Annotated in this window: 104 protein-coding genes, 1 tRNA gene and 2 pseudogenes (2 of these 107 running past the window's edge); 54 read left to right on the top strand and 53 right to left on the bottom strand. The window is 61.0% G+C overall.

Annotated elements, in window-relative coordinates:
* Positions 1-424 carry the 5' end (the start) of an allantoinase PuuE gene (gene puuE, locus HBJ59_RS00835; protein ID WP_167662530.1) on the bottom strand. Its footprint begins 503 nt before the window's first position, so the window shows 424 of its 927 coding nt (coding positions 1-424); the start codon lies at positions 422-424; its stop codon lies off the left edge, out of view.
* Between the two features lie 461 nt (positions 425-885).
* Between puuE and uraH the strand changes: the two genes are divergently transcribed.
* Both uraH and HBJ59_RS00825 read left to right on the top strand, forming a co-directional pair.
* On the top strand, positions 886-1,239 hold the full coding sequence (uraH, locus tag HBJ59_RS00830; RefSeq protein ID WP_010176091.1) for a hydroxyisourate hydrolase: 354 nt from the start codon (positions 886-888) through the stop codon (positions 1,237-1,239).
* A gap of 159 nt (positions 1,240-1,398) precedes the next feature.
* Positions 1,399-6,360 (top strand): dermonecrotic toxin domain-containing protein, encoded by a 4,962-nt coding sequence (locus HBJ59_RS00825; RefSeq protein ID WP_167662529.1) that lies wholly within the window; start codon positions 1,399-1,401, stop codon positions 6,358-6,360.
* Positions 6,361-6,369: 9 nt separating this feature from the next.
* Here HBJ59_RS00825 and HBJ59_RS00820 read toward each other — a convergent pair whose 3' ends face one another.
* The 3 genes from HBJ59_RS00820 to HBJ59_RS00810 form a co-directional block, all read right to left on the bottom strand.
* Positions 6,370-6,996, bottom strand: a complete 627-nt coding sequence (locus HBJ59_RS00820; protein WP_167662528.1) for a LysE family translocator — start codon at positions 6,994-6,996, stop codon at positions 6,370-6,372.
* A 63-nt stretch (positions 6,997-7,059) separates the two neighbouring features.
* The gene (locus HBJ59_RS00815; RefSeq protein WP_167662527.1) at positions 7,060-8,406 is read right to left on the bottom strand and encodes an NCS2 family permease; all 1,347 of its coding nucleotides are present in this window, start codon (positions 8,404-8,406) and stop codon (positions 7,060-7,062) included.
* A 190-nt stretch (positions 8,407-8,596) separates the two neighbouring features.
* Complete coding sequence (locus HBJ59_RS00810; protein WP_010176086.1) at positions 8,597-9,031, bottom strand: MarR family winged helix-turn-helix transcriptional regulator; 435 nt, start codon at positions 9,029-9,031, stop codon at positions 8,597-8,599.
* Positions 9,032-9,113: 82 nt separating this feature from the next.
* Between HBJ59_RS00810 and HBJ59_RS00805 the strand changes: the two genes are divergently transcribed.
* Together HBJ59_RS00805 and HBJ59_RS00800 are read left to right on the top strand one after the other, a co-directional pair.
* Entirely contained in the window at positions 9,114-10,280 is a 1,167-nt protein-coding gene (locus tag HBJ59_RS00805) for a PLP-dependent aminotransferase family protein (protein ID WP_167662526.1), read from the top strand.
* A gap of 10 nt (positions 10,281-10,290) precedes the next feature.
* The gene (locus HBJ59_RS00800) at positions 10,291-10,893 is read left to right on the top strand and encodes a glutathione S-transferase family protein (protein ID WP_167662525.1); all 603 of its coding nucleotides are present in this window, start codon (positions 10,291-10,293) and stop codon (positions 10,891-10,893) included.
* 12 nt (positions 10,894-10,905) lie between these two features.
* On the opposite strand, the pseudogene HBJ59_RS31330 reads toward HBJ59_RS00800, so the two are convergent.
* Both HBJ59_RS31330 and HBJ59_RS00795 read right to left on the bottom strand, forming a co-directional pair.
* Positions 10,906-10,995, bottom strand: a pseudogene (locus HBJ59_RS31330) (outer membrane lipoprotein carrier protein LolA); the annotation flags it as partial.
* Entirely contained in the window at positions 10,976-11,869 is an 894-nt protein-coding gene (locus HBJ59_RS00795; protein ID WP_076017390.1) for a LysR family transcriptional regulator, read from the bottom strand. The gene HBJ59_RS00795 and the pseudogene HBJ59_RS31330, both read right to left, overlap by 20 nt.
* 130 nt (positions 11,870-11,999) lie before the next feature.
* On the opposite strand from HBJ59_RS00795, the gene HBJ59_RS00790 reads away from it, so the two are divergent.
* Genes HBJ59_RS00790 through HBJ59_RS00780 form a run of 3 tightly spaced genes read left to right on the top strand, consistent with a single transcriptional unit; the run spans position 12,000 to position 14,939 of the window.
* A complete protein-coding gene (locus HBJ59_RS00790) occupies positions 12,000-13,292 on the top strand; it encodes a CitMHS family transporter (protein WP_167662524.1) in 1,293 nt (430 codons plus the stop codon).
* Position 13,293: 1 nt separating this feature from the next.
* Positions 13,294-14,625, top strand: coding sequence for an acyclic terpene utilization AtuA family protein (locus HBJ59_RS00785; RefSeq protein WP_167662523.1), 1,332 nt, complete (start codon positions 13,294-13,296; stop codon positions 14,623-14,625).
* Complete coding sequence (locus HBJ59_RS00780; protein WP_076017393.1) at positions 14,622-14,939, top strand: hypothetical protein; 318 nt, start codon at positions 14,622-14,624, stop codon at positions 14,937-14,939. Before HBJ59_RS00785 ends, HBJ59_RS00780 begins: the two co-directional genes overlap by 4 nt.
* Before the next feature lie 114 nt (positions 14,940-15,053).
* On the opposite strand, the gene HBJ59_RS00775 is transcribed toward HBJ59_RS00780, so the two are convergent.
* The 5 genes from HBJ59_RS00775 to HBJ59_RS00755 all read right to left on the bottom strand — a co-directional run bounded on the left by HBJ59_RS00775 (position 15,054) and on the right by HBJ59_RS00755 (position 17,829).
* Positions 15,054-15,425, bottom strand: a complete 372-nt coding sequence (locus HBJ59_RS00775; RefSeq protein WP_167662522.1) for a glutathione S-transferase N-terminal domain-containing protein — start codon at positions 15,423-15,425, stop codon at positions 15,054-15,056.
* Positions 15,426-15,529: 104 nt separating this feature from the next.
* Complete coding sequence (gene folE, locus HBJ59_RS00770) at positions 15,530-16,075, bottom strand: GTP cyclohydrolase I FolE (RefSeq protein ID WP_024076633.1); 546 nt, start codon at positions 16,073-16,075, stop codon at positions 15,530-15,532.
* A 79-nt stretch (positions 16,076-16,154) separates the two neighbouring features.
* On the bottom strand, positions 16,155-16,712 hold the full coding sequence (locus HBJ59_RS00765) for a Smr/MutS family protein (RefSeq protein ID WP_010176067.1): 558 nt from the start codon (positions 16,710-16,712) through the stop codon (positions 16,155-16,157).
* A 75-nt stretch (positions 16,713-16,787) separates the two neighbouring features.
* Positions 16,788-17,108 carry a hypothetical protein gene (locus HBJ59_RS00760; protein ID WP_076017396.1) on the bottom strand — a complete coding sequence of 107 codons (321 nt, stop codon included), beginning with the start codon at positions 17,106-17,108 and terminating at the stop codon, positions 16,788-16,790.
* Between the two features lie 130 nt (positions 17,109-17,238).
* Positions 17,239-17,829: a cysteine hydrolase family protein gene (locus HBJ59_RS00755; RefSeq protein ID WP_076017397.1), complete on the bottom strand. Its 591-nt coding sequence runs from the start codon at positions 17,827-17,829 to the stop codon at positions 17,239-17,241.
* Positions 17,830-18,069: 240 nt separating this feature from the next.
* Between HBJ59_RS00755 and prmB the strand changes: the two genes are divergently transcribed.
* Positions 18,070-18,978, top strand: coding sequence for a 50S ribosomal protein L3 N(5)-glutamine methyltransferase (gene prmB, locus HBJ59_RS00750; protein WP_167662521.1), 909 nt, complete (start codon positions 18,070-18,072; stop codon positions 18,976-18,978).
* An 85-nt stretch (positions 18,979-19,063) separates the two neighbouring features.
* On the opposite strand, the gene HBJ59_RS00745 is transcribed toward prmB, so the two are convergent.
* Together HBJ59_RS00745 and HBJ59_RS00740 are read right to left on the bottom strand one after the other, a co-directional pair.
* On the bottom strand, positions 19,064-19,867 hold the full coding sequence (locus tag HBJ59_RS00745) for a hypothetical protein (protein WP_167662520.1): 804 nt from the start codon (positions 19,865-19,867) through the stop codon (positions 19,064-19,066).
* Positions 19,868-19,967: 100 nt separating this feature from the next.
* Positions 19,968-20,930, bottom strand: coding sequence for an alpha/beta hydrolase (locus tag HBJ59_RS00740; RefSeq protein ID WP_167662519.1), 963 nt, complete (start codon positions 20,928-20,930; stop codon positions 19,968-19,970).
* A gap of 143 nt (positions 20,931-21,073) precedes the next feature.
* Between HBJ59_RS00740 and aroC the strand changes: the two genes are divergently transcribed.
* From aroC to HBJ59_RS00720, 4 genes are all read left to right on the top strand, one after another.
* A complete protein-coding gene (aroC, locus tag HBJ59_RS00735) occupies positions 21,074-22,165 on the top strand; it encodes a chorismate synthase (protein WP_076017399.1) in 1,092 nt (363 codons plus the stop codon).
* Between the two features lie 148 nt (positions 22,166-22,313).
* Entirely contained in the window at positions 22,314-23,465 is a 1,152-nt protein-coding gene (locus HBJ59_RS00730; RefSeq protein WP_167663414.1) for an MFS transporter, read from the top strand.
* A gap of 28 nt (positions 23,466-23,493) precedes the next feature.
* Positions 23,494-24,039, top strand: coding sequence for an acireductone dioxygenase (locus HBJ59_RS00725; protein WP_167662518.1), 546 nt, complete (start codon positions 23,494-23,496; stop codon positions 24,037-24,039).
* Positions 24,040-24,276: 237 nt separating this feature from the next.
* Entirely contained in the window at positions 24,277-24,561 is a 285-nt protein-coding gene (locus HBJ59_RS00720) for a response regulator transcription factor (RefSeq protein WP_167662517.1), read from the top strand.
* A 54-nt stretch (positions 24,562-24,615) separates the two neighbouring features.
* On the opposite strand, the gene HBJ59_RS00715 is transcribed toward HBJ59_RS00720, so the two are convergent.
* Positions 24,616-24,894, bottom strand: a complete 279-nt coding sequence (locus HBJ59_RS00715) for a DUF3509 domain-containing protein (protein ID WP_076017403.1) — start codon at positions 24,892-24,894, stop codon at positions 24,616-24,618.
* Between the two features lie 397 nt (positions 24,895-25,291).
* Between HBJ59_RS00715 and HBJ59_RS00710 the strand changes: the two genes are divergently transcribed.
* From HBJ59_RS00710 to HBJ59_RS00695, 4 genes are all read left to right on the top strand, one after another.
* Entirely contained in the window at positions 25,292-27,118 is a 1,827-nt protein-coding gene (locus HBJ59_RS00710; RefSeq protein ID WP_167662516.1) for a long-chain-acyl-CoA synthetase, read from the top strand.
* 96 nt (positions 27,119-27,214) lie between these two features.
* Positions 27,215-27,730, top strand: coding sequence for an ankyrin repeat domain-containing protein (locus HBJ59_RS00705; RefSeq protein ID WP_010176046.1), 516 nt, complete (start codon positions 27,215-27,217; stop codon positions 27,728-27,730).
* A gap of 41 nt (positions 27,731-27,771) precedes the next feature.
* Positions 27,772-28,302 carry a hypothetical protein gene (locus HBJ59_RS00700; RefSeq protein WP_167662515.1) on the top strand — a complete coding sequence of 177 codons (531 nt, stop codon included), beginning with the start codon at positions 27,772-27,774 and terminating at the stop codon, positions 28,300-28,302.
* Positions 28,303-28,370: 68 nt separating this feature from the next.
* Positions 28,371-28,562, top strand: a complete 192-nt coding sequence (locus HBJ59_RS00695) for a PLDc N-terminal domain-containing protein (RefSeq protein ID WP_003172956.1) — start codon at positions 28,371-28,373, stop codon at positions 28,560-28,562.
* A 37-nt stretch (positions 28,563-28,599) separates the two neighbouring features.
* On the opposite strand, the gene HBJ59_RS00690 is transcribed toward HBJ59_RS00695, so the two are convergent.
* Positions 28,600-29,070, bottom strand: a complete 471-nt coding sequence (locus HBJ59_RS00690; protein ID WP_076017417.1) for a methylated-DNA--[protein]-cysteine S-methyltransferase — start codon at positions 29,068-29,070, stop codon at positions 28,600-28,602.
* 322 nt (positions 29,071-29,392) lie between these two features.
* Between HBJ59_RS00690 and HBJ59_RS00685 the strand changes: the two genes are divergently transcribed.
* Positions 29,393-31,480: an LTA synthase family protein gene (locus HBJ59_RS00685; RefSeq protein WP_076017407.1), complete on the top strand. Its 2,088-nt coding sequence runs from the start codon at positions 29,393-29,395 to the stop codon at positions 31,478-31,480.
* Positions 31,481-31,540: 60 nt separating this feature from the next.
* Here HBJ59_RS00685 and HBJ59_RS00680 read toward each other — a convergent pair whose 3' ends face one another.
* Entirely contained in the window at positions 31,541-31,693 is a 153-nt protein-coding gene (locus HBJ59_RS00680; protein ID WP_003216767.1) for a DUF3309 family protein, read from the bottom strand.
* A gap of 329 nt (positions 31,694-32,022) precedes the next feature.
* On the opposite strand from HBJ59_RS00680, the gene HBJ59_RS00675 reads away from it, so the two are divergent.
* Both HBJ59_RS00675 and csrA read left to right on the top strand, forming a co-directional pair.
* Positions 32,023-32,838: an SDR family oxidoreductase gene (locus HBJ59_RS00675; RefSeq protein WP_167662514.1), complete on the top strand. Its 816-nt coding sequence runs from the start codon at positions 32,023-32,025 to the stop codon at positions 32,836-32,838.
* Between the two features lie 163 nt (positions 32,839-33,001).
* Complete coding sequence (csrA, locus tag HBJ59_RS00670) at positions 33,002-33,211, top strand: carbon storage regulator CsrA (protein ID WP_017480012.1); 210 nt, start codon at positions 33,002-33,004, stop codon at positions 33,209-33,211.
* Between the two features lie 3 nt (positions 33,212-33,214).
* Here csrA and HBJ59_RS00665 read toward each other — a convergent pair whose 3' ends face one another.
* From HBJ59_RS00665 to mnmC, 5 genes are all read right to left on the bottom strand, one after another.
* Positions 33,215-33,442 carry a YheU family protein gene (locus tag HBJ59_RS00665; protein WP_003192759.1) on the bottom strand — a complete coding sequence of 76 codons (228 nt, stop codon included), beginning with the start codon at positions 33,440-33,442 and terminating at the stop codon, positions 33,215-33,217.
* Between the two features lie 59 nt (positions 33,443-33,501).
* Positions 33,502-34,686, bottom strand: a complete 1,185-nt coding sequence (locus HBJ59_RS00660) for an osmoprotectant NAGGN system M42 family peptidase (RefSeq protein WP_003216760.1) — start codon at positions 34,684-34,686, stop codon at positions 33,502-33,504.
* Between the two features lie 172 nt (positions 34,687-34,858).
* Entirely contained in the window at positions 34,859-36,604 is a 1,746-nt protein-coding gene (ngg, locus tag HBJ59_RS00655) for an N-acetylglutaminylglutamine synthetase (protein ID WP_167662513.1), read from the bottom strand.
* Positions 36,605-36,607: 3 nt separating this feature from the next.
* Positions 36,608-38,380, bottom strand: a complete 1,773-nt coding sequence (locus HBJ59_RS00650) for an N-acetylglutaminylglutamine amidotransferase (protein ID WP_076017410.1) — start codon at positions 38,378-38,380, stop codon at positions 36,608-36,610.
* 153 nt (positions 38,381-38,533) lie between these two features.
* Complete coding sequence (mnmC, locus tag HBJ59_RS00645) at positions 38,534-40,522, bottom strand: bifunctional tRNA (5-methylaminomethyl-2-thiouridine)(34)-methyltransferase MnmD/FAD-dependent 5-carboxymethylaminomethyl-2-thiouridine(34) oxidoreductase MnmC (protein WP_167662512.1); 1,989 nt, start codon at positions 40,520-40,522, stop codon at positions 38,534-38,536.
* A gap of 154 nt (positions 40,523-40,676) precedes the next feature.
* On the opposite strand from mnmC, the gene pap reads away from it, so the two are divergent.
* The 3 genes from pap to HBJ59_RS00630 all read left to right on the top strand — a co-directional run bounded on the left by pap (position 40,677) and on the right by HBJ59_RS00630 (position 45,366).
* Positions 40,677-42,194, top strand: a complete 1,518-nt coding sequence (gene pap / locus HBJ59_RS00640; RefSeq protein WP_076017412.1) for a polyphosphate:AMP phosphotransferase — start codon at positions 40,677-40,679, stop codon at positions 42,192-42,194.
* A 102-nt stretch (positions 42,195-42,296) separates the two neighbouring features.
* Positions 42,297-43,481, top strand: coding sequence for a thiolase family protein (locus HBJ59_RS00635; RefSeq protein WP_167662511.1), 1,185 nt, complete (start codon positions 42,297-42,299; stop codon positions 43,479-43,481).
* Positions 43,482-44,409: 928 nt separating this feature from the next.
* On the top strand, positions 44,410-45,366 hold the full coding sequence (locus HBJ59_RS00630; RefSeq protein ID WP_167662510.1) for a DMT family transporter: 957 nt from the start codon (positions 44,410-44,412) through the stop codon (positions 45,364-45,366).
* On the opposite strand, the gene HBJ59_RS00625 is transcribed toward HBJ59_RS00630, so the two are convergent.
* Positions 45,363-46,751, bottom strand: a complete 1,389-nt coding sequence (locus HBJ59_RS00625; RefSeq protein WP_003216744.1) for a class II fumarate hydratase — start codon at positions 46,749-46,751, stop codon at positions 45,363-45,365. The genes HBJ59_RS00630 and HBJ59_RS00625 overlap by 4 nt on opposite strands.
* A 192-nt stretch (positions 46,752-46,943) precedes the next feature.
* On the opposite strand from HBJ59_RS00625, the gene HBJ59_RS00620 reads away from it, so the two are divergent.
* The 7 genes from HBJ59_RS00620 (at position 46,944) to HBJ59_RS00590 (ending at position 54,765) form a co-directional block, all read left to right on the top strand.
* Positions 46,944-47,462: a DUF2059 domain-containing protein gene (locus HBJ59_RS00620; RefSeq protein ID WP_017476194.1), complete on the top strand. Its 519-nt coding sequence runs from the start codon at positions 46,944-46,946 to the stop codon at positions 47,460-47,462.
* Between the two features lie 6 nt (positions 47,463-47,468).
* The gene (locus HBJ59_RS00615; protein WP_003216739.1) at positions 47,469-47,762 is read left to right on the top strand and encodes a BolA family transcriptional regulator; all 294 of its coding nucleotides are present in this window, start codon (positions 47,469-47,471) and stop codon (positions 47,760-47,762) included.
* Positions 47,763-47,989: 227 nt separating this feature from the next.
* Positions 47,990-48,934 (top strand): rhodanese-related sulfurtransferase, encoded by a 945-nt coding sequence (locus tag HBJ59_RS00610; RefSeq protein WP_167662509.1) that lies wholly within the window; start codon positions 47,990-47,992, stop codon positions 48,932-48,934.
* A 3-nt stretch (positions 48,935-48,937) separates the two neighbouring features.
* Positions 48,938-49,573: a DsbA family protein gene (locus HBJ59_RS00605; protein ID WP_076014457.1), complete on the top strand. Its 636-nt coding sequence runs from the start codon at positions 48,938-48,940 to the stop codon at positions 49,571-49,573.
* The gene (locus tag HBJ59_RS00600; protein WP_076014458.1) at positions 49,566-51,386 is read left to right on the top strand and encodes an ABC transporter ATP-binding protein; all 1,821 of its coding nucleotides are present in this window, start codon (positions 49,566-49,568) and stop codon (positions 51,384-51,386) included. Before HBJ59_RS00605 ends, HBJ59_RS00600 begins: the two co-directional genes overlap by 8 nt.
* A gap of 75 nt (positions 51,387-51,461) precedes the next feature.
* Positions 51,462-53,924: an EAL domain-containing protein gene (locus HBJ59_RS00595; protein ID WP_076014459.1), complete on the top strand. Its 2,463-nt coding sequence runs from the start codon at positions 51,462-51,464 to the stop codon at positions 53,922-53,924.
* A 79-nt stretch (positions 53,925-54,003) separates the two neighbouring features.
* On the top strand, positions 54,004-54,765 hold the full coding sequence (locus HBJ59_RS00590; RefSeq protein WP_218585707.1) for a TenA family transcriptional regulator: 762 nt from the start codon (positions 54,004-54,006) through the stop codon (positions 54,763-54,765).
* Between the two features lie 36 nt (positions 54,766-54,801).
* Here the strand turns inward: HBJ59_RS00590 and HBJ59_RS00585 are convergent, their stop codons facing one another.
* The 4 genes from HBJ59_RS00585 to HBJ59_RS00570 form a co-directional block, all read right to left on the bottom strand.
* On the bottom strand, positions 54,802-55,728 hold the full coding sequence (locus tag HBJ59_RS00585; RefSeq protein WP_167662507.1) for a GGDEF domain-containing protein: 927 nt from the start codon (positions 55,726-55,728) through the stop codon (positions 54,802-54,804).
* A gap of 169 nt (positions 55,729-55,897) precedes the next feature.
* Positions 55,898-57,172 (bottom strand): MFS transporter, encoded by a 1,275-nt coding sequence (locus HBJ59_RS00580; protein ID WP_076014462.1) that lies wholly within the window; start codon positions 57,170-57,172, stop codon positions 55,898-55,900.
* Positions 57,173-57,359: 187 nt separating this feature from the next.
* Complete coding sequence (locus HBJ59_RS00575) at positions 57,360-58,514, bottom strand: acyl-CoA dehydrogenase family protein (protein WP_167662506.1); 1,155 nt, start codon at positions 58,512-58,514, stop codon at positions 57,360-57,362.
* Positions 58,515-58,584: 70 nt separating this feature from the next.
* Entirely contained in the window at positions 58,585-59,442 is an 858-nt protein-coding gene (locus HBJ59_RS00570; protein WP_167662505.1) for an IclR family transcriptional regulator, read from the bottom strand.
* Between the two features lie 263 nt (positions 59,443-59,705).
* On the opposite strand from HBJ59_RS00570, the gene HBJ59_RS00565 reads away from it, so the two are divergent.
* Genes HBJ59_RS00565 through HBJ59_RS00555 form a run of 3 tightly spaced genes read left to right on the top strand, consistent with a single transcriptional unit; the run spans position 59,706 to position 63,282 of the window.
* Positions 59,706-60,491 (top strand): enoyl-CoA hydratase, encoded by a 786-nt coding sequence (locus HBJ59_RS00565; protein ID WP_167662504.1) that lies wholly within the window; start codon positions 59,706-59,708, stop codon positions 60,489-60,491.
* A 2-nt stretch (positions 60,492-60,493) separates the two neighbouring features.
* Positions 60,494-62,023: a 3-hydroxyacyl-CoA dehydrogenase gene (locus HBJ59_RS00560; protein ID WP_167662503.1), complete on the top strand. Its 1,530-nt coding sequence runs from the start codon at positions 60,494-60,496 to the stop codon at positions 62,021-62,023.
* 26 nt (positions 62,024-62,049) lie between these two features.
* Complete coding sequence (locus tag HBJ59_RS00555; RefSeq protein ID WP_076014467.1) at positions 62,050-63,282, top strand: CaiB/BaiF CoA-transferase family protein; 1,233 nt, start codon at positions 62,050-62,052, stop codon at positions 63,280-63,282.
* Between the two features lie 42 nt (positions 63,283-63,324).
* Here HBJ59_RS00555 and HBJ59_RS00550 read toward each other — a convergent pair whose 3' ends face one another.
* On the bottom strand, positions 63,325-64,707 hold the full coding sequence (locus HBJ59_RS00550; protein ID WP_178124237.1) for a glycerophosphodiester phosphodiesterase family protein: 1,383 nt from the start codon (positions 64,705-64,707) through the stop codon (positions 63,325-63,327).
* Positions 64,708-64,882: 175 nt separating this feature from the next.
* Here HBJ59_RS00550 and HBJ59_RS00545 point away from each other — a divergent pair.
* Positions 64,883-64,958, top strand: a tRNA-Asn gene (locus HBJ59_RS00545).
* 158 nt (positions 64,959-65,116) lie between these two features.
* A pseudogene (locus HBJ59_RS00540) lies at positions 65,117-65,299 on the top strand (LysR substrate-binding domain-containing protein); the annotation flags it as partial.
* 109 nt (positions 65,300-65,408) lie between these two features.
* On the opposite strand, the gene HBJ59_RS00535 reads toward HBJ59_RS00540, so the two are convergent.
* From HBJ59_RS00535 to HBJ59_RS00520, 4 genes are read right to left on the bottom strand one after another with little or no spacing between them, the layout of a single operon-like run.
* Positions 65,409-66,761 (bottom strand): MFS transporter, encoded by a 1,353-nt coding sequence (locus HBJ59_RS00535; protein WP_167662502.1) that lies wholly within the window; start codon positions 66,759-66,761, stop codon positions 65,409-65,411.
* A gap of 59 nt (positions 66,762-66,820) precedes the next feature.
* Positions 66,821-67,435, bottom strand: a complete 615-nt coding sequence (locus tag HBJ59_RS00530; protein WP_167662501.1) for a nitroreductase family protein — start codon at positions 67,433-67,435, stop codon at positions 66,821-66,823.
* A gap of 41 nt (positions 67,436-67,476) precedes the next feature.
* Positions 67,477-67,830, bottom strand: coding sequence for a putative quinol monooxygenase (locus HBJ59_RS00525; protein ID WP_167662500.1), 354 nt, complete (start codon positions 67,828-67,830; stop codon positions 67,477-67,479).
* 50 nt (positions 67,831-67,880) lie between these two features.
* Positions 67,881-68,078 (bottom strand): 4-oxalocrotonate tautomerase family protein, encoded by a 198-nt coding sequence (locus HBJ59_RS00520; protein WP_058822715.1) that lies wholly within the window; start codon positions 68,076-68,078, stop codon positions 67,881-67,883.
* A 151-nt stretch (positions 68,079-68,229) separates the two neighbouring features.
* Between HBJ59_RS00520 and HBJ59_RS00515 the strand changes: the two genes are divergently transcribed.
* On the top strand, positions 68,230-69,132 hold the full coding sequence (locus tag HBJ59_RS00515; RefSeq protein ID WP_167662499.1) for a LysR family transcriptional regulator: 903 nt from the start codon (positions 68,230-68,232) through the stop codon (positions 69,130-69,132).
* A gap of 4 nt (positions 69,133-69,136) precedes the next feature.
* Here the strand turns inward: HBJ59_RS00515 and HBJ59_RS00510 are convergent, their stop codons facing one another.
* Positions 69,137-70,036, bottom strand: coding sequence for a LysR family transcriptional regulator (locus HBJ59_RS00510; RefSeq protein ID WP_076014546.1), 900 nt, complete (start codon positions 70,034-70,036; stop codon positions 69,137-69,139).
* 140 nt (positions 70,037-70,176) lie between these two features.
* On the opposite strand from HBJ59_RS00510, the gene salA reads away from it, so the two are divergent.
* Positions 70,177-71,451, top strand: a complete 1,275-nt coding sequence (gene salA, locus HBJ59_RS00505; protein WP_167662498.1) for a salicylate 1-monooxygenase — start codon at positions 70,177-70,179, stop codon at positions 71,449-71,451.
* Between the two features lie 19 nt (positions 71,452-71,470).
* On the opposite strand, the gene HBJ59_RS00500 is transcribed toward salA, so the two are convergent.
* On the bottom strand, positions 71,471-72,721 hold the full coding sequence (locus tag HBJ59_RS00500) for a benzoate/H(+) symporter BenE family transporter (protein WP_167662497.1): 1,251 nt from the start codon (positions 72,719-72,721) through the stop codon (positions 71,471-71,473).
* Positions 72,722-72,874: 153 nt separating this feature from the next.
* Between HBJ59_RS00500 and HBJ59_RS00495 the strand changes: the two genes are divergently transcribed.
* Together HBJ59_RS00495 and HBJ59_RS00490 are read left to right on the top strand one after the other, a co-directional pair.
* Positions 72,875-74,371 carry a PLP-dependent aminotransferase family protein gene (locus HBJ59_RS00495; protein ID WP_167662496.1) on the top strand — a complete coding sequence of 499 codons (1,497 nt, stop codon included), beginning with the start codon at positions 72,875-72,877 and terminating at the stop codon, positions 74,369-74,371.
* Between the two features lie 348 nt (positions 74,372-74,719).
* Positions 74,720-76,765 carry a prolyl oligopeptidase family protein gene (locus HBJ59_RS00490; protein WP_167662495.1) on the top strand — a complete coding sequence of 682 codons (2,046 nt, stop codon included), beginning with the start codon at positions 74,720-74,722 and terminating at the stop codon, positions 76,763-76,765.
* Here HBJ59_RS00490 and HBJ59_RS00485 read toward each other — a convergent pair.
* On the bottom strand, positions 76,762-77,631 hold the full coding sequence (locus tag HBJ59_RS00485) for a LysR substrate-binding domain-containing protein (RefSeq protein ID WP_076014551.1): 870 nt from the start codon (positions 77,629-77,631) through the stop codon (positions 76,762-76,764). The two genes, HBJ59_RS00490 and HBJ59_RS00485, sit on opposite strands and share 4 nt — an antisense overlap.
* A gap of 134 nt (positions 77,632-77,765) precedes the next feature.
* Between HBJ59_RS00485 and HBJ59_RS00480 the strand changes: the two genes are divergently transcribed.
* The 4 genes from HBJ59_RS00480 to HBJ59_RS00465 are packed head-to-tail and all read left to right on the top strand — an operon-like array spanning position 77,766 to position 81,945.
* Positions 77,766-78,818, top strand: a complete 1,053-nt coding sequence (locus HBJ59_RS00480) for an agmatine/peptidylarginine deiminase (protein ID WP_167662494.1) — start codon at positions 77,766-77,768, stop codon at positions 78,816-78,818.
* A 4-nt stretch (positions 78,819-78,822) separates the two neighbouring features.
* Positions 78,823-79,716, top strand: a complete 894-nt coding sequence (gene aguB, locus HBJ59_RS00475) for an N-carbamoylputrescine amidase (RefSeq protein ID WP_076014553.1) — start codon at positions 78,823-78,825, stop codon at positions 79,714-79,716.
* A 1-nt stretch (position 79,717) separates the two neighbouring features.
* Positions 79,718-80,806 carry an extracellular solute-binding protein gene (locus HBJ59_RS00470; RefSeq protein ID WP_167663412.1) on the top strand — a complete coding sequence of 363 codons (1,089 nt, stop codon included), beginning with the start codon at positions 79,718-79,720 and terminating at the stop codon, positions 80,804-80,806.
* 20 nt (positions 80,807-80,826) lie between these two features.
* Positions 80,827-81,945 (top strand): agmatine/peptidylarginine deiminase, encoded by a 1,119-nt coding sequence (locus tag HBJ59_RS00465; RefSeq protein ID WP_076014555.1) that lies wholly within the window; start codon positions 80,827-80,829, stop codon positions 81,943-81,945.
* Here the strand turns inward: HBJ59_RS00465 and mug are convergent.
* Complete coding sequence (gene mug, locus HBJ59_RS00460; protein ID WP_167662493.1) at positions 81,942-82,457, bottom strand: G/U mismatch-specific DNA glycosylase; 516 nt, start codon at positions 82,455-82,457, stop codon at positions 81,942-81,944. The two genes, HBJ59_RS00465 and mug, sit on opposite strands and share 4 nt — an antisense overlap.
* A gap of 707 nt (positions 82,458-83,164) precedes the next feature.
* Positions 83,165-83,551, bottom strand: a complete 387-nt coding sequence (locus tag HBJ59_RS00455; RefSeq protein WP_083676658.1) for a MarR family winged helix-turn-helix transcriptional regulator — start codon at positions 83,549-83,551, stop codon at positions 83,165-83,167.
* A 309-nt stretch (positions 83,552-83,860) separates the two neighbouring features.
* Between HBJ59_RS00455 and HBJ59_RS00450 the strand changes: the two genes are divergently transcribed.
* The 4 genes from HBJ59_RS00450 to yghU all read left to right on the top strand — a co-directional run bounded on the left by HBJ59_RS00450 (position 83,861) and on the right by yghU (position 90,648).
* Positions 83,861-87,049, top strand: coding sequence for an efflux RND transporter permease subunit (locus tag HBJ59_RS00450; RefSeq protein WP_167662491.1), 3,189 nt, complete (start codon positions 83,861-83,863; stop codon positions 87,047-87,049).
* Position 87,050: 1 nt separating this feature from the next.
* Complete coding sequence (locus HBJ59_RS00445) at positions 87,051-88,232, top strand: efflux RND transporter periplasmic adaptor subunit (RefSeq protein WP_167662490.1); 1,182 nt, start codon at positions 87,051-87,053, stop codon at positions 88,230-88,232.
* Positions 88,225-89,652, top strand: coding sequence for an efflux transporter outer membrane subunit (locus HBJ59_RS00440; protein ID WP_167662489.1), 1,428 nt, complete (start codon positions 88,225-88,227; stop codon positions 89,650-89,652). Before HBJ59_RS00445 ends, HBJ59_RS00440 begins: the two co-directional genes overlap by 8 nt.
* Positions 89,653-89,805: 153 nt before the next feature.
* A complete protein-coding gene (gene yghU, locus HBJ59_RS00435; RefSeq protein ID WP_167662488.1) occupies positions 89,806-90,648 on the top strand; it encodes a glutathione-dependent disulfide-bond oxidoreductase in 843 nt (280 codons plus the stop codon).
* A gap of 71 nt (positions 90,649-90,719) precedes the next feature.
* Here yghU and HBJ59_RS00430 read toward each other — a convergent pair whose 3' ends face one another.
* From HBJ59_RS00430 to HBJ59_RS00420, 3 genes are all read right to left on the bottom strand, one after another.
* Positions 90,720-92,048 carry a cation:dicarboxylate symporter family transporter gene (locus tag HBJ59_RS00430; RefSeq protein WP_167662487.1) on the bottom strand — a complete coding sequence of 443 codons (1,329 nt, stop codon included), beginning with the start codon at positions 92,046-92,048 and terminating at the stop codon, positions 90,720-90,722.
* Between the two features lie 91 nt (positions 92,049-92,139).
* A complete protein-coding gene (locus tag HBJ59_RS00425; protein ID WP_167662486.1) occupies positions 92,140-93,348 on the bottom strand; it encodes a pyridoxal phosphate-dependent aminotransferase in 1,209 nt (402 codons plus the stop codon).
* Between the two features lie 11 nt (positions 93,349-93,359).
* The gene (locus HBJ59_RS00420; RefSeq protein ID WP_076014563.1) at positions 93,360-94,025 is read right to left on the bottom strand and encodes an RraA family protein; all 666 of its coding nucleotides are present in this window, start codon (positions 94,023-94,025) and stop codon (positions 93,360-93,362) included.
* A 117-nt stretch (positions 94,026-94,142) separates the two neighbouring features.
* Here HBJ59_RS00420 and HBJ59_RS00415 point away from each other — a divergent pair, with 117 nt between their 5' ends.
* On the top strand, positions 94,143-95,039 hold the full coding sequence (locus tag HBJ59_RS00415) for a LysR family transcriptional regulator (RefSeq protein ID WP_063031899.1): 897 nt from the start codon (positions 94,143-94,145) through the stop codon (positions 95,037-95,039).
* Positions 95,040-95,978: 939 nt separating this feature from the next.
* Here HBJ59_RS00415 and HBJ59_RS00410 read toward each other — a convergent pair.
* A complete protein-coding gene (locus tag HBJ59_RS00410) occupies positions 95,979-96,443 on the bottom strand; it encodes a hypothetical protein (protein WP_256670824.1) in 465 nt (154 codons plus the stop codon).
* Between the two features lie 104 nt (positions 96,444-96,547).
* Here HBJ59_RS00410 and HBJ59_RS00405 point away from each other — a divergent pair, with 104 nt between their 5' ends.
* Positions 96,548-97,471 carry a LysR family transcriptional regulator gene (locus HBJ59_RS00405; protein ID WP_167662485.1) on the top strand — a complete coding sequence of 308 codons (924 nt, stop codon included), beginning with the start codon at positions 96,548-96,550 and terminating at the stop codon, positions 97,469-97,471.
* On the opposite strand, the gene HBJ59_RS00400 is transcribed toward HBJ59_RS00405, so the two are convergent.
* Positions 97,374-98,078 carry a TetR/AcrR family transcriptional regulator gene (locus tag HBJ59_RS00400; RefSeq protein WP_167662484.1) on the bottom strand — a complete coding sequence of 235 codons (705 nt, stop codon included), beginning with the start codon at positions 98,076-98,078 and terminating at the stop codon, positions 97,374-97,376. The two genes, HBJ59_RS00405 and HBJ59_RS00400, sit on opposite strands and share 98 nt — an antisense overlap.
* A gap of 125 nt (positions 98,079-98,203) precedes the next feature.
* Here HBJ59_RS00400 and HBJ59_RS00395 point away from each other — a divergent pair, with 125 nt between their 5' ends.
* Both HBJ59_RS00395 and HBJ59_RS00390 read left to right on the top strand, forming a co-directional pair.
* The gene (locus HBJ59_RS00395) at positions 98,204-99,427 is read left to right on the top strand and encodes an MFS transporter (protein WP_167662483.1); all 1,224 of its coding nucleotides are present in this window, start codon (positions 98,204-98,206) and stop codon (positions 99,425-99,427) included.
* A 110-nt stretch (positions 99,428-99,537) separates the two neighbouring features.
* Positions 99,538-99,918, top strand: coding sequence for a type 1 fimbrial protein (locus HBJ59_RS00390; RefSeq protein ID WP_167662482.1), 381 nt, complete (start codon positions 99,538-99,540; stop codon positions 99,916-99,918).
* A gap of 16 nt (positions 99,919-99,934) precedes the next feature.
* Here the strand turns inward: HBJ59_RS00390 and HBJ59_RS00385 are convergent, their stop codons facing one another.
* From HBJ59_RS00385 to HBJ59_RS00360, 6 genes are all read right to left on the bottom strand, one after another.
* Complete coding sequence (locus HBJ59_RS00385; protein WP_167662481.1) at positions 99,935-100,234, bottom strand: DUF3144 domain-containing protein; 300 nt, start codon at positions 100,232-100,234, stop codon at positions 99,935-99,937.
* 82 nt (positions 100,235-100,316) lie between these two features.
* Positions 100,317-101,609, bottom strand: coding sequence for a sorbosone dehydrogenase family protein (locus HBJ59_RS00380; protein ID WP_167662480.1), 1,293 nt, complete (start codon positions 101,607-101,609; stop codon positions 100,317-100,319).
* Complete coding sequence (locus HBJ59_RS00375) at positions 101,606-102,034, bottom strand: DUF2231 domain-containing protein (RefSeq protein ID WP_167662479.1); 429 nt, start codon at positions 102,032-102,034, stop codon at positions 101,606-101,608. The genes HBJ59_RS00380 and HBJ59_RS00375 overlap by 4 nt, the downstream gene beginning before the upstream one ends.
* Positions 102,035-102,157: 123 nt before the next feature.
* Positions 102,158-103,660, bottom strand: a complete 1,503-nt coding sequence (gene proP / locus HBJ59_RS00370; RefSeq protein ID WP_076016140.1) for a glycine betaine/L-proline transporter ProP — start codon at positions 103,658-103,660, stop codon at positions 102,158-102,160.
* Between the two features lie 127 nt (positions 103,661-103,787).
* Complete coding sequence (locus tag HBJ59_RS00365; protein WP_076016139.1) at positions 103,788-104,678, bottom strand: bestrophin family protein; 891 nt, start codon at positions 104,676-104,678, stop codon at positions 103,788-103,790.
* Positions 104,679-104,764: 86 nt separating this feature from the next.
* A complete protein-coding gene (locus tag HBJ59_RS00360) occupies positions 104,765-105,271 on the bottom strand; it encodes a GNAT family N-acetyltransferase (protein WP_167662478.1) in 507 nt (168 codons plus the stop codon).
* Between the two features lie 101 nt (positions 105,272-105,372).
* Between HBJ59_RS00360 and HBJ59_RS00355 the strand changes: the two genes are divergently transcribed.
* Together HBJ59_RS00355 and HBJ59_RS00350 are read left to right on the top strand one after the other, a co-directional pair.
* Positions 105,373-106,281 (top strand): bifunctional oligoribonuclease/PAP phosphatase NrnA, encoded by a 909-nt coding sequence (locus HBJ59_RS00355; RefSeq protein ID WP_167662477.1) that lies wholly within the window; start codon positions 105,373-105,375, stop codon positions 106,279-106,281.
* Positions 106,282-106,359: 78 nt separating this feature from the next.
* On the top strand, positions 106,360-107,055 hold the full coding sequence (locus tag HBJ59_RS00350; RefSeq protein ID WP_167663411.1) for a tRNA (adenine(22)-N(1))-methyltransferase TrmK: 696 nt from the start codon (positions 106,360-106,362) through the stop codon (positions 107,053-107,055).
* A gap of 3 nt (positions 107,056-107,058) precedes the next feature.
* On the opposite strand, the gene HBJ59_RS00345 is transcribed toward HBJ59_RS00350, so the two are convergent.
* Entirely contained in the window at positions 107,059-107,913 is an 855-nt protein-coding gene (locus HBJ59_RS00345) for an aldo/keto reductase family oxidoreductase (protein ID WP_076016136.1), read from the bottom strand.
* Positions 107,914-107,984: 71 nt separating this feature from the next.
* On the opposite strand from HBJ59_RS00345, the gene HBJ59_RS00340 reads away from it, so the two are divergent.
* Both HBJ59_RS00340 and HBJ59_RS00335 read left to right on the top strand, forming a co-directional pair.
* The gene (locus tag HBJ59_RS00340; RefSeq protein WP_256670777.1) at positions 107,985-108,617 is read left to right on the top strand and encodes a TetR/AcrR family transcriptional regulator; all 633 of its coding nucleotides are present in this window, start codon (positions 107,985-107,987) and stop codon (positions 108,615-108,617) included.
* A 92-nt stretch (positions 108,618-108,709) separates the two neighbouring features.
* Complete coding sequence (locus HBJ59_RS00335) at positions 108,710-109,582, top strand: DNA/RNA non-specific endonuclease (protein ID WP_076016134.1); 873 nt, start codon at positions 108,710-108,712, stop codon at positions 109,580-109,582.
* A gap of 19 nt (positions 109,583-109,601) precedes the next feature.
* Here HBJ59_RS00335 and HBJ59_RS00330 read toward each other — a convergent pair whose 3' ends face one another.
* From HBJ59_RS00330 to HBJ59_RS00310, 5 genes are all read right to left on the bottom strand, one after another.
* Entirely contained in the window at positions 109,602-109,781 is a 180-nt protein-coding gene (locus HBJ59_RS00330; RefSeq protein ID WP_003207939.1) for a DUF1289 domain-containing protein, read from the bottom strand.
* A complete protein-coding gene (locus tag HBJ59_RS00325) occupies positions 109,774-110,157 on the bottom strand; it encodes a hypothetical protein (RefSeq protein ID WP_167662476.1) in 384 nt (127 codons plus the stop codon). Before HBJ59_RS00325 ends, HBJ59_RS00330 begins: the two co-directional genes overlap by 8 nt.
* A 257-nt stretch (positions 110,158-110,414) precedes the next feature.
* Complete coding sequence (locus tag HBJ59_RS00320) at positions 110,415-111,629, bottom strand: MFS transporter (RefSeq protein ID WP_167662475.1); 1,215 nt, start codon at positions 111,627-111,629, stop codon at positions 110,415-110,417.
* Positions 111,630-111,634: 5 nt separating this feature from the next.
* Positions 111,635-112,207: an isochorismatase family protein gene (locus HBJ59_RS00315; RefSeq protein ID WP_167662474.1), complete on the bottom strand. Its 573-nt coding sequence runs from the start codon at positions 112,205-112,207 to the stop codon at positions 111,635-111,637.
* 29 nt (positions 112,208-112,236) lie between these two features.
* On the bottom strand, positions 112,237-112,324 hold the 3' end of the coding sequence (locus HBJ59_RS00310) for a MarR family winged helix-turn-helix transcriptional regulator (protein WP_167662473.1). Its footprint extends 362 nt past the window's final position; 88 of the gene's 450 nt are visible here — the last part of the coding sequence; its start codon lies beyond the right edge, outside the window; the stop codon is at positions 112,237-112,239.

Raw genomic sequence — 112,324 nt, 5'->3', positions numbered from 1 at the left:
GCTCCTGGGCCTCGTCCATGTATTGGTAGTCGATCCAGCGGTAGCCGTGGCTGCAGATTTCGTGGCCGGCGGCGACCATCGCGCGGATCACGTCCGGGTGGCGCTGGGCGGCCATGGCCACGGCAAAGATGGTCAGCGGGATATCGAATTCCTTGAACAACTTGAGGATGCGCCACACGCCGGCCCGGCTGCCGTATTCGTACAGCGATTCCATGCTCATGTTGCGCTCGCCTTGCAGCGGTTGCGCTGAGACCATTTCGGACAGGAAGGCTTCCGACTCTTTGTCGCCGTGCAAGATGTTGCGCTCGCCGCCTTCTTCGTAGTTGAGTACGAACGACAGGGCGATACGGGCCTTGCCTGGCCAGTGTGGGTGAGGAGGGTTACTGCCGTAACCGATCAGGTCGCGTGGGTAGTCAGCGCTCACTGCAGTCTTCCTTCTTGTTCGTGGTAGCGGTGTGTGTGGCGGCCGGGCAGCGAAAAGACTGGGGTGGCGTCACAGCGATGACTGATTGTATACAACTTAGTGCGCACTTTGTAAGCCTGTATTTCTGCATTTTTTCCGCAGGGTCTTTGCAGAATAGCACTGCAAGAAACCTGCCTGACTGGTCAGCTATATTGAAAAAAACCTCCTTTACTGTAGGAGCGAGCTTGCTCGCGAAAAACCTGAGAGCGCCTCGTTACCTCTGAAGCGCTGCGTTATCGTTAACGATCTTCGCGAGCAAGCTCGCTCCTACAGTATCGGCGTCAGCAACGTATAGCGGGTTTGTTGAATTTATTGTGTACAATTTTTTTGAAAAGTGTCTTAATCAGTCATTGCCGGCTTTTTCAGTGACCTGAAAAGGTGCGGTCTTTCACTTTACTGACTTCGGGAGGCGCGCAGACGCTATGGGACGTTTGACCACACACGTATTGGACGCCGCGCACGGCTGCCCTGGCAGCGCGATCAAGGTTGAGTTGTACCGTGTCGAGGGCACACAGCTTGAACTGGTGGCCAGCACCCTGACCAACAACGACGGCCGTTGCGATGCACCTCTGCTGCAAGGCGATGACTACCGCAGCGGTGTCTATCAGTTGCAGTTCAGCGCCGGTGACTACTACCGCGCCCGCGGTGTGCAACTCCCCGAACCTGCGTTTCTCGACGTGGTGGTACTGCGCTTCGGCATCAGTGCCGAACAGGATCACTATCACGTGCCTTTGCTGATTTCGCCTTACAGCTACTCCACCTATCGCGGTAGCTGAGTCGTCACCGCGCTTCACACCCCCAAAGCTCTTCGTTGGTTTTTCGCCCGCTCACACTGCGGGCTTTTTTTCGTCGGGTGATCGGGCCCTATCTATGTAAAGCCCGCCGCATGATCAAGCTGCTTACGCTCGGATTTTTAATCAGGAGCCGATAGTGACATGGCTACAGATCCCGACACTTTCGTCTGGCAGCAAAAGATTCGCGACGGCCTGACTCGCCGCCTCGGCCGACACAACGCACCCAGCCAATTCATCAACCAGTTGCAGCTCGCTCAGGTACGTTGCGCCGAATCGACCAAGGCACTGCGTCGCCTGATGCTCCGTGCACCCAGCCTGCGGCGATGGGTGCGCGCGGCGTCGACGCAAACTCTCGCACTGGGCGTGCCACCAGATATCCGGGCAACCACCACGGGTTATTGGCAGGGCCTGGCCCCCGGTAGTGCGCTGGACCGTGAAGCGCGGTGGGTTGAGTTGTGCACCGAGGTATTTGCCCAGCGTGCGTTGCTGGCTCATGGGCTGTGCATGTTGTCAGACCATGGGTTGGCCATGGTCCTGGAGCTGGTGGACGCCCCTGACGTGTCAACGCGCCTGGCTGCGGGCGGCGCCTGGGAACGGTTGCAGGTCAGCGGCTTGCTCTGGCCTCGCGATGTTGCCGGGGGTGTTTCGGTCGCCGGGGCCCTGCACCTCTACCGCAGTGGCGACGGGCTGAATAATCGACAGGTGGTTTACCTGCCTGCGTCAGTGCAGCCCTTTCATGAGTTCGACAGCCTGAGACAGCTGCAACATCGATTACCGGAGGTGATAAACGGGGCGCAACGCGCCTTACTTTGGCAATGCCTGCCTCTGGTGAATCGACATGAACTGGCGTTGGATGTGAATAGCACGGTGCAGGCTTTCAGCGTTCGCCGCGCGCCGATTTTGACCGCTGATGCCCTGCGTCAGAGTGCGTTGGCGCAACTGCACACCCAGCGCGATAACGAATGGGCGAGCATCGATTCCCGTTACGCACCCTGGCTGACAGACAAGGTGGGCCAGGGATGTGACATGAGCCCTGCGCAGCGTTTACGGCTGATTGAGCGCAGTCGGCACGGGGCTCCGGACATGCCTGGGCTGAGCATCGCCGTTGAGCAGTTACTGGGCTGGGATGGTTACCGTCGAACAGGGCACATCACCTGCGCAGGGCTCGGTGCAGGCATGGCCTTTCGCACTCGGGAGGCATTGGTGCGGCGTCATGAGCAGGGGCTTCTGGCGTTGCTGGATCCCGCCGATTGGAGCCGCGATCACCAACCTTTTGGCGCTTTTATCACGTTGCAGACACAGTGGCAGCAGCAGGCTGAGACGGTGCGGCTGCTGCTGGAGGGGCACACGTCACAACTGGGGAAAAAAGCCTTCTGGATGTATGTGCCTGCGGGAGCTTCGCGGCATCGAGCCGCACAGTGGCTGCTCGCTCGCAGCCAGGCCCTGCTCCAGGATGCGCAACTGCAATACCGTTTGGGCCTGATCAGTGAAGATAACCTGGCCGCACTGAGTGAAGCCCTTGCATGGCGGGCCCCGGCTGAGGACAGCACCCGCAGCACCCGCGTCGTGCAACTGTCTGTGGGGCGCAGTGAGCAACCGCTGTATCGGTTGGTGGGAGTGTTTGTCGTCACTACTGTGCAAGCCCTCGTCCAACCGCAGGCCAGGCATCCCGTCCTGTTGCAGGTGCCGGGCATTGATGGAGGGTTGCAGGCGTTCGAGTCTCTGGATGAGCTACAGGTTTGTATTGATGCCAGCCTCAAGAGCCCGGATGGTTCGATGTTGTGGCGTTGTATAGGGCGCGATGAACGAGCGCAGGCGAAGGCCTTGGTTGCAGCACTTGGCACACAGGCAATGTTCGTGTCATTCCAGTTGATGGGGGCTGATGTGCTAGCGGACAGTTTCAAGGAGCAGATCAAGTGCCAGGCGCGAGTCGAACGCTGGGTGGCGCAGGGTGCCAAGCCGTTCAGTGAGGTCACAGACCCGACCCTGACGCACACCTTGCTGGCCCGTGAGTTGGCAGACAACCTGCACCTGCCCACCAGCGCCGCCCGCGCCATGGCTTTGGCCAATGTTAGCCTGCTACGGCTGGCGGCTGCCCGGACAAACGCTTTCCCCGCATGGCTAACCACCGCGCCCCGTGCCCTGCGCAAACGTTATCAGGGCCATTACATCCATTATCTGACCAGCGTCCAGGCGCTTGAAGAACAGCTGCTTAAGATGTTGCCGAGCCTGCAAACCTTTGCTCGCAAAAACCTGTTGGCGCAGTTGAGCCGTGAAGGCCTGATTCATCTGGACATCGATCAACCGCTGCTGGATATGCCCGATGATGTCTGCACTCATTGGGAATCGCATCCGCAGCGCCCGGCTGGGGATTCTGGCATACGGGTGGTGGTCAGCAAGGAGCGCCACACCTACAGCCTGCTGCAACTGGCGTTGCACAATCTGGATGAAGAGGCCCCCTGGACACAATGGCGCTTGAAGCGCGGCAGCTACCTGGACCCGCAGGTACAGCGGCTTTTGCCCCCTGACAAACTGGTCAAGCTGATCGCCAGCCTGGATCTTGCGGGTGCGTACGAGCAAATGATTGATCAGGTGTTCTACGCATCCAGCTCGCCTGTACTGTTCCAGGCGCTGGTCCAGCGACCGCTGGCGCAGCTTGCACGCCTGGAGTTATTCAGCGCCCGGCAACAAGGGTTAAGCGACGCAGCGCAGAGCATTTTCTCCACTGCACTGGCGGCAAAGACGCCACAGGACCTGCAGAAAAACGGCCACCAGTTGCAGCTGTTTTGCCCACACCTTGCGGCGTTTACCTTGCAACAGCCCCGGCACATCGCCGGTGTGTTGGTCATTCATGATCGGCTATCGGCCAAAACCCTGCTTTATTGGCCGCACATAGCCGGTCATCCGCCCCTCAGCGAACATGCGAGCCTGGAAGCGGCACAGCAGGCGCTGATGAACATGGCCGGCACGCCGCAAAACCGTCAGCACCTGGCCCGGCACATCGCTCCTGGTTGGGAGCACCAGGCGCTGCGCAGTTATCCGGTACCCATGGAGCCTGCGTTCGGGACTATCGATTGGCGCGGTGCCGCTACTTCACTGTTCGATCTGTTTCAGGAGTCTTACTGGGTAAAGGCCGCGCAGCTTGTCGGGGGGCTGGTGCGCTGGTTCAAACGCCGCCGGGAGTTTCCCGCCAGCCACTTGGCAGAGATCGAGCAGGAGATCAACGAGCAGCACGAGCAGGCGCCGCAGCACTGGTTGGGGCTCACGGCTACCGGCGCCAGTGACATCTTGAGCATCCTGGCCCATGCCCACGTGCTGGGCTTACGGCGGGAAGTGCGGGCCATGGCCAATTCCCAGCAAGCGCTGGCGAGCTATCGCAAATGGCGCCTGGGCGAGCAATCGGAAGCGCGAGTGCGGGGAATATTGTCGTTTATCCCGGGCGTGAGCATCGGCGTCAATATTTATGAAGTGCTTCTGGCGGCCCGGCGGTTTCACCACAGCGGTGATCCTGCGGATGGCGTAGGTGTCGGGTTTGCTGTGTTGATTCTGTTGGCCGATGTGGCGCTGATGTTGCTGCCTTCTGCCAAGGGCACGCCGAAGCCTGGGTTGCAGGCCAGGACGTCGGTGATGAACCTTATCCAGCTTCGCCAGGCTGGGTTTTCCAACCTGGGGTTGACGGTCCCTGCGTGGGGGGTAAAGGGCCTTGAAGGATTCAAGAAAGCGTTACCGGTGGATGGGGCCGTCGCGCTGCACGGGCCGGTAAACAAGGGCACGTTTGTTAAGGCTGGCGAACAGTTTGTGTTGGATGACGGCCAGGCGTATCCGGTCTACCGACGCCGCAACGAGCGGGCGCTGCGGCTCAAGAGCCCGCGGAACGACGCTCAGGATGAGCTGGTTTTGTACATCGAACAGTCCGGTGAACGGCTGTTGGGCGCCGATGCCCCCGAGCCGCGGCCTGGGCCCAGTTCAGGTATTCACAGGCCTTGGGAGGCGCAAACGCCGGCAACCGAATGGGTTGCCCCGCCGGCTTCTCATACTGACCTGATAGCCCGGCAACCGGTATTGGCCTCAAGCCATTGGCAGGGCTGGGGGAGGTCGCTGCAGAGGCGGGTGACACAAGAGACTTCCGCAACTCGGCGGTTGTATCGGGTTCAGGGGGACGAACCCTTCGATGCGATAAAGCTGGGGGCGAATTTCTATGAACTGTTGCCCAGCGGCTCGAAGGCGTCGGACAGTATCGTGTTTATCAAAAAACCCGAGGTGGTCGCTGCAGAGCCGCGTCACGGGTTTATGCGCTGGCTGCTACCGGATGTGCGCGAGCAACCCGTTCCCGCAATGTTTGGCGCTGATGGGTTGTGGGTGCCACGTGAGCCATTGTTCGCCAGGCCCCTCGACGAATCTGTGAGGTACGCGTTCCCCGGTTTAACCCCTTCCAGTAATCGCTTCGTGGCTGAGCGTCTGGTGGAGCTGGCTGATTCCGGTCGCTCAATGACCGCGACCCGCCTCCTCAATATTCGTCTGACACTGGACGACTGGCTGCCTCCAATACCCAGAGCGGTGGGCCAGACGGATGACTTGTTGCGCATGCTCAGGCCGATTGTTCGCCGAGGTCATAAGAGCGTCAATATAGGAAGGGAGGGGGTTGTTCCCGGCCTGGAGCGCCTGGACTTTCAACTGCCCGTACCGCTTGACCCGGCTGTCCTCAACAATACGTCCATCAGCCACGCCAGGCCTATCGCCGCGCAACTGATGGTCAAGCAGGTGCTGGAGCAACAGGGGTTTTCGGTTCGACGACTGTACAAAAGCGGCTCCCCGCTGTTTTATAACTTCGTCTGCATCCATCCGAAGTCAAGCAACCTCTATTTCGTGCTGACGCGATGGGCGGAGTCGCCCAGCATTACCCTGAAATCCCGCAATATGTTGCAGCTGTCCGATGCGTGGTTTCGCAGTGCTGGCCAGTCGACAATCATGTTTCAGGCCGAGCGCTATCACCCTGTCCTCAAAGCGCTGGAGGAGCGGCGCCTGGTGCGGATTATCGCCGGCATACAACGTACCGAGGGTTCCGGCGTCACGGTGTTCTTCGTCAAACTGATACCGTTTTGATGGGCAATGCTAACGGCTCAGCAACGACGCTGCGCCGGCTCCGGAAAACAACCCGGCACTGACCCGGTTGAACCAGCTTTGGCCCTTGCCGCTGCGCAGATACCGCGCAGCGCCATGGGCGCCCAAGCCATAGGCCAGTTTGCACAGCAGGTCGAGCGCGGTCCAGGTGGCGATCATGATCAGCAGCTGCGGCAAAAAGGCCTGCTGGGCACTGAGAAACTGCGGCAGGAAGGCGGCGAAAAACAGGATGTCTTTCGGGTTGCTGGCGCCCAGCACAAAGGCCCGGCCAAACAGCGCGCGAAAACGCGGGGTGGCGGCCACTTGCGGCACGTCGGCACCGAGTGACGGCTGCCGCGATTGCTGCCAGCTCTGCCAGGCAAGATAAAACAGGTACAGCGCGCCGACGATCTTCAGGGCGCTGAACAGCTGCTCCGAGGCCAACAACAACGCGCCCAAGCCCAGCGCCGAGGCGCTCAACAGGCAGATGGAAGCAATCACCCCACCGAGAAAGGCCGGGTACGAACGGCGCAAGCCGTAGTTCAAACTGTTGCTGATCATCAGCAAGGACAGGGGGCCGGGGATCAGGATCACCACCAGCGCAGCGCCGCTGAACAGCAGCCAGGTTTCCAGACTCATTGCATTCCTCCATTCGTACAAAAGCCCCACCCGACGGGGTGAGGCAGGGTCAAGCCAGTTGGCCTACAGGAACGCGAACTTGGCGATGAAGATCGCGCACAGCACCCACAGGCTGATGGAAATTTCCTTGTGTTTACCCGTGCCGGCCTTCAGCGCCACGTAGGTGATAAAACCCAACGCGATGCCATCGGCGACGGAGAAGGTCAGAGGCATCATGATCGCCGTGACGATCGCCGGAATGCTGTCGGTGGCGTCGTCCCAGTTGATATGGGCCATACCGCTCATCATCAGCATCGCCACATAGATCAACGCGCCTGCCGTGGCATAAGCGGGAATCATGCCAGCCAGCGGCGCAAAAAACATCGCTGCGATAAACAACACGCCAACCGTAACGGCCGTCAGCCCGGTACGGCCACCGGCGGCAACCCCGGCGGCGCTTTCGACGTAACTGGTGACGGGTGGCACGCCGACCATCGCGCCGAACACGCTGGAAGCACTGTCGGCTTTCAGGGCGCGGGAGAGGTTTTCGATCTTGCCATCGGCATTCACCAGCCCTGCACGCTGGGCCACGCCCATCAAGGTGCCGGCGGTGTCGAACATGTGCACAAACAGGAAGGCGAACACCACGCTGATCATGCTGACGTTGAACACGCCCATCACGTCCATGGCCATCCAGGTCGGCGCCAGGCTTGGCGGGGAGGCGATGATGCCGTGGTACTCCACCAGGCCCAGGCCCCAGCCGGCGAGGGTCACGGCGATGATGCTGATCAGGATCGCGCCGAATACCCGGTGGTAGCTGAGGATCGCAATCAACAGGAAGCAGATGGCCGCCAGCAGCGGGGCGGGCTCATGCAGGGAGCCGAGCTTGATCAGGGTGGCCGGGCTTTGCACGATGATGCCGGCGGTTTTCAGGCCGATCACCCCGAGAAACAGTCCGACACCTGCGCCCATCGCGTGGCGCAGGCTCACCGGAATGCTGTTGAGCAGCCACTCGCGAATACGCGAGAGCGTCAGGATCATGAACAACACACCGGAGATAAACACCGCACCCAGTGCCGTCTCCCAGTTGTAGCCCATGGTGCCGACCACGGTGTAGGTGAAAAACGCGTTCAGGCCCATGCCTGGTGCCAGGCCTACCGGCCAGTTGGCGTAGAGCCCCATCAACAGGCAACCCAGTGCGGCGGCGATGCAGGTGGCGACAAACGCCGCGCCGTGATCGATGCCGGCGTCGGCCATGATGTTGGGGTTGACGAAGATGATGTAGGCCATGGTGATAAAGGTCGTGAGGCCAGCGATCAGCTCGGTCTTCACTGTGGTGCCATGCAAGCGGAGTTTGAACAGGCGTTCCAGCCAACCGTTGTGGGTTGGCGAGAGGTCGAGCGTAGGGGCTTCGGATTTGCGGCTTTCCACAGCAAGTACTCCTCAAGAGTTTTATTGTTATTTCCAGCGCCGGACACATGAGTGGGCAGCAGCGCTTTGAGGTACCAGCGGGTTTTGTTGACCAATAGGTCAGGAACTCGCACGAAGCGAATTATGCTTTTGTATACAAATAAAGCAAATAATGTTTTCTATTTTGTGTGCGAAAAGGATGAAAGGCAATTCAGGATTGGCCGCCGAGTGCCTTGTTTACCGCCAGCCAGCCCTCTACTGCCGTCTCGCCAGCCTCGGCAAACGCCCGTTGCAGAAGCTTCACTTGCTCGCGACGCAGGGATTGTTCGAAACGCTGACCTTCTTCGGTCAACTCCAGCAGGCGCTTACGTTTGTCGGTCTCGGACGCCACGCTGTTCACCAAGTGCATCTCCTGCAACTGGCGCAGCGGCATGTTCAACGCCTGTTTGCTCACGCCGAGCAATTCCAGTAACTCCTTGACGCTCAAGGCCGGGTAGCGCGCGATAAAAAACACGATGCGTTGATGCACCCGGCTCAGGCCCCGGCGCTCAAGCATTTCGTCGGCCTTGGCGGTGAACGCCTGGTAGCCGAAGAAGAAGGCTTCCATGGCGGTTTGTTGGCTGGTCTGGTTTTTAAGGTCAAGCATATTGACGTATCTGCCCAAGTCGTCGTAATTTCGGTCAACCAGTTTGACGTATTTTCCTCAGGCTTCGCTACCGGTGACCCATATGGCCTTCTCAGAACGTGTTTCGCGCCTCAAAAGCTCCTTGATCCGTGAAATCCTGGCGGCGGCGCAAAAGCCGCAGGTGATGTCCTTCGCCGGTGGCCTGCCGGCCGAAGTGATGCTGCCCAGGCTGGATTGGGAAGGCATGCCGCTGAATATTGGCCAGTACGGCATGAGCGAAGGCGAGCCGCAGTTGCGTGAGTTGCTGGCGGCCGAGGCGCGGGGGCTGGGTATTGCGTGCCAGGCCAGCCAGGTCATGGTGGTCAGCGGCTCCCAGCAAACCCTGGATTTGGCGGCCAAGTTGTATATCGACAAAGGCACCAAAATCCTGCTGGAAGGCCCGACTTATCTCGCGGCGTTGCAGATATTCCAGCTATTCGGCGCCGAGTGCCTGACCGTGCAGCTTGAAGCGGACGGTCCGGACCTGAAGGCGCTGCGCAGCAGCCTTGAGCAGCATCGTCCGTCCTTCGTCTACTTGATCCCGACGTTCCAGAACCCCTCGGCGGTCCGCTACAGCGAGGCCAAGCGCGAGGCCGTCGCCGCACTGTTGGACGAGTTCGGCGTGACCCTGATCGAAGACGAGCCCTACCGCGAACTGACCTTTGACGGCGGCAGCGCGCAACCCATCGTCAGCCGGCTGAAAAAGGCCAGCTGGATCTACACCGGCACCGTATCCAAGACGTTGTTGCCCGGCCTGCGGGTCGGTTACCTGATCGCCAGCCCGGACCTGTTCCCGCACCTGCTCAAGCTCAAGCAGTCGGCGGACCTGCACACCAACCGCGTTGGGCAGTGGCAGGCAATGCAATGGATCGGCACCGAGAAATACCAGCACCACCTGGTGGAACTGCGCAGTTTCTACCGAGGCCGCCGCGATGCATTCCAGGCTGCACTGGCGCGGCATTTCAGCGACCTGGCCGACTGGCAAATACCCCAGGGCGGATTATTCTTCTGGCTGACCTTGAAACAGCCGCTCGATACCCGCACCTTGTTGGCACCTGCGCTCGACCAGGACATCGCGTTCATGCCCGGTGAGCCGTTCTTTTCCGAGCCGGATAACCATCACGGTCACCTGCGGCTCAATTTCAGCCATATCGACCCGGCGCGTTTGGACGAAGGTCTCAAGCGTCTTGCCGCGGTGGTCCGTCAAGCACAGCACGCGCAAGCGGCATAGGGGAGCCTCCATGTACAAGGTTTACGGCGATTACAAATCGGGCAACTGCTACAAGGTCAAACTCATGCTCAGCTTGTTGGGCATCGACTATGAGTGGATCAATGTCGACATCCTGAACGGCGACACCCAGACCGCAGAGTTCCTGGCCAAGAACCCCAACGGCAAGATCCCGGTGCTGGAACTCGAAGACGGCACCTGCCTGTGGGAATCCAATGCGATCCTCAACTTCCTCGCCGACGGCAGCGAGTTCCTGCCCACCGAACCGCGCCTGCGCACCCAAGTGCTGCAGTGGCAGTTTTTCGAGCAGTACAGCCATGAACCGTATATTGCGGTTGCGCGGTTTATCCAGTTTTACCTGGGGCTGCCGGAAGATCGGCTGGAGGAATACAAGAAGCTGCACAAGGGCGGTTATAAAGCCCTGAAGGTGATGGAGCGTCAGCTACAGTTGACGCCGTACCTGGTGGGCGACCAGTTCTCGATTGCCGATGTGGCGCTGTATGCCTACACCCATGTGGCGGATGAGGGTGGTTTTGACCTGGGCGCTTATCCGGGTGTGCAGGCGTGGTTGAAACGCGTGGCCAGCCATCCAAAGCATGTGCCGATGCTGGGCTGATCACCGGTCTTCTACTGTAGGAGCGAGCTTGCTCGCGAAAAACGCAAGAACCCCGCGGGGTATCAAGTGCCCCGCGTTATCGTTAACGTTCTTCGCGAGCAAGCTCGCTCCTACAGAGTTCGAAGCACCGTTCTGCCGCCGGGCTCAACGGCTGCCCACTCCGACTGATCAACCCGATCTCCCGGTTCACCCCCGGATGATTAATCATAATCCGCTTCAACCCTTCCAGGCTGTCCGCCGCCGATTCCGGCAACACACTGATCCCCAATCCCTGCCGCACCAACGCCAACACGGTCGACATGTAGTTGGCCTCCATCCCCGCGAGCATCGTCAGGCGTGTTTCGTCGAACAACGCGTCCACCTGTTCCCGCACGCTGCTGTCGCGGCCAGTGAGGATGATCGGCTGCTCGGCCAGTTGCTCCAGGCTCAACTTTGCAAAGCGAGTCAGCGGATGATCCAGCGGCACGAACGCACATAACCGATCATTCAGCACTGGCACAAACGCCAGCCCATGACTCAGCCGCGCCCGCACGCCAATGCCGAAATCCACCTCGCCCGAACGCACTTGCGCATGAATGCGATGGGCCACCAGGTCATGCAAGCGCACCTCGATCCCGGCAAAACGCTCGCGAAACAGACGTAGGGCAGGCGGCAACGCACCGGCGCACACGGAGGGCAGGGCGGCGATGGTCACCACGCCTCGACGTAGCGCCGCAAGGTCGCGGGAGCCGGTGACGATGTTGTCCAGGTCCAGCAATAGCTTCTCCATCGGCCCGCGAGCGTCCAGGCCGGCGGCGGTGATGCTGACGTGGCGCGGGCTGCGGTCGAGCAGGGCAACCCCGAGCCATTCCTCCAGTTGTTGAACTTGGACGGTCAGTGCCGAGGGCGATAAATGCAGTTCGTTAGCCGCCTTGGTAAAGCTGCCCGTGCGGGCTACGGCGAGAAACGCCTGGATATGCTGGATCGAATTTTTCATTTTTATTTTGCTCGAACGTTTTGTTTTTTCGAATGTGGAGTGCCGAATATTCCAATTTACAAAGCCTAACGCGATTCCAATACTCCAGGAAAACAATAACCGGCCGAAAACGCCGTTCTGGAGTTACCCCATGCTCGCTACCCTGGGTGTCATCACCATCCTGTGCCTGCTCACTGCCGTCATGAGCAAACGCCTGTCGCCACTGGTGGCCCTGATCGCCTTGCCGATCATCGCCGCGCTGCTCGGCGGTTTCGGCCTGCAAACCAGCGCCTTCATCATCACCGGCATCAAGAACGTCGCCCCCGTGGTGGGCATGTTTGTGTTCGCGATCCTGTTTTTCGGGATCATGACCGATGCCGGCATGCTGGATCCAATCATTGATCGCATCCTGCGCACGGTAGGGACGCGTCCTACACGGATTGTCGTCGGTACCGCGACCCTGGCGTTGCTGGTGCACCTGGACGGCTCCGGCGCGGTGACCTTCCTGGTGACGATCCCGGCGATGTTGCCGCTGTATACGCGATTGGGGATTGATAAACGCATCCTCGCGTGTGTGGCGGCGATGGCGGCCGGGGTCAACTTCCTGCCATGGACCGGCCCGGTGTTGCGCTCTTCGGCGGCGTTGCATGTGCCGGTGGCGGACTTGTTCCAGCCGCTGATCCCGGTGCAGATCGTCGGCCTGGTCTTTGTGTTTGCCTGCGCCTGGTGGCTGGGCCACCGTGAAGAAAAACGCTTGGGGCTGGGCGCCGGTTCCAGTGTGGACGCCGTGCCGCAACGGGTGCTCAGCGAGGATGACATTGCCCTGCGTCGCCCGCGGCTGTTCTGGGTCAACCTGATCCTGACGGTGCTGGTGATGGTGGTGATGATTGCCGGTTGGGTCGACCCGGTGGTGATGTTCATGCTCGGCACCGTGGTGGCGTTGTGCATCAACTACCCGAACGTCGACGCCCAGCGCGCGCGGATCGATGCCCACGCAAAAACCGCCCTGACCATGGCCAGCATCCTGCTCGCCGCCGGTGTGTTCACCGGCATCATGCAAGGCACCGGCATGCTCAAGGCCATTGCCGAGGTGGCGGTGGCGCAGATTCCGGCGGGCCACGGCAAGCTGATCCCGGCGGTGGTGGGCTTCCTGTCGATGCCGTTGAGCATGCTGTTCGATCCCGACTCCTACTACTTCGGCGTGATGCCGGTGATTGCCGAAGTCGGCAAAGCCCTGGGCGTCGACCCGCTGCAAGTGGCCCAGGCCTCGTTGCTGGGCGTGCACACCACCGGCTTCCCGGTCAGCCCGCTGACGCCCGCGACCTTCCTGTTGGTGGGCCTGTGCAAGATCGAACTGGCCGATCACCAGCGCTTCACCATCCCCTTTCTGTTTGCCGCGTCGGTGTTGATGACCCTGACGGCTTTGCTCCTGGGAGTGATTTGACATGAAAACCTTGCGCATCGGTTCCGGCGCCGGCTACTCCGGTGACCGTATCGAGCCTGCGGTGGAATTGGCCGAACAGGGCGACCTGGATTACCTGGTCTTCGAATGCCTGGCTGAACGCACCATCGCCCTGGCGCAACAGGCGCGGATCAGCGATCCACAAGGCGGTTACGACCCGCTGCTGAGTGAGCGCATGCGCCGCGTGCTGCCCTTTGTCGGCCAGCCCGGCGGGCGCCGGCGCTTGCGGGTAATTACCAATATGGGCGCGGCCAACCCTGTGGCGGCGGCAGTGGAAGTGCGCCGGATTGCCAGTGAGCTGGGGCTGAACCTCAAGGTGCTGGCGGTGATTGGCGATGACGTGCTTGAGACCCTGCGCGGCCAGCCGGAGCAGTTGCTCGACAACGGCCAGACCCTTGGCTCATTGGGCGATCGGCTGATTTCCGCAAATGCCTACCTGGGTGCCGACGGCATTATCGACGCGTTGCGCGCCGATGCCGACGTGGTGATCACCGGCCGGGTGGCAGACCCTTCGTTGTTCCTGGCGCCGCAGATGTTCGAATTCGGTTGGGCTGGCGATGATTGGCAACGCCTGGGACGTGGCACGTTGGTGGGGCATTTGCTGGAATGTGCCGGGCAGGTCAGCGGCGGCTACTTTGCCGATCCGGGTTTCAAGGATGTGGACGACCTGGCGCGCCTGGGCTTTCCGTTGGCCGAGATTGATGCCGACGGCGAGGCACTGATCACCAAGGTCGCCGGCACCGGTGGGCGGGTCAGCCGGGCCACGTGCATCGAGCAACTGATCTACGAAGTGCATGATCCGGCCGCCTACCTTACGCCGGACGTGTGCGCGGATTTTTCCGGGGTGGCGTTTACCGAAGAAGCCGTGGACCGGGTGCGAGCCCAAGGCGCAAGCGGACGGCCACGGCCAGAGCAGTTGAAAGTCAGTGTCGGGTATCTGGATGGCTGGATCGGCGAGGGTCAGATTTCCTACGGCGGCCCGGGTGCGGTCGCCCGTGCGCAGTTGGCTCGCGATGTAGTCCTCAAACGGTTGGAACTGACCGGCGTGCGCATGCAGGACGTGCGTGCCGAATTGATCGGCATCGACTCCCTGCACGGCCCGCGCAGCACTGTTGAACCGTGGGAAGTGCGCCTGCGCGTTGCCGCCCGCTGCGAAGAACGCAGCGAGGCGGTGCGCGTCGGCAATGAAGTGGAAACCCTCTACACCAACGGCCCGTCCGGCGGCGGTGGCGCGAGCAAGAGCCTGCGCCAGGTGGTAGCGGTGGCGTCGTTATTGCTGGCGCGCAATGCGGTCAACCCGAGGATCGAGTCATGAAGCTGCATACCCTGGCCCATTCGCGTACCGGCGATAAGGGCGACACCTCGAACATCTCGATCATTGCGTATCGGGCCGAGGACTATCCGCTGCTCTGCGAGCAATTGACGGCTGAGGCGGTGGCGGCGTTTTTTGCGCCGTTACTGGAGGAGGGCGCAGCACCGGTGCGGCGTTATGAGCTGCCCAATGTGCAGGCGCTGAACTTCGTGTTGCCGGGGATCTTGCGGGGTGGGGTGACGCGGTCGCTTGCGCTGGATGCCCATGGCAAGTGCCTGGGCTCTGCATTACTGGATATTGAATTGCGCTCCCTGTAGGAGCGAGCGTGCTCGCGAAAAACCTGAGAATCCCGCTGGGTGCCAGGCTTCCCGCGTTATCGTTTGCGACCTTCGCGAGCAAGCTCGCTCCTACAGGGGAAGCGTGGCCGGGCTTCAGACCGCCGCAAACCGCTTGTCCAGGTAATCGATGATCACCTTGGAGTCGTACATCCAGGTGGTCTGGCCGTTTTCTTCAATGCGCAGGCACGGCACCTTGATCTTGCCGCCTTGCTCCAGCAAGGTCTGGCGATCCTGTTCGTTGTTCTTCGCGTCCTTCAAGGCCACCGGCACGTTCAGGCGGTGCAGGGTGCGGCGGGTCTTCACGCAGAACGGGCAGGCGTGGAATTGATACAGCGTCAGGTCCTTGGCCGCCTGGTCAACCAGGGCTTGGGCGCTCGCCGGGCGTTGTTGCTTGCGCGGGCGGGTGATGAGGTCGCCGAAGATGATGATCTGGCCGAGGCCTACTCGAAGCGCTTTAACGAACACGGATATAAACCTCTTGCCCTAGACTTAAGGGGCCGCAGCTTACCTGATTTTTCACAGGCGAAAAAAAACCGGCGATGAACGCCGGTTTTTCCAGGTGCTGCGTATTACTTGATCAGGCTGAGAAACTCGCTGCGGGTCGCCGCGTTTTCGCGGAACTCACCCAGCATCACCGACGTGATCATCGACGAATTCTGCTTCTCCACACCGCGCATCATCATGCACATGTGCTTGGCCTCGATCACCACCGCAACGCCCAGGGCGCCGGTGACCTGCTGGACCGCATCGGCGATCTGGCGGCTGAGGTTTTCCTGGATCTGCAGGCGGCGGGCATACATATCGACGATACGCGCGACCTTCGACAGGCCCAGCACTTTGCCGCTCGGGATATACGCGACGTGAGCCTTGCCGATAAACGGCAGCAGGTGGTGTTCGCACAGCGAGTACAACTCGATGTCCTTGACCAGCACCATTTCGCTGTTGTCAGAGCTGAACAAGGCACCGTTGGTGACCTCTTCGAGGGTCTGTTCATAACCGCGGCAAAGATACTGCATGGCCTTGGCTGCACGTTTTGGCGTGTCGAGCAGGCCCTCGCGGGAGACGTCCTCGCCGAGTTGGCCAAGGATCTCTGTGTAATTCTGTTCCAGGGACATGAAACTACCTAGTAGGGTTTTCGCAAAGGGCAAGGGTACGGCGGCCAACACATCGCTGCAAGCCTGACGATGGCACTTGTTACTCGTCGCGGCCTTCCATCATGGTGCGCTTGAGCATCACATACACCGCGCCAGCACCGCCATGACGTGGCTGGCATGAGGTAAAGCCGAGCACTTGCGAGTGCTGGCGCAACCAGGTGTTGACGTGGCTTTTGATCATCGGCCGCTTACCGTCCAGGCGCACAGCCTTGCCGTGGGTGACGCGCACGCAGCGGATTTCGAATTTGGTGGCTTCGGCGAGGAACGCCCAGAGGGTTTCGCGGGCTTTTTCGACGGTCATGCCGTGCAGGTCGAGGCTGCCTTCGAACGGAATCTGGCCGACCTTGAGCTTGCGCATCTGGCTTTCCTGCACGCCGTCGCGGGCCCACATCAGCTCGTCTTCGGGGCCTACATCGATAACGAACTGATCCGACAGGCCGTCCACGGTGGTGGCGTCCGTGCGCACGGTCGCGGCCTGGCGCAGCTTGGCGATCTGGGCGCGGTCGGTCTTGGGTTTGCCGGTCTCGGCGCGATCGTGCTTGATCGGCTTGACGCCGCGCAGCTCGTTCTTGAATAGGGAAAAATCGTCGTCTTGCATGTCAGCCTCCGCGAAGGGCGGGCAGTTTACCTAATCGCGGCGGCTTGATGCGCAACAAACGCTATCTGTACGCCATCAGTCGTGCTTTTTCATCAGGTGCGAGGCGATGTTCAGTGACAGGGGCTGGCGCATGCGCCGACGGCAACGGCGCCACAGCCAGACGCCGAACCACAGCACCAGCAGGCCGATCACCAACAGTATTGCAGAACCGCCCGGGCTGGCGTTCAGTTCGCCCAAGGCCGGTGAATGTCCAGACAAACCAGCGGCACCGGCAATTGCCAGCAGCACGCCCACGATCGCAAACAGCGCGGCAAAGCCGGCGCCGATGCGCAGACGCCAGTTGCTCGGGCCCTTGGGGCGCAAGCGACGAGCATCAAAACCATCGGATATCTTCATTCCGACCTTTCCTCCAGGGTATCGGCCCTTCGACCGGAAGATACACAGGTTGTTCCGGGTACAGAGGCAATTGCAGCAAATGACAGGTATTTGCGGATGAGCGGGCGGCTACCCGCTCATCGAAGGTCGATCAGATCAGATCTTTGGTCAAGGCGAGGGTGGCGAAGTTGTCGGCCATGATGGCCATTTCGGTCTGCTGCACGTGGTCGGCGCTGAGGATGCCGCCCTTGTACGGCAGGTCGCGGGTGGCGCAGGCGTCTTCTACCAGGGTGCAGCGAAAGCCCAGGTTCTTTGCCGCACGCACGGTGGTGCTGACGCTGGAGTGGCTCATGAAGCCGCAGACAATCAGGTCCAGGGAACCGAGGTCTTGCAGGTGCTTCTCCAGGCCAGTGCCATGGAAGGCACTTGGCAGCAGCTTGCCGATGATGGTCTCGTCGGCCTGGGGCTCGAGGCCTGGAATGAATTCACCGCGCTCGCCCTGGGGATCAAACAGCCCGCCGACTGTGCCCAAGTGGCGCACATGCACGATCGGGCGCCCGGCGTTGCGCGCGGCAGCGGCCAGTTGCTTGACGTTTTCCACAGCCGCGTCCATGCCCGAGAGGGCGAGGGGACCGCTGAGGTATTCCTTCTGGGCGTCGATGATCACGAGGGTCGCATGGTTCAGGTTCGCCGCTGCGTAACCACGACCGCTGAGTTGAAACATCGTCTTTGGAACGGACATTCTGGGGCTCCTGTGAGTGGGGCTTTTGTGACATTGTCCTCTGGCTGAGCGCTTCTGTGAATCGCTACCATCGTAAGGTACGCCGTTGTTGGCGTGTAGCGATGTCAATAGGTCACTACGTTTAGGCAAAAACCGCGTTTAAGATGAAATCCGACGTGCGGTAAAGGGTTTTTTCGTACATCGTCGGTACAGCTTAAGACTGTTAGAATCGCCGGTCGTTTTTTCCAGGAGCTTGCCCCCGTGATCACTTCTCGCCTGCGCACCTTGCGCGACCACATCCGATGGGCCGTCAGCCGTTTCCATGGGGAAGACCTGTTTTTCGGGCATGGCACCGACAACGCCTGGGACGAAGCTCGGCAACTGGTGCTCGGCGCCCTGCACCTGCCGTGGGAAATTGCCGACAGCTACCTGGATTGCAACCTGGAAGAAGAGGAAATCTCCCACGTGCAACGCTTGCTGCACCGCCGTATCCACGAGCGCGTGCCTACCGCCTACCTGTTGAAGGAAGCCTGGTTCTGCGGCATGTCGTTTATCGTCGATGAGCGCGTGCTGATTCCACGCTCACCGATTGGCGAACTGATCGAAAACCGCTTCGAACCGTGGCTTGGCACACCGCCAGCACGCATTCTGGACCTGTGCACCGGTTCCGGTTGCATCGGTATTGCTTGTGCCTACGAGTTCCAGAACGCCGAAGTGGTGCTGGGCGACTTGTCCTTTGAAGCATTGGAAGTGGCTAACCAGAACATCGAGCGCCATGGCGTCGACGAGCGGGTCTATACCGTTCAGGGCGATGGTTTTGATGGTTTGCCGGGCCAGCGTTTTGACTTGATCGTGTCCAACCCGCCCTATGTCGATGCCGAAGACTTTGCCGACATGCCGGATGAATACCAGCACGAGCCGGAACTGGGCCTGGCTTGCGGGGATGACGGTTTGAACCTGGTTCGGCGGATGCTGGCCGAGGCGGCAGATCACTTGACCGAGAAAGGCTTGCTGATTGTTGAGGTGGGCAACAGCCAGGTTCACGTCGAGGCGTTGTACCCGGAAGTGGACTTTGCCTGGCTGGAGTTCCAGCGCGGTGGGCACGGCGTGTTCATGTTGACGGCTGAGCAATGCCGGGCGCATCAGGCGGTGTTTGCCGCCAGGGTTTAACCGCTTCCAAGTGAGTAACGCGGTCAGTGTGGGAGCGAGCAAGCCCGCTCCCACATTTTGATCCGGTTTCAATTGAGAAACCGGGTTACCTGTGCGTCGCAATCCAGATCAACAACCCCGCCTGAAACACGGTAAACGCCACCAAACACGTAATTGTAAAGCGCAACCCGCTGTCTTCGCGCTTGAACTTGGTGACCTTTTCCTCTTCCTTGCGCAGCTTCACTTCCTGCTCGGCCAGGTTCTGCTCGGCCTGTTGCAGCATCTGCGCCGCTTCCAGAATCTCCACGAACTGCAGCTTCTCCGTGTTCCAGCTGTCCAGCACATCGCTGACCTTGCCCGGTTGCACGTTGCCCTTCAAATGCTGGACATCGGCATACGCCACATCAAAGCCCTGGATTCGCAGGAAGTGATCCCGGCGCAGGCGTGTGGCTTCGTTCAGTGCGTCCTTGTTGGCCAGGTCAACGCCGTCGACGCGGTAGTGCGACCACTTCTTTTTCGCCCAGGCAGCGCCTTGGGCCACCAGGAAGCGGCCGATGCCGCGGTTCGCCGGTTCGATCTCAAGGCTGTTGCCCGGGCCAAAATGCACGCGGTGGGTGGCGTGGTCGACCCAGATATCCAGGTGATTCTGTTCCCGGCGCACCCGCTGGCCGGGCAATTGGATGACCATGCGCAGCAGGCTGTGGTCTTTGTTGTTGCGTTCGGCCCAACCGAACTGCACAAAGCGCAGGGGCCGCACGCCGGTGGCGCGGTCGGTGGCCAAAGGGGCCAGGCGCAGCATCTTGAAATGTTCGGCCTGTACCTCCGCCCACGGTAACGCGGCCGATGCGGCGGCCTCGGTGTCAGCCGTGGTGTCGGCGATAGGTTCGGGTGTTGCTTCGGTGTTCGTCATTCGGCGCGATCCTGTCCAAGCTCTGCGGGCCGACAGGCTTTTTGCTGTCGACCCATGGCTTATCGGCCGTTTTACTCAGGACTGGAGGGGCAATACTCGCTTAACTGGCGCGAAGTCCGTCGATAAAGCGAACCAGGCGTGTGCCGAGTGCGGCAGCCAGCGGCAACTGTGGGTCGTTGTAGGATGCCAATTGCTGCTTCACGTCATTGGGCACGATGCGCATCACGTGGTTCATGCCCTCGATCACCGTCAGTTCGGCGTCGGGCTTGGCCTTCTGCAGTTGTTGCGCATCGGCCACGCCGACCTGCAGGTCATTGGTGCCCTGGATGATCAGCGCAGGCATCTTCAGTCGGGCAAAGGCCGCCGAAGGATCAGCACGGAACAGGCTGATCAGATAAGGCTGCACGCTGGGACGGAAGATGCCCTCAAGCGGTGTGGGCACATCGGCGTCCACCTGGCCGGCCTTGAGGTGATCGAGAATCTGGTTGCTGCGCAGTAATAGCGCGGGCGGCATGTGGTCGGCCAGTTGCTGGCGGATGACCTGGTCCACCGGGCGCGCACTGCCCGACAGGGAAATTACCCCGGCCGGATTCAACTGCGGGGCGGCGAGGGCGGCTACCAGTGCGCCTTCACTGTGGCCCAGCACAATCAACGGGCCCATGCGCGGGTCGGCCTTGAGCAACTTGCCCCAGGCCACGGCGTCGGACACATAGGCGTCCAGGGTCAGGTTGCGTTCATCGGGGGTGGCGGCAAGGCTGGCGGCTACACCGCGCTTGTCGTAGCGCACGCTGGCGATGTTGTGTTTGGCCAGCACCCAGGCCAGGCGCTTGAGGCTGTCGTTGCGTGCGCCGTCGGCGCTGTTGCCGTTGCGGTCGGTGGGCCCGGAGCCGGCGATGATCAGCACCACCGGCACTGGCTTGTCGGATTTGGGTAACAACAGCGAGCCAAATAGCTCACCACTGCCGGTGTCCAGGCTGATGGGCCGTTGCAGCACGACAGGGGAGGCGGCGAAGCCAAGGCTGGAAAACAGGGTAAGGGTCAATAGCAGAACTCGCAGCATCATCGCGCCATCATGAGGAAGGTGCCGGTTGGACCAACGTCTACCGGTAAGGTTTCGAGGATGAACTAGTCGGTTAGCCTGCGTATACTGGCCGCCTTAAGTTATTACGGTTGACTTGATTCAACTGATTTCACGGAGCGCTCTGCATGTCCGGCAATACCTACGGCAAGCTGTTCACTGTTACCACCGCGGGCGAAAGCCATGGCCCGGCGTTGGTCGCCATTGTCGACGGCTGCCCGCCGGGCCTCGAGTTGTCCCTGGAAGACCTGCAACGTGACCTCGACCGCCGCAAGCCCGGCACCAGCCGACACACCACCCAGCGCCAGGAAGCCGACGAAGTCGAAATCCTCTCCGGCGTATTCGAAGGCCGCACCACCGGTTGCGCCATCGGCCTGCTGATTCGCAACACCGACCAGAAGTCCAAGGACTACTCGGCGATCAAGGACCTGTTCCGCCCGGCCCACGCCGACTACACCTACCACCACAAATACGGCGAGCGCGACTACCGTGGCGGTGGCCGCAGCTCGGCGCGGGAAACCGCGATGCGCGTGGCGGCCGGTGCGATCGCGAAGAAGTTCCTGGCGACCCAGGGCATCGTGATCCGCGGCTACATGAGCCAGCTGGGCCCGATCCAAATCCCGTTCAAGACCTGGGACAGCGTTGAAGATAACGCCTTCTTCTGCCCCGATCCGGACAAGGTGCCGGAGCTGGAAGCCTATATGGACCAGCTGCGCCGCGACCAGGATTCCGTCGGCGCCAAGATCACCGTGGTCGCCGAGGGCGTGATGCCGGGCCTGGGCGAGCCGATCTTCGACCGCCTCGATGCCGAACTGGCCCACGCACTGATGAGCATCAATGCGGTCAAGGGCGTGGAAATCGGCGCCGGGTTCGACTGTGTTGCCCAGCGTGGCACCGAGCACCGTGACGAGATGACCCCGGAAGGTTTCCTCAGCAACAACGCCGGCGGCATTCTCGGTGGCATCTCCTCCGGCCAGCCGATTGTTGCGCACCTGGCGCTCAAGCCAACGTCCAGCATCACCACGCCGGGCCGCTCGATTGATGTGCACGGCAACCCGGTGGACGTGATCACCAAGGGCCGTCACGACCCGTGCGTCGGCATCCGCGCCACGCCGATTGCCGAAGCGATGATGGCCATTGTGTTGATGGATCACTTGCTGCGTCATCGTGGGCAAAACGCCGATGTGAAGGTCAGCACTCCGGTGTTGGGTCAACTGTGACGGTGTGTGGCGAGCGAGCTTGCTCGCGCTGGGCTGCGAAGCGGCCCCAAAGCCTGCAACCCGGTATTAGCTGGAGAACTGCGGCGCTTCTATTAGGGCCTCTTCGCGCCCCAGCGCGAGCAAGCTCGCTCGCCACATGTCACTTATGCTGACGAAAGCACTCCCATACTGGCGACTCTCCAGCTTCTATCTGTTCTATTTCGCCCTGCTGGGGGCGACGGCGCCGTTCCTCGCGTTGTACTTCGATCACCTCGGGTTCTCCAGCGCGCGCATTGGCGAGCTGGTGGCGATCCCCATGCTGATGCGCTGCGTGGCCCCCAATTTGTGGGGCTGGCTGGGGGATTACACCGGCCGGCGCCTGGCCATCGTGCGCTTTGGCGCGGTGTGCACCCTGGTGAGCTTCTCGCTGATCTTTGTCAGCAAGACTTACGCCTGGCTGGCGCTGGTCATGGCCTTGCACGCGTTCTTCTGGCACGCGGTGCTGCCGCAGTTTGAAGTGATCACCCTCGCGCACCTGCAAGGCCAGACCTCGCGCTACAGCCAAGTGCGGTTGTGGGGCTCCATCGGTTTTATCCTCACCGTGGTGATCATGGGCCGCCTGTTCGACTGGCTGAGCCTGGATATCTACCCGGTGGTGATCGTGGTGATCATGGCCGGCATCATCGGCGCGAGCCTCTGGGTGCCGAATGCGCAGCCGCCGGCCCAGGGCAACCGCCTGGCCGGTGACGGCTTTTTGCGGCAACTGCGCAGCCCTGGCGTCCTCGCGTTTTATGCCTGCGTGGCGCTGATGCAAATGAGCCACGGCCCGTACTACACCTTCCTGACCTTGCACCTCGAACACCTCGGTTACAGCCGTGGGGTGATCGGCATGCTGTGGGCCTTGGGCGTGGTCGCGGAAGTCTTGATGTTCCTCGCCATGAGCCGGATTCTCTCGCGCTTTTCGGTACGCCGGGTGCTGATGGCGAGTTTCCTGCTGGCGGCGCTGCGCTGGTTGCTGCTGGGCTCGTTCGCCGAATTCTTCTGGGTGCTGCTGTTGGCGCAGGTGATGCACGCGGCGACCTTCGGCAGTTTTCACGCGGCAGCCATCCAGTTCGTGCAACGCAGTTTTGGTGCTCGCCAGCAAGGCCAGGGCCAGGCACTGTATGCCGCACTGGCCGGTACCGGCGGTGCGCTGGGCGCACTCTATTCAGGTTACAGCTGGAACCTGCTGGGGCCGACCCTGACCTTCAGCATTGCCAGCCTCGCGGCCCTGGCCGCCGCCATAATCATTGGCATTCGATTGCAAGAGGAGCGGCCATGAGCCGCTTCCGTGACAGAGGAAGAGTTTGATGAGCTATCTCGCCGTTTACCATGTCTCCACCCCCGACACCCCGAACAAGGTCCTGACTCACCAGGACGATATCGCGTCGACCCTGGCCGAGCTGGGCGTGGGGTTCGACCGCTGGCAGGCGGCTACCCGGCTTGAGGCAGGCGCCAGCGAGGTTGAGATCATCGCGGCTTATCAGGCGCCCATCGACACGCTGATGACCGAGCGCGGTTACACCCGTGTCGATGTGATCAGCGTCAGCAACGACCACCCGCAAAAAGCCGAACTGCGTGCCGAGCGACTCGACGAACACCGGATGGCGCAAGACCACGTACGCTTCTTCGTCGCGGGCCGTGGGCTGTTTACCTTGCACATCGAAGACTATGTGTACGCGGTGTTCTGCGAGAAAAACGACCTGATCTCGGTGCCTGCCGGCATCAAACACTGGTTTGATATGGGAGAGAACCCGCACTTCGTGGCAATCCGCCTGTTCAGTGACCCTGAAGGGCAGGCGGTCAAGCTGACCGGCGACGTGATCGCCGAGGGCTTTCCCCGGCTTGAGGACTAAGTGCGCCCGCCAATGCCTCCTGAATAGGGGGCATTTTTTTAAGTTCAACTCCTGCAGGTTGGAAATCGCCGTAGGAATAAACTTTAAAGTTTGTGGGCAGCAGCTGTTTCTTGTTGGCCTTACTTAATACTTCCACTCTTTGTGTAACTCTCTCTGGTCGCAATAGTTATTCGCCTGTCAATAGGAGTAATCCGACTTCAGGCGTTACAAGACCCATCTGAAGAGAGAGAGGCCTGCATGAGCGGTCCAGAGCCACAGGAACAACCGTCCACGCACACTGATAACGCGCCGGTTGCCAACCGCAAGTCGCGTGCGATGTTGTCGGGTAAACCCCTGACCCCAAAAGAACGGGAAATTCTGCATTGGGCGATCGAGGGCAAGACGGTCTGGGAGATCAGCAGAATTCGCTCAGTTTCCCAGGCCACGGTGAAGTTTCACCTGCGCAACATCTATGGAAAGTTGCAGGTGACCAACCCGGTGCAGGCGGTGAACGAGGCGCTCAAACAGGGATTGTGCGAATAAAAAAAGGCCGTGGTGCGCAACGGCACCACGACCTGTTCGGGTCCTGCATGTCAATCAAGCCGAATGGTAGGTCGGCAGGGCAAAGCGATGCTGGCTTTGCAGCATCGAAATCTGTGGCAGATCGCTGGCTTGTTCAGCCAGGTCGCGGCGAATGGCGCTGATGACCCACGTCAGTTGGTCGGCCGTGTGCAGTTGCTGATAAGAGATCGAACGTTTGATCTGCTTGCCTTCGCTGTTACGCAAGGTCAGCAGAATGCCGCCATCAGGACGTGCCTGGGTGGTGACGTCGAAATTGGAGAACACAGAAGAAAATTTATCTTGGATCAGGCTCATATCTATCAGCTCCGTTTGCTCATGTTTTGCAGCGTGGAGTGATAGGTGCAGTGATTGTGCCAGTACTGGGTATCTTAAAAAATCGTTGTAAATCAGATAGTTATAAAATTTTTAGATTTTCAGTTTCGTGCAATTTGCATGAATAGCCATCGTGCATCCTGCATTTTGCGGGGTTTTGCCAAGTGTTTCGCCGAGGGAGGGCGAGGCAGGTCTTCCATAGTGACCGCGTCACCGGCCGTTAAATTCCTTTTCCTTTTGGGATACAAAACTTTTCAAATCCTGCGTGTACAGCCGAAGAATGGCTGGCGTATTTTCCTGCAAGGCATTCGGCGCCGGTCTTACGGTGCGAAGGGTGCCTGAGGGTCATACGAACAATAAGAAAAAGGACGTTCCCACCATGAGCCACCCGCCAAGTGACATGATCACCTGGGGCAAGATGCTGCGTAAGGTGCCCACCATTGTCCGTGCCCTACCGCGCCTGGTCCGCGGTATGCGCGCAGCCAACGTCACAGACCCTGCGCAACCGTGCGGCCTGGGCTGGACGTTCGAGCAAGCCACTCAACGCAATCCCGATGGCGCCGCGCTGCTGTATGGCGACAGCGTGCTCAGCTATCGCCAGGCCAACGAGCAAGCCAACCGCATGGCCCATTACCTGCAACAGCAGGGCATCGGCAAGGGCGACGTGGTGGCCTTGTTTATCGAGAACCGCCCCGAGTTGTTGCTTAGCGTGCTGGCCGTGGCCAAGGTGGGCGGCATTTGCGCGATGCTCAATACCTCCCAAACCCAGGCCGCGCTGGTACACAGCCTGAACCTGGTGACGCCGGTGGCGATTGTCGTGGGGGCCGAGTTGGCTGGGGCCTACGAGGCCGTGCGCAGCCAGGTGGCAATTGAGGCGGATAAAACCTGGTTTATCGCCGATCAGCAGCACACCCGCGTGCCGCCGAATTACGTAGACCTGATGGCCGCCAGCGCCGATTGCCCGGTGGAAAACCCCACCAGCACCCAGCAAATCTACTTCAACGACCCTTGCTTCTATATCTACACCTCCGGCACCACCGGCTTGCCCAAGGCCGGTATTTTCAAACACGGCCGCTGGATGAGAACTTCGGCCAGTTTCGGCACCATCGCCCTGGATATGGGCCCCGAGGATGTCGTCTATTGCACCTTGCCGCTGTATCACGCCACCGGTCTGTGCGTGTGCTGGGGTTCGGCGATTGCCGGGGCCTCGGGGTTTGCGATTCGCCGCAAGTTCAGCGCCAGCCAGTTCTGGGACGATGCGCGCCGGTTCAATGCGACCACCCTCGGTTACGTCGGCGAACTGTGCCGCTACCTGATCGACCAGCCTGCCAGTGAGCAGGACCGGGATAACCGGGTGACGAAGATGATCGGCAACGGCTTGCGCCCTGGCGTCTGGGCTGAATTCAAGCAGCGCTTTGGCGTCGATCACATCTGCGAGCTGTACGCCGCCAGTGACGGCAATATCGGCTTCACCAACGTGCTGAATTTCGACAACACCATCGGCTTTTCCCTGATGCACTGGGCGCTGGTGGACTACGCCCATGACAGCTGTGAGCCGATTCGCGGCACTAATGGTTTCATGCGCGAAGTGCCGAAGGGCGGTCAGGGCCTGCTATTGGCCCGGATCGACGACAAGGCGCCGTTCGACGGCTACACCGACCCCGAGAAGAACCGCAAGGTGGTCCTCAGCGATGTGTTCGAGAAGGGCGACCGCTATTTCAACACCGGCGACCTGTTGCGCAATATCGGCTTCGGTCATGCCCAATTCGTTGACCGGCTGGGAGACACCTATCGCTGGAAAGGTGAAAACGTCTCCACCACCGAAGTCGAAAACATCTTCCTGCAGCACCCGCAGATCTCCGAGGTGGTGGCCTACGGGGTTGAGATTGAAAACACCAATGGCCGCGCCGGCATGGCCGCCATCACGCCCGCCGAATCCCTGGCCTCCCTGGACATGCGCGAGCTACTGACGTTTGCCCATGGGCAACTGCCCGCGTATGCGGTGCCGTTGTTCCTGCGGATCAAAGTGAAGATGGAAACCACCGGCACTTTCAAATACCAGAAGGTAAAACTCAAGGAGGAGGCGTTCGACCCGGAAAAGGCCGGCGATGATCCGATCTTCGCCTGGTTGCCGGGTTCGGACAGTTACGTGCCAGTCACCGGGCAACTGCTGGCGGAAATCCAGGCCGGCAAGTTTCGTTATTGATTCTGCCTATCGCCGCTTTTGGGAAAAAAGGCATGACAGAGGGGAACTCCATCGCGAGACTGGGCGCCTTATGAAACACCAGACAAGGAGCCCCACATGTCAGACCAAGCCAAACAAATGACCGAAGACGAAGCCGCAGAATTTGCCGAGCAAGTGTTCGACGTAGCACGCAAAGGCGATGCCGCGATGCTGGCTGCGCTGCTGGCCAAGGGCTTGCCGCCAAACCTGCGTAACCACAACGGCGATACGCTGTTGATGCTGTCTGCCTACCACGGGCACGTCGACGCGGTGAAAGTGCTGCTGGAATTCAAGGCCGATCCCCAGATTGCCAATGACAAGAATCAGCTGCCGATTGCCGGCGCGGCGTTCAAGGGCAACCTGCCGGTGGTCAAGGCGTTGATCGAAGGCGGTGCATTGGTCGAAGGCGCCTCTTCTGATGGCCGTACGGCGTTGATGATGGCGGCGATGTTCAACCGTACCGAGATGGTGGATTACCTGATCAGCCAGGGCGCCAACCCAAAGGCTACCGACGCCCAGGGCGTGACCGCGCTGGCAGCCGCGCAGACCATGGGCGCAGTGGATACGGCGGCGCAGTTGCAAAAACTGGTGTAGGCTTTGCGCCCTCAAAATCAGCCCCGCCACAGGACCACCCCATGAAAACCGCACTCGTCGAACTCATCAGCAAAATCAGCTCCGGCTGCATGAGCGAACCCGAGATCGCCAAGGTGGCGGACGAAGCGGCCCAGGCCTTTGCCGATCCTGAAGCTTTCCTGGCCGCCAACCCCGACATCAACTACGACGACACTTTCCCGATTCCCCTGGGCGAGTGGATCGTTGTCGGCAGTTTGCCCGACACCGTGCTGTTCCAGGCCGACACCTACCTGGATCTGTTCGCCCAGATCGTTGCCTCATTTGGCCCGAGCGTGGCCTTCAACCTCAAGCCCAAGCAACTGGCCAAAACCGAAGCCCTGACCGCGCTGAACCGCATCCAGATCCAGATGAGCGCGCTCAACCCGGAAAACGGCGGCTACGTGCTGGTCAACTTCAGCCAGTTGCTGGACGACGAAATCCAGGCCGTGCTGGTCTACGGTAATGACGTGCCACGGGTGCTGGAGTTGTGTGCCGAAGTCGGGATCAAGGGCGAGCCGTCCCTGGAAGCCCTGCGGGTTGCGGTGCACGTCTGAAATAAAACGGAACCCCTGGCCACGGCTGACTATCCTAAGCAGGCAAGCCCTCACTTAGGAGCGACACCATGGGTTCCACTTTTAATGGTCTGATCGGGTTGATCATCCTCGCGCTGGATATCTGGGCGATCATCAACGTGTTCAAAAGCGGCGCGAGTACCGGCGCCAAAGTGCTGTGGATCCTGTTGATCCTGCTGCTGCCGGTGTTGGGTTTGATCATCTGGGCGATTGCGGGGCCGCGCGGTAACGTGCGGATCTGATCCCTGGGCAAGGCTCTCGTGCCCCGCACGGGAGCCTTCAGATCAACCAACTGCCTTCCAGCTCCAGCAACTTCACCTTGTTTTCAATCCCGCCGCCAAACCCCACCAGTGTCCCATCGCTGCCCACCACACGGTGGCAGGGGATGATGATGGAAATCGGGTTGGCGCCATTGGCCGTGCCCACCGCGCGAATCGCCTTGGGATTTTCCAGGTGTTGTGCCTGTTCAGCGTAAGTCCAGGTACGCCCATAGGGAATCTGCAACAACGCCTGCCACACTTGCTGCTGAAAGGGCGTGCCCACCGGCGCCAGCGTCAGATCAAACACTTCGCGCTTGCGTGCAAAATACTCATCCAGCTGCCGTCTTGCTGCATCCAACTCGTTAGTTGCCAGCGCCCAATCTGCTTGCACCGGGCATTGATGCACGTCCATATATAACAGGCGCAGACCTTGTTCATCGGCCGCGAGTAACAGCGGCCCGAGGGGGCTTGGGTGGTAGCAATAAAACATCATGGGCAATCCAAAAGGGCAGAGGGCCAAGATACGGCCCCAAGTTGCTCGCTACAATCCCGGCTGTTTTTTGTGTGTCGAGATATTCGCTGTACAAAATTTTCACATTCCATCCAAGACAATTCGCCGGCTATTTTCCCTGCCAGGATGCTCTAAGACGAGTCTCAAACACTGGCCGGTATGAGTAATCAATGGCGTTGCCGGCGTTGATCGGGCACCATTTGCGCCATTGCGTTAACTGCCTACCCCAGCGTGCCTGGGCGAGGGCGGGGCGCCGCTGTATTCATTCGCAACTTAAACTTCCAATGGGTCCTAAAACGACATGGCAAACCCGGACGCCCTGAATCAGCAGCGAGCTTCTAATCGCTTGCTGCAACCGACCGTCAAATCCCATCTGGCGTACACGCTGCTTTGTGCCTTGATCATGATGGTGATGTTCTCCCTGCTGCGCCTGGCGCTGCTGGTCTACAACCGCGAGATGATCCTCGACACGCCGGCCTCGACCTTCCTTGAAGCGTTCGCCAACGGCCTGCGCCTGGACCTGCGCCTGGTGGTGTACCTGAGCATTCCGTTGCTGCTGGCGCTGTTCAGCGTACGGGCCATGGCGGCACGCGGGTTCTTCCGCTTCTGGCTGACGGTCGCCTCCAGCATCGCGTTGTTCCTTGGCCTGATGGAGATGGATTTCTACCGCGAGTTTCACCAGCGCCTCAACGGCCTGGTCTTCCAGTATGTAAAGGAAGACCCGAAAACCGTAATGAGCATGCTCTGGTACGGCTTCCCGGTGGTGCGCTACCTGCTGGCCTGGGCCGTGGGCACGCTGATCCTGAGCATTGCCTTCAAAGGCGCCGACCGTGCGACGCGCCCACGCGGCCCGTTCAGTGGCGGCACCATCAGCACCCGTCAGGTGGCGCCGTGGTATTCGCGTATTGCGGTGTTTGTGGTCTGCCTGCTGATCGCCGTGGTTGCCGCCCGTGGCACCCTGCGCCAGGGCCCGCCGCTGCGTTGGGGTGACGTGTACACCACCGACTCGAACTTCGCCAACCAGTTGGGCCTTAACGGTACCTTGTCGCTGATTGCGGCGGCGAAGTCGCGTTTCTCCGAAGAACGCTCGAACATCTGGAAAGCCACTCTGGAGCAGCCGTTGGCCACCCAGACCGTGCGCGACATGCTGGTGTTGCCAAGTGAAAAACTGGTAGACCCCGACACCGCTGCGGTACGCCGTGACTTCACGCCGCCGGCGGAGAAGACCCTGCCGATCAAGAACGTCGTAGTGATCCTGATGGAAAGCTTCGCCGGTCATTCGGTGGGCGCCCTGGGCCGCCCGGGCAACATCACGCCGTACTTCGACAAACTGTCCAAGGAAGGCCTGCTGTTCGACCGCTTCTTCTCCAACGGCACCCACACCCACCAGGGTATGTTCGCCACCATGGCGTGCTTCCCGAACCTGCCGGGCTTCGAATACCTGATGCAGACTCCGGAAGGCAGCCACAAACTGTCGGGCCTGCCGCAGTTGCTCAGCCATCGTGATTTCGACGACGTGTACGTCTACAACGGCGACTTCGCCTGGGACAACCAGTCGGGCTTCTTCAGCAACCAGGGCATGACCAACTTCATCGGGCGTAATGACTTCGTCAATCCGGTGTTCTCGGACCCGACGTGGGGCGTGTCCGACCAGGACATGTTCAACCGTGGCCTGGAAGAGTTGAAGGCCCGTGAAGGCGGCAAGCCGTTCTATGCGCTGCTGCAAACCCTGTCCAATCACACGCCGTACGCGTTGCCGACGCCATTGCCGGTTGAGAAAGTCACCGACCGTGGCAGCCTCAACGAGCATCTGACGGCCATGCGCTACTCCGACTGGGCCCTGGGCCAGTTCTTTGAAAAGGCCCGCAAGGAGCCGTACTTCAAGGAAACCCTGTTCGTGGTCGTGGGCGACCACGGCTTCGGCAACGAGCAGCAGATCACCGAGATGGACCTGGGCCGCTTCAACGTGCCGATGCTGATGATTGCGCCGGGCATGCAGGAGAAGTTCGGCGAGCGTGACCACACCGTGGGCACCCAGATCGACATCGTGCCGACCATCATGGGCCGCCTTGGCGGTGACACCCTTCACCAGTGCTGGGGCCGTGACCTGCTCAACCTGCCGGAAGGCGACAAGGGCTTTGGCGTGATCAAGCCGTCGGGCAGCGACCAGACCGTCGCCTTGCTCACCGGTGACCGCGTATTGGTACTGCCTAAGGAAATGCCACCTAAGTTGTGGGAATACGAACTGGGCGCCAACCCGACCGGGAAGGTGATTCCAGAATCGCCGGACGAGGCTGCGCTGAAGCAGAAGCTCGAGTCGTTCCTGCAGACGGCTACCAAGAGCCTGCTGGATAACACCGCCGGTGTGGTGGACGGCAAGCCGGACTAAACACCCGCGCATAAAAAAAGAGGCCTTTTAAGGCCTCTTTTTTTTGCGTGCTGGAACGCGTTATATCTTGCCGAGCAACAACAGAATCAACAGCACGACCAACACGGTACCGAGAATACCCGATGGCCCGTAACCCCAGTTACGTGAGTGAGGGAACACTGGAAGACCGCCGACCAGCAAGAGGATCAGAATAATGATAAGAATGAGGCTCATGTTGTGTTTTCCTTATTGTCTTCTGAAAAGACCTGGTATTTAACGGATAGGCCCGACAGCTAATACGGACGCCTTAATAACTCCGACCAATGTGTTTGGCAGAAAATTCCGTGTTTTTTTAAAGCTTTTTGCTAACTAGCTTATTTCCTTTAACCGCGTTGAAAATAATCTTCCTTAGTTTAAATAAATGGAACTTGGCGGGTTTCCCGCTATCGGACCCGGCCCACGGTTTGCCTGGGGCATTCAGCAGTCTGATGGTGCGTGGGTGCGGGAAAAACCTTCGCTACACTGCGGCTCACTTCTTCCGTGAACCACAAGGCTACTTTCCTATGCAAAATCGCATGATGATCACCGGCGCCGGTTCTGGCCTGGGTCGCGAAATCGCTCTGCGCTGGGCCCGCGAGGGTTGGCAGCTGGCCTTGTCGGACGTCAGCGAAGCAGGCCTGCAAGAAACCCTGAAGCTGGTGCGCCAGGCCGGCGGTGACGGCTTCACCCAGCGTTGCGACGTGCGCGATTACAGCCAACTCACCGCCTTCGCACAGGCCTGTGAGGAAAAGCTCGGCGGCATCGACGTGATCGTCAACAACGCTGGTGTGGCGTCGGGCGGGTTCTTCAGCGAACTGTCCCTGGAAGACTGGGACTGGCAGATCGCAATCAACCTGATGGGCGTGGTCAAGGGCTGCAAGGCCTTCCTGCCACTGCTGGAACAGAGCAAGGGTCGCATCATCAACATCGCCTCCATGGCCGCCCTGATGCAGGGCCCGGCCATGAGTAACTACAACGTGGCCAAGGCCGGCGTGGTGGCTCTTTCGGAAAGCTTGCTGGTGGAGCTCAAGCAGCAGGAAGTCGGGGTGCACGTGGTGTGCCCGTCATTCTTCCAGACCAACCTGCTGGACTCCTTCCGTGGGCCGACGCCGGCGATGAAGGCCCAGGTGGGCAAGCTGCTGGAAAGCTCGCCCATCACCGCTGCAGAAATCGCCGACTACATCTATCAGCAGGTGGCTGAAGGGCAATTCATGATCCTGCCCCACGAACAGGGGCGCATGGCCTGGGCACTGAAACAGAAGAACCCGCAGTTGCTGTATGACGAGATGACCGTGATGGCGGACAAGATGCGAGCCAAGGCTCAGTCGCTCAAAGCCTGAACATTGCGTTTAGTTCTGAGGCGCAATTCGCGATTTATCATCGCCTGTCTGTAAGGCAAATTACCTGCATGTGTAAGACGTGCCTGTTTAACCTGAAGGCCATTGATGGTGATGGGCGGGGAGCGCATGGTCGGGGTTCGGTAACTTAAAAAGGACGAACCCCATGCTGGTATTAAGCCGCGCGGTAGGTGAAATAATTTCGGTGGGCGACCAAATCACTTTGCGCATTCTGGAAGTGAATGGCACCCAGGTGAAACTGGGGGTGGAGGCGCCGGTGGGGGTCAATGTGCACCGGGCGGAGGTCTATCAGAAGATCCTCAGTCGCCAGGGGCAACAGGCCAACACCCATCCGGTGCCTGTGCCCAATCCTTGAGCGTCAGTCGAACAGGTGCTTGGGCACATCGTGCTTGAGCATCAACTGGCACTGCTCGCTCTCGGGGTCGAAGACAATCAGCGCCTGGCCCTTGGTCAGTGCCTGGCGTACCCGCAGCACCCGGGTTTCCAGGGGCGTGTCGTCACCATTGTCGGTGCCGTCGCGGGTCACGAAGTCTTCGATGAGGCGGGTCAGGGTATCGACTTCAAGTGCATCGTAGGGAATCAGCATACAAGCCTCGGCTAAGGAATCCCGACGATGCTACTGCGCCGGGATCCCAGTTGCCAGTCTCAGGTTTTTTGACCCACCAGGCTGTCCACCGACGGCACGCGGGTATCGCTCTCCATTTGCGTGTCGTGTTCGATCTGGTGACTGAACCGGTCGAGGGAACCTTTGGCCGGTTGTGCATCGCTGGCGAACACTGGCGGGCTGAGGATGTACGCGCCCAGCAGGCGACTCAGCGCCGCGAGGCTGTCGATGTGCGTGCGCTCGTAGCCGTGGGTGGCGTCGCACCCAAACGCCAGCAGCGCGGTGCGAATGTCATGGCCGGCGGTCACCGCCGAATGCGCATCGCTGAAGTAATAGCGAAACAGGTCACGGCGCACCGGCAACTCATTTTCCGCCGCCAGGCGCAGCAGGTGGCGGGACAGGTGATAGTCATACGGCCCGCCGGAGTCCTGCATCGCCACACTCACCGCGTGTTCGCTGGAGTGCTGCTCGTGGGCCACCGGTGCGATGTCGATACCGACGAACTCGCTCACATCCCACGGCAAAGCCGCGGCCGCACCACTGCCGGTTTCTTCGGTGATGGTGAACAGCGGGTGGCAGTCGATCAGCAACGGTTGACCGCTGTCGACAATCGCCTTGAGCGCCGCCAGCAGTGCGGCAACCCCGGCTTTATCATCCAGGTGACGGGCGCTGATATGCCCGCTCTCGGTGAACTCCGGCAGTGGGTCGAAGGCGACGAAATCGCCGACGCTGATGCCCAGGGAATCGCAATCGGCACGGGTGGCGCAGTAGGCGTCCAGGCGCAGCTCGATGTGGTCCCAGCTGATGGGCATTTCATCCACGGCGGTATTGAACGCGTGACCGGAGGCCATCAACGGCAACACGCTGCCACGGATCACCCCGTTATCGGTAAACAGGCTGACGCGGCTGCCCTCGGCAAAGCGGCTGGACCAGCAGCCCACCGGCGCCAGGGTCAGGCGGCCGTTGTCCTTGATTGCCCGTACGGCGGCGCCGATGGTGTCCAGGTGCGCGGAAACGGCGCGGTCGGGGCTGTTTTTCTGGCCCTTGAGGGTGGCGCGGATGGTGCCGCGCCGGGTCATTTCAAACGGAATGCCCAGCTCTTCAAGGCGCTCGGCAACGTAGCGCACGATGGTGTCGGTAAACCCGGTGGGGCTGGGGATGGCGAGCATTTCCAGCAGCACTTTTTGCAGGTAAGCGAGATCCGGTTCGGGGATGGTTCGGGTCATGGAAACTCCTGATGAGTTGAGGGCATCGATGGTTTCGATGAGTGGGCCATTGGCTAGAGAGTCATCGACTGTTCCGACCCCATCGCGAGCAAGCCCGGCTCCCACATTGGAACGCATTCCAAATGTGGGAGCGGGCTTGCTCGCGAAAGCGCCAGTCAAGGCAACACATCTCTCAAGCCGTCGGTTGGCTATGGGGAAACAGCAGGTCCACGAACTTTTCAGCCGTCGGCTGCGGTTCATGGTTGGCCAGCCCGGCCCGTTCGTTGGCTTCGATAAAGACGTAGTCCGGTTGGTCGGCGGCCGGCACCATCAGGTCCAGGCCCACCATGGGGATGTCCAGGGCCCGGGCGGCGCGTACGGCGGCGTCCACCAGGGTCGGGTGGAGGATGGCGGTCACGTCTTCCAGGCAACCACCGGTGTGCAGGTTGGCGGTACGCCGCACCGCCAGACGTTCGCCTCGGGGCAGGATGCTGCTGTAGTCGTAGCCGGCGGCCTTTAGGGTGCGCTGGGTTTCCTGGTCAAGGGGGATTTTGCTTTCGCCATCGGTGGCGGCCTGGCGCCGACGGCTCTGGGCCTCGATCAACGCGCCAATGGAGTGCTGACCATCGCCGGTGACTTCCGCCGGGCGGCGAATCGCGGCGGCGACCACTTCAAAACCGATCACCAGAATCCGCAGGTCGAGGCCTTCGTGGAAGCTTTCCAGCAATACACGCGTGTCGAACTGACGGGCCGCTTCAATGGCTTTTTGCACGTCCTCGATGCTCTGCAAATCCACCGCCACGCCCTGGCCTTGCTCGCCGTCCAGCGGCTTGACCACGATGCGCTGGTGCTCGTCGAGAAACTCCAGATTGTCATCGGCACTGCCGGCCAGCTGTTGCTCCGGCAGCCTCAAACCAGCGGCCTTGAGCACCTTGTGGGTCAGGCTCTTGTCCTGGCACAACGTCATGCTGATGGCGCTGGTCAGGTCGCTGAGGGATTCGCGGCAGCGCACCCGGCGGCCACCGTGGCTCAAGGTGAACAGCCCGGCTTCGGCGTCGTCCACCTGCACGTCGATCCCGCGCCGATGAGCTTCCTCGACGATGATCCGCGCATAGGGATTGAACTCCGCTTGCGGGCCGGGGCCGAGGAACAGCGGCTGGTTGATGCCGTTCTTGCGCTTGATGGCAAAGGTGGTCAGCGCGCGAAAGCCGAGCTTGGCGTAGAGACTTTTCGCCTGGCGGTTGTCGTGCAGCACCGACAGGTCGAGGTAGCTCAGGCCACGGCTCATGAAATGTTCGATCAAGTGGCGCACCAGCACTTCACCCACGCCGGGGCGGGTGCATTGCGGGTCCACTGCCAGGCACCAGAGGCTGCAGCCGTTCTCCGGGTCGTTGAAGGCTTTGTGGTGGTTCAGGCCCATCACGCTGCCGATCACCGCGCCGCTGTCTTCATCCTCGGCCAGCCAATACACCGGGCCGCCTTGATGACGTGGCGTCAGCAGTGCCGGGTCCACCGGCAACATGCCGCGCCCCTGATACAGCTGGTTCACCGCTTGCCAGTCTGTCTCGCTCTGCACCCGGCGAATCCGAAAGCCGCGAAACACCCGGGTCGCCGGGCGATAGTCGGTGAACCACAGGCGCAAGGTGTCGGACGGGTCGAGAAACAACTGCTGTGGATCAATCCCGAGGATCTGTTGTGGCGCTGCCACATACAACGCGATATCCCGTTCGCCGGGTTGCTCGTTGAGCAACTCCAGGGCCAGGCTCGCCGGGTCCGGGAACGTGTGGCCGATCAGCAGCCGGCCCCAACCGCAATGCACGGCAATCGGCGTGGGGTCCAGTGCGCTGCCGTCTTCGGCTAAGCGGGCTTGCAGGCGCTCGTAGGAGGGCGCCTGGCCCCGCAGCAAGCGTTGGCTGTAAGCCGTGGCATGAGGTTTCATGAATCAGATTCCTTGTTCGCTGAGCCACAGGTTCAGCGCCGCCAGTTGCCACAGCTTGGAGCCGCGCAACGGGGTCAATTGGCCTTGGGGATCGGTGAGCAGGCGGTCGAGCATCGCCGGGTTGAACAGGCCGCGATCCTGGCTCGGGTCCAGCAACAGGTCGCGCACCCAGTTCAAGGTGTCCCCCTGCAAATGCTTGAGGCCGGGCACCGGGAAATAGCCTTTCTTGCGGTCGATGACTTCGCTCGGGATCACCCGGCGCGCGGCTTCCTTGAGCACTTGCTTGCCGCCGTCCGGCAGTTTGAATTTGCCGGGCACGCGGGCCGACAGTTCCACCAGGCGATAGTCGAGAAACGGTGTACGCGCTTCCAGGCCCCAGGCCATGGTCATGTTGTCGACGCGCTTGACCGGGTCATCAACCAGCATCACGGTGCTGTCCAGGCGCAGGGCTTTGTCCACTGCGGCATCGGCGCCGGGCTGGGCGAAATGCTCACGCACGAAGTCACCGGCGGCGTCATTCGCTGTCAGCCATTTCGGCGCGACCGTGGCGGCGTAGTCGTCGTAGCTGCGGTCGAAGAACGCATCGCGGTACGCGGCATACGGATCGCTGGCGCCGTCCACTTGCGGGTACCAGTGGTAGCCGGCGAACAACTCGTCCGCGCCCTGGCCGCTCTGCACCACTTTGCAGTGCTTGGCGACTTCCCGGGACAGCAGGTAGAAGGCAATGCAGTCATGGCTGACCATCGGCTCGCTCATGGCGCGGAACGCGGCCGGCAACTGCTCGATGATTTCGCTTTCGGCGATACGCAGTTGGTGGTGTCGGGTGCCGTAATGCTTGGCGATCAAGTCCGAATACTGGAACTCATCGCCGCGCTCGCCACCGGCGTCTTCAAAGCCGATGGAGAAGGTCGACAGGTCCTGCACGCCGACTTCACGCAACAGGCCCACCAGCATGCTGGAATCGACACCGCCGGAAAGCAGCACGCCCACGTCCACTGCCGCCCGCTGACGAATCGCCACGGCTTCGCGGGTGCTGTCGAGCACACGGTCGGTCCAGTCTTCGAGCGTCAGGTTGGCTTCATCGGCGTGGGGGCCGTAGGGCAGGGTCCACCAGGTTTTCTGTTCAGTCTTGCCATCGGCGTCGATGCGCATCCACGACGCGGGCGGCAGTTTTTCAATGCCCGCCAGCAAGGTGCGCGGCGCAGGCACCACGGCGTGGAAATTCAGGTAGTGATTGAGGGCCACCGGATCGAGGATCGGGTTGATATCGCCGCCCTTGAGCAGCGCCGGCAATGCCGAAGCAAAACGCAGGCGCTGGCCGGTGCGCGACAGGTACAGCGGCTTCACCCCGAGGCGGTCACGCGCGATAAACAGGCGCTGGGCATCGCGCTCCCAGATGGCAAAGGCGAACATCCCGTTGAGCTTGGGCAGCAAGGCTTCGCCCCAGGCGTGGTAGCCCTTGAGCAGCACTTCGGTGTCACCACCGGAATAGAAGGCGTAGCCCAGGGCTTCCAGCTCTTCACGCAATTCCGGGAAGTTATAGATCGCGCCGTTGAACGCCAGGGACAGGCCCAGTTGGGCGTCGACCATCGGTTGGGCAGAACCGTCCGACAAGTCCATGATTTTCAGGCGTCGATGGCCCAGGGCAATCGGCCCTTGGGCATGGAAGCCCCACGCGTCAGGACCGCGTGGCGCCAGGTGATGGGTGATTCGTTCCACCGCTGCCAGGTCGGCAGGTTGGTGATCGAAACGTAACTCTCCAGCTAATCCGCACATAAATTCCTTACCGGTTTTTCCGTTGGGGAGGGATAGAAATGCAGCCGCCAAAACAGCGGGTACCCAGAGACTGACCCGGGTAAATTGTGGGAGTTTTAGAACAATACGTTATAAGGCAATGAGCCTTGACGGGCTGTGGGCCCGTCTTGGCCCTCAGGATTTGCTTGGGTTGCCGCGAATCAGAGCGCGCAGCGCGAAGCGATTGGGGTGGCAGGCTTCGCTGACACTGCGCGGCAGCGGCAGCGGCTCATCGTCGAGCCAGGCGGCCAGCAGCTCTGCGCAGAGGGGCGCGGTGACCAGCCCGCGTGAGCCATGGCCACTGTTGATATATAGGCCGTGCAGCCACGGGCACGGTGCATCGGGGATGTGCCGGGCGTCTTTGCTGAGGGCGGCGTAGGTGTGATCAAACGTCTCGCGTTCCGCCAGCGGCCCGACGATCGGCAAGTAGTCCGGGCTGGTGCAGCGGAACGCGGCGCGGCCTTCGAGCTGTTCGGGTGCCAGGCTGTCGGCGCCCAGGCGTTGCAGCAGGTCGGGGGAGATTTCCCGCAGCATCTCGAGGTTGCCCACGTGCTCGGCCACGGTGGGCGTAAGGTCGTCGCTCTTGAAGTCAAAACTGGCGCCGAGGGTATGCTCGCCCAGGCGTGGCGGGGCGACGTAACCCTCGGCGCACACCACCGTGGCCAACGCCTGGCTTTGCGCCGTTTGCGGCAGCCGGGTGATTTGCCCGCGGATGCGTTTGAGGGGGAGGTCAGCGCTGAAGGAAAACCGCTTGATCTCGGCGGCACCGGCCAGCACCACCACACTGGCTTGCGCCAGAACCGTATCGCCCTGCAGCGCCTGCCACTCACCGTCCACCTGTTTGAGCTCAAGGGCGTCATGGTGCTGCAGCACCTCGATCAGCGGATGCCTGGCTTGCCACTGGCACAGCGCGGGCGGGTGTACCCAGCCGCCCTCGGGGAAGAACAAGCCCCCGTGCTCCAGGGTTATCCCGGCTCGCGCCTGGGCCTGTTGTTGATCCAGCACGTGCAACAACTCCGGCGCAAAAGCACTGGCCAACTGTGCCTGGCGCTCGGCCTCCTTGGCATTGAAGGCCAGTTGCAGCACGCCGCAGCCATCCCAGTCCACGCCACGTTGCAGATGCTCCAGCAGGCGCCGCGTATGGCCGAAACCGCTGAGAATCAACTGCGAAAGTGCCGTGCCGTGAGCTGAAAGCTTGAGGTACAACACCCCTTGCGGGTTGCCGGAGGCTTCCTGGGCGAGCGCTGCGTGGCGTTCCAGCAAGCTGACGCGCCAGCCGCGTGCCGCCAGGCTGGCTGCCGTGGCGCAACCGGCCAGGCCACCGCCGATGACGAGGGCGTGGCGTTCACCGGCGACGGCAGGCGGGCGCGCAAACCAGGGTTTTGCCGCGGCCGGTGCGGGCGTTTCAGTGGGCCAACCGAGAAACTCACCCCGCAGGATTTCCCACTTGTGGCCGATGCCCGGGGTGCGCTTCATCTTGAACCCGGCTGCATTGATCAACCTGCGCACCCAGCCGGTGCTGGTAAAGGTGCTGATGGTCGAGCCCGGCGCCGCCAGCCGTGCCAGTTCAGCGAACAGTTCGGCGGTCCACATATCGGGGTTTTTGGCCGGGGCAAAACCGTCGAGGAACCAGGCGTCGACCTGTGCGTCCAACTGGGGCAATTGCTCCAGCGCATCGCCGATCAACAGCGTCAGGGTGACGCGACCGTTATCCAGAACCAGCCGCTGAAAACCCTGATGGATCGCGATGTACTGCGCCAATAGTTGTTCGGCGAACGCTGCAAGTTCCGGCCAGAGGGCGAGGGCGCGTTGCAGGTCGGCGTGGCTCAGCGGGTACTTTTCCACGCTGACAAAGTGCAGGCGCGCGCCCGGCACCGCGTGTTGTTCGAACAACTGCCAGGCGCACAGGAAATTCAACCCGGTGCCGAAGCCGGTCTCACCAATCACCAACCGCCCACCCACCGGCAGCGCAGCAAAACGTTCCTGCAAACGGTTCTGCTCGAGGAACACATAGCGGGTTTCTTCAAGGCCCGACTTGTCGGAGAAGTACACGTCGTCGAACACCCGCGAGTGCGGGCGACCTTGGTCATCCCAGTCGAGCTGGGCGTGGGTTACGGGGTTCATGGGCGGCTCATAAAATACGGCAGGCAAAGGCAAGGCGGCCATTCTAGCTGATCAACAGGGTTGTCATTGATCCATGACAACCGGGTGTGGAATTTCCTCCGGCGCAGCACCGTCCAATCCGCTAGTCTTGCCTCATTCTGGAACGGAGCCGCCCATGTTCGAATCTGCCGAAATCGGTCACGCCATCGACAAAGAAACCTACGACGCCGAAGTGCCGGCCTTGCGCGAAGCGCTGCTGGAAGTGCAGTACGAACTGCAGCAGCAGAAGCGCTTCCCGGTGATCATCCTGATCAATGGCATCGAAGGCGCCGGCAAGGGCGAAACCGTCAAACTGCTGAATGAGTGGATGGACCCGCGCCTGATCGAAGTGCGCACCTTCGACCAGCAGACCGACGAAGAACTGGCCCGCCCACCGGCCTGGCGCTACTGGCGCCAGCTGCCGGCGAAAGGTCGCATGGGGGTCTTTTTTGGCAACTGGTACAGCCAGATGCTGCAGAGTCGCGTCCACGGCGAGATCAAGGATGCGCGGCTCGACCAGGCCATCGCCGGTGCCGAGCGCCTGGAAAAGATGCTGTGTGACGAAGGCGCGCTGATCTTCAAGTTCTGGTTTCACCTCTCCAAGAAGCAAATGAAATCCCGCCTCAAGGCCTTGCAGGACGACCCACTGCACAGCTGGCGCATCAGTCCGTTGGACTGGCAGCAGTCAAAGACCTACGACAAGTTTGTGCATTTCGGTGAGCGGATCCTGCGCCGCACCAGCCGTGACTATGCGCCGTGGTACGTGATCGAAGGTGTCGATGCGCATTACCGTGGGCTGACCGTTGGCAAGATCCTGCTGGAAGGCCTGCAAAATGCGTTGAAAGTGTCCAAGGCTAAAACCAGCGGCATGAACCCGGCGCCGCTGCCGTCGGCGGTTGACCAGATGAGCCTGCTGAACAGCCTGGACATGAGCCTGAGCCTTGAAAAGGACGATTACGAAGAACAACTGATTACCGAGCAGGCGCGGTTCTCCGGGCTGATGCGTGACAAGCGCATGCGCAAGCACGCGTTGGTGACGGTATTCGAAGGCAACGACGCGGCGGGCAAGGGCGGGGCGATCCGCCGCGTGGCGGCAGCCCTCGATCCCCGGCAGTACCACATCGTACCGATTGCCGCGCCCAGCGAAGACGAACGCGCCCAGCCTTACCTGTGGCGTTTCTGGCAGAAAATTCCGGCGCGGGGCATGTTCACCGTGTTCGACCGCTCCTGGTACGGCCGAGTGCTGGTGGAACGCATCGAAGGCTTCTGCACGCCGACGGACTGGATGCGCGCCTACGGCGAGATCAATGACTTTGAAGAGCAACTGCGGGATGCCGGGGTGATCGTGGTCAAGTTCTGGCTGGCGATCGACAAGCAGACGCAGCTGGAGCGGTTCCAGGCCCGCGAGGAAATCCCGTTCAAACGCTTCAAGATCACCGAGGACGACTGGCGCAACCGCGACAAGTGGGACGACTACCGGGCGGCGGTGGGCGACATGGTGGACCGCACCAGCACCGAGATTGCCCCGTGGACGCTGGTCGAGGCGAATGACAAGCGCTGGGCGCGGGTGAAGGTGTTGCGCACCATCAACCGGGCGCTGGAGGAAGCGTTCGACAAGACAGACAAGCATGACAAGAAGGGCAAGAAGAAGTAGCGCCATGCTTTTGCATACGCGGGATGAATGATTGTCGCGGTTGAAGAGGGCGGGATCTATGCTCGGTCCATCTCTCAACAACCCCAACAATAGAGGTAGCCCATGCGTGAAGTAGTGATCGTCGACAGCGTGCGAACCGGCCTGGCCAAGTCCTTTCGCGGCAAGTTCAACCAGACCCGTCCCGATGACATGGCTGCCCATTGCGTCAACGCGCTGCTGACCCGCAACGGCATCGACCCGGCCACGGTCGAGGATTGCATCGTCGGTGCCGGCTCCAACGAAGGTGCCCAGGGTTACAACATCGGCCGTAACGTGGCGGTGTTGTCGCAACTGGGCACCGGTACGGCGGGCATGACCCTCAACCGTTTCTGTTCCTCGGGCTTGCAGGCGATCGCCATTGCGGCCAACCAGATTGCTTCCGGTTGCAGCGACATCATTGTGGCCGGCGGGGTTGAGTCCATCAGTTTGACCATGAAAAGCGTGAACACCGATAACCTGATCAATCCGTTGCTCAAGGAGCAGGTACCGGGTATCTATTTCCCTATGGGGCAGACCGCGGAAATTGTTGCGCGGCGGTATCACGTGAGTCGTGAAGAGCAGGATTTGTATGCGCTGCAAAGCCAGCAGCGTACGGCCCAGGCCCAGGCTGACGGGTTGTTTGATGATGAAATTGTGCCGATGGCGGTGAAGTACAAGGTTGAGGACAAGAACACCGGGGCGGTGCAGGTGTTGGATGGGGTGGTGGACCGTGATGACTGCAATCGTCCGGATACGACCTTGGCCAGTCTTGCGGGTTTGAAGCCGGTGTTTGCCGAGGATGGGTCGGTGACGGCGGGGAATTCGTCGCAGTTGTCTGATGGGGCTTCCATGACACTGGTGATGAGCCTGGAGAAGGCCCTGGAATTGGGGCTGAAGCCGAAGGCGTTTTTCCGTGGGTTTACGGTGGCGGGGTGTGAGCCGGATGAGATGGGGATTGGGCCGGTGTTTTCGGTGCCCAAGTTGCTCAAGGCTCGGGGGCTGACGGTGGCGGATATTGATTTGTGGGAGCTGAATGAGGCGTTTGCTTCGCAGTGTCTGTATGCGCGTAATCGGCTGGAAATTGATAATGCGAAGTACAACGTCAACGGTGGGTCGATTTCCATTGGTCACCCGTTTGGGATGACGGGGTCGCGGCAGGTGGGGCACCTGGTGCGTGAGTTGCAGCGGCGGAAGGTGCGTTACGGCATCGTTACCATGTGCGTTGGGGGTGGGATGGGGGCTACTGGGTTGTTTGAGGCGGTGCGGTAGGTTGGGAGGTTGGGGGTATATCCGTTATTTAGGTAACGGCCACTTATGGTTCCGCTCTTACAGCGGGTCACTTTTAAAAAGCGCAAAAGTAACCAAAACGCTCTGCCCCGCCTGTCGGCACCTCGCCTAGGCTCGGTGTGCCCTCAGCTCCGGCATTGCTCCGCGGGCCGCCGCGACGGGCCATCCATGGCCCGGCGCGGCTAAACCGGCATCCTGCCGGTTTACCCGCTCCGCACTGCCTGCGTTCGGCCTCGGGCTGAATGGGGCAGTCAGATCAAAATCAAAAGCAGATCAAAAGCAGAGCACAGCGGCCTCCCGGCCGGCTTGAGTGTTAGAAGCAGAGGCAAGATCGAGAGCGAAAGCAGGGCTGCTTTTCTGTGGGAGCGGGCTTGCTCGCGAAGAACCTGAGACCGCCGCGTTCATCCAGAATACCCACGTCATCGTTAACGACCTTCGCGAGCAAGCCCGCTCCCACATTTGGACCGTGCCCGCTTTAGATTCTGATTTTGCTGTTGCTGTTGCTGTTGCTGTTGCTGTTGCTGTTGCTTCACCACACTCAAGCCGGCCTGTAGGCCGCTGTGCTCTTGATCTGCTTTTGATCTTGATCTTAGGCGCCCCGTTAAACCACGCTGGCCGAACGCAGGCTTTGGAGCGTGGGTAACCCGGCAGGACGCCGGGTTAGCCGCGCTGGGCCAAGGATGGCCCATCGCGGCGGCCCACGGTCCAAAGCCGGAGTGAGGGCACACCGAGCCTAGGCGAGGTGCCGAGTGGTGGGGCAAGAGCCTTTTGGTTACTTTTGGGCTCCTTTCAAAAGTGACCCGCTGTAAGAGCGGAACCAATACAAGCCATCACCCAAAAAACGGATATACACCCACCCCCCGCGTCCCCCTAGAATGCACCTCCTCCACCTCATGCATTCGGGGCATTCATGCACATCTCATCGGGCCGTTGGGTCTACGGTTTATCCCTGGCCCTGCTGACCGCGCTGCTCTGGGGCATCCTGCCGATCAAACTCAAACAGGTCTTGCAGGTGATGGACCCCGTCACCGTCACCTGGTTTCGCCTGGTGGTCTCCGGCAGTTGCCTGTTTATCTACCTCGCCGCCGTAAGACGTTTGCCCAGTTGGCGCTCCCTTGGCCCCAAAGGCGCCTGGCTGGTAGCAATCGCCGTGTGCGGCCTGATGGGCAACTACGTGCTCTACCTCGTGGGCCTGAAACTGCTAAGCCCCGGCACCGCGCAATTGGTGGTGCAGGTGGGCCCGATCTTCCTGATGATCGCCAGCGTCTTCGTGTTCAAGGAACGCTTCAGCCTGGGCCAGGGCGTGGGCCTGCTGGTGCTGATCACCGGCTTCGGCCTGTTCTTCAACCAGCGCCTGACCGAACTGCTGACCTCCCTGGGCAGCTACACCGCCGGCGTACTGACGATCCTCCTGGCCACCACCATCTGGACCTTCTACGCCCTGGGCCAGAAGCAGTTGTTGACCGTGTGGAATTCGTTGCAGGTGATGATGGTGATCTACCTGTGCTGCGCGCTGTTGCTGACGCCCTGGGCGCACCCGATGGAAGCGCTGCAACTGAGCCCGCTGCAAGGCTGGCTGCTGCTGGCCTGCTGCTTCAATACGCTGATTGCCTACGGCGCATTCGCCGAAGCCCTGGCCCACTGGGAAGCCTCGCGCGTCAGCGCCACCCTGGCGCTGACGCCATTGGTGACCTTCGTCGCGGTGGCAGTGGCCGCGTGGATGTGGCCCGACTACGTGCACGCCGAAGACATCAACGCCCTCGGCTACGGCGGGGCCGTGCTGGTGGTGCTGGGTTCCGCAACGGTCGCGCTGGCGCCATCGTTGTTCGCCGGGCTCAGGGCCCGGCGTGCACGGTTGGCGTCTTAATGACCGGCTTCCAGCATGTTTTCCGGACGCACCCACTGGTCGAACTCTTCATCCGTGAGGTAGCCCAGCTTGAGCGCCGCCTCCCGTAAGGTCAGCCCTTCGGCATAGGCCTTCTTGGCAATCTCGGCGGACTTGTCGTAGCCGATGTGCGGGTTCAGCGCAGTCACCAGCATCAGGCCACGCTCAAGGTGCGCGGCCATTTGCTCGGCGTCGGGTTCGAGGCCAGCGATGCAGTGCTCCTGGAAGTTGCTGCAACCGTCAGCCAGCAGGCGGATCGACTCCAGCAGGTTGTGGATGATCACCGGCTTGTACACGTTCAACTGCAAATGGCCCTGGCTGGCGGCGAAACCGATGGTCACGTCGTTGCCCAGCACCTGGCAGGCCAGCATCGACAGGGCTTCGCATTGGGTCGGGTTGACCTTGCCGGGCATGATCGAACTGCCCGGTTCATTTGCCGGTAACTTGACTTCCGCCAGCCCGGCACGCGGGCCGGAACCCAGCAGGCGCAGGTCGTTGGCGATTTTCATCAGGGCCACGGCCAGGGTTTTGAGTGCACCGTGCAAGGTGGTCAATGGCTCATGGCCGGACAGCGCGGCGAATTTGTTCGGCGCGGTGACAAACGGCAGGCCCGACAGCGCGGCCAATTCCGAAGCAATCGCTTCGCCAAACCCGTGAGGCGAGTTGAGCCCGGTGCCGACGGCAGTACCGCCCTGGGCCAGTTCGCAGACGGCGGGCAGGGCGCTGCGGATCGCGCGTTCGGCGTAATCCAGTTGCGCTATAAAGGCTGAAACTTCCTGGCCAAAGGTGATCGGCGTGGCGTCCATCATGTGGGTGCGGCCGGTTTTCACCAGTTTCATGTGGCGCGCCGACAATTCTGCCAGGCCGCCGGACAGTTCACGGATGGCCGGCAACAGCTTCTCGGTGACCGCCTGCACGGCGGCGATGCTCATGGCGGTGGGGAAGCAGTCGTTGGAGCTCTGGGAGCGGTTCACATGATCGTTGGGGTGAACCGGGCTCTTGCCGCCACGGGGCTTGCCCGCCAGCTCGTTGGCGCGGCCGGCGATCACTTCGTTGGCGTTCATGTTGCTCTGGGTACCGCTGCCGGTCTGCCACACCACCAGGGGGAACTGGTCGTCGTGTTCGCCGGCCAGCACTTCGTCGGCGGCCTGTTCGATCAGCCGGGCGATGTCGGCGGGCAGGTCGCCATTGCGGTCGTTGACCCGGGCCGCAGCCTTCTTGATCAGGGCCAGGGCGTGCAGCACGGCGAGGGGCATGCGCTGGTCGCCGATGGCGAAGTTCACCAGCGAGCGTTGGGTCTGCGCACCCCAGTAAGCGTCATCCGGGACTTGCACTTCTCCCAGGCTGTCGGTTTCGATACGGCTCATCGGGCACACTCCTTCAGGTTCGTTTGCGCAGTTTAGGCCGTGATGGACCTTGAGGGTTCCATTAAAGACTTTTCATCGGATTATGTACCGCAAAACCAGGCCCCATAAGGCGTGGGGTTGAGCCGCGGCGTTTTTTAGGCGCAGAATGGGCGCCCTTGGGGTCTTACCTCGCCTGCTAGAAAAGGAAACTCGATGACTCGTCTTCGTGCCATCTGTACCGCGGTTGCTCTGGTATGTGCCAGCGGCCAGGTTTTTGCCGATACCGCCAGCCACAACGCCAGTGCCGAAGCCTTCCTTACCCTGGCCCATGCCGACAAGCTGGGTACCCCGGTGTACATGCAAGTGCAGCAAATGTTCGCTCAGCGTTTCGAGCAGACCAAGGCGCCTGCTTCCAAGCAAACCGTTCTGGACACCTACCAGGCCAAGGCCAACACCGCCCTGGACCAGGCCATTGGCTGGAACAAGCTCAAGCCGGACATGATCAAGCTGTACACCAGTAACTTCAGCGAATCCGAGCTCAAGGACCTGGTTGCGTTCTACCAGTCGCCATTGGGCAAGAAAGTCCTGGAAAAAATGCCTCAGCTGACCCAGCAATCGGCCCAGATGACCCAGGCCAAGCTGGAAAGCGCGGTACCTGTGGTGAACAAGCTGCTGGAAGACATGACCAACGAGCTGACGCCAAAAGCCCCGGCCCCGGCCAAGAAGAAGTAAACAGGAATGACCATGCAACAGCGTATCGAATCGGCACTCGTCGCCCTGAGCCCGGAACACTTGAGCGTGCTGGATGAAAGCCATATGCACAGCCGTGGGTTGCAGACCCACTTCAAGGCCGTGCTGGTCAGCCAGCAGTTCGAGGGGCTCAACCGCGTCAAGCGCCACCAGAAGGTCTATGCCACGCTGGGTGACCTGATGAGCGAATTCCATGCGTTGGCGCTGCATACCTACACGCCTGAAGAATGGGCGAAAATCGACGCAGCCCCGGCCTCGCCGACCTGCGCCGGCGGACATTGATGGGTATCGACTGAACTCCCCTGTAGGAGCGAGCTTGCTCGCGAAAAACCTGAGAGCGCCGTTGGGTTTCAGGTGTTCCGCGTCACCGTTGACGTCCTTCGCGAGCAAGCTCGCTCCTACAGTTAACGGTTTATCCCTGATAGAATCCGCAACGCGCCGCTTAGTCGGCGCGTTTTTTTTGCATCCGGTTCACCCTTTACGAGGGTAGCCACCTGGAGAGAACACCCATGACTCAACCAATCGTCGTGGCGGCACTGTATAAGTTCGTCACCCTCGAAGATTACGTTGCCCTGCGCGAGCCACTGCTGCAGGCGATGGTCGACAACGGCATCAAAGGCACCTTGCTGATCGCCGAAGAAGGCATCAACGGCACCGTTTCCGGTAGCCGCGAAGGCATTGATGGCTTGATGGCCTGGCTCAAGAACGACCCACGCATGGACGACATCGACCACAAAGAGTCGTACTGCGACGAGCAGCCGTTCTACCGCACCAAGGTCAAGCTCAAGAAAGAGATCGTGACCCTGGGCGTCGAAGGCGTTGACCCGAACAAAAAAGTCGGCACCTACGTCAATCCGCAAGACTGGAATGCGCTGATCAGCGACCCGGAAGTGCTGCTGATCGATACCCGCAACGACTACGAAGTGTCCATCGGCACCTTTGCAGGCGCGATCGACCCGAAAACCACCAGCTTTCGCGAATTTCCCGACTACATCAAAGCCAACTTCGATCCGGCCAAGCACAAGAAAGTCGCCATGTTCTGCACCGGCGGCATTCGTTGCGAAAAAGCCTCGAGCTATATGCTCAGCGAAGGTTTTGACGAGGTGTACCACCTCAAGGGTGGCATCCTGAAGTACCTTGAAGAGGTGCCGCAGGAAGAAACCAAATGGCAGGGCGACTGCTTTGTATTCGACAATCGCGTGACCGTGCGCCACGACTTGAGCGAAGGCGACTACGATCAATGTCATGCCTGCCGCACACCGATCAGCGCCTCCGACCGTGCATCCGAACACTATGTGGCCGGCATCAGTTGCCCGCATTGCTGGGATAAGCTTTCCGAGAAGACTCGTCGCAGTGCGATCGACCGGCAGAAGCAGATTGAACTGGCCAAGGCCCGCAACTTGCCGCACCCGATTGGCTACAACTACAAGCAATCCCCATCCTCCGAGGCCTGAGCCATGTCCGCGCGCCTGCTCTATGTAATGGATCCGATGTGTTCATGGTGCTGGGGCTTCGCTCCGGTGGCCAAGGCGTTGGTTGAGCAGGCCCAGGCCGCAGGCGTGGAGCTGCACCTGGTGGTGGGCGGTTTGCGCACCGGCAGTGGCGCGGCGCTGGAACCGACCACCCGGCGCTATATTCTTGAGCACTGGCAGGCGGTCACCGACGCCACCGGCCAGCCGTTCAAGCGGGAGGGCGCGTTGCCTGACGGATTTGTCTACGACACCGAGCCGGCTTGCCGCGCCGTGGTCACGGCCCGCAGCCTGGCGCCGGATTGCGCGTGGAAACTGCTGGGCCTGATCCAGCAGGCGTTCTACGTTGAAGGTCGCGACGTGACCCGCGCCGACGTGCTGGTGGAGTTGGCCGAGACGGCCGGCGTGCCGCGTATCGAATTCGCCGAAGCCTTCGACCGGGCCGATCAGCACGCGGCCACCGCGGCGGATTTCACCTGGGTTCAGGATTTGGGCATCGCCGGTTTCCCGACCTTGCTGGCTGAGCGCAATGGGCAGTTGGCGCTGCTTACCAATGGCTATCAGCCGCTGTCCGAGTTGTCGCCGCTGCTGAGTCGTTGGCTGGAGCGAGCTGCCTGTGCATGATCAGCCCGATCCGGTCGAACAACCCAAGCGCGTCGACCGGCTGACCTGGGCGGAAGTCCGCCGCCTGGCCCTGCATCACAAAAAATCCCTGTGGATCGCCAATGGGGTTGCCGTGCTGGCGACCCTGTGCAGTGTGCCGATCCCGTTGCTGTTGCCGTTGCTGGTGGACGAAGTACTGCTGGGCCACGGCGATGCGGCACTGAAAGTGATGAACCACGCGCTGCCCCTGGGTTGGCAGAAGGCCGCCGGCTATATCGGCCTGATGCTGCTGGTGACCTTGCTGTTGCGTTGCGGCGCCCTGGTGTTCAACGTGTTGCAGGCGCGGTTGTTTGCGCGGCTGGCCAAGGACATTGTCTATCGCATTCGCGTACGGCTGATCGAGCGCCTCAAGCGCATTTCCCTCAGCGAATACGAAAGCCTGGGCAGCGGCACGGTGACCACGCACCTGGTCACCGACCTGGACACGGTGGACAAATTCGTCGGCGAGACCCTCAGCCGATTCCTGGTGGCGATGCTCACGCTGGTGGGCACCTCCGGGATCCTGATGTGGATGCACTGGAAGCTGGCGCTGTTGATCCTGCTGTTCAACCCGCTGGTGATCTACGCCACCGTGCAGTTGGGCAAGCGGGTCAAGCACCTTAAGAAGCTGGAAAACGACAGCACCTCGCGGTTCACCCAGGCCCTCACCGAAACCCTCGATGCGATCCAGGAAGTGCGCGCCGGCAACCGCCAGGGCTTTTTCCTCGGGCGCTTGGGCCAGCGGGCCCAGGAAGTGCGGGACTTCGCCGTCAATTCCCAGTGGAAAAGCGACGCCTCCAGCCGCGCCAGTGGCTTGCTGTTCCAGTTCGGTATCGACATTTTCCGCGCGGCGGCCATGCTCACGGTGCTGTTTTCCGACCTGTCCATCGGCCAGATGCTCGCGGTGTTCAGCTACCTGTGGTTCATGATCAGCCCGGTGGAGCAGCTGTTGAACCTGCAATACGCCTACTACGCGGCGGGCGGGGCGCTGACGCGGATCAACGAACTGCTGGCCCGCGCCGACGAACCGCAATACGCGGGCGGTGCCGATCCGTTTACCGGGCGCGAGACCGTCGGCATCGAGGTGCGCGGCCTGAACTTCGGCTATGGCGAAGAGCTGGTGCTCGACCAGTTGAACCTGAACATTGCCCCGGGTGAAAAAGTCGCGATTGTCGGCGCCAGCGGCGGCGGCAAAAGTACCCTGGTGCAACTGTTGCTGGGGCTGTATACGCCGCAGGCAGGCAGCATCCGTTTTGGTGGCTTGACCCAGCAGGAAATCGGCCTGGAGACGATTCGCGAGAACGTCTCCGTGGTGCTGCAACACCCGGCGCTGTTCAACGATACGGTGCGCGCCAACCTGACCATGGGCCGCGAACGCAGCGACCAGGCCTGCTGGCAGGCGCTGGAAATTGCCCAACTGGATGCGACTGTCAGGGCGCTGCCGCTGGGCCTGGACAGCGTGGTCGGGCGCTCCGGCGTACGCTTCTCCGGCGGCCAGCGTCAGCGCCTGGCCATTGCACGGATGGTGCTCGCGGAGCCAAAAGTGGTAATACTCGACGAAGCCACCTCGGCCCTGGATGCGGCAACCGAATACAATCTGCACCAGGCGCTGGCGCGGTTTCTCACTGGCCGTACCACCTTGATCATCGCCCACAGGCTGTCGGCGGTAAAACAGGCGGATCGGGTATTGGTGTTTGATGGCGGGCATATTGCCGAGGATGGCGACCATCAGCAGCTCATTGCTGACGGTGGCTTGTACGCCAAACTTTACGGACACTTGCAACAAGTGCGGTGATTTAGCCTACGCTGAGCTATCAGGAGCGGTTTTCACTCGCGTGCGTATTTTAGTTGTGCATGTGCAAGGGACCTCATGAAGCAAAAGCAGACTCTCGGAACCCCTCGGTTGTTGGGCATCGTGTGGCCCTTTATTGCCGTCGTACTGTTCCAGGCATTGTTAGGCTGCGTCAGTCTCTACGTGCTCTCGGCGGTGCGCGGCTATGTGGCAGGCGAAAGCCTGTGGTCCAAGGGCCAGAAAGACGCGATCTTTTACCTGACGCTGTACGCCGACAACCGCAACGAAGCCACCTTCCTCAAATACCAGAACGCGATTGCCGTACCCCAGGGCGGGCATGAGCTGCGCGTGGCCCTCGACCGCCCGACCCCGGACCTGAGCGCCGCACGCTCGGGCATCCTCAAGGGGGGCAACCACCGTGACGACGTTTCCAGCCTGATCTGGCTATACCTCAACTTTCGCCATTTCAGTTACTTGGAAAAGGCCATCGAGCTGTGGACGGTGGGCGACGGCTATTTGTTGCAACTGGACGATCTGGCGCAGGAGATGCACCGGGCGATCCTGGCCAATCAGGTCAGCAGCGCCGACGTGCACGCCTGGAAGGAACGGATTTTCGCCATCAACGACGGCGTGACCCCGGCCGCCAAAGCCTTCAGTGACGCCCTGGGCGAAGGCTCGCGGATGATTCTGCGCCTGCTGCTGGTGACCAACCTGGCCACGGCGCTGGGCTTGATCGTGCTGGCGCTGTTGCGCACCCACAAGCTGCTGGCCCAGCGGCACGCGTTTGCCGACGCGCTGCAGTTAGAGAAGGAGCGGGCGCAGATAACCCTGGAGTCAATTGGCGACGGGGTAATCACCACCGATGTCGACGGCGCCATTGCGTATATGAACCCGGCCGCCGAAGCCCTGACCCACTGGAAAGGCGCCCAGGCCCAGGGGTTGCCGCTGGCAGCGCTGTTCAACCTGCTGGATGAGAATGCCCAGGCCGACGGCTTTACCTTGATCGAACGCATATTGGGCGGCCAGCTCGGCGGGGGCAGCGAGCATTCAAAGCTGATTCAGCGTCTGGACGGCACCACCGTGTCCGTCACCCTGGTGGGCGCGCCGATCCGCAGTGCTGGCAAAGTCGTCGGCGCGGTGCTGGTGCTGCACGACATGACCCAGGAGCGCCAGTACATCGCCAACCTGTCCTGGCAGGCGACCCACGATGCCTTGACCGGCCTGGCCAACCGGCGCGAGTTTGAGTTCCGCCTGGAGCAGGTGCTGCACAACGTCGGGCGCCAGCAAAGCGGGCGCCATGCCTTGATGTTCCTTGACCTTGACCAGTTCAAGCTGGTCAACGACACCTGCGGGCATGCCGCCGGGGATGAGCTGTTGCGGCATATCTGCGCGCTGCTGCAGTCGGATCTGCGCGAAGGCGACACCCTGGCCCGGCTGGGCGGCGACGAGTTCGGCATCCTGCTGGAAAACTGTCCGGCACAGGTGGCGGAAAAAATCGCCGAAAGCCTGCGCCATACCGTGCAGAGCCTGCATTTTGTGTGGAAGGGCAGGCCGTTTGTCACCACCGTGAGTATCGGCCTGGTGCACATCACCCAAGCCCCGACCACCCTGGAAACCTCCCTGCGGGCTGCCGACATGGCGTGCTACATGGCCAAGGAAAAGGGCCGCAACCGCGTGCAGGTGTATCACGCCGATGACTCGGAATTGTCCCTGCGTTTTGGCGAGATGGCCTGGGTGCAGCGCCTGCATATGGCCCTGGAAGAGAACCGCTTTTGCCTGTACGCCCAGGAAATTGCGCCGCTGGGGCACACCGAGCATGGCAATGGGCATATCGAAATCCTGCTGCGCCTGCATGACGAGGCGGGGCGGATCATCCTGCCGAACAGTTTTATCCCGGCGGCCGAGCGTTACGGTTTGATGACATCGCTGGATCGCTGGGTGGTGGAGAACGTGTTCAAGATCGTCGCGGGCTGTATGCGTGAGCGCCCGGCCCGGCCTATGGCTATGTGTGCGATCAATCTGTCAGGCATTACCATCGGCGATGAGGACTTTCTCGGGTTCTTGCGTGAGAAATTCAGCGCGTATGGCATTCCGCCAGAAATGATTTGTTTTGAAATTACAGAAACCAGCGCTATCGCGAATTTGGGTAGTGCAATTCGTTTTATCAACGAACTCAAAGAGTTAGGGTGCCATTTCTCCCTCGATGACTTCTGCGCCGGGATGTCCTCGTTCGCATATCTTAAACATTTACCTGTAGACTTCTTGAAGATCGATGGAAGTTTCGTAAAGGATATGCTGGACGACCCGATTAACCGCGCTATGGTCGAAGTGATCAATCACATCGGTCATGTCATGGGTAAGCGCACAATTGCCGAATTTGTCGAGACACCCCAGATCGAACAAGCCTTGCTTGAGATCGGGGTCGACTACGCTCAGGGATACCTGATCGAGCGACCGCAGTTGTTTACCTTTGATAGTTTGCAGTGTCGACCTGTGCGACCGCAGCCTCTGTTATTCAAGGCGCCTGGCACGTTCCGATGAAACATTTGCTGGTCTGTACATATCACACATCAAAAGGAGCCCGACAGTGATCGACACATTCAACAGAACCGGCCCGCTTATGGAAGCCTCGAGTTACCCCGCCTGGGCACAACAGCTGATCCAGGCTTGTAGCGAGAGCAAGCGCCGCGTTGTCGAACACGAACTGTACCAGCGCATGCGCGATAACAAGCTCAGCGCCAAGACCATGCGCCACTATCTGATTGGTGGCTGGCCAGTGGTTGAACAGTTTGCGTTGTACATGGCACAGAACCTCACCAAGACCAAATTTGCCCGCCATCCTGGGGAGGACATGGCGCGCCGCTGGCTGATGCGCAATATTCGCGTGGAACTCAACCATGCCGATTATTGGGTGCATTGGGCGCGTGCCCATGGTGTCAGCCTGGAAGAGTTGCAGGCACAGGAAGTGCCACCGGAGCTGCATGCACTCAGCCATTGGTGCTGGCACACCAGCTCGGCCGATTCGCTGATTGTCGCGATTGCCGCCACCAACTACGCCATTGAGGGGGCCACTGGGGAGTGGTCCGCCGTGGTGTGTTCCACCGGCGTCTATGCTGCGGCTTTCCCTGAGGAAGACCGCAAGCGCGCCATGAAGTGGCTGAAGATGCATGCCCAGTACGATGATGCTCACCCGTGGGAAGCGCTGGAAATCATTTGCACCCTGGCCGGCATGAACCCGACCCAGGCTCTGCAGGTAGAGCTGCGTCAGGCGGTGTGCAAGAGCTACGACTACATGTACCTGTTCCTGGAACGCTGCATGCAGTTGGAAAAATCGGCGACTGCCACCCGTAAACAACCCACCCTGGTTGCCAGCGAAGCATAAACCGCGTGATGGCGGGGCTGCCGTGAATTAAAGCGGTTACCCCGCCATTGCCAGGCGATTGCGGCCTTCGCGCTTGGCCACATACAAGGCGTTGTCCGCCCGGCGCAATACGCTCTCGGCGGACTCTCCTGCCAGCAAGGTCGAGCAACCCAGGCTCACCGTCAATTCGATACGTTCATCATCCGCCCAGTATTCCTGGGCCTGTGCCGCATGGCGCAGGCGCTCACCGACCATCGACGCCGCATCCCGGCCGGTGTTGGACAGCAGGATCAGAAACTCTTCTCCGCCAAACCGAAACACCATATCCACATTGCGCAGCTGGCTCTTGATCGAGGCGGCAACGGCCTTGAGCACCTTGTCGCCCGTGGCATGGCCGTGGGTGTCGTTGATGTGTTTGAAGTGGTCGATGTCCAGCATCAGCAAGGACAGCGGCTGCAGGTGCCGGCGGGCCATGTCGATTTCCCGTTGCAGGGTCTGATCCATGGCGATGCGGTTACCGGTTTCGGTCAGCGGGTCGCGCAGGGCGCTGCGGGTCGCCGCGCGGTAGAGCAGGGCGTTGCGCATCGGGTAGAGCAGGGTGGCCAGCAGTGATTCCAGGTTGGCCAACTCGTCTTCCATGAAGCGTTGGTTGCGCCGAAACACCAGTTCGCCGAGGTGCTCGCCTTCGTGGCTGAGGGCATAGCTCACCGAATGATGGCCGCGATGGCCATATTCCAGGCGCAGGTCGCTGGCTTCGTGACGGTATTGCAGGGCGTCCAGTGGCACCAGGCGTTGGATCTCGCGGAAGAACAGCGCGAGGATGTGCTCCGGCTCCAGGCTGGTTTGCAATTGCATGCCCAGTTGCTGGCGAAGTTGCACAACGGTGGTGGGGCGGCGTGTAAGAAGGGAAGGCTGACCAAAGCCCAGTCGTTGCAATTTGGCGCTGTCGAAGTCAATTGCGTTGGTCTGGGTCGGTGTTTTCATAAGTGTATGAGCCTCTAAGCACAAAACTGTCTTACAGGCTGGGTGAGAGCGTCGTACTGTTCCTTCAGTTCCGTAGGACTGACGTATAGTCTAGCCCGGTTTGCTGAAGGGTATAACTGCCGCACGTCTTATAGCCGGGGCTGCGTTGCCGCAAGCCCCGGCGTGGGGCCTATTGTTTTTGCGGATCAAACTGCTTGTCGCGGATGAACAGCGCCGGGATCACCCCGCAGATAAAGTACGCGCCGCCCATTACCAAAAATCCTACGCCGATCGAGCCATGGGACGCCAGGAAGCCAATGGCGGCCGGTGCCACCGCTGCGCCAATTCGGCCAATGTTGTAGGCCCCGCCCACCGCTGAGCCGCGAAATTTCGCTTCGAAGCTTTCGGTCATGTAGGTCGCATTCACGCCGTAGGGAATGCCGTACAGGAAGCCGAACACAATCAGCATCCACAGGATGTTGTCCGGGCTCTGGAACAGCACGATCACCGGCAGGAAAATCGCCGTGCCCAACGCGCCGACGGCGAATACCAGGCGCCGGCCCAGGCGGTCTGCCGCGAGCCCGGCGAGGATCTTGCCGAAAATCATCGCTGCGTAGGTGCCGACCATGTAGCTGGTCATCGACTTGAAGTTCATCCCCAGTTCGCCTTCCAGGTACGACGGCATCCAGTTATTGACGCCGTAGTAGCCGAACTGCAGGAAGCCCGCGGTCAGCGCCCAGAGGATAAACATGCGGCTGGCTTTCGGGTCGCTGAAGATCAGCTTGAACATGCCGTCGGGTTTCTTCGCCGACACGCGCTTGATGCCCTCGGCCTTTTCCCGGGCGCGTTCGGCCTGGGCCTTGATCCAGGCTTGGGGCTCCGGCACCAGGCGTTGCATCAGCACGGCGAGGATCACTGGGATGATCGCCACGTAGAACAGCCAGCGCCAGCCGTGGTTCGGCAGGATCCAGCCCGCGAGCAAGGTGGCGACGATGTAACCCACCGACCAGCCGGCCTGCAGGGTGCCGAGCACGGTGGTGCGATAGCGGGTCGGCACGTATTCGGCCATCAGCGTGTTGCACGCGACATACAGCGCGCCCAGCCCGAGGGAGGCGAAGAAGCGTGTGCTCGCAAACTGCCAATAGCTGTGGGTCATGCCCAGTATCGCCGTGCCGGCGGAGAACAGCACGATGCTCCAGACCACGGTTTTCACCCGGCCAAAACGGTCACAGGCCCAGCCGCCGTAAATCCCGCCGATGGCCATCCCGGCCAGGGTGAAACTGCCCAGGCTGCCGGCTTCGACACTGGTCAGGCCAAACTCGGCCTTGAGGCTGCTGAGGCTGTAGGACAGCAGCATCAAGTCGGCACCGTCGATCAGCAGGCCGAGGAAGCAGAAGATGAAAACAATGATCCACAGGTTGTTTTTCGCGGGCGACAACGCACCCGCCTGAGTGGCGACTTCCATAGCGATACCTTGTTGTAGTTGTTAGGGCACTGGGTATGGGTGTTGCAGTTAATGGGTTGGAACACGGTCAAAATGTGGGAGCGGGCTTGCTCGCGAATGCGGTGTATCAGCCACCGGATGCATCGACTGACACACCGCCTTCGCGAGCAAGCCCGCTCCCACATTAGTTCTGTGTTGTTCCGAGGGTTTAGTGTTTGGCCTCGCGAATCATGTTGCGGGCGATCACCAATTGCTGGATCTGCGTGGTGCCTTCATACAGCCGGAACAGACGCACATCGCGATAGAACCGCTCGATGGCGTACTCGCTCACATACCCGGCACCGCCGTGAATCTGCACGCAACGATCCGCCACCCGGCCACACATTTCCGTGGCGAACATCTTCGAGCAGGACGCTTCGGTGCCGATGTTCAGGCCTTCGTCGCGCTTGCGCGCAGCGTCCACCACCATGCAGCGGGCGGCGTAGATCTCGGCCTTGCTGTCGGCGAGCATCGCCTGGATCAGCTGGAACTCGGCTATCGGCTGGCCGAACTGTTTGCGTTCCAGGGCGTAGTGCAGGGCATCGTTGAGCATGCGCTCGGCGGCCCCGACGCTCACCGCAGCAATGTGCAGGCGGCCCTTGTCGAGTACCTTCATCGCGGTCTTGAACCCCACGCCTTCGACGCCGCCGATCAACTGGTCGGCCGGCACGCGCACGTTGTCGAAAATCACGTCGCAGGTGTGGGCGCCTTTCTGGCCCATCTTGTGGTCGCGCTTGCCCAGGGACAGGCCCGGTGTGTCGCGCTCGACGATAAACGCACTGATACCGCCCGAGCCTTTGATGTCCGGGTTGGTGCGGGCCATTACCGTGTAAATCCCGGCGTGGGGAGCGTTGGTAATAAAGCGCTTGGTGCCATTGATGATGTAGTGGTCACCGTGGCGCACCGCTGTGGTTTTCAGCGAGGCAGCGTCGGAGCCGGAGTCCGGTTCGGTCAGGCAGAACGAGCTGAGCAGCTCGCCGCTGGCCAGTTTCGGCAGGTAGTGCTGCTTCTGCGCCTCGGTGCCGTCCAGCAGGATGCCGATGGAGCCGATGCCGTTGTTGGTACCGAAGTAGGAGCGGAATGCCGGAGAGGTGCGCCCCAGTTCAAAGGCCACGTTGACCTCTTCTTCCATGGTCAGCCCGAGGCCGCCGTAGGCTTCGGGCAGGGTCAGGCCGAACAGGCCCAACTCGCGGAACTGGCTGACGATATCCGCCGGGACGTCATCGGTCTCGGCCAGTTCGTTTTCCCGTGGGATCAGCGCTTCGTTGACGAACTGCTGGAGGGTTTCCAGCAACAGATGAAGCGTTTCGGGGTCTCGGATCATGTGCATTCCTCAGCGGCCCGTTCGGCGGGCCAGTTGAAAGTCAATCTGCCGAGGCCCTGCACCGATCTGTCTAGCGGGCGGCGGCCTCGATGTTGTTCACCATGTGCTTGAGACGGGGCCCGATGTCGTCCTCGAGTTTCTCCCGGGAAAGGTGAAAACTCGGTCCGCCACAGTTGAACGTCAGCAGTCCATGTTGTGCATGCAGCAGCGGTACGGCGATGGCGTTTACATCGCGGTGCCACTCACCGATCGACATGCAGTAGCCGAAATCGGTGTAGTCCCGGAAGGCGCGTTCCAGGCCCTTCCTGATGCCCGGCCAGTCCTCCAGATGACGCTGGCGGATATGGTCGAGAATAAATTCCCGCTCGTTTTCCGGCATCGCTGCCAGGCAGGCGCGGCCTGCGGAACTCAAGTGCAACGGCAACCGCGTACCGACCTGGCGGCGCATGGTCATGTTGGCTTCACCCTGGACCACGTCCAGGTACACCATGTCCAAACGATCGCGGGTCGCCATGGCCACCGCGGCCTGGGCGTACTTGGCCATCGTCTCCATCAGCGGATGGGCCACGGCCCGCACCGACAGGTTCGAAAGCATCGCGTAACCGAACGCCATCACCCCTACATCCAGCTGATACCGGCCTGACTGCGGCAGGTGCTTGAGATAGCCCAAGCGGGTCAGCGTGTGGGTCATCCGTGTAATCGTCGGCTTTGGCAGCCCGGTCTTGCGCGCCAGCTCCTGGTTACCCAGCACGCTTTCGCTGGGGGTAAAACAACGCAGCAATTCCAGGCCACGTGCCAGGGCGGTAACGAACTGGCGGTCCTTGTCTTCTTCCTCGTCGGCATTCATCGGATCGATCAGCAAGTGCTCGAATGCGTGGTTGCCGGCAGGTGCTTCAGGCGTATTCGGGTCCATGTTTCGACGGCGCATGTTAGTCCCCCTTTTTTTAGAAAATCAACAAAACAAAATTGTATTCCGCACAGCGAAACTAATCAACTTCACTGGTGATTGTCTTTTTGTTTAATAAAATCCGTCTAAACAAAGAGTTATAGCCCGATTTGTGGGCAGCTCAGGTTTTTACGTTTACATCACGACGAGTCGGTCCTTATGATTATCGCTAAATACGGAATGTTGTTTCGCATAGCGAAACAGGCGATATCCGAACTAACAAGAACATTGCAGCAGGAGAACTTGTGGCCAGCCTCGACCAACCCGTAGTGCACCTCGACGTCCAGGACAATGGCGTCGCCGTGGTACGCATCCACCGTCCCGAAGTTAAAAACGCCTTGAACGCCCAGGTTCGCGAAGAACTGGCCGAACATTTTCGTGCCCTGGCCAAGCGTCGTGATGTGCGCGCCATCGTGCTCACCGGCGGCGATCAGTTCTTCGTGGCCGGTGCCGACATCAAGGAATTCGCCAGCGCCACGCCGATCGAGATGTACCGCCGGCACACCGAGTATTTGTGGGAAGCCATCAGCCGCTGCCCGAAGCCGGTGATCGCCGCGGTGAATGGTTTTGCCCTGGGCGGCGGTTGTGAGTTGGCCATGCATTGCGACCTGATCGTCGCCGGTGAGTCGGCGCGGTTTGCCCAGCCCGAGGTCAAACTGGGCCTGATGCCAGGCGCCGGTGGCACCCAGCGCCTGGTGCGCGCCGTGGGTAAGTTCCAGGCCATGCGTATCGCGTTGACCGGTTGCATGGTCAACGCGCCGGAGGCTCTGGCCATGGGCATGCTCAGCGAAGTGGTGGCGGATGACCAGACCATCCCCCGCGCCCTGGAACTGGCTGCGCAGATTGCTGCGTTGCCGCCACTGGCGGTGGAGCAGATCAAGGAAGTGATGCTCGCCGGCGCCGACCTGCCGCTGGAAAGCGCGCTGGTGCTGGAGCGCAAGGCCTTTCAACTGCTGTTCGATTCGGCGGACCAGAAGGAGGGCGCCGCGGCGTTCTTCGAAAAACGCACCGCGAACTATCTGGGGGAATGACGATGACGGATTCAATCAAGATCATGGGCCTGGTAGGCACCGGTGTGATGGGCGCCGGCATCGCTCAGATTGCCGCCCAGGCGGGCGTGTTGGTGCGCTTGTTCGATGCCCGCGATGGCGCTGCGCAAACCGCTCGGGACAACCTCGGCGCCACGCTCTCGAAACTGGCCGCCAAGGGCAAGATCACCCAGGCGGCGATGGACGCAGCGCTGGAAAACCTGCACGTCGCCGCCACAGTTGAGGCATTGCACGATTGCGACCTGGTGGTGGAAGCCATCGTCGAAAACCTCGACGCCAAGCGCGGCCTGTTGCAGCAACTGGAAGGCGTGGTCAGCGCGGGCTGCATCCTCGCCACCAACACCTCGTCGCTGTCGGTCACGGCCATCGCCACCGGTTGCCAACACCCTGAGCGGGTAGCGGGGCTGCACTTCTTCAACCCGGTGCCGTTGATGCGCGTCGTCGAAGTGATCGACGGCCTGGCCACTGCGCCGAAGGTCGGCGATGACCTGCTGGCCTTCGTGGCCCGCACCGGCCATCGCGGCGTGCGCGCCAAGGACACCCCGGGCTTTATCGTCAACCACGCCGGCCGTGCCTACGGGACCGAAGCGTTGAAGATGCTCGATGAAGGCATTGCCGAGCGCGGCGACATCGACCGTATCCTGCGTGAAGGCGCAGGCTTTCGCATGGGCCCGCTGGAACTGCTGGACCTCACGGGCCTCGACGTTTCCCACCCGGTGATGGAGTCGATCTACAACCAGTTCTATCAAGAAGCGCGCTACAAACCGTCGCCCCTGACCCGCCAGATGCTGGCGGGCGGACGCCTGGGGCGCAAGAGCGGGCTGGGCTTCTACCGTTACGAAAATGGCCAGGTAGTTGACGGCCCGCAGCCGCAGCCGGTGCCTTCGGTGAAGCATCTGCCGCCGGTGTGGATCGCCACCGAAAACGCCGACGACTACGAGCGCCTCAGCGCCTTGGTGATCAAGTTGGGCGCGCACCTTGAAAGCACGGCACAGCCTTCGCCTGAAGCGTTATGCCTGCTGGCGCCTTACGGCCTCGATGCCACATCGGCCAGCGAGCGCTTCCACACCGACCCGGCGCGCACCCTGTGCATCGACCTGCTGACCGACCTGTCACGCCATCGCACCCTGATGCAAAACCCGCTGACCTCCACCGCCACCCGCGACGCCGCCCACGCGCTGCTTGCCAGTGACGGGGTGGGCGTGACGGTGATCAGCGACAGCGTTGGCTTCGTCGCCCAACGCACCTTGGCGATGGTGGTCAACCTGGCCTGCGACATCGCCCAGCAACGCATCGCCAGCGTCGACGACATCGACCAGGCGGTACAACTCGGCCTGGGTTACCCACAGGGTCCGCTGGCCTGGGGCGATGCCCTTGGGCCGCGGCGCATCCTCACGATTTTGCAGCGCATGAGCGAACTCACCCACGACCCACGTTATCGCCCCAGCCCCTGGCTGCGGCGGCGTGCAGTGCTGGGGATTTCCCTGCGTCATGAAGAGCCGGCAGTCGGCTGATTTCGATTCATCACAGGACAAGAATAATGGGTGCATTGACAGGTTTGCGGGTGCTGGATTTAAGCCGGGTATTGGCCGGTCCCTGGTGTGGCCAGGTATTGGCCGACCTCGGCGCGGAAGTGATCAAGATCGAACGGCCACAAAGCGGTGACGACACCCGTGGTTGGGGCCCGCCGTGGATGAAGACCGACACCGGCGAGTCGTCCGGGCAGGCGTCTTATTACCAGTCCACCAACCGCGGCAAATTATCCGTGGCCATCGACCTCGCCACCTCCGAAGGCCAGGAACTGGTGCGAGCCCTGGCGGCCAGCTCCGACGTACTGATCGAAAACTACAAGGCCGGTTCCCTGGCGCGCTATGGCCTGGATTACGCGACCCTGGCCGAGATCAATCCACGGCTGGTGTACTGCTCCATCACCGGTTTCGGCCAGACCGGCCCGCGTGCCGAAGAGCCCGGCTACGACTTCATCATCCAGGGCATCGGCGGCCTGATGAGCATCACCGGCGAGCGCGACGACTTGCCCGGCGGCGGCCCGCAAAAAGTCGGCGTAGCGTTCTCCGACCTGATGACCGGCCTGTACTCCACCGTCGCCATCCAGGCCGCACTGCTCAGCCGCGAACGCACCGGCGTTGGTCAACACATCGACATGGCGCTGCTGGACGTACAGGTCGCAACCCTGGCCAACCAGAGCATGAACTACCTGGCCTCAGGCAAGGTACCTGAGCGGTACGGCAACGCCCACGCCAACATCGTGCCGTACCAGGTGTTCCGTGCGGCAGACCGCGACTTTATTATTGCCTGCGGCAACGACAGCCAGTTTGTTGCGCTGTGCCACAGCATTGGCTTGCCGCACCTGCCGCAAGACCCGCGCTTTCGGCGCAATGCCGATCGGGTCGCGCACCGGGCCGAGATTGTCGAGCTGTTGTCGGCGCACTTTCTGGGGCGTACGGCGGACGAGTGGGTGGCGAGTATTCACGCATCGAAAGTGCCGGTGGGCGCGATCAATAACATCGCGCAATCGTTGGAAGAGCCGCAGGTGATTGCCCGAGGCTTGATGGTGAAGATCCCGCATCCCAAGAATCCGGATTTCGCCATGGTCGGCAGCCCGATCAAGATGTCGGGCACGCCGGTGGAGTATGTAAGGCCGGCGCCGATGTTGGGGCAGCATACCGATGAGGTACTGGGCGAGCGCCTGGGGTTGTCGGCGGAGCAACTGGGGCAGCTCAAGGCGGTCGGGGTGATCGAACAGTTGGATTGAGCAATGGCGGCCGAGAAGGCCGCCATCCACCTTGATGACTGTTTAGCGCGTTACTTCTTTCAGGTAGGTATTTCGGGCAGCAACGGCCGTAGGCGTGAAATCCGTGAAAACACCGTCCACACCGGCCCGGAAAAAGGCCAAGTATTCGGCCGCGGGGTCGCCCTTGTAGGCACCCGCCAGGTATTTGGCTTCGTTGCGGAAGGTGAAGATATGGACGAACAAACCAGCCTTGTGCGCATCGCTGATCAGGTTGGTCGGCTTGAAGGTGTCGACTTCGGGCAAACCAGGGTTTTGCGCTGAAGTGGCGGTCAGCGACATCGCCTGCGGCTTCCAAGGCCCGATGCCGTCGGCGTAGGTCTTGACCTCGGCCAACCCGGCCGGAGTCAGCATCGCACCAAAGGCGCGTGGGTCGCCGGCGACGGTCCAGCTGTAGGGGCGGCCGCTGACGAAGGTGTTGGGTTTGTCCGTGATGAAAATGGTTTCGCCGGTCTTGAAGTTCACACCGTTCCCATCCACCAACTGCACCGCCCTGGATTGCAAGCCGATAGAGCGCAGGTACTTCAGGCTGCTCGGGTCAAAGCTTTGCACAAACACCGGCGCGTCTTTGCGATTGAGGTTGTTGTCTTTAAGAGTCTTGAGGAACGCCGCTTCGAACGGATGACTGCCCGGCGCGCCGCAACCATTGGCGATGGCCTGGGCGTTGTTCCAGATTGGGTTTTTGCTTTCCGGGTAGGTGGTAATCACACGGCCTGTGGCGGCGCTTTTGGCTTTTGCAATGTCGATCACTTCCTGGAAACTCAAGATCGGCAGCTTGCCGTTGAGTTCGGTTGGACGCTCGTCGCGGGCGTCGTACGTCGTGCCGCCGATCCATTGCTTGAGTTCGGCCAGGGTGAAATCGCTGATTGACCAGTCGTTGGTATGGTCTTCGCCGTCCACGATCAAGGATTTCAGCACTGACTTTGGATCGTTGGGGTTGGTCAAATCGCTCAGGTACTGGGCCGGGCCATTTTCTGCGGTGGCGGGATACCGGACATTGACCAACACTCCTGGAACCGTGCGCTTGCGGCGAGCAACCTCTGGGTTGGTCTTCGCCACGTCGCTGATGTTGGTGTTGTCGCTCAACCAGGGATTGTGCCGAGCTACCAATACACAGTCCTTGGTCATGTGCAGGTCCAGCTCGAGCGAGTCGGCACCGGCATCGGCCGCATGCTCATACGACGCCCGGGTTTCCTCGGGGTACAACCCCGGCAGGCCGCGATGCCCGATTACCAGTGGAGGTGCACCGTCCAGGGTCTTGAAGGAAGTGGAGGCGGCAGGCGCACTCCCGGTCACACTGTCACACGCGCTCACCATCAGGCTGCATCCGATAACGATAAAACGGGCAAGCAGGGTTTTTACCGCTGGCGGGCCTGAGCGAGTGTGCATGTGTCGTCCTTCAAGAAGAGGGTAGGGGCGGGGCATCTGCGGATGTTGGCGTTGACGCATGACAGAGTCGTGACAGGGAGTGGAGTGATGACTTTTCAGCAGTGCGCACCTTGGGAAAGCACAAATCTCACTGAATGCTTGACTTCTCCTTTTCAATCAGTAACATACGGCGCATTCCGCGATAGCTCAGTTGGTAGAGCAAATGACTGTTAATCATTGGGTCCCTGGTTCGAGTCCAGGTCGTGGAGCCAGATAGTGAAAAAGCCTGCAGAGATGCAGGCTTTTTTTTGCCTGGGATTTGACCTGGCAAAACCTGGTGAGGGGTGATCTTGATCTGCACTCCGCCTGCAGGGGGCCACGCTCGTCACTTTGCTCAAGCGCGGCCTGTAGCGTCGATCAGGCTTTTCCGGTGAGGGTGAATGCGCCCGTCAGCTTTGGCGTGCAGCACCTGGCGCCGCTGTGGGGCGAGTTCATGAAGGCCTACCCCAATGTCGAGCTGGATATCAGCTTGAACGACCGGTTGGTGGACCTGGTGGAGGAGTGCTTCGATGCGGCGGTGCGCATTGCGCGGATGGAAAATTGGTCTCTGGTAACGTGGTCTATCCCACGCGTAAACACCTGGCGAGCAAGGTTCGGGTGCTGATCAATTTTCTGGCTGAGCGATTCAGTCATCCCCAGTGGGAGCAGTAGACACCTTCCGATCAGGGACGGCGCGACACGAACAAGTTCACGCCAATACATACGAGCAGAGCCAGCGCAGAGAGCAACATTGCGTTCGACATTCCCCGGGAGAATGCGGCCGCGTCAGCACCGGCGATCATCGCTCCCGAGACGGCGACGCCTATCACGCCGCCCAGTTGTCTGGCGGAGGCCATCAACCCCGACGCGATACCCGCATCATGCTGGGTGACCGACGAGAGCATGGCGTTGGTAATCGACGGCACCGACATGGCGCTGCCAATACCGACCAGCATGAGCGCGCCATTGAGCAGCCACAAAGAGGCGTGTGACGTGGTTTGCGACAGCGTGACGAACCCGATGATTTGCACCGTGAAACCCGTGGTGATGATGCGGGTGGCGCTGAACCGTTTGGCGAAGCGCGATGAAAGCAGGGTTGAAAGCGTCAGCACCGCCGTCAGCGGAATAAACGACAAACCGGTTTTGAACGCGTCGTAATGCAGGAACGTCTGGAAGTAAATGCTGAAGACGAACACCGTGCCGTAAAAGGTCAGGTTGATCGCCGCGCCGGCCAGCGCCATGCTGCCCAGCACTTTGTTCGTGGCCAGGCGTGCCGGCAGCATGGGGTGCGGGACCCTCCGCTCAATCCAGATAAAGGCCACCGCGCAGATCAGCGCCAACACCATTGCGCCGAGTGTTGCGCCGACCCAGCCTTGTGCGCTGGATTCGGTTAAACCGTAGGTCAGCGCTGCCAGGCAAATGGCGATGCTGATTTGCCCGGGAATATCGATGTGCTTGTCCACCCGAGGGGAGGCGGGCGCGTATTTCAGAATCAGCAGGATCGCCAGCAGGCCGATCGGAATGTTGAGCAGAAACACACTTCGCCAGCCAAAGTATTCGATCATCAGCCCGCCGATCACCGGGCCGGCTGCTAATGCGATGCCCCCGCAGGCGCCCCACAGTGCGACCGCGGAGCGGCGTTTGTCCGGATCGTCAAACGACACGCGAATCAGCGTCAGTGAGGTGGGGATCAGCAAGGCGGCACCGATGCCCTGGATGATGCGCATCGTGATCAGCAGGGGCATGCTATTGGCCAGGCCACAGCCGACGGAGGCGAGGGTGAAGATGGCGAAACCCATCGCGAAGACGGATTTTGCCCCCCATTTATCGCCCCATGCACCGCCCAGGATCAGCAGGGCAGAAAACGGCAGCGCATAGCTGTTGATGACCCACTGCAGGCCCGTGAGGTCACTATTGAATGCCTCTTTGAGCGCACCGAGGCCGACGTTCACAACACTGACGTCCAGTTGCACAACAAGAAAACCGAGGCACGCCGCGGTCAGGATGGCTCGTAACGAGGAAGAAGGGTGGGTCATAGCGGCTGTAATTCACCTCGATCGCCAGTGATAGCCTGGCTATCACTGGCGCAATTCACTTAAACGAACTGCAGAACGTCGTTGACGGCTTTGCGTGGTTTTTGTGGCCAGTTGGTCGCGCCTGGGTAGCCAGCGGTGACCATCATGACGGGGATTTCCGCATCCGACAGGCCGAACTCCTTAGCCACTGCAGGTTGGTCGAATCCAATCATCGGGGTTGAAATCAGCCCTTGGCCTTTGGCCGCCAGCATCAGCGTCATCGCGGCCAGGGAGCCGGAGCGGATGGCTTCGTCGCGCTGTAACTGCGGGTTCTCCCCGTACATGCCCTGGGCCGCACCGACCCACATGTCGTAGATCGACTGGTCGATGATGCCGGCATCCACCGACGGCTTCAGCGCAGCCGGCAACGTTTCGTGTGGGTTGAGGGTGCCGCAGACAATAAACGTCACGGCCGCGTCCACCACCTTCTGTTGGCCAAATGCCAATGGCAGCAGTCGCGCCTTGGCTTCGCTGCTGCGAACCGCCACGAACCTCCAGTTTTGCAGGTTAAAGGCGGAAGGGGCGTGTGTAGCCAGGTTGACCAGCTCGGCGATCTGATCGTCGGTCAATTGACGTTCAGTGTCGTAGCTGTTGGCGGAAATTCGGGACTTGATAACTTCGGCAATACCGGACATGGCGATCTCTGTGCGTTAAGGGGCAAGTGTCTTCGTTCACATCAACGGCTGAAGCCGTCGAACGGGGTCATGTACACCGCGCCGAACGGGTCCAGGCGCTTGCGGATTTCAGCATCCGGCGTGCCGTACACCACCAGGCTGGTGATGGTGCACAGTTCCAGGAACCGCTGGCCGAACGGTGCAAACGTGGTGTCGACGTGGCTGACCACGGCATCCGCGTTGTAGCGCTCAAGGATATGAACGGTGCTGGTGTCTTCGTTGGCGCTGTATTCGTAAACCAGCGTGCCTGGCTCTGCACGGGTGGCCGTGACGATTGAGGCGATCAGCGTCTTGAACTCGGCGAATTCCGCGGGTTTTACCGCGAGGGTAAACAGGCAGGAGATGTAGGGGTGCATGATGAGTGTCCGTCAGAGGCGCCAGGCGGCGCCTGTTGAGTAGGAGGGGGTCAAGACTTGTCTGGGGCATCCCCGAACAGCTTGCCGGCGCCAGCCCAATCGGACGCTGCGACGTCTTCGAAAATGACGTAGATGTAATTGGCGTCAGTGCCGGTGTGCTTGACGATGCTTTCGGTGATGTCGGCGGCAACAGCGGCTTTTTGCGCGTGTTCTTTACCTTCGAACCAGCTCACTCGTACGACGGGCATAAGGCATTCCTCTTGGGACATTGATCGGGGCGCAGTGCGTGGTGTGCACTGTTGTTTGACTGGAATCCATCGTAATGGCGAACAAGCTGGCGATAAACGGCCTCCAGCTATAATCTGGGTAGACTAAAACTCTACAATCAGCGAGCCCGACATGGTACCCATTGATTCCTTCCAGGGCGTTATCACCTTTGTGGTTGCTGCTCGCTCGTCCAGCTTCACCCAGGCTGCCGAGCGGTTGGGGCTGTCGAAATCTGCTGTGGGCAAAGCCATCGCCCGATTGGAGGAGCGCCTGGGGGTGCAGCTGTTTCATCGCACCACCCGACGGATTTCATTGACCGCCGATGGCGAAGCCTATTTCGCGGCGTGCTCTACGGCGCTGGAAGAAATCGGCGCCGCCGAAAGTGGCCTGGGTCCCGGTGGTGGTGAGCCTTCAGGGCGATTGCGCGTCGATATTCCGGTGGCCTTCGGTCGTCGCGTCGTTGCGCCCCTGCTCTTCGAGATCGCCAACAAGTACCCGGCGCTGCAATTGAGCCTGACATTTTCCGATCATCTGGTGGACCCCTTCGAGGAGGGGATCGACTTGTTGGTGCGTTTCGGCGAATTGCAGGACACCAGCGGTCTGGTCGCGCGCCGGTTGATGCGCCAGCGCTGGGCCATTTGTGCCGCACCTGGCTACCTGACACGTTTTGGCGTGCCACATACCCTCGAAGATCTTAATCACCACCGCTGCATTGTCGGGCATCGACGCGGCCAGCCGTTGGCGTGGCGAGTCATGCAGGCAGGGCAGACGGTGCGCTACGCGCCACCCTCTACCCATCAGATTGGTGATGGCGAAGTCATGATTCTTGCGGCGGTTGCGGGCGCCGGCTTATGCCAGATGCCGCGTAGCCTGTTCCAGGACGATATCGAAGCGGGCCGGTTGGTAGAGGTGCTGCACACCTATGAACCGGAAGCGGTGGATGTGCATGCCGTTTGGCCGAAGGTGTCGCACCTGCGGCCGAAGGTGAGGTATGTGGTGGATGAACTGGTCAAGCTGTGTGCGCATTGGCAGTGATGGGCTAATCGCTGAACAGCTCAAACATCAGTTGTCGGAACCATTTATTGGCCGGGTCGCGATTGTATTTGCCGTGCCAGAACAGGTTGATCGCAATCTCGGGCAAGGGCAGGGGCAAGGGTAGGCTCGTCAGGCCAAAAGGGCCGGCGCAACTGTTGGCGAAACGCTCGGGGACGGTGGCGATCAGGTCAGTGTTCTGCAGGATATGACCCACCGCAACAAAGTGCGGCACCTCTAACCGAATCTCACGTTGCAGGCCTGCGCGCTGCATGTGTGTGTCGATTTCGCCGTGGCCGGTGCTGGCGGCCACAATCCTCACATGTCCGAACTCACAGAATCGTTCCCGGGTCATCGGCAGTTCAGTCAGCGGGTGGTTTTTTCGGCACAGGCACACATAGCGGTGATGAAACAGGCGGCGCTGGTAGAAGCCTGCCTGCAGGTCCGGCAGGAGCCCGACCGCCAGATCCACCTCACCATTGGCCATGCTTTCGGAGAGCTCGGCATTGCTGCGCAGGGTACTCACCGAAACGCCCGGAGCTTGCTTCAGCAGCGCCTCGATCAAGCGCGGCACAAAGTAAATTTCGCCGATGTCAGTCATCGCCACCACGAACCTTTTCTGGCTGGTGGCCGGGTCGAATTCATCGTGGCGGTTGATCGCGCCGTGCAACAGGCCGATTGCCTGGGAGACGGGTTCCGCCAGTTGCGCGGCATAGGGTGTGGGCTGCATGCCCTTGGGTGTCCGTACAAACAGTTCATCGTTGAACGTGGTCCGCAGCCGCTTCAGCGCGTTACTGACAGCGGGTTGAGTAAGCCCGAGGCTCTCGGCTGCTGCTGACACGCTTCGGTCCAGCAGTATCTGGTTGAAGATCACCAAAAGGTTGAGGTCCAGCTCGCGCAGATTCATCTCGGCTTGTCGCTCTGTGGAATTCAGAAGGGTTATGCGTATTCAGGATGGTGATAGTTTGTATGGCTGTGAGGGCATTTATCAATGCTTTGTGAATAGTCATGATCGGTCAATTCCAAAAACAAACATAAGGTTTACCCATGACTAGCCCTCATTCTGTCTTGCAGGTGGGCATTGTCGGCGGCGGCATCGCTGGCGTGGCCCTGGCACTCGATCTGTGCCGTCACAAGCACCTGGAAGTGACATTATTCGAAGCAGCTCCCGCCTTTGGTGAGGTGGGCGCCGGTGTGTCGTTTGGTGCGAACGCTGTTCGCGCCATCGAAGGACTGGGCATTGGCAAACCCTACGAACGGATCGCTGACCGAGCCCCGCAACCGTGGCAAGACATCTGGTTTGAATGGCGTCGCGGCGCAGACGCCGGCTATCTCGGTGCCAGCGTCGCCCACGGCGTGGGCCAGTCCTCCGTGCACCGTGCAGATTTCCTTGATGCCTTGGCCAAACAACTGCCGGACGGCATCGCGCGCTTCGATAAGCGTGCGGTCAGCGCACAAGAGACGGGCGACAGGGTCAGCGTCCAGTTCACCGACGGCACGGACTATGAGTGCGACCTGTTGATCGCCGCAGACGGTATCAAGTCCAATCTTCGCGACTATGTACTTCAAGGCCTGGGCCAGCCTTTGGTCGCACCGCGATTCAGCGGCACCTGCGCCTACCGCGGCATGATCGACAGCGAACAACTACGCGCCGCCTATCGCGTGGCTGGTGTCGACGAGCACCTGATTAACGTCCCGCAAATGTACCTGGGCCTGGACGCCCACATCCTCACATTCCCCGTCAAGCAAGGCAGGCTGATCAACGTGGTGGCGTTTGTTTCTGACCGCAGCGACCCGAACCCGGTATGGCCACCAGGCACACCCTGGGTGAAAAGCACCAGCCAGGCCCAGATGCTGGAGGCGTTCGCCGAATGGGGCGATGCCGTACGCGTTCTGCTCGAATGCATTCCCGAGCCGACCCTGTGGGCCCTTCATGACCTCGACGAGCTTGCAGGTTATACCCATGGCCGGGTCGGACTGATCGGTGACGCTGCTCACGCCATGCTCCCACACCAAGGTGCCGGGGCAGGGCAAGGGCTGGAAGATGCCTGGCTGCTCGCCCGCCTGCTGGGAGACCCACGAGTGTTGGAGAGTAACGCCCAAGACGTACTCCAGGCGTATGACGCGATCCGGCGACCACGCGCCTGCCGCGTGCAGCGCACCTCCTGGGAGGCCGGCGAACTCTATGAGTTTCGGGACCTTCAGGTCGAGGATCGAGAAGCCCTCCTGTCCACCACTCTGGCTAGTCGATTCGACTGGTTATGGAACCACGACATGCAGTCGGACCTTGCAGATGCACACACTCGGCTTGGGTGGGGCTGAAGCCGTTTGATCGCGTATATCAGTTGGCAGCGCCTTTACGGGTCACAGGCTCGGCAGCAGGATTGATGGAGACCGGCTCGCGACGCGGCAAACGGCCGTTGAGTACGGCGTACGCCACCAGCCCCATCAGCAGCCCCCAGAATGCTCCACCGATGCCGAACAACGTGATGTTGGCGGCGGCAGCCAAAAAGGTAATCAGCGAGGCTTCGCGGGATTTGGCGTCGGCCATGGCACTGGCCAGGCTGCCGCCGATGGTGCCCAGCAGGGCAAGCCCGGCCAGCGTTGTGATGAAGGCTGCCGGGAAGGCCATGAACACCGCCGCGAGGGTCACACCGAAGATCCCTACGAGGATGTAGAAGACGCCCGCAGCCATGCCGGCGATCCAGCGTTTGGAGGGTTCTTCATGGGCCTCCTTGCCGGTGCAGATGGCTGCTGTAATCGCCGCGATGTTGAACGCGTGAGAACCAAAGGGCGCCATGAGCAAGGAACCCAACCCGGTGAGGGTCACGATCGGATTGGCACTGGTGCTGAACCCATCGTTGCGCAGTACCAGCATGCCAGGCATGTACTGGCCGGTCAGGGTGATCAGAAACAGCGGCAGCGCGACACTGAGCAAAGCATTGAGCGAGAACTCAGGCTGGGTGAACACGGGTGCCGCGAGTTGCAGCCCCAGCCCCGACAAATCCAGGCGTCCCTGAATCAGCAGGAAGGCCAACCCCACTGCCAGAATGCCCACCACCGCGTAGCGCGCGGTAAAACGTTTGAGCAGGATGTAGGCACCGATCAGCAACCCGACCAGCATCGGGTCAATGCTCATGCCGCCAAAAGCCCCGATGCCAAACTGCAGCAGGATGCCGGCCAGCAGCCCTGCGGCCACACCCGGCGGGATCAGTCGGATGACTTTTTCGAAGTAGCCGGACAAGCCCAATAGCACGAAGGCAGCGGCCGAGATCATGTACGCGCCCACCGCCTCGGCATAGGGCGTGGTGGCCAGGGCGACGACCAGGAATGCCGCGGCGGGTGTCGACCACGCAGTGATGATCGGCTCGCGAGAAACCCAACTGAGGACCAGCCCGGTAACGCCCACGCCAATCGACACGGACCACACCCACGAAGCTGTCAACTCAGGGCTCAGCCCAGCGACCTTGGCTGCCTGGAAGACCAGAATGAAGGTGCCGCCATAGTTGACGATGACCGAGATCAGGCCGGCGACAATCGGATGAAGGAGATCGCCGAGGCGAATAGATGACTTGGATGTTGAAGAAGGCATGGCTTTAATTTTGCTCCTTGCAAAGAGAGGTACTTGGCCTCGACTGGAAAGTGATTTATAACGCTGAACTGGCCTGTTTAGCCCCTACACTTTTGCGTATGCAACCAGACCACTTTTCTTTGCAGGCCAACTTATTTATCTAGGGCAGACCGCATGGCAAAAACCTTCGAGCTCGAAACACTGAAGATGCGGCTCACCGACCCCGAGTTTCAGTTGCTGGATCTGCACCAGCAGATTCAGCGAGCCCTGCGTGCACTGATCCTCGACGGAGCCCTTGACGCAGGCCTGAAACTGCCGGCAACCCGGGTTCTGGCCAAGACGCTCGGCGTTGCCCGCGACACGGTCGAGAACGCCTACGTGCAATTGCAGCGTGATGGCTTCATCGTGCGGCGCGAGGGTTCGGGCAGCTATGTATCCGAGACGGTTGGTACCGAATTGCGCGGGGCGGCGCGTCGGCGTATGAAGTTGCAAGACACCCCACGCAGCGAGGTGGCGCCAGGACCGGGTTTGAGCCGGCGCGGTCGGATGATTTTCGACAGTGGTGGAGTTAACGATCAACAGGTGATCAAGGCCTTTGCCACAGGTCTGCCGGAAACCCGCACCTTCCCCACCGATGTCTGGGAACGCCTGCAACGCCAGGTCATGAAGGACTACCGCGGCAATGTGCTGCTGCACGGAGACCCGCAAGGCGCCGAGCCTCTGCGCAAGGCCATAGCCACCTACTTGAACCTCGAACGCGGGGCCACATGCTCCCCCGATCAGATTCTGGTGTTGAGCAGCACTCGCCAGGCCCTGTTCCTGTGTGCCCAGTTGCTAGTGGACGCCGGCAAACCAATCCTGCTGGAAAACCCGGGCTACTACGGCGCCAGGAAGGCCTTTGAAACCGCCGAGACCAAGGTCGTGCCCATTGACGTCGATGCCCAGGGCATCCGCACGGACCTGCTGTACGCCGACCGTAGCGGCGCCAATTGCGTCTATGTCACGCCGTCTCATCAATACCCCACCGGCGCGACCTTGCCGCTGGAGCGTCGTCTTGAGCTGATCAACTGGGCAGCGGAGAAGGGCAAGTGGGTCATCGAAGATGACTACGACAGCGAGTTTCACTACGACGGGCAGCCTACTGCCTGCGTTCAGGGCCTGGACAAGTACCAGCGTACCCTCTACATCGGCACCTTCAGCAAGACCCTCTACCCTGGGTTGCGAATGGGCTACATGGTACTGCCCCACGAGTTGATCAACGCCTTCACCTACGCGCGCAGCATCATCGACGGTCACACGCCACAAATCCTGCAACTGACCCTGGCGCGTTTTATGGAGGACGGCCACTACAACGCCCATGTCCGGGCCATGCGCAAGCTGTATGCCGGGCGCCGTTCCATCATGCTCGATGCGATCGGCAAGCACCTGGACGGCATCGTTACCGCTTTGCGTCCTCCCGGCGGGCTACAAATTCCCTGCCTGCTGCACGATGGTTGGTCGGAGGAAAGGACCCTCCGCCAAGCTGCCAGCGCGGGCGTGCAACTGCCCGGCCTCAGTCGGCTGTACGCCGGCGAGGAGAAGAAACACGGTTGGCTATTGGGGTATTCGTCCTTGACCGCCTATGAAATCGAAGCAGCGATGCTGCGCCTGGCCAATGCGCTGAGTAAGTAATAGGCCTGCAAAGCCCCAGCTCTCTTGGCCCCCATAGCGAGTAAACATTTCAAAAAGGGCAACTGGGGCAACCTGCCGCTGGTGGATGTGAGTACCGGCGAGCTGACCGATATGTGTGAAATGCGGTTGTACGTAAAAACCTTGCTGGTCTCCCGACCGCTGGCCATTGTTGCTTGCTGAGCGTTCCGCTAGGACTGGTCGGGGTGGTTGGAGTACGTTTGCGTCATGCAGGTCGGTTCAAGTCTTGATGGCGCTCCACCTAATGCCCCGGCTTTGCCCAACTGAAAAAGACGTTCAAGATTTTCCCCCTACGTGCTATCCATGGCTGTTTGTCGACAGGAGTCGAGCATGACCACGCTTCCCACCATCACCGCTGATCCTTTCCAATGGCTTGAAGACGTCGAAGGCGAGCAATCGATGCACTGGGTGCAAGCTCAGAACCTCAAGACCGAAGACCGACTCGCCCGCTCCGACAGCTTCCGGCAAATCAAAGCCGATGTGCTGGAGATGCTGGACTCGGACAGCAATATCCCCCACGTCGACAAGGTCGGCGCCCATTACTACAACTTCTGGATGGACGCCGCTCACCCGCGGGGCCTGTGGCGTCGCACCACGCTGGCGGAATACCGCAAGCCTCAGCCTGCCTGGGAAACGCTGCTGGACCTGGATGCGCTGAACGCCGCCGAGGGCGAAAACTGGGTATGGCACGGTGCTGACTATTTGCGCCCGGACTACCAGCGCTGCCTGCTGGCGTTGTCCCGCGGCGGCGCGGATGCGAGTGTCACCCGGGAGTTTGATCTGGCCACCAAGACCTGGGTCGAAGACGGTTTCCAGTTGCCCGAGTCCAAGGGCGGCCTGGGCTGGATCGACCATGACAACGCCTATGTCTTCACCGATTTTGGTGAGGGCACGATGACCCGCTCCGGTTACCCGCGCATCGTCAAACAGTGGCAGCGTGGTACGCCGATGAGTGCCGCCCGTATTGTCTACGAGGGCACGCTGGATGATATGTACATTGCGGCGATGCACGATGATACGCCGGGCTATGAGCGTGATTTCGTCAGCCGCACGCTGGCGTTCTACAACAACGAGCTGTACCTGCGGGGCAGCGACAACCAGTTAAGCAAAATCGACGCGCCGAACTCGGCGGAAAAGTCGGTATACAAAGACTGGCTGCTGCTGGAACTGCGGGAGGACTGGACGCTTGATGAGGTGTTTGTGGCCGGTTCGTTGCTGGCGATCCGGTTCGATCGTTTCATGGCAGGGCAGCGGGATTTCGACGTGCTGTTCACCCCTACGGACAGTACCTCGCTGGCGGGTTTTTTCTGGACGCTGAATCACCTGGTGCTGAACGTACTCGATCACGTCAAAAACCGTCTCAGTGTGCTGACTCCCGGCGCGAACGGATGGCAGCACAGCGCGTTCACCGGCGCGCCCGGCATGGGGACGGTGTATGCCAGCGCGGTGGACAGCGACGACAGTGATGCGGTCTGGCTGGTAACCACCGACTACCTGACGCCGACCACCTTGTCGCTCGCCGAGATCGGTCATCCGCCCGAGGCACTGAAAACCCTGCCGGCATTCTTCGACTCCAGCCTGCACCTGGTCGAGCAGCACTTCGCGGTGTCCAGGGATGGCACCCGTGTGCCGTATTTCGTGGTGCGCGGGAAAGACTTGCCACTCGATGGCACGGCGCCGACCTTGCTCTATGGCTACGGCGGTTTTGAACACTCCCTGACCCCGCATTACTCCGGTGAAGTAGGCCGCGCCTGGCTTTCGAAAGGCGGGGGGTACGTGGTTGCCAACATTCGCGGTGGCGGTGAATACGGTCCTCGCTGGCACCAGGCGGCACTCAAGCAGAACCGTCCGCGCGCCTATGAAGATTTTGCCGCGGTGGCCCGTGACCTGATCGGCCGTGGGATTACTTCGCCCCGACATCTGGGCGCGGAGGGTGGCAGTAACGGTGGCCTGTTGGTCGGCAATATGCTGACCCAATACCCTGAACTGTTCGGTGCAATCGTCTCCCAGGTGCCCTTGCTCGACATGCAGCGTTACCACCTCTTGTTGGCCGGAGCGTCGTGGATGGGGGAGTACGGTAATCCGGACGAGCCTGAAGAGTGGGCGTACATCCAGACGTTTTCGCCGTACCACCTGTTCGATCCGGCGAAGGCCTACCCACCGGTGTTTTTCCTGACCTCGACCCGCGATGACCGCGTGCATCCGGCCCACGCTCGCAAGCTGGCGGCGAAGATGATGGAGGCTGGCAAGGACGTGACGTACTACGAAAATATCGAAGGTGGGCACGGCGGGGCGGCGGACAATGCACAGGCTGCGCACATGAGTGCGCTGGTCTACAGCTTTTTGTGGGAGAAGTTGAGCGTCAGCCGCGACTAACCGGCGCAGGCAGTTGCCAGGTTGGCGATCAACCATTCACTGAAGCACCGTGCCAGCGGGTTGTTTTCGCTGTCACGGTGGGTCAGCAAGGCCCAGTTGGGCCCACGAATGGTTGCCTCTACCAGCGGCTGCAATAGCCCGCTTTCCAGCGGCTGGCGACTCAATAACCGGCTGACCAGCGCAATCCCCAAGCCCGTACAGGCCGCATCCAGCAACAGCCCCGGGTCAGAGAAGTTCAGCCCCTGATCCTTCTGGCCCACATCAATCCCGGCCTCTACCGCCCAATGGCTCCAATCCATCTCCCGCTCGCCGTGGAGGGTGGTGCGTTGCTCCTTGGGCAGTGCCAACACGCGCGGATGGCACGCTGGGAAAAGGCGGTCGGCATGCAGCACCTTGAAGCTGCATTCGGCCTGGGAACTGATGTCGTCGCGCACGGCGAGGTCGATGGTCTGGCTGGCCATGTCCGGGACTTCGTCGGTGCTGAATATCCACAGGTCTACTTCAGGGTGCTGGCGGCGGAAATCTTCCAGGCGCGGCAACAGCCAGTGGCGGGCGAAGGTTGGCGTGGTGTTGAGCACCAGTTGATTGGGTTTGCGGTACTGCCCCAGGCGACGAACCCCCACGGCCAATTGCTGCAATAACGCCTGGGTGGTGCTGAGGAAATCGTGCCCGGCATCGGTCAGGCTGACGCTGCGCCCACTGCGGAAAAACAGCGGCTGTTCCAGGTACGCCTCAAGGCTGCGAATTTGCTGGCTGATTGCCGATTGGGTGAGGTGCAGTTCCTCGGCGGCCTTGTGGAAACTGCCCAACCGGGCGGCGGCTTCGAAGCCGCGAAGGGTGCCCAGGGGCGGCCAATGGTTAAGCATGCTGATAAGTTCCTCTAATCAGTTTTCCACAAAATCCATCGTTTGTTTGCCCGTTTTTACAGCCGTAGCATGCATGCCAAGACCTCGCAGACAGTTTTCATTGAACACAATGACTTAACTCAAAGGTATTTGTCATGCAGCAGAATGAAATTCAGGACAGTGGCTGGTGGATGCCGGCGGAGTGGGCCAGGCATGCGGCGACGTGGATGGTCTGGCCGCATAACCAGGCGCTTTGGGAGTCTGGCTGGGGCGTTACGTTGCCACTGGTGCAGGAAGACTTTGCCCGTGTTGCCAATACCATCGCGCGTTTTGAACCGGTGAAAATGATCGTTGACCCTTCGGCCGTCGCCAGCGCCAGGGCATTGTGCGGGCCGAACATTGCACTGATCGAACTGGCGGTGGACGACAGTTGGTGTCGCGACTCCGGCCCGAGCTTTGTGTGCCACCCGCAACAGGGCCTCGCCGGCGTGAGCTGGCGCTTCAATGCATGGGGCGGCAAGTCGGCCCATGACCTGGACGAAAGCCTGGCCCGCCGCGTGCTCAATCACATGGGCATGGAATGCTTCGGCACGCCGTTGAGCAACGAAGGTGGCGCGATTCATGTGGACGGCGAGGGCACGTTGATTACCACCGAATCGGTGTTGCTCAATCCCAACCGTAACCCTGGGGTGACCAAGGCCGAGATCGAGGCGATCTTCACGCGCTTGCTGGGCGTGAAAAAAACCATCTGGCTGCCAGGGGATCCCGACCATGTGACCGGCGACATGACCGACGGCCATGTGGATGGCGTGTGCGCCTTCGCCCGCCCGGGCGTGTTGCTGGTGGATGCCACCCACGACAAACACTCGGTGTACGCCGAGGTGGTTCGGGAAAATCGCCGTGCCCTGGAGTTGGCCACCGACGCCTGCGGCCGCCGCTTCGAGCTGATCGAGCTGTATGAAGCCACCGACGCCGTAGACACCGAGGCCGAAGTGTTTTGTGCCTCTTACACCAACTTTTACATCGCCAATAACGCGATCATCATGCCGGCCTATGGCATTGACGCCGACCAAGTGGCCGCCGATGTATTGGCCCGGGCGTTTCCGGGGCGCGTGGTGGTGCCGGTACGGATCAGTCACCTGGCCCACGGCGGCGGCGGGGTGCATTGCATCACCCAGCAGCAACCCGCCTGGCCGGTGAAGGGGTGATGTCATGTCCGTACTGACGATTGGTGTCACGCAAATGCCCTGCACCTGGGACCTGCCGAACAACCTGGATCTGGCCGAACAATTGGTGCGTGATGCGGCCAGCAAAGGCGCCCAAGTGATCCTGCTGCAGGAGCTGTTTGCCACGCCGTATTTTTGCATCGAGCAGCATCACAAACACCTGGCGCTGGCGCAGGAATACCGGCACAGCGCGGTGCTCAAACGCTTCGCCGCCCTGGCCCGGGAACTGGGCGTGGTGCTGCCCCTCAGTTGGTTCGAAAAGGCCGGCAATGCCTGTTTCAACTCACTGAGCGTGGCCGATGCGGATGGGCAGTTACTCGGGGTGTACCGCAAGACCCATATCCCCAACGCCATCGGTTATCAGGAGAAGGAATACTTCAGCCCCGGCGATACCGGATTTCGGGTCTGGGACACGGCATTCGGGCGCATCGGCCTGGGCATCTGCTGGGATCAGTGGTTCCCCGAGACCGCGCGCTGCCTGGCGCTGATGGGCGCCGAAGTGTTGCTGTTTCCCACGGCCATCGGTTCTGAGCCGGGCTGCGCGGCCCTGGATTCCCGGGACCATTGGCAGATGACCATGCGTGGGCATGCGGCTGCCAACCTCGTGCCGGTAGTCGCCTCTAACCGTGTCGGCCGCGAGGTGGCGACTACCGACCCGACTTTGCAGATGGACTTCTACGGCTCGTCCTTCATCTGCAATCACAAGGGCAAGTTGCTCGCCGAAGCGGACCGCGACAGCACCGGTGTGCTGGTGCACCGCCTGGACCTGGCGGCGATGCGCGAGGACCGCCTGACCTGGGGCATCTACCGCGACCGTCGCCCGGAAATGTATGGCGGTTTGTTGAGTCTGGATGGTCACCACACCTACCGAGGGCTTTGAGATGAAGATCGCTTGCACGCTGTTGCTCTGCTGCCTGGCGCTGGCGCCGTCGCTGCACGCCGAAGAAAAGACCTTGAAGCTCTACAACTGGGCCGATTACTTCGCCGAGGACACGTTGTCGCGGTTTACCGCCGAAACCGGGATCCAGGTGATCTACGATGTGATGGACGGCAGCGAAACCCTGGAGGCCAAGCTGATGGCCGGCGGCAGCGGATATGACCTGATCTTCCCTGGCGACACCGTGGGCGAACGGCTCATGCGTGCTGGAAGCCTGCAACCGCTGGATCAGTCCAGGCTCACCGCCCTGAAGGATATCGAGCCCGGTTTGCAGAAGCTGCGTACGCACTACAACTACTCGAACACCGCCACCGTTCCTTACACCTGGGGCACCATCGGCCTGACCTACAACACCGAGCAAATCAAGCAGCGCCTGCCGGACGCGCCGGTCAACAGCCTCGACCTGTTGTTCAAGCCGGAGCTGGCCGCCAGGTTCGCCGACTGCGGGATTTCCCTGATCGACTCACCGGACGAAGTGCTGGCGGTAGCACTCAACTATTTGGGGCGTGACCCACGCAGTGCCAAGCCGGCAGACCTTGCTGCCGCCAGCGAGCTATTGCTCAAGCTGCGGCCCTACATTCGCAAATTCCAGTCGCAACCGGTGACCGACCTGGTGAACGGCAACCTGTGCCTGTCCCTCGGCTACAGCGGCGACATGACCCAGGCGCAACGGGCGGCGGATGCTGCCGGCAAAAAGGTTACGTTCGACTATCACATCCCCCGCGAAGGCACGACGGTGTGGATGGACACCATGGCGATCCCCGTCGATGCCCGGCATCCGGAGTACGCCTACGCGTTCATCAATTTCGTGATGCGCCCGGAGAACATGGCGGCGATCAGTAACTTCACCGGCTATCCCACCGCGAACGCCAAGGCGCGTCCTGATGTAGATCCGGCAATGCGCAACAACCCGCAGATCTATCCGGATGAAGCCACGTTCGAACGGTTGATCCCGGGTAAAGATATTCCCCAGGCGGACATGCGTGCGCGCATGCGGGTCTGGACCAAGTTTAAGACCGCTACCGTCAAATGATTCAACTTCCAGAGGCACTTATGGCAACACGTCGCGAATTCATCAAACAGGTATCGGTGTTAGCCGCCCTGGGCGCAGCCGCGTCCGTAGGGTTGGGCTCACGCTGGGCACAGGCCGCCAAAAAGGGGAGCTGGATCATGCCGGACGAAGGTGAAAAACATCAGCAAGCGTTCATCGCCTTTGGCGCGCAGGAGGCCATTCACGAAGACTTCACGCCGGATGTGCAAGAAGCCCTGGGCCGGATCGCCCGCGCCATCGCCCGTCACGAGCCGGTGACCGTGTTCTGCCGCGAGGATGAGCGGGCGCTGGCCGAAGAAAAATGCGGCACCCACAACACCACATTCGTGGTCACCGAGCTGGACGACATCTGGATGCGCGACACCGGCGCCAATTTTGTCGTCGATGGCCAGGGCGGGCTGGGCGCCGTGGATTTCAACTTCAACGGCTGGGGTAATAAACAACAGCACGCCGAGGATGCGCAGTTGGCCGCCCTAGTGGCTGAAGTCACCGAGGCCCAGCCGATTCGCAGCGAACTGGTGGGCGAGGGCGGCGCCATCGAGGTGGATGGCCACGGCACCGGGATCATGACCGAAAGCAGCTGGATCAATACCAACCGCAATCCGGGCTGGAGTAAGGCGGATGTCGAGGCCGAGCTGAAGACGCGCCTGGGCCTGCGCAAAATCATCTGGCTACCGGGCATCAAGGGCAAAGACATCACCGATGCCCACGTCGATTTTTATGCACGCTTCGTCAAACCAGGCGTGGTGATTGCCAACCTCGACACCGACCCCGGATCCTATGATCACAAGGTCACGCTGGCGCACCTCGACATCCTCAAGCAGGCCACCGATGCGGACGGACGGCCGCTGCAGGTGCACACCGTGTCGCCGCCGCTTAATCCACGCAAAAGCCGGTTCAGCCGGAACAATCCGGATTTCGCACCGGGTTATATCAACTACTTCGTCATCAATGGGGCGGTGATTGGACCCGAGTTCGGCGACAAGGTGGCCGACGCAAAAGCCCTAGCGCTACTGTCCAGGCTCTACCCGGAGCGCGAGGTGGTGCAGCTCAATATCGATGCAATCGCGGCGGGTGGTGGTGGGATTCATTGTGTGACCAGTCACCAGCCGATGGTTTAGGCGGGGGCGTCCAATGCCAGCTTCAGATGACGGTACGCCTCGACCAACTGGGCCTGGGTAAAGCCCAGGTTCCTGCCGCTGGGATTGGGCAGAACCCACACAGCCGCATGCCCCAGGGTGTGCGGTTGAAGCCCCCAGGCAATCTGCTTCTGCCCGCTCAACGCGCTATAGGCTGCCTTTCCCAGAAACGCCACATACCGTGGCGCATAACGGGTGATCTTGCGTTCAAAACTCGCTGCTGCTGCCTTGAATTCATCCGCTGACAACTGATCCGCCCGGGCCGTAGGCCGCTCCACCACCGTGGTCAGCCCGCACTGGTACTGCAGAATCGTGCGGTCGTTTTCCGGCTGCACTTCATGGGGCGTAAACCCGGCCAGGTGCAGCGTGCGCCAGAACCGGTTGCTCCTGCCCATGAAGTGACGCCCGGTGGCGGCGGCCTTCAGTCCCGGGTTTATTCCGCAGAAAATCACGGCCAGGTCTTTGGTCAGAATGTCGTCGAGTGTTTCGTTCATGCTGAGTCTCAGGCAAGGGTCTTTCACGACGTTTGGAATAACACAGGGGGCGGTCTGGCGTATGGCGTTAGTCGGGATGGATACCCTGTGAACCTGTTCAGGCTATCTTTTACAGCGGCTAAATCGGCTTTCCTGCCGATTTACCCGCTCCACCGTGCCTACTTGCGGCCATCGTGGTTAACGGGGCCATCAGATCAAAATCAAAAGCAGATCAAGAGCAGAGCTGCTTTATGTGGGAGCGGGCTTGCTCGCGAAAAACCTGAGAACGCCGCGTTCATCCAGAATGCCAACGTCATCGTTAACGACCTTCGCGAGCAAGCCCGCTCCCACATTTGGACCGTGCCCGCTTCTGGTTTTGCTGTTGCTGTTGCTGTTGCTGTTGCTTCACCACACTCAAGCCGGCCTGTAGGCCGCTGTGTTGTTGATCTGCTGTTGATCTTGATCTTAGGCGCCCCGTTAAACCACGCTGGCCGAACGCAGGCTTTGGAGCGTGGGTAACCCGGCAGGACGCCGGGTTAGCCGCGCTGGGCCAAGGATGGCCCATCGCGGCGGCCCACGCTCCAAAGCCGGAGTGAGGGCACACCGAGCCTAGGCGAGGTGCCGAGTGGTGGGGCAAGAGCGTTTTGCTTACTTTTGCGCTGTTCAAAAGTGAGCCGCTGTAAGAGCGGAACCAATCGAAGCCATCACCCCAATAACGGATATGCCCCCTAACCCAACAACGCCCGAGCAAACTCATCAGACGCAATAAAGTCCATGGCCTTACGCAACTCGCAAGCCGCCTCAGCACCAAAAGCCGCATCAAACCGCACCGCCATCTGCCTGGACACCACCCGCGCCTCCTCGTACTTACGCTGCCCCGCATCGGTCAACAGCACCCGTCGGCTGCGGCGGTCCAACTCATCCACCTGCAACACCACCAACCCATCCCGCACCAGCGGCTTGAGGGTATGCCCCAGGGCCGACAAATCCATCACCAACGATTGCGCCAAATCACGCATCTTCGGCGCGTCCCCATTGGCGATATGGTTCATCAACGAATACTGAGTAGCCTTCAGCCCAAACGGCAAAAACGCCTCATCATAGATTTGCGCCATCCGCCGGGACGCACGACGCACGGCGCCGTTAGAGCAGGTGCTGGGACTATTCAGGACGGGCGGTGCGCATTTCACAGGCTGATCACTCGCTACAGATCAAGGGTTAACCGAACGTTAATCCGGCAAGATGAATATTGACACATGTAGCAACAAATTAGTTGCGTATACCTCTAAAAGCTATATCGTGGCATATGCCTCTATTTTGACCGGATGTCAGCGCAGTTGGCCCGGAACACAGACGGGCGAGGCAGGAGGAAAGCACTGTCCAGTGCCTCCTTCAGTGTTCAACTTCCTGTCTGGATCACACCTATGCTCAGCCTTGTGCGCATCGCATTGCGGCGCCCCTATACCTTCCTGGTATTGGCTATTTTCATTCTGATTGTGGGCCCGCTCGCGGCCTGGCGTACCCCGACCGACATCTTCCCCGAAATTCGCATCCCCGTGATTGCCGTGATCTGGCAGTACACCGGCTTGCCTCCGGATCAGATGGCCGGCCGGATCACCTCGCCGTTCGAGCGGGTGCTGACCACCACGGTCAACGACATTCGCCATATCGAGGCGGAGTCGTTGAACGGCTTCGGCATCGTCAAGGTGTACTTCCAGCCAGGCGTCAATATCAGTACCGCCAACGCGCAAATGACTTCGGTGTCCCAGGCCATCCTGCGTCAATTGCCACCGGGCACCACGCCGCCGCTGATTCTCAACTACAGCGCCTCGACCGTGCCGATCGTGCAATTGGCGTTGTCCGGCAAAGGCCTCAGCGAACAGAAGCTCGGTGACCTGGGCCTCAACACCGTGCGCCTGATGCTGACCACGGTGCCCGGTGCGGCACTCCCATACCCATTTGGCGGCAAGACCCGCCAGGTGCAGATCGACCTCGACTCGGCGCGGATGCAGGCACGTGGGCTGTCGGCGCAAGACGTGGCCACCGCCCTGGCCACGCAGAACCTGATCACCCCAATAGGCACGCAAAAGATCGGCAGCTATGAGTTCAACCTGCAACTGAACAACTCGCCGACGGACTTCCACGACCTGGAAAACCTGCCGATCAAGACCGCCGACGGCACTACCGTGTTGATTCGTGACGTGGCCACCGTACGCGACGGCAACCCGCCGCAGACCAACATCGTGCACGTCAACGGCAACCGTTCCGTGTTGCTGCCGGTGCTCAAGACCGGTTCGGCCTCGACCCTCGGGGTGATCGCCGGCATCAAGGACAAACTGGCCGACAACAAAGGCGCGCTGCCGCCCAATCTGAACATCGACTTGATCGGCGACCAGTCGCTGTTCGTGCGTTCGGCCATCAGCGGTGTGGCCCGTGAAGGGGTGATTGCAGCGGCGCTGACCAGCCTGATGATCCTGTTGTTCCTCGGCAGTTGGCGCTCCACGGTGATTATCGCCACCTCGATTCCGCTGGCCATCCTGTCGTCGATTGCCACGCTGTCGGCGCTCGGTGAAACCCTCAACATCATGACCCTCGGCGGCCTGGCATTGGCCGTGGGGATTCTGGTGGACGACGCCACGGTGACCATCGAAAACATCAACTGGCACCTGGAGCAGGGCAAACCGGTGGAGACGGCGATCCTCGACGGTGCGGCGCAGATCGTCACGCCGGCGTTCGTGTCGCTGCTGTGTATCTGCATCGTGTTCGTGCCGATGTTTTTCCTGGAAGGCGTGGCGCGCTTCCTGTTTGTGCCGATGGCGGAAGCGGTGATCTTCGCGATGATCGCCTCGTTCATCCTCTCGCGAACCCTGGTGCCGACCCTGGCCAATTACCTGCTCAAGCCTCACGAACATCATGCGGACGGCACGCCGGTGGTCGCGCCGTCGAGCAACCCGCTGGTGAAATTCCAACGCGGGTTCGAGCGGCAGTTCGAAGCGTTTCGCGGGATTTACCACGGGGCACTGGAGAGTGCCTTGCATCACCGCCGTATCGTGGTGATCGCGCTGCTGGCGTTTGTTGCCGTGTCGTTTGCGCTGGTGCCATTTCTCGGCCGCAACTTCTTCCCTGAGGTCGACTCCGGGCAGATCCTGCTGCATGTGCGTGCCCCGATCGGTACACGGGTCGAGAGCAATGCGCGGCTGGTCTCGCAGATCGAAAACACCATTCATAAAGTGATCGAGCCCCAGGAACTGGCGGCCATCGTCGACAACATCGGCCTGGCCATCAGCGGGATCAACGTGGCCTACAACAACACCGGCACCGTGGGCTCCCAAGACAGTGATATCCAGATCAGCCTGAAAGAGGGCCATCGTCCCACCGCCGAATACATGCGCGAACTGCGTGAACGACTGCCCCGTGAATTCCCGAATGCGGTGTTCTCGTTCCCGGCGTCGGACATCGTCGGGCAGATCCTCAACTTCGGCTCTTCCGCGCCGGTGGATGTGCAAGTCAGCGGCAATAACCTGCCAGCCAACTTCACCTATGCCAGCACGTTGCTGCGGGAAATCCGGCGGGTGCCGGGGGTGGTGGATGCGCGCATCCAGCAGTCGCGGCAACTGCCGACCTTCAATATCAACGTGGACCGTACCCAAGCCCAACTGGTGGGCCTGAACGAGCGCGACGTGACCAACAGCCTAGTGGTTAACCTCGCCGGTTCCAGCCAGGTGGCGCCGACGTTCTGGCTCAACCCGGCCAACGGCGTGTCCTACCCGATTGTGATGCAAACCCCGCAATACGGCCTCGACACCCTGGCCGCCTTGCATAACCTGCCGTTGAGCGGCAGTGCCGGTGCGGCGTCGGACCAGACCCTCGGCGGCCTGGCCTCCATCGACCGCAGCCACAGCAACTCGGTGGTGACCCAGTCGGATATCCAGCCGGTGGTCGAGGTCTTGACCGCGATCCAGGGGCGCGACCTCGGTGCCGTCGCCGCCGATATCCAGAGGATCCTCGCCGCCCACGCCAGTGAAGTGCCCACCGGTTCCAAGGTGCTGTTGCAGGGCCAGGTGCAAACCATGAACGCGGCCTTCAGTGGCTTGCTGTTTGGCCTGCTCGGCGCGGTGGTGCTGATCTACCTGTTGATCGTGGTCAACTTCCAGTCATGGGCTGACCCGTTCGTGATCATCACCGCCTTGCCGGCGGCGCTCGCGGGGATTGTGTGGATGCTGTTCATCACCCACACGCCGCTGTCGGTACCGGCGTTGACCGGGGCGATCATGTGCATGGGCGTGGCCACCGCCAACGCGATCCTCGTGGTGAGCTTCTGCCGCGAACGCCTGGCGGTGCACGGGGATGCGGTGCAGGCGGCGCTTGAGGCCGGCTTTACCCGTCTGCGTCCGGTATTGATGACCGCGATTTCGATGATCATCGGCATGGCGCCGATGGCCCTGAGCCTGGGGGAGGGCGGCGAACAGAACGCCCCGCTGGGCCGTGCGGTCATCGGCGGGTTGGCCTTCGCCACCATTGCCACGTTGTTCCTGGTTCCGCTGATTTTCAGTCTTGTGCACGGGCGGCGTCAGCACGCCACGCTTGCGACCACCGCCACTCAAGGGGTTTGACATGTCTGCTTCCGTTTCCAATCCGGGTTCACCCCGCCGTAACTCCCGTGGTCTGCTCTGGCTGGTGCTGGGGCTGGTAGTACTGGTCGCCGTGGTGGTGTTCGGCATTGGTGTGCGCGCCAGCGAATCCCGCGACCTGAAAACCTGGACCGATGCCCAGGCCTTGCCCAGCGTGATCCTGATCACTCCGAGCGTGCAGCCTCAAGGGCCGATCCTGAATTTGCCGGGGCGCCTTGAGGCGTATTCGCGGGCGTCGATCTTTGCCCGGGTCAATGGCTACCTCAAGACCTGGAACGTCGACATCGGCGACCACGTGAAGGCCGGGCAACTGCTGGCCGAAATCGACACGCCGGAGCTGGATCAACAACTGCTGCAAGCCAAGGCTGTACTGGCTTCGGCCCAGGCCGACGAGTCGCTGGCACAGACCACCGCCAAGCGCTGGCAGGCGATGCTGGCCTCGGATTCGGTGTCGCGCCAGGACGTGGATGAGCGCACCGGCGACCTCACCGCCAAGCAGGCCAAAGTGGTCGCGGCCAAGGCCAACGTCGACCAGTTGGTTGCCACCAAGGGCTTCCAGCGGTTGACCGCGCCGTTCGCCGGTGTGGTCACTGCGCGCTCCACCGATGTAGGTGCCTTGATCAGTGCCGGTGGGGCCACCGGCAAAGAGCTGTTCGCGGTCTCCGATGTCAGCCGCCTGCGGGTGTATGTGCAGGTGCCGCAATCGTCGGCGCCGCAGATCAAGGTGGGCACCGTGGCGCGTCTCAGCGTGCCGGAATATCGCGGTGAAGCCTTCACTGCGAAGGTGATTGCCACCGCTGATGCGGTCAATGCCGCGTCCGGCAGCACCCTGGTGCAACTGCTGGTGGACAACCCCGGCAGCCGCCTGTTGCCGGGCGGCTACACCAGCGTGCAGTTCACCTTGCCGGTGCAGACTGACGTGCTGCGTCTGCCCGCCAGCGCCCTGGTGTTCGATGACAAGGGCATGCGTGTGGCGACCCTCGATGCGAACAATCACGTGCACTTCAAGACCGTGACCATCGCCCGTGACTTTGGTGACAGCGTGGAAATCGGCAGTGGCCTCGTCGCCACTGACCGGGTGATCGACACCCCGCCCGACGGCCTGGCCGACGACGATTCGGTGCAACTGGCCGCCAACCCCGCAGAGGCCAAACCCCATGGCTAAGCGTACTTGCCTGGTATTGATCGCGACCCTGGGTCTGGGCGCCTGCCACCTGGCGCCGCCGCTGGACGTGCCGGACGTACCCGTGGCCGCGCAGTTCCATACCCAAGGACCGTGGACCGTCGGCACACCGAACGACCAAGCGAGTCGCGACGGTTGGTGGCACATCTACAAAGACCCGCAACTGGATGGGATGGAGCAGCAGTTGCTGCAAAACAACCCGGACTTGAGCGCGGCATTGGCTCACTATTCCCAGGCCCAGGCGTTTTTGGCCCAGGCGCAATCCGGGCTGTTTCCGAAGCTTATCGGGTCGGGCAATGCCCAGCGCATTCGCCAGTCGGACACCCGGCCACTGCGCTCGGCCAGCCCGCCGAATGTTTACGATTCCGGGACAGTGGGTGTAGAACTGGACTATGAAGTCGACCTCTGGGGCCGCGTGCGTGACACCGTTGCCGCCGGCACCAGCGACGCCCTGGCCGCCAAGGCAGACCTGGCTTCGGTGCGCTTGAGCTTGCAGGCGCAGTTGGCTGACAGCTACATCCGCCTGCGCGGCATCGACCGGCAAGACCAACTGCTACAGGAAACCAGCGATGCCTATGCCAAGGCCCTGAGCCTGACCGAAGGCTTGCACGGCGGCGGTATCGTTTCCGGCCTGGACGTAGCCCGGGCGCGTACCCAACTGTCGACGGTCAAGTCGCAACTGAGCCAGAACCGGGTGCAGCGTGCAGTGCTTGAACACTCGATAGCGGCGATGCTGGGTGAGTCCGCATCGACCTACGCGATTGCCCCCAGCGTCGCGGATATCGCCTTGCCCGGCGTGCCCACCGGCGTACCGTCTACGCTGTTGCAGCGCCGGCCGGATATCGCCGCTGCCGAGCGTCGGATTGCCTCGGCCAATGCACGCATAGGTGTGGCGAAAGCGGCCTGGTTCCCGGCCCTCACGCTGAGTGCCCAAGGCGGTTTCCAGAGTGATGAGTTCGCGCATTTGTTGAGTGCGCCCAACATCTTCTGGGCCATTGGCCCGTCGCTGGTGGGGACGATTTTTGATGGCGGCGCGCGCCAGGCCGGAGTCGACAGTGCCAAGGCGGCAACCGATGAAGCCGCAGCCAAGTATCGTGGTGTAGTGTTGACCGCGTTCGAGCAGGTGGAGAACAACCTGTCGATCATCTCCGGGCTCGACACTGCCCTGGTTGACCAGCGCGATGCTGCCGCTGCCGCGCAGTACGCCGAGGACTTGTCCCTGGCGCGCTATCGCCAGGGCGGCGCCGCGTACCTGGATGTGGTGACGGCGCAGGTAGCGTCGTTGCAGGCACAGCGAACTGTGCTGGATCTACAGACTCAACAGTTAAGCGCCAACGTAGGGCTGATCAAGGCATTAGGTGGCGGCTGGAATATTGCCCAACTGGCCCAAAAGAACCTGTAGGAGCGAGCTTGCTCGCGAAGGTCGTCAACGATAACGCGGGCGTCCTGAAAGCACACGGCGCTCTCGGGTTTTTCGCGAGCAAGCTCGCTCCTACAGTTAGTGAGTGAGTTATTTGGTTAGTTGTTGTGAACATTGAATCCAAGGAGTAGTGACATGACTGATTACGTACCGCCAAAAGTCTGGACCTGGAAGACCCAAAACGGCGGCACCTTCGCCAGCATCAACCGGCCCATCGCCGGTGCGACCCACGACAAGGAATTGCCGGTCGGTCGTCATCCGTTGCAGCTGTATTCCCTGGCAACGCCCAATGGCCAGAAAGTCACGATCCTGCTGGAAGAGCTGCTGGCCCTGGGGCACAAGGGCGCGGAATACGATGCGTGGTTGATCAAGATCGGTGACGGCGACCAGTTCGGCAGTGGTTTCGTCGGCGTCAACCCGAACTCGAAGATTCCCGCGCTGCTGGACCGCAGCGGGCCCAAGCCGATTCGGGTGTTCGAGTCCGGCGCGATCCTGCAGTACCTGGCCGAGAAGTTCGGCTCGTTCCTGCCCACCGAACCGGCGGCCCGCGCCGAGTGCCTGTCGTGGTTGTTCTGGCAGATGGGCAGCGCACCGTACCTGGGCGGTGGTTTCGGGCATTTCTATGCCTACGCGCCGACCAAGATCGAATACGCCATCGACCGTTTCGCCATGGAAACCAAACGCCAACTGGACGTGCTGGACAAGCAACTGGCCGAGCACGAATACATCGCCGGGGATGAGTACACCATCGCCGACATGGCGATCTGGCCGTGGTACGGCGGCCTGGTGAAAGGCCGCTTGTACGAGGGCGGAGAATTTCTCTCGGTGCAGGAATACAAACACGTACTGCGCTGGGCCGATGCCATCGAAGCGCGACCTGCTGTACAGCGAGGGCGCCGGGTCAACCGCGTGTCGGGCGAGCCTTCAGAGCAACTGCGCGAGCGTCATGACGCGTCGGACCTCGACCTGCACAGTTGACAGAGCTGACAACCCACACCTTGTGGCGAGGGGGCTTGTCCCCCGTTGGGCTGCGCAGCAGCCCTGAAAATTCACCGCGTTTTTTCAGGAAAATTCGGTGAGCTTATTGGGGCTGCTGCGCAGCCCAACGGGGGACAAGCCCCCTCGCCACAGGTTTCTGCGGTGCCTTCACGGCGCTCCCACTTGGCAATCACCAGCGGTGCCAGGGCATTGCCCAGCACATTCAATGCGGTGGTCGGCATTTCCATCAGGCGATACACCCCGGCGATAAACGCGATGCCCTCCAACGGCAAGCCCGCACTCGCCAGGGTCGCCGACAGAATCACGAACATGAACCCCGGCACGCCGGCCGCGCCCTTGGACGTCAGCACCATGGTCACCACCAACAGTGCCTGGTCGCCAAGGCTCAGGTCGATGCCATACAACTGCGCCACGAACAGCGTGCCGATCCCCAAAAACAGCGACGCACCGTCCAGGTTGAACGAGTACCCCACCGGCACCACAAAGCTCACCAGCGAAGGCGGCACGCCGTAGGTTTCGAGCTTCTTCATCAGTTGCGGCATCACCGCCGCCGAGCTGGCAGTGGAGAACGCCAGGATCAGTTCGTCCTTGATATGCCGCATCAACGCAAACAGGTTGATCCCGCACAGCCGCGCCACCAGGTTGAGCACCACCAGCACGAAGAACGCAATCGACACGTAGCTGACCATGATCAACTTGGCCAACGGCAGCAGCGAACTGAACCCGAAGTTGGCCACGGTCACTGCGATCATCCCGAACACGCCGATAGGCGAATAGGCCATGATCATCGACGTCACCTTGAACATCGCCTCCGACACCCCGCGCAGCAAGGCAATCACCGGGTCTTTGCGCTCGGCCGGCAAGCGCGAAACCCCGAGGCCAAACATCACCGCGAAGAACAGCACTGACAGCAAGCTGCCCTGGGCCATGGCGTTGATCACGTTGTCCGGGATGATCCCGACAATGATCTGCCCCAGGCTGTGGCCACCGCCGGCGCTGCTGGTGGGCAAGGTCACCGCGCTGGCTTTCAGGCTGGCCAGTTCGGTGCCGGCGCCCGGCTGGAGCAGGTTGCCCATCACCAGCCCGACGATGATCGCCAACGTGGTGATGCAGAAGAAATAGCCCAGGGACTTGGCCCCGATGCGTCCCAGGGATTTACCGTCACCGTGCCCGGCAATGCCCACCACCATGCAGGCAAACACGATGGGTACCACGATCATCTTCATCAGCTTGATAAAGATATCGCCCGCCGGTTGCAGCAGGTTGTCCACCAGCCACGGCCGGGACTCGGGAAAACGGTGCAGCAGGGCACCGATGGCGATGCCGGCGAGCAGGCCGATCAGGATTTGCCAGACCAGCGCGATGCGGGGCTTGTGCATGGGAATGCCTCATTTATATCAATGATTATGAGTGTTGTTCTAGGCAGTCAATGAGCGGCCATCCCTGGCCGCCGGGTGGGGCGGGTATCCGTCAGCGCAATCGATGGCACGCTTCATTCAGGCGACGGCAACCTTCTTCAATCACGTCAAGCGAGCTGGCGAACGACAGCCGGATATACGGCGACATGCCGTACGCCGCACCACTCACGGTGGCCAGGCCGTGTTCCCGCAGCAGGTACTCGGCCAGTTGTGTGTCGCTGTCGATCCGCTCGCCGTGCGGGGTGGTCTTGCCGATCAATCCGGCAACGTTGGCGAACACGTAGAACGCGCCATCCGGCGGGGTGAAGCTCACGCCGGGAATGTCTTTCAACAGGCCCAGCATGTGTTCGCGGCGTTGCTGGTACACCTCGCGCATCCCGGCGATGGGCGCCTGGTCGCCGGCGAAGGCGGCCACCGCAGCGGCCTGGCTGAGAGAGCTGGGGCAGGTGGTGGTTTGCGAGAGCAGCTTGGCAATGGCCGCGATCAGCCACGCCGGGCCAGCTCCGAAACCCAGGCGCCAGCCGGTCATGGCATAGCCCTTGGAGGCACCGTTGACGATCAGCGTGCGCGGTTTCAGGTCCGGTGCGAGTCGGGTCAGGGAAACGTGGCGGGCTGCGTCGTAGACAAAGTGCTCGTAGATCTCGTCAGCCATGATCAGCACATGGGTATGACGCCGCAGCACCTCGGCCAGGGCCAACAGCTCGGCCTCGTTGTACACCGCGCCACTGGGGTTGTTCGGGCTGTTGAGGATCACCCATTTGCTGCGCGGGGTGATCGCCTGCTCCAGGGCTTGCGGCGACAGCTTGAACCCCAGTGACTCATCGCCGGGAACGATCACCGGCGTTGCGTCATTCAGCCGCGCGATGTCCGGGTACGACACCCAATACGGCGTGTGCACGATGACTTCGTCGCCGCGATTCAGGGTCGCCGCCAGGGCGTGATAGATGATGTGCTTGCCACCGCAGCCGGCAATCACTTCGTCCAGCCCGTAGTCCAACTGGTTATCACGCTTGAGCTTGAGGCAGATCGCCTGGCGCAGGGCGAGGGTGCCGCTGGTGGCGGTGTAGTGGGTGTCGCCACTGTGCATCGCGGCGCTGGCTGCTTCGAGGATATGCGCGGGTGTATCGAAGTCCGGCTCGCCCACGGTGAAGTTGACGATGTCCCGACCCTGGGCGCGCAGTTCGCTGACCAGTGCGTTGGCGGCGATGCTCGGTGAGGGCGCAATGCCCAGCACCCGATCGGACAGAAATGCAGTGCTCATGATGTTCCCCTTCAACCTGCCAGGCCGGCCTGTTGCAGCACCTTGTCGATCCAGCTCTGGCGCACCGCACCGCTGGCGATTTCGGCTTTGACTTCCTCTTCGTGGGCCGCGTGTTGTGCGGCCTTGCGCAGTACTTCGGCGGCGTCGGCCTGGGAGAAGGCGACCAGGCCGTCTTCGTCACCCACCAGCACATCCCCCGGGTTGATCAGCATGCCGCCGATGGACACCGGCACATTCACTTCCCCCGGGCCAGTCTTGTAAGGCCCGCAATGCACCACGCTGCGGGCGTAGCAAGGCGTGTCCTCGAAGCTCGCAACATCGCGAATCGCCCCGTCAATCACAAACCCCACGCAGCCGCGTTGCTGGGCGTAGAGCTTGACCAACTCGCCGATCACCGCGTTGTTGGTGTCGCCCTGGGCGTCCACCACCAGCACGTGGCCGGGCTCCAGCATGCTCATGGCCTTGTAGATCAGCAGGTTGTCGCCAGGGCGGGTTTTCACCGTGAGCGCGGTGCCCACCAGCTTGCCGGTACGGTTGTAGCGGTTCAGCCCACGGGCGCCGATGTGCCGGCCGAGGTTGTCGCTGATGTGCGGGGTGACCACGTGAGTGAAGGCTTCAAGCACTTCGGCAGAAGCCAGCGGTGGGTTGGGGAGGATGCGGGAACCGGGCAAGGACATGGCTGTAACTCCGATTGATCTTATGGGTCTGTGGCTAGATCTTAGGAGCGATGAAGAAGCAGTTTTAGCGATATTTTATTATCTGATAGGATCGCTTTTTCTCATGGGAGGTGGCCGATGATCACGTTCAAGCAAATCGACGCGTTGTACTGGATTGCCGAGCTGGGCAGTTTCGAGGCAGCGGCGAACAAGCTGAACATGTCGCAGTCGGCGATTTCCAAGCGCATCCAGGAGTTGGAAGAAACCTTCGATGTCGAGATTTTCGACCGCAGCAAACGCAATGCCCGGCTGACCGAAAAAGGCGCCGAGTTGCTCGACTACGCCAAGGACCTGCTGGAGCGTCGCGACTACTTGCTGGAGCGGGTGAGTACCCGTGAAGTGCTGGTGCGCAGGTTTCGTCTCGGGGTGACGGAACTGACGGCCTTCACCTGGTTGCCTGCGCTGGTGGAAGCGTTGCGTGAGGCGTATCCCAAAGTGCAGATCGAGCCGTCAGTGGAGTTGAGCAGCGAGCTGTTTCGCAAGCTGGAGAGTGATGAACTGGACCTGGTGATCGTGCCCGATGCCTACAGTGATTCGCGGTTTCTGAGTACGCCGTTGGGCAGTGTGGAAAACGCCTGGATGTGCGCCCCGTGGTTAGTCAGTGAGCCTGATCCGGTAGGGCTTGAGGCGTTGGCAGGGTACACGGTGCTGACCCAAGGTTCGCACTCCGGGACGGGCCTGCTTTATGAGCGCTGGCTGGCGGCGCATGCTGTGCAGATGCCGCGTAAGCTGACCAGCCATAACTTGCTGGTGCAGGTCGGGCTCGCGTTGTCGGGGGTGGGGGTGAGTTACTTGCCCAAGGCGTGCTTGTCGCATTTGATCGAGCGCGGAGAATTACGCGCATTGGAGACGGAACCGGCGCTGCCCAAGGTTGGGTATGTGGCGTTGCATCGCGGGGATCGGCAGTTTGGGTTGAACCAGAATGTGGCGCAGTTGGCGGTGCAGTGTTGTGATTTTTCGCGGTTGTTGTTTTGAGTGTATATCCGTTATTTGGGTAACGGCTACTTAGGGTTCCGCTCTTACAGCGGGTCACTTTTGAAAAGCGCAAAAGTAACCAAAACGCTCTGCCCCGCCTGTCGGCACCTCGCCTAGGCTCGGCGTTCCCTCACTCCGGCATTGCTCCGCGGGCCGCCGCGACGGGCCATCCATGGCCCGGCGCGGCTAAACCGGCGTCCTGCCGGTTTACCCGCTCCTCAATACCTGCGTTCGGCCTCGGGCTGAATGGGGCAGTCAGATCAAGATCAAAAGCAGATCAAAAGCAAGAGCACAGCGGCCTACAGGCCGGCTTGAGTGTTAGAAGCGAAAGCAAAGCTGCTTTTCTGTAGGAGCGAGCTTGCTCGCGAAAAACCTGAGGCCGCCGCGTTGAATCAGGATGCCCGCGTCATCGTTAACGACCTTCGCGAGCAAGCCCGCTCCCACATTTTGAACCGTGCCCGCTTTTGATTTGGCTGTTGCTTCACCACACTCAAGCCGGCCGGTAGCCCCGGCCGGCTTGAGTGTTAAGAGCGAAAGCAAAGCTGCTTTTCTGTGGGCTTGCTCGCGAAAAACCTGAGACCGCCGCGTTGAATCAGGATGCCCGCGTCATCGTTAACGACCTTCGCGAGCAAGCCCGCTCCCACATTTTGAACCGTGCCCGCTTCTGATTTGGCTGTTGCTTCACCACACTCAAGCCGGCCTGTAGGCCGCTGTGCCCTTGATCTGCTTTTGATCTTGATCTTAGGCGCCCCGTTAAACCACGCTGGCCGAACGCAGGCTTTGGAGCGTGGGTAACCCGGCAGGACGCCGGGTTAGCCGCGCTGGGCCAAGGATGGCCCATCGCGGCGGCCCACGCTCCAAAGCCGGAGTGAGGGCACACCGAGCCTGGGCGAGGTGCCGAGTGGTGGGGCAAGAGCGTTTTGCTTACTTTTGCGCTTTTCAAAAGTGAGCCGCTGTAAGAGCGGAACCAATAGTAGCCGTAACAAAACCAACGGATATGCCCCCAACCACCGCCCCCAACGCCATATGCCGGAGGGACGCCCCGAACCGCTGAGTGCGCCGTTGTTGGCCTACCAGCGGTAAGTCACCGAACTCGTACTGTTTGCCTTCGGTGGGCACAAACACTTGCCCGGCCTTGCTCACACCCGCTACCGGGAAGAACGATTCGCTGTAGCTCAGGTACGGTGCCAGGCCGTTGCCAGCCTTGTACACCAACCCTGCGCGCGAGGTGGTGGCCTCGTCGAACTTGATCTGGTCCTGGAAATACACGCCTTTTTGCAGGGAGTCGATCTGCGAACCACGGTCGGTATTCGGTAATCGGTTGACCACGACCGGCTGGTTGTTGATGGAGTTCGCAAGGTCCAACGACGGAGCATTGCCACGGAAGTTGTGGGCGGTGTGCATGGAATGAAAGCAAGCACGGGCCAGGTAGGGCCCCTATATTTATGCGGCCCTTGCTGATAAATAGAGCGGGTGAATCCCCAAGTAGATACCCGGTGTAATCAATCATGAAGCGCCATTTCGAAGATTTGCAGTTGGGCAGCATCGAGCTGTTCTGCCTGGCTGCCGAGGCCAGCAGCTTTACCGCCGCCGCCCAGGTGGCGGGAGTGACGCCTGCGGCGGTGAGCCGCAGCATCTCGCGGCTGGAAGAACGCCTGGGTTCCCGGTTGTTTGTACGCACCACCCGCAGCATCCGCCTGACCGAGGGCGGCCGGACGTTTTTCGAGCAATGCCGCCAGGCCCTCACGCAACTGGTGGAAGCCCAGCAGGAAATGATGGGCGCGCAATCGGTGCCGTCCGGGCTGTTGCGCATCAGCATCCCGACCACCTACGGCCATCACCGGATCCTGCCGCTGCTGCCGAAATTCCGTGCGCTGTACCCGCAAGTCACCGTGGATATCCACATCAGCAACCGCAATATTGATTTCGTCGCCGAAGGCTATGACCTGGCCATCCGCGTGCGTGCCCAGCCGGACTCGACGCTGATCGCGCGGTTGCTGGAAGACGCCAAGCTGGTGGTGGTTGCGGCGCCGTCGTATCTGAAGCGTGCCGGCACGCCCCAAACCCTGGAGGATTTGCCGGACCATGAGTGCATCCAGTACGAATTGCCGAGCAACGGGCGGCGCATTTCCTGGCTGTTCCAGGTGGACGGCAAGGAGCGAGAGTTTGCCGGTGAAGCGGGCTACAGCTGCTCTGACGATGTGCTCGGTGGCGTAACCCTGGCCAAGCACGGCGCGGGGCTGTTCCAGACCTATAAATTCATCGTCGAGGACGAGTTGGCCAACGGCAGCCTGGTGGAGGTGTTGCAGCCTTACGGTGGACGCTCACGGCCGTTTACCTTGCTGTATCCCCACGGCCGCTACGTGCCCCATCGGGTGCGGGCGTTTGTGGACTTTCTGCTGGAGCATCGCGCCGAATGGGCGGTGCTGTAGCGGCGGATAAATCCCAGGTCAGCATCAGTTGGCCGATGGCAGTATCGATGGCATTAGCGTCGACGCCATCCCGAGCCAGGATCGACACGCCTTGCAGGAAACTGTCGTAGACCGTAGCCATCGCTCGGGCGTTGGTATCGGCAGGTAACTGGCCTGCGCGAATGCCACGCTCGACGCAATGCACAATGCCCGCTCGGGTGCGCTCCCGTGAATGAGTCAGTGCATGGGTGACTTGCGCGTTCTCGGGGGAGGGCGCACTCATCACGCCCAGGGCCACCATGCAGCCTTTGGGATGCCCCTCTTCACACTGCATGCGTGCGGATTGGCGCAGCGCGGTCTCGATGGCCTGGCGCGGTGGCAGGCCGTCATCCCACAGGCATTCGGTGACCTGGGCGAACGTCGCCAGATAACGCTGCACGCATTCCTGGAAAAGCGCGTCCTTAGAGCCGAACGCCGCGTAAAAACTCGGCGCGGAGATGCCACCGCCCAATCCGCTTTTCAACTGGCTCAGGGACGTGGCGTCGTAACCGTGCTCCCAGAACAGGTGCATGGCCTGTTCCACGGCCTGGTCTCGGTCGAAAGTGCGGGGGCGGCCCATCTGTGCCATGGGGGAATCCTCTCGGGGTAATGAGATAAATACTAGTCGATACATAAGTCGTTGACAACGCTACGTGGTGCGCCCAACATTTATATCGATCGGTATTTAAGTCCTCTAGTTCAAGGAGTTTCCCTGTGACCCCCTCAACCACCTTATCGGCAGACGCCGTTCCCGACCGCTTGCCCATCGGCGCCTTGCTCGCCCTGGCCATGACCGGTTTTATCTGCATCGTCACTGAAACCTTGCCGGCAGGCCTGTTGCCGCTGATCAGCGATGGCCTGGGCGTTTCAGCGTCCATGGCCGGGCAGATGGTCACCGCCTATGCGCTGGGTTCGGTGCTGGCGGTGATCCCGCTGACCATCGCTACTCGCGGCTGGCGTAGACGCAATGTGCTGCTACTGACCATCGTCGGTTTTCTGCTGTTCAATTCCATCACGGCGCTGTCGTCCCACTACGGGCTGACGCTGCTGGCGCGGTTCCTAGCCGGGATGGCCGCGGGGCTGGCCTGGAGTTTGTTGGCCGGCTATGCGCGGCGCATGGTTGAACCGCATCAGCAGGGCAAGGCATTGGCACTGGCCATGGTGGGCACGCCGATTGCGCTGTCACTCGGCGTGCCGCTGGGCACCTGGCTGGGTGGACTGGTGGGCTGGCGCACCACCTTCGGCATCATGTCGGCGCTGACCCTGGTGTTGATCGTCTGGGTGCTGGTGAAAGTGCCGGATTACCCCGGCCAGTCAGCCCATCAGCGTATGCCGTTGCGCAAGGTGCTGACCACGCCGGGCGTACGGCCAGTGCTGGCGGTGGTGATCTCATGGATGCTCGCCCACAACATTCTCTATACCTACATCGCGCCGTTCGTGGCCCCGGCGGGCTTGGTGGATCGTGTGGATCTGGTGTTGTTGGTGTTTGGTATAGCGGCGCTGCTCGGGATTTGGGTGACCGCTCGGTTGGTGGATGTGGCGTTGCGCAAGACGGTGCTGGTCAGCCTGGCGGGCTTTGCGGCGACGTGCCTGGCGTTTGGTTTTCTCGCGCAGGTGCCCGGGGTGATTTATGTCGGTGTGGCGGTGTGGGGCTTGAGTTTTGGTGGCGCGGCAACGTTGCTGCAAACCGCATTGGCGGACGCGGCCGGCGATGGGGCAGACGTGGCGCTGTCGCTGAATGTGGTGGCCTGGAACAGCGCCATTGCGGGAAGTGGTGTGGTGGGCGGAGTGTTGCTCGATACCTGGGGTGTGGCGTCATTCCCGTGGGCAATGTTGGTGTTGCTGGCGGTGGCTTTTGCGATTACGTGGGCCGCTCGCAACCATGGTTTCAAACCTGGGCACCGGGCGCACGGCAAGCCTGCGGTTGGCGGGCACTGATATTTCCAAAGTCGTTGAAATAACCGGTTCTAACATCAGACAAATCTTAAAATAATCCGCCAATCAGCCGATATCCCGAGGCATAGGCTTTTAACCCCGGGAGTATTGGCATGACCATCAAGAGAATGTCTGCAATCCATGTTGGCCTGCTGTTCAGCCTCTCCGGCGCCTGCATGGCCGCGAGCCCGGTGGGGCAGGGAGTCATTTACTTTCACGGCAGCATTGTCGAGGCGTCTTGCACGCCGCTGACCATGGCCGACGGACTAAAACTCAGCAACTGCCCGAGCCTGGCACGTGGCAGCGCCATCAGCGTCCGTAACGTGGAGCCGGTGAGCTCGGTCACTGCCCTTGATCACAGCGCCGTCAGCGTGAAACTGGTCGCCGACAGCGGGCGGTCGGGGCCTTATTACCAGCAGCAATACACATTGGTGGATGGCCAAGGGAAGCCTGTGAATTCAGGCAAGTACCTGGTGACATTGACCTCCCCTTAAGCGGAAAAAAACCGGCTTATTCAGGTGCCTTGACTAGCATGTACTTGCTGAAATTATTGATGTGATCATCGAGGTTATCCTCAAGCATCATTCGGTACTGATCACAGAAATACTTCAGCATCGCCTCACGGGCCTGGGCCATTTCTTCGCCGGATTTAAAGCTGCGTGCGCTGACCCAGGCATTGAACCGTGTGGTGCCGAACATCATAGAGGCGCTGACTTTGCCCAGGTCGGCGAACGCCCTGAACTGCTCGTTGGACAGCTCAATGTGCGCGTCCGCGCGATCGTAGAAGCCGTTGTCGGTGGTGTCTGGCATTGCGATTACCTTCCTGTTCGTGAGTGCGGCGAAGGTACCGCCGCGCTCCCCGGGAAGGCAACCACGTTGGCCGCTTCAGGCCTCATTTATTGCGCGTCACCCTCCACACCGTGTTGGCCAGGTCATCGGCAATGATCAGCGCACCCTTCGGATCAACAGTGACCCCCACCGGCCGCCCGCGAGTCTTGCCATCATCTCCACGGAAACCCGTGGCGAAGTCCAGCGGTTCGCCGGCCGGCTTGCCATTGCTGAACGGCACGAAGATCACCTTGTAGCCCACCGGATTATCCCGGTTCCAGCTGCCGTGCTCGCCGACGAAGACGCCGTCGGCATATTTCTCGCCCATGGCCGGGATGGAGAAGTCGACGCCCAGTGCGGCAACGTGGGAACCCAGGCTGTAATCCGGTTTGATCGCGGCGGCGACCTTGGCCGGGTTTTGCGGTTGGGCGCGGGTGTCGACGTTCTGGCCCCAATAGCTGTAGGGCCAGCCGTAGAACTCACCTTCGCGCACCGAGGTCAGGTAATCCGGTACCAGGTCCGGCCCCAGTTCATCCCGCTCGTTGACCACCGCCCACACCTGTCCGGAGCCCGGTTGAATGGTCAGGGCGGTCGGGTTGCGCAAACCGGTTGCGTAAGGCTTGTGCGCACCGGTGGCGGCGTCGATCTGCCAGACCATCGCCCGGTCGATCTCGACCTCCATGCCGCGTTCGGTGATGTTGCTGTTGGACCCGATGCCGACATACAGCGAGCGGCCATCGGGGCTGATCGCCAGGGATTTGGTCCAGTGATGATTGATCGCGGCAGGCAGGTCGGTGACGGTGGTAGGTGGGCCACCGGCCTTGGTCTGGCCGTCCTCGTAGTCGAAGCGCACCAGCGCATCCTGGTTCGCCACGTACAGCTTGCCGTCGGCAAAGGCCAGGCCGTAGGGCGCGTTGAGGTTTTCGGCGAACACGGTTTTCAACTCGTAGGTGCCGTCACCGTCGGCATCCCGCAGCAGGGTCAGGCGATTGCCGCCTTTGACCTTGGTGTTGCCCTCGGCCTTGATCACGCTGGCGATCACGTCCTTGGGCTTGAGTTTCGCCGCGCTGCCGCCGCGGCCTTCGGCGACGAGGATGTCACCGTTGGGCAGCACCAGGGTCTGGCGCGGAATCCGCAGGTCGGTGGCGATGGCCGTGATGCTGAAACCCTCGGGCACGGTGGGTTTCTGCTCACCCCAGGCCACCGGTTCGGCGATCTTCATGCTGGGCAACAGGCCGCGCTGGGGTTCCGGCAGCTTGGGGTCGGGACCGCGGACTTGAGTGCTGTCGGCTTCGCCACCGCAGGCGCTTAACAACATCGCCATGCTTAAAACGGTCAGCGTGCTGGAAGGCTTCATTGGGCACCTCCCGAGCGCAGGTTGGTCAGCCCGACCCACGTGGTCACGCAGGCCAGCAGGGTCACGACGGCAGACAGCACCAGGCCCGAAGGCATCACGGCCCAGGCATCCTTCGCATGTTCAAAGGCATTGACCAGGCCCAGTGCCCAGGTGACCAGCAACAACAGGAAGTACACCGTGGGGCGCCCGGCCTTGCGGTCGGCCCGCAGCAGGTTGACCAGCGCAAACAACCCCGCCAGCCCACAGAACACCAGGCCGCCGGCGATCAGCCAGGCGGCGAAGTTGCTCCATTGGATCTGGTAGGTCTGGTAGTAGGCAATGTCACTCAGCAAGGCGCCGAGAAACAGCGGGACGGTACCGGCAAGCAAGGTCGCGTGAAGCGGGCCAGGCGTACAGCGGTAGGTGAGGGCGGGGGTGACGGTCACGGGCGGCTCCTTATCGTTGAGCGGCCCTGATGAGGCTCATCAGGGCCGCGCTGACTGCGCTTAAGGAAGGAGCCTGCTGCTTGCGCGTTAGTTCACCGTCTATTCGTTTCTAAATATGTTGCGTCAGTTGATGCGTGGATGCTGCTGCACCAGGTTTTCGCGCTTGGCTTCCAGCTCGGCGATTTGCGCGTCGATGTCTTCGATCTTCTGCTCGATATTGTCTTCGTGCTCCTGCAGCAGCTCTTTGGCTTCCTCGATATCCGAAGCCGCCGGTGCTGCGCCGCGCAGGGGTTTGTTGGCGGTTTCCTTCATGGTCAGGGCGGTGAAAAGCCCCAACACGGCAAACACCATCAGGTAGTAGGCCGGCATGTACAGGTTGTTGGTGGTCTCTACCAGCCAGGCCATGGCGGTCGGCGTGAGGCCGGCCACCAGGATCGAGATGTTAAAGGCGCTGGCCAACGCGCTGTAGCGGATGTGGGTAGGGAACATCGCCGGCAGGGTGGACGCCATCACGCCGATAAAGAAGTTGAGCACCACCGCAATGATCAGCAGCCCCGAGAAAATCAGCCCGAGCTTGCCGCTGTTGATCAGCATGAAAGCCGGAATGGCGAGGAAGAACAGGGCGATGCTGCCGAACAGAATGAAGGGTTTACGCCCGATCTTGTCGCTGACAAAGCCAATCATTGGCTGCACGAACAGCATGCCGACCATGATCGCGATGATAATCAACACACCGTGGTTTTCGCTGTAGTGCAGGTTGTGGGACAGGTAGCTCGGCATGTAGGTGAGCAGCATGTAGTAGGTGACGTTGGTCACCACCACCACGCCGACGCAAGTCATCAGGCTGCGCCAGTGCTTGGTGGCGACTTCCTTGAACGACACCTTCGGGCCGCCTGCCAAGCCTTCGCGATCGCCTTGTTCGAGTTGTTCCACATGCTGTTGAAAGGCCGGTGTTTCTTCCAGGGCATGACGCAAGTAGAGCCCGATCATGCCCAATGGCAGCGCGAGGAAGAACGGCAGGCGCCAGCCCCAGGACTGGAACGCCTCTTCGCCGATCACCGCCGAAATCAACACCACGACACCGGCGCCAAGGACGAAGCCGGCGATGGAGCCGAAGTCCAGCCAGCTGCCGAGGAAGCCGCGCTTGCGGTCGGGGGCGTATTCGGCGACGAAGATCGACGCGCCGGTGTATTCACCGCCTACCGAGAAGCCCTGGGCCATCTTGGCCAAGAGCAACAGGATCGGCGCCCAGATCCCGATCGAGTCATAGGAGGGGATCAACCCGATGGCAAAGGTGCTGATGGACATGATCACGATGGTCGCGGCCAGGACCTTTTGCCTGCCGTATTTGTCCCCCAGTCGGCCGAAAAACAGGCCGCCCAACGGGCGAATCAGGAACGGCACCGAGAAGGTCGCCAGGGCGGCGATCATCTGTACGCTGGGGGATGCCTCGGGGAAAAACACCTTGCCGAGTACATAGGCGACAAAGCCGTATACGCCGAAGTCGAACCATTCCATGGCGTTGCCCAGCGCAGCGGCGGTGATCGCCTTGCGCATCTTGGCGTCGTCGACAATGGTGATGTCATCCAATCCAATCGGATTGACGGTTTTCTTGCGTGATTTCATGGGAATTACTCAGCCCTGGTCCATTTCATTGCCATTGTTTTAATGGCACGTGCTCTTTGGTCAGATACATGCGGACACTGAATAATTCACCGTTGGCTGGTTTTTTTTGTTAATGGCCCAGCAAAAATCAATGGATCCGGTCGCCCCCCAGGGAATCACGCTGCATCGATTGCAGGTTTTTCTCGATGGTTTCGCAGAGGGCTTCCATCTGGATCTGGTGTTCGCTGTCACGAAACGGGCTTTGCAAATCGGTGCCGATGCGTTCGATCGCCAGCAGCATGAAGCCCACCACCGTGGACGCCAGCGGGGTGAACCAGCCCAGGGATTCCACCAGGCCTACCGGCACGATCAGGCAGAACAGTGAAATGAACAGCCGTGGGAAATACACGTAAGGGTAGGGCAGCGGCGTGTTGGCGATGCGCTCCATGCCGCCCTGGCTGTTGGACAAATCCACCAGGGTCGATTCCAGTCGCGCCAGGCGAATGCTGTCCAGGCGCCCGGCCTTGTATTCCTGGGCCAGCAGGGCTGCGGAGCCGTTGAGAATGTCGTTGGAAAAGTTATTGGTACTGGTGCTGCGGGCGAACTCGTCGGCTGGCAGGAACGCGCGGATTTCCTCCGGGCAAGGCTGGCCCCGCAAGTGCGCCGCCAGGCAGTTCACGTAGGCCACGTGACGGCGCAGCAACGTCGACTTTATCGGGTTGACCTCGTTGTTCGGGTCATCCAGCAGCGTCAGCACTTGCCGCGCAAAGCTGCGGGAATTGTTGACCATCGCGCCCCACAAGGTGCGTGCTTCCCACCAACGGTTATAGGCGCTGCTGTTGCGGAAACTGATCAACACCACCAGCGCCGAGCCGAGCAAAGTCAGTGGCATCAGCGGCAGGTTGATCTTGCTGTTGAGGAACAGCATGAAGTCCACGGTGACGGCGATATCCCAGAGCAACAGCCAGAACAGTGCCCAGCCTACATAGCCCATGGTCTTGATGATCAGGCGGTATTTTTTGATGATGGCAGCTTTCAAACGGAAACCTCGCGGCGAGCGGTAAACATCAATGCCCTAGCTCGGACGGTGTTTACCGGGTAAAGGTTCGCCGGGGTGCTGCGTGTTCAGGCTTGAAGCGACAGAACGAAGCGGTTTTCGCTGTGGGGCATGCCGTCCGGTGCGGACTGTTCAGGCACGAAACCGCAGCGGGACAGGACTTTTTGTGAGCCCATATTCTCCGGGTAAACGTACGCCACCAATTGCTTGAGTGCCCAACGCGCCTGTGCCTCGTGGATCAGATGGTTCAGCGCCAGGGTTGCCAGCCCTTGCCCGCACGAGCGCTCGCCCACGCGGTAACCGACTTCGGCAGAGCCCGTCGGTGAATCGATGCTTTTCAGATTGGCGCGACCGACGATTTCGCCGCTGGCGTCTTCGATCACGAACGGGTGCCACGCGCCGGCGGCAAGGCCAGATAAATAGCCTTCAATATGCTCGGCGACGCCCTGTACCGAATAAAACGAAGGCGCGCGCGCCTCGATATGCGACTCGAACCACTCACGGTTACGGGTTTCGAAGGCCAGCAATGCTTCAGTGTCCGTACTGCTCAGCTCGCGAACGCGAAATGACGTCATTGCTCAAATCTCCCAGGTTGTTCTGTCCATTTAGTCATGTTTTCGTCATAAAGGCGTGTGAAATTTGCCTGCCAAAAATATGAAATCATGGAGTTTTTCCGATGAGGGTAGTCACCTCCGGCTCGGCGTATCTGGACATTGATGCGTACGCCTGTTGCATCGCGTATGCCGAGTTGTTGAATCGCCAAGGGATCGAGGCGCGGGCCGTCAGCAGTGCTCCGCTGAATGCCAGCATCTCCAGGACCGTGCTCGGCTGGCCATCGTCACTGGATGACTACCGGCCCGGGCCCGGTGATGAGTTTGTGATGGTGGATATCTCGGACTTCCACCACTTCGACCCGGTGGTCGTGCTCGATCAGGTGGTGGAGGTTATCGACCATCACCCGGGCTTTGAAACCTATTGGGCGCAGCAACTCGGGCCTCATGCAGACATCCAATCGATCGGCGCGGCGGCGACGCAGGTTTTCCTGCGTTGGGAGGCGGCCGGTTTATTGCCGCTGATCAGCGAACACAGTGCCGCGTTGCTGGCCACGGCAATCCTGGACAATACCCTGAACTTTACCGGGCAGTTGACCACTTCGGCGGATATTCGGGCTTATGAAGCCCTCGCTCTGCTGGCGAAACTCGCGGCGGACTGGCCTGAGCGATATTTTCATGAGTGCCAGGCCACTATCGAATCAGACCTGGTGGGCGCGCTGGCGGGCGACATGAAGTGGCTGAAGGCTGACAGCAACCTGCCACAGGTTTTCGCGCAGATGACGGTGTGGGATGCCGGTGCGCTGATCCGAAAGCATCGCTCGACCATCGTTGATTGGCTGGCGGCCCAGGGTGAGGACTGGCTGGTGAATATCATCAGCATCCATGAGTGCAAAAGCTATTTCCTGGCTGAGCCTACGGTCAGCCAACAAAAAATCAGCCAGGTGCTTTCCATTGACTGGCAGGCCGGGATGGCAGTGCTTGATCGTTCGCTGTTGCGCAAGGAACTGGTGAGACTGGCGGCCACTGATTGACGGCGCTCGCCAATGCGACGTTCCTCTTTGATGAACCCGGAATACAATGGCCAAGGTATTACCGAAAAGGAACGACAGTTGAACGAACACACATTGTCCATGCGCCTGGAACGCGTGGCGGCCCATATACCCGCCGGGGCGCGCCTGGCGGATATCGGCTCCGATCACGGCTACCTGCCGGTGGCGTTGATGCGTCGCGGCGCTATTGTGGCGGCGGTGGCGGGCGAAGTGGCCTTGACGCCGTTCCGCGCAGCCGAGCGTACGGTGCGCGAGAACGAGCTGGAGCAACACATTACCATGCGCCTGGCCAGTGGCCTGGCGGCGATTGAGCCGGCTGACGGGATCACTGCGATCAGTATTTGCGGCATGGGCGGCGAGACCATCCGCGACATCCTCGACAGTGACAAGGCACGTCTCAGTGGCCAGGAGCGCCTGGTGCTGCAACCCAACGGCGGCGAGCAACCGTTGCGCCAGTGGCTGATGGAAAACGGCTACCGCATCGTGTGCGAAGAGCTGCTGCGGGAGAATCGTTTTTTCTACGAAATCATCGTTGCCGAGCGCGCGGAGCCTGTGAGCTACACCGCCGAAGAGCTGTACTTCGGCCCGCTGCAAATGCAGGCCCGCCGCCCGGAATTCCTGCTCAAGTGGCAGCGCATCCTGCGCCACAAACAGCAGACCCTGAGCGACTTTGCCCAGGCACGGCAGGCGGTGTCCGAGGACAAGGTGCGAGAGGTTGCCCAGCAGGCGCGGTGGATTACCGAGCTGCTGGCCTGAAGGTCAGCCGGCGATGGTGTTCAGCTCTGCCAGCACCTCATCCGAAAGATCCAGTTCGCTTACCGCCATGTTTTCACGCAAGTGAGTGACGGAGGACGTGCCGGGGATCAGCAGGATATTGGGTGAACGACGCAGCAACCATGCCAGGGCCAATTGCATCGGGGTGACGCCAAGCCGCTGTGCAACGTTCGACAACACCGCAGACTGCACCGGCGAGAACCCGCCCAGCGGGAAGAACGGCACATAGGCAATGCCGTCCTGGGCCAACTCGTCGATCATCGCGTTATCGTGTTGATGGGCGATGTTGTACAGGTTTTGGACACACACGAAACGCACGATTTTTCGCGCCTCGGCCACCTGCGTCGGGGTCACGTTGCTGATGCCGATATGGCGTATCAACCCTTGTTGTTGCAGCTCGGCAATGGCACTCAGTGGCTCTTCGATCGAGCCTTCGGCAGTGCCCATCACGCCGTGCATGGCTCGCACATTCACCACGTCCAGCACATCCAGGCCCAGGTTGCGCAGGTTGTCATGCACGGCCTGGGTCAGCTCGGCCTTCGACGACGCATTGAACCAGGCGCCATCGTCGCCACGACGGGCGCCCACCTTGGTGACGATGGTGAGGTCGTCTTTATATGGATGCAGTGCCTCACGAATGATCTGATTGGTGATATGCGGTCCGTAGAAATCGCTGGTGTCGATATGGTTTACGCCGGATGCGATGGCCTCGCGTAGTACTGCGAGCGCCGCCTCACGATCTTTTGGCGGGCCAAACACCCCGGGACCAGCCAGTTGCATGGCGCCGTATCCGATGCGGTTGACGGTACGATCGCCGAGATTGAAGGTGCTGAGGTTCATGGTTGTAGCTCTTGCTTGGCGGGAGGAAGCCTATAATATGAAGGATCCTTCAGGTTTTGAATTCGCATTCCATGAGCACTCTCAAAGCGTCACTAAAGCCAAGAAAATCAGCGGTTCAAGCCCGGTCGGCGGCGACGGTCGAAGCGTTGCACACGGCGACCCTTCAGGTTTTGACCGCTCAGGGTTTGGTCCGCTGCACCACGACCCGCGTGGCCGAACGTGCGGGCATGTCGGTGGGCAGTCTCTATCAGTACTATCCAAACCGCGATGCACTGCTCGCTGCGGTTTTGGAAAAGCATCTGGTCCATGTGGCCGAGACCGTCGAGCAGGCCTGCGACCAATACCAGGGCACGACGGTTGCTGAAATGGCATCGGGGTTTGTCACGGCTTTTCTCGCCGTGAAACTGATGGATCCGACGGCGTCCAAAGCCCTCTATGCCATCGCGGGTGAGCGGGGCGGCGCGGAGCTGGTCGCGCGGATCAACAAGCGGATGGTGGCCGCGATTGCAGCGATGTTGGCGACGGCGTCGGATGCCCGTTTTGAAGACCCATCCCTGACCGCCGCCATCTCGCTCAGCGCGGTGGTGGGACCGGTGCGGGCGTTGCTTGAAGGCAATGCATCAGCGGCCTTTGAAGCCGGGCTGGAACAGCAGGTGACACGCATGCTGCGGGCTTATCTTCAAACCTATCAGTCACTTACGTAAATCGTGCGCAGGGTATTTTGCAGCACGGCTTCGCACTAAAGTTACATCCATGGGTCCATAAGCCCCGCAATCGAACTTTGAAGATTTAACCCATGCACCTACGCAAAATTGCAGTTGGGCTATCGGCCCTTGTTTTGCTTTCCACTGGGGCAGAAGCTCGTGGTCTGCTGGACCTCATCAAGCTGCCTGCCGAGCATCAGCCACACACCTCCCGCTCGGGTTCCATCAGCCAGGGTGCCGCCCTGGATCTCTATTCAAACAAACAGCAACGTGCCTCGTTCGATGGCTGCGCCGATCTGTTCCCGTCCGCGCAACCGATCAACACGGCCACGGTGCCGGCCACCATGAAACCCCTGGCGCTGTGCTCGGATAATTTTGCGGTGCTCTACTCACAAACCAGCAAGACCCCGCTGGTAGTGGTCGAACGCCTGAATGCCAGCCAGTTGCAGGACGCCAAAGGCGAAGAACGCACCAACCAGTTCTACGCCGACCCGCGCATTCCCAAGGGCGCACGCGCCGAGTTGAGCGACTACCGTGGCCAACATCCGGCCGTGGACCGTGGCCATCAATCCCCGGCCGCCGATGCGCCGAGCACCAACGCCATGGCCCAATCCTTCGCACTGTCGAACATGGTGCCCCAGGACCCTACCAACAACCGCAAGATCTGGAGCAAGGTCGAGGCGGACGTGCGCAAGTTTGCCAAGCGCGCCGACGGCAATGTGTACGTGTTCACCGGCCCGCTGTTTGACCCGGGCTACAGCACCATCGGCAACAACAAGGTCTGGGTGCCGACCCGTTTGTTCAAGCTGGTGTATGACGTGTCGTCCAAGCGCGCCTGGGCGTATGTACTGCCCAACGCTGAAACCCGTATCCAGAAGCCGATGGATTACGAAACGTTTGTGAAGACTACCGGGCTCAAGTTGTTGGGGAATTTGCCGGTAACGGGGTCAGTTGGGCGCACTTGATGGCTTGAAGCTGTTGGCGTTACTTACCCTTTTTCAACGTCTTCAACCGCAACGTTGCGCGCTGCACAGCGGCCATCTTCTCTGGCCGCTTCATCTTTTTCCATTTGCGAATGTCGTCCTTGGTGCGTCCACAGCTGACGCACAGCTCACCACTGAGCTGGCAGGTTGAGACGCACGGATTCTCGATATCCTTAGCCAAGGCTTCGCCCCTTTACCGCATACAGTTTGGTCAGGCGCAGACGCCAATCGCCGCCATGCTGGAGGTGACATTCTTCCTCGGAATCGAAGCGAACGTAGCGGTCCGAAGAGGGGCGATCCACGCCGGCGTCTTCCAGCGCCGTGGCCGTCAGCTCGCGCATGCGTTGGTCCAGTCCGCTTGAAAGCGCCAGTTCCTTGTTCGCACGTGTGTCGAATACCCAGATGACGACCAGGCTTTGTGCAAAGGCCTGGTAGTCGACTTCGTGGGTCAGCCAATCGAAGCCGGTGATTTCGGCCTTGGCGATTTCACAGGCTTCGGTCAGGGTCGTGACCAGGCGGCGCTCGATGCGCGCGCTGTCGCGTTTGGTTGAAGACATGGGGAGTCCCTTATGAGCGAGGAGGGTGATGATACGCGAGAGAGCAACTGTGGGAGCTGTCGAGGTTGATCGTTCCCACGCTCTGCGTGGGAATGCCACCTCGGACGCTCCGCGTCCAGCTGACGATGCAAGGCTCAAGCCCTGCGCAGGGGGTGACGCGGAGCGTCACAGGATGTATTCCCACGCAGAGCGTGGGAACGATCAACTGTGCAAACCTGCAAAGCTCGACAGCTCCCACATTGGATTCGTTTTGCCTGTCAGATTTTCTTCGGCCGATCCAGCTTGCGCGTCATGGTGTACACCGCCACCCCGGCGGCCAGGATGCCGGAGGCCGCGCCGACTGCCAGTGCCCAGCGTGGGCCGAGGTGGTCGGCCACCCAACCTACAATCGGAGCACCAATCGGTGTGCCGCCAAGGGCCACGCCCACCCGCAGGGCGATCACTCGGCCGCGCATGGCGGGCTCGGTGGTGAGTTGCATCAGGCTGTTGGTGGTGTTGCTGAAGGTCAGGGCGCCCACGCCGATGATCACCAGCGCCCCGGCGAACAGCCAGTAATTCGGGGCAATCGCCGCCAGGGTGCAGCCCACCCCGAACACCAGCGCGCCGTACAGCAGTGACTTGAAGTGCGGCCGCTCGCGGCCGGCGGCGAGCAGCGCCCCGGCGATGGTGCCGATGGCCAGGGTCGACGTCAGCAGGCCATAGCCACGGGCATCGGCGTGGAACACGGTGACGGCCATGGTCGAGATAAAGATCGGAAAATTCATGCCGAAGGTGCCGATCAAAAACAGCATGACCAAGATCGCCATCAGGTCTGGTCGCGCCCACACATAGCGCAAGCCTTCAGTGAGGCTGCCCTTGGTACGCAGCGCTCGCAGGCTGGTGTGCAGGCCGGAAACCCGCAGCAGAAACAGCGACGCCAGCACCGCGAAAAAGCTCGCGCCATTGAGCAGGAAAGCCCAGCCGGTGCCCACCGACGCGATGGTCACGCCGGCCACCGCCGGGCCGATCATGCGGGCCATGTTGAACGAGGTGGAATTGAGCGCGATGGCGTTGGACAAGTCTGCCTCGCCCACCAGATCCGCCACGAAAATCTGCCGCACCGGCGCGTCGAACGCCGAGGCACAGCCGGACAGAAACGCGAACACATACACGTGCCACAGCTGCACGATGCCGGTCAGGGTAAACACCCCCAGCATCAGCGCCAGCACACCCATCACGCCCTGGGTGACGATCAGCAACTTACGCTTGTCGTAGTGATCGGCCGCGAAGCCGGTCCAGGGCAGCAACAGCAACTGCGGCCCGAACTGCAACGCCATGACGATGCCGACGGCCGAGGCGTTATGCGGCGTGAGCTGGGTCAGCACCAGCCAGTCCTGGGCCGTGCGTTGCATCCAGGTGCCGATATTCGACACCAGGGCGCCGACAGCCCAGATGCGGTAGTTGACGCTGCGCAGCGAGCGGAAAATGCCCATGGAACTCACACCGTTCGCGAGGTGTGCGTTTCAAGCAAACCGAGGATGTCTTGCGCAGTACCGGTTTCGCCCAGCTTCGGGAACACCTGATGCAGGCTGTAGTGGTGGGCCTCGGGGTTCGCGTCGGTCATGGCGTCGATGGCCAGGGTCACGTTGAAACCGGCCTCGTAGGCCTGGCGAGCGGTGGATTCCACGCCGGTGCCGGTGGCTACCCCGGTGATCACCACTTGGGTCACGCCGAGTGCCTTCAACTGCGCCTCGAGATCGGTGCTGGCGAACGCGCCCCAGGTGCGTTTGGTCACCACAATGTCGCTGGGTTGCTGACCGAGTGCGGGTAACAGGTCGGCCCAGCCCGGTGGGAACACGTCGCTGCGCCGTGGCCGCTCGGTGCGCCCGGACGCGAAGCCTGTGACGTTGACCAGCACCACCGGCATCTCGCTCTCACGGAACGCGTCCAGCAGTGCACGCGAGCGCTCCACTACGCTGCCGATGGGGTGGATGAACGGGTATTCGGCGATGCCTTTTTGCAAGTCCACGATGATCAGTGCGGTATTCGGATCCAGCGAGGTGACGGCCATGGGATGTCCTCGAGCGGGTAGGGTGCAGCTCAAAAATCGGCAAGGCGCTCCAGCAGCTTTACCGCCGCTGCGAGTTCGGCTTGCTCTTTGGCAGACAGTTGCTCCTGCAGCGCCCGC

It is taken from the genome of Pseudomonas sp. AN3A02, from assembly GCF_011765255.1.
Classification (GTDB): domain Bacteria; phylum Pseudomonadota; class Gammaproteobacteria; order Pseudomonadales; family Pseudomonadaceae; genus Aquipseudomonas.
The sequence above is the reverse complement of the archived record's forward strand: the minus strand, read 5'-3'. Positions and strand labels throughout refer to the sequence as shown.

Excerpts from the sequence above, each read along its gene's own strand:
- HBJ59_RS00410 (WP_256670824.1), bottom strand. The coding sequence starts at position 96,443 with ATGCACACCGCCCACAACTTCCGTGGCAATGCTCCGTCGTTGGACCTT.
- HBJ59_RS00480 (WP_167662494.1), top strand. The coding sequence starts at position 77,766 with ATGCAGCAGAATGAAATTCAGGACAGTGGCTGGTGGATGCCGGCGGAG.
- HBJ59_RS00345 (WP_076016136.1), bottom strand. The coding sequence starts at position 107,913 with ATGAACCTCAGCACCTTCAATCTCGGCGATCGTACCGTCAACCGCATC.
- HBJ59_RS00560 (WP_167662503.1), top strand. The coding sequence starts at position 60,494 with ATGACGGATTCAATCAAGATCATGGGCCTGGTAGGCACCGGTGTGATG.
- HBJ59_RS00695 (WP_003172956.1), top strand. The coding sequence starts at position 28,371 with ATGGGTTCCACTTTTAATGGTCTGATCGGGTTGATCATCCTCGCGCTG.
- pap (WP_076017412.1), top strand. The coding sequence starts at position 40,677 with ATGTTCGAATCTGCCGAAATCGGTCACGCCATCGACAAAGAAACCTAC.
- HBJ59_RS00580 (WP_076014462.1), bottom strand. The coding sequence starts at position 57,172 with ATGGAAGTCGCCACTCAGGCGGGTGCGTTGTCGCCCGCGAAAAACAAC.
- HBJ59_RS00715 (WP_076017403.1), bottom strand. The coding sequence starts at position 24,894 with ATGAGCCTGATCCAAGATAAATTTTCTTCTGTGTTCTCCAATTTCGAC.
- HBJ59_RS00445 (WP_167662490.1), top strand. The coding sequence starts at position 87,051 with ATGTCTGCTTCCGTTTCCAATCCGGGTTCACCCCGCCGTAACTCCCGT.
- HBJ59_RS00425 (WP_167662486.1), bottom strand. The coding sequence starts at position 93,348 with ATGAGCACTGCATTTCTGTCCGATCGGGTGCTGGGCATTGCGCCCTCA.
- HBJ59_RS00495 (WP_167662496.1), top strand. The coding sequence starts at position 72,875 with ATGGCAAAAACCTTCGAGCTCGAAACACTGAAGATGCGGCTCACCGAC.
- HBJ59_RS00595 (WP_076014459.1), top strand. The coding sequence starts at position 51,462 with ATGAAGCAAAAGCAGACTCTCGGAACCCCTCGGTTGTTGGGCATCGTG.
- HBJ59_RS00620 (WP_017476194.1), top strand. The coding sequence starts at position 46,944 with ATGACTCGTCTTCGTGCCATCTGTACCGCGGTTGCTCTGGTATGTGCC.
- HBJ59_RS00720 (WP_167662517.1), top strand. The coding sequence starts at position 24,277 with ATGAGCGGTCCAGAGCCACAGGAACAACCGTCCACGCACACTGATAAC.
- HBJ59_RS00420 (WP_076014563.1), bottom strand. The coding sequence starts at position 94,025 with ATGTCCTTGCCCGGTTCCCGCATCCTCCCCAACCCACCGCTGGCTTCT.
- HBJ59_RS00605 (WP_076014457.1), top strand. The coding sequence starts at position 48,938 with ATGTCCGCGCGCCTGCTCTATGTAATGGATCCGATGTGTTCATGGTGC.
- HBJ59_RS00740 (WP_167662519.1), bottom strand. The coding sequence starts at position 20,930 with ATGATGCTGCGAGTTCTGCTATTGACCCTTACCCTGTTTTCCAGCCTT.
- HBJ59_RS00430 (WP_167662487.1), bottom strand. The coding sequence starts at position 92,048 with ATGCACAAGCCCCGCATCGCGCTGGTCTGGCAAATCCTGATCGGCCTG.
- HBJ59_RS00415 (WP_063031899.1), top strand. The coding sequence starts at position 94,143 with ATGATCACGTTCAAGCAAATCGACGCGTTGTACTGGATTGCCGAGCTG.
- HBJ59_RS00360 (WP_167662478.1), bottom strand. The coding sequence starts at position 105,271 with ATGACGTCATTTCGCGTTCGCGAGCTGAGCAGTACGGACACTGAAGCA.
- HBJ59_RS00585 (WP_167662507.1), bottom strand. The coding sequence starts at position 55,728 with ATGAAAACACCGACCCAGACCAACGCAATTGACTTCGACAGCGCCAAA.
- HBJ59_RS00385 (WP_167662481.1), bottom strand. The coding sequence starts at position 100,234 with ATGCCAGACACCACCGACAACGGCTTCTACGATCGCGCGGACGCGCAC.
- proP (WP_076016140.1), bottom strand. The coding sequence starts at position 103,660 with ATGAAATCACGCAAGAAAACCGTCAATCCGATTGGATTGGATGACATC.
- yghU (WP_167662488.1), top strand. The coding sequence starts at position 89,806 with ATGACTGATTACGTACCGCCAAAAGTCTGGACCTGGAAGACCCAAAAC.
- HBJ59_RS00390 (WP_167662482.1), top strand. The coding sequence starts at position 99,538 with ATGACCATCAAGAGAATGTCTGCAATCCATGTTGGCCTGCTGTTCAGC.
- HBJ59_RS00680 (WP_003216767.1), bottom strand. The coding sequence starts at position 31,693 with ATGAGCCTCATTCTTATCATTATTCTGATCCTCTTGCTGGTCGGCGGT.
- HBJ59_RS00700 (WP_167662515.1), top strand. The coding sequence starts at position 27,772 with ATGAAAACCGCACTCGTCGAACTCATCAGCAAAATCAGCTCCGGCTGC.
- aroC (WP_076017399.1), top strand. The coding sequence starts at position 21,074 with ATGTCCGGCAATACCTACGGCAAGCTGTTCACTGTTACCACCGCGGGC.
- mnmC (WP_167662512.1), bottom strand. The coding sequence starts at position 40,522 with ATGAACCCCGTAACCCACGCCCAGCTCGACTGGGATGACCAAGGTCGC.
- HBJ59_RS00590 (WP_218585707.1), top strand. The coding sequence starts at position 54,004 with ATGGAAGCCTCGAGTTACCCCGCCTGGGCACAACAGCTGATCCAGGCT.
- HBJ59_RS00530 (WP_167662501.1), bottom strand. The coding sequence starts at position 67,435 with ATGTCCGGTATTGCCGAAGTTATCAAGTCCCGAATTTCCGCCAACAGC.
- HBJ59_RS00705 (WP_010176046.1), top strand. The coding sequence starts at position 27,215 with ATGTCAGACCAAGCCAAACAAATGACCGAAGACGAAGCCGCAGAATTT.
- HBJ59_RS00520 (WP_058822715.1), bottom strand. The coding sequence starts at position 68,078 with ATGCCCGTCGTACGAGTGAGCTGGTTCGAAGGTAAAGAACACGCGCAA.
- HBJ59_RS00805 (WP_167662526.1), top strand. The coding sequence starts at position 9,114 with ATGGCCTTCTCAGAACGTGTTTCGCGCCTCAAAAGCTCCTTGATCCGT.
- HBJ59_RS00760 (WP_076017396.1), bottom strand. The coding sequence starts at position 17,108 with ATGAAGATATCCGATGGTTTTGATGCTCGTCGCTTGCGCCCCAAGGGC.
- HBJ59_RS00810 (WP_010176086.1), bottom strand. The coding sequence starts at position 9,031 with ATGCTTGACCTTAAAAACCAGACCAGCCAACAAACCGCCATGGAAGCC.
- HBJ59_RS00625 (WP_003216744.1), bottom strand. The coding sequence starts at position 46,751 with ATGAGCCGTATCGAAACCGACAGCCTGGGAGAAGTGCAAGTCCCGGAT.
- HBJ59_RS00660 (WP_003216760.1), bottom strand. The coding sequence starts at position 34,686 with ATGACCCGAACCATCCCCGAACCGGATCTCGCTTACCTGCAAAAAGTG.
- HBJ59_RS00575 (WP_167662506.1), bottom strand. The coding sequence starts at position 58,514 with ATGATCCGAGACCCCGAAACGCTTCATCTGTTGCTGGAAACCCTCCAG.
- HBJ59_RS00450 (WP_167662491.1), top strand. The coding sequence starts at position 83,861 with ATGCTCAGCCTTGTGCGCATCGCATTGCGGCGCCCCTATACCTTCCTG.
- HBJ59_RS00675 (WP_167662514.1), top strand. The coding sequence starts at position 32,023 with ATGCAAAATCGCATGATGATCACCGGCGCCGGTTCTGGCCTGGGTCGC.
- HBJ59_RS00780 (WP_076017393.1), top strand. The coding sequence starts at position 14,622 with ATGAAGCTGCATACCCTGGCCCATTCGCGTACCGGCGATAAGGGCGAC.
- HBJ59_RS00615 (WP_003216739.1), top strand. The coding sequence starts at position 47,469 with ATGACCATGCAACAGCGTATCGAATCGGCACTCGTCGCCCTGAGCCCG.
- HBJ59_RS00335 (WP_076016134.1), top strand. The coding sequence starts at position 108,710 with ATGCACCTACGCAAAATTGCAGTTGGGCTATCGGCCCTTGTTTTGCTT.
- HBJ59_RS00325 (WP_167662476.1), bottom strand. The coding sequence starts at position 110,157 with ATGTCTTCAACCAAACGCGACAGCGCGCGCATCGAGCGCCGCCTGGTC.
- HBJ59_RS00320 (WP_167662475.1), bottom strand. The coding sequence starts at position 111,629 with ATGGGCATTTTCCGCTCGCTGCGCAGCGTCAACTACCGCATCTGGGCT.
- HBJ59_RS00785 (WP_167662523.1), top strand. The coding sequence starts at position 13,294 with ATGAAAACCTTGCGCATCGGTTCCGGCGCCGGCTACTCCGGTGACCGT.
- csrA (WP_017480012.1), top strand. The coding sequence starts at position 33,002 with ATGCTGGTATTAAGCCGCGCGGTAGGTGAAATAATTTCGGTGGGCGAC.
- HBJ59_RS00685 (WP_076017407.1), top strand. The coding sequence starts at position 29,393 with ATGGCAAACCCGGACGCCCTGAATCAGCAGCGAGCTTCTAATCGCTTG.
- salA (WP_167662498.1), top strand. The coding sequence starts at position 70,177 with ATGACTAGCCCTCATTCTGTCTTGCAGGTGGGCATTGTCGGCGGCGGC.
- HBJ59_RS00570 (WP_167662505.1), bottom strand. The coding sequence starts at position 59,442 with ATGCGCCGTCGAAACATGGACCCGAATACGCCTGAAGCACCTGCCGGC.
- HBJ59_RS00790 (WP_167662524.1), top strand. The coding sequence starts at position 12,000 with ATGCTCGCTACCCTGGGTGTCATCACCATCCTGTGCCTGCTCACTGCC.
- HBJ59_RS00440 (WP_167662489.1), top strand. The coding sequence starts at position 88,225 with ATGGCTAAGCGTACTTGCCTGGTATTGATCGCGACCCTGGGTCTGGGC.
- HBJ59_RS00470 (WP_167663412.1), top strand. The coding sequence starts at position 79,718 with ATGAAGATCGCTTGCACGCTGTTGCTCTGCTGCCTGGCGCTGGCGCCG.
- HBJ59_RS00400 (WP_167662484.1), bottom strand. The coding sequence starts at position 98,078 with ATGGCACAGATGGGCCGCCCCCGCACTTTCGACCGAGACCAGGCCGTG.
- HBJ59_RS00455 (WP_083676658.1), bottom strand. The coding sequence starts at position 83,551 with ATGGCGCAAATCTATGATGAGGCGTTTTTGCCGTTTGGGCTGAAGGCT.
- HBJ59_RS00315 (WP_167662474.1), bottom strand. The coding sequence starts at position 112,207 with ATGGCCGTCACCTCGCTGGATCCGAATACCGCACTGATCATCGTGGAC.
- HBJ59_RS00825 (WP_167662529.1), top strand. The coding sequence starts at position 1,399 with ATGGCTACAGATCCCGACACTTTCGTCTGGCAGCAAAAGATTCGCGAC.
- folE (WP_024076633.1), bottom strand. The coding sequence starts at position 16,075 with ATGTCCCTGGAACAGAATTACACAGAGATCCTTGGCCAACTCGGCGAG.
- HBJ59_RS00710 (WP_167662516.1), top strand. The coding sequence starts at position 25,292 with ATGAGCCACCCGCCAAGTGACATGATCACCTGGGGCAAGATGCTGCGT.
- HBJ59_RS00755 (WP_076017397.1), bottom strand. The coding sequence starts at position 17,829 with ATGTCCGTTCCAAAGACGATGTTTCAACTCAGCGGTCGTGGTTACGCA.
- HBJ59_RS00635 (WP_167662511.1), top strand. The coding sequence starts at position 42,297 with ATGCGTGAAGTAGTGATCGTCGACAGCGTGCGAACCGGCCTGGCCAAG.
- HBJ59_RS00355 (WP_167662477.1), top strand. The coding sequence starts at position 105,373 with ATGAGGGTAGTCACCTCCGGCTCGGCGTATCTGGACATTGATGCGTAC.
- HBJ59_RS00800 (WP_167662525.1), top strand. The coding sequence starts at position 10,291 with ATGTACAAGGTTTACGGCGATTACAAATCGGGCAACTGCTACAAGGTC.
- ngg (WP_167662513.1), bottom strand. The coding sequence starts at position 36,604 with ATGAAACCTCATGCCACGGCTTACAGCCAACGCTTGCTGCGGGGCCAG.
- HBJ59_RS00795 (WP_076017390.1), bottom strand. The coding sequence starts at position 11,869 with ATGAAAAATTCGATCCAGCATATCCAGGCGTTTCTCGCCGTAGCCCGC.
- HBJ59_RS00765 (WP_010176067.1), bottom strand. The coding sequence starts at position 16,712 with ATGCAAGACGACGATTTTTCCCTATTCAAGAACGAGCTGCGCGGCGTC.
- mug (WP_167662493.1), bottom strand. The coding sequence starts at position 82,457 with ATGAACGAAACACTCGACGACATTCTGACCAAAGACCTGGCCGTGATT.
- HBJ59_RS00650 (WP_076017410.1), bottom strand. The coding sequence starts at position 38,380 with ATGTGCGGATTAGCTGGAGAGTTACGTTTCGATCACCAACCTGCCGAC.
- HBJ59_RS00550 (WP_178124237.1), bottom strand. The coding sequence starts at position 64,707 with ATGCACACTCGCTCAGGCCCGCCAGCGGTAAAAACCCTGCTTGCCCGT.
- HBJ59_RS00665 (WP_003192759.1), bottom strand. The coding sequence starts at position 33,442 with ATGCTGATTCCCTACGATGCACTTGAAGTCGATACCCTGACCCGCCTC.
- HBJ59_RS00490 (WP_167662495.1), top strand. The coding sequence starts at position 74,720 with ATGACCACGCTTCCCACCATCACCGCTGATCCTTTCCAATGGCTTGAA.
- HBJ59_RS00745 (WP_167662520.1), bottom strand. The coding sequence starts at position 19,867 with ATGACGAACACCGAAGCAACACCCGAACCTATCGCCGACACCACGGCT.
- aguB (WP_076014553.1), top strand. The coding sequence starts at position 78,823 with ATGTCCGTACTGACGATTGGTGTCACGCAAATGCCCTGCACCTGGGAC.
- uraH (WP_010176091.1), top strand. The coding sequence starts at position 886 with ATGGGACGTTTGACCACACACGTATTGGACGCCGCGCACGGCTGCCCT.
- HBJ59_RS00725 (WP_167662518.1), top strand. The coding sequence starts at position 23,494 with ATGAGCTATCTCGCCGTTTACCATGTCTCCACCCCCGACACCCCGAAC.
- HBJ59_RS00535 (WP_167662502.1), bottom strand. The coding sequence starts at position 66,761 with ATGACCCACCCTTCTTCCTCGTTACGAGCCATCCTGACCGCGGCGTGC.
- HBJ59_RS00820 (WP_167662528.1), bottom strand. The coding sequence starts at position 6,996 with ATGAGTCTGGAAACCTGGCTGCTGTTCAGCGGCGCTGCGCTGGTGGTG.
- HBJ59_RS00485 (WP_076014551.1), bottom strand. The coding sequence starts at position 77,631 with ATGCTTAACCATTGGCCGCCCCTGGGCACCCTTCGCGGCTTCGAAGCC.
- HBJ59_RS00500 (WP_167662497.1), bottom strand. The coding sequence starts at position 72,721 with ATGCCTTCTTCAACATCCAAGTCATCTATTCGCCTCGGCGATCTCCTT.
- HBJ59_RS00555 (WP_076014467.1), top strand. The coding sequence starts at position 62,050 with ATGGGTGCATTGACAGGTTTGCGGGTGCTGGATTTAAGCCGGGTATTG.
- HBJ59_RS00690 (WP_076017417.1), bottom strand. The coding sequence starts at position 29,070 with ATGTTTTATTGCTACCACCCAAGCCCCCTCGGGCCGCTGTTACTCGCG.
- HBJ59_RS00515 (WP_167662499.1), top strand. The coding sequence starts at position 68,230 with ATGGTACCCATTGATTCCTTCCAGGGCGTTATCACCTTTGTGGTTGCT.
- HBJ59_RS00340 (WP_256670777.1), top strand. The coding sequence starts at position 107,985 with ATGAGCACTCTCAAAGCGTCACTAAAGCCAAGAAAATCAGCGGTTCAA.
- HBJ59_RS00380 (WP_167662480.1), bottom strand. The coding sequence starts at position 101,609 with ATGAAGCCTTCCAGCACGCTGACCGTTTTAAGCATGGCGATGTTGTTA.
- HBJ59_RS00510 (WP_076014546.1), bottom strand. The coding sequence starts at position 70,036 with ATGAATCTGCGCGAGCTGGACCTCAACCTTTTGGTGATCTTCAACCAG.
- HBJ59_RS00525 (WP_167662500.1), bottom strand. The coding sequence starts at position 67,830 with ATGCACCCCTACATCTCCTGCCTGTTTACCCTCGCGGTAAAACCCGCG.
- HBJ59_RS00405 (WP_167662485.1), top strand. The coding sequence starts at position 96,548 with ATGAAGCGCCATTTCGAAGATTTGCAGTTGGGCAGCATCGAGCTGTTC.
- HBJ59_RS00630 (WP_167662510.1), top strand. The coding sequence starts at position 44,410 with ATGCACATCTCATCGGGCCGTTGGGTCTACGGTTTATCCCTGGCCCTG.
- HBJ59_RS00610 (WP_167662509.1), top strand. The coding sequence starts at position 47,990 with ATGACTCAACCAATCGTCGTGGCGGCACTGTATAAGTTCGTCACCCTC.
- HBJ59_RS00465 (WP_076014555.1), top strand. The coding sequence starts at position 80,827 with ATGGCAACACGTCGCGAATTCATCAAACAGGTATCGGTGTTAGCCGCC.